The sequence below is a fragment of the Pelagimonas varians genome, assembly GCF_003208435.1.
In the GTDB taxonomy this organism is placed as follows: Bacteria; Pseudomonadota; Alphaproteobacteria; order Rhodobacterales; family Rhodobacteraceae; genus Pelagimonas; species Pelagimonas varians.
Window position 1 is genome coordinate 1 of sequence record NZ_QKMF01000018.1, and the last position, 108,429, is coordinate 108,429.

At 55.1% G+C, this 108,429-nt stretch carries 108 protein-coding genes; 67 read left to right on the top strand and 41 right to left on the bottom strand.

All coding sequences use genetic code 11. The features are described 5' to 3' along the window. Positions 1–813 precede the first annotated feature (813 nt). From sdhC to C8N36_RS19000, 8 genes are all read left to right on the top strand, one after another. Positions 814–1,197 carry a succinate dehydrogenase, cytochrome b556 subunit gene (sdhC, locus tag C8N36_RS18965; RefSeq protein ID WP_097803795.1) on the top strand — a complete coding sequence of 128 codons (384 nt, stop codon included), beginning with the start codon at positions 814–816 and terminating at the stop codon, positions 1,195–1,197. A 10-nt stretch (positions 1,198–1,207) separates the two neighbouring features. After that, positions 1,208–1,579 carry a succinate dehydrogenase, hydrophobic membrane anchor protein gene (gene sdhD / locus C8N36_RS18970; RefSeq protein WP_097803519.1) on the top strand — a complete coding sequence of 124 codons (372 nt, stop codon included), beginning with the start codon at positions 1,208–1,210 and terminating at the stop codon, positions 1,577–1,579. 12 nt (positions 1,580–1,591) lie between these two features. Beyond that, the gene (sdhA, locus tag C8N36_RS18975) at positions 1,592–3,394 is read left to right on the top strand and encodes a succinate dehydrogenase flavoprotein subunit (RefSeq protein ID WP_097803518.1); all 1,803 of its coding nucleotides are present in this window, start codon (positions 1,592–1,594) and stop codon (positions 3,392–3,394) included. Continuing rightward, on the top strand, positions 3,394–3,831 hold the full coding sequence (locus tag C8N36_RS18980) for a hypothetical protein (protein ID WP_097803517.1): 438 nt from the start codon (positions 3,394–3,396) through the stop codon (positions 3,829–3,831). Before sdhA ends, C8N36_RS18980 begins: the two co-directional genes overlap by 1 nt. Next, on the top strand, positions 3,822–4,136 hold the full coding sequence (locus C8N36_RS18985; protein ID WP_097803516.1) for a hypothetical protein: 315 nt from the start codon (positions 3,822–3,824) through the stop codon (positions 4,134–4,136). Before C8N36_RS18980 ends, C8N36_RS18985 begins: the two co-directional genes overlap by 10 nt. A 9-nt stretch (positions 4,137–4,145) precedes the next feature. Then, positions 4,146–4,928, top strand: coding sequence for a succinate dehydrogenase iron-sulfur subunit (locus C8N36_RS18990; protein WP_097803515.1), 783 nt, complete (start codon positions 4,146–4,148; stop codon positions 4,926–4,928). Between the two features lie 224 nt (positions 4,929–5,152). Continuing rightward, positions 5,153–5,284: a hypothetical protein gene (locus C8N36_RS24700; RefSeq protein ID WP_255253602.1), complete on the top strand. Its 132-nt coding sequence runs from the start codon at positions 5,153–5,155 to the stop codon at positions 5,282–5,284. A gap of 333 nt (positions 5,285–5,617) precedes the next feature. After that, positions 5,618–6,463 carry an urea carboxylase-associated family protein gene (locus tag C8N36_RS19000; protein WP_097803514.1) on the top strand — a complete coding sequence of 282 codons (846 nt, stop codon included), beginning with the start codon at positions 5,618–5,620 and terminating at the stop codon, positions 6,461–6,463. 37 nt (positions 6,464–6,500) lie between these two features. Here C8N36_RS19000 and deoD read toward each other — a convergent pair whose 3' ends face one another. The 3 genes from deoD to C8N36_RS19015 all read right to left on the bottom strand — a co-directional run bounded on the left by deoD (position 6,501) and on the right by C8N36_RS19015 (position 9,659). Next, positions 6,501–7,211, bottom strand: coding sequence for a purine-nucleoside phosphorylase (deoD, locus tag C8N36_RS19005; protein ID WP_097803513.1), 711 nt, complete (start codon positions 7,209–7,211; stop codon positions 6,501–6,503). Position 7,212: 1 nt separating this feature from the next. After that, a complete protein-coding gene (locus tag C8N36_RS19010; protein ID WP_097803512.1) occupies positions 7,213–7,521 on the bottom strand; it encodes an H-NS histone family protein in 309 nt (102 codons plus the stop codon). 167 nt (positions 7,522–7,688) lie between these two features. Further along, positions 7,689–9,659 (bottom strand): protein meaA, encoded by a 1,971-nt coding sequence (locus C8N36_RS19015; protein WP_097803511.1) that lies wholly within the window; start codon positions 9,657–9,659, stop codon positions 7,689–7,691. A gap of 248 nt (positions 9,660–9,907) precedes the next feature. On the opposite strand from C8N36_RS19015, the gene C8N36_RS19020 reads away from it, so the two are divergent. The 6 genes from C8N36_RS19020 (at position 9,908) to C8N36_RS19040 (ending at position 16,240) form a co-directional block, all read left to right on the top strand. Further along, positions 9,908–11,251, top strand: a complete 1,344-nt coding sequence (locus C8N36_RS19020; RefSeq protein WP_097803510.1) for a 1-acyl-sn-glycerol-3-phosphate acyltransferase — start codon at positions 9,908–9,910, stop codon at positions 11,249–11,251. 173 nt (positions 11,252–11,424) lie between these two features. Further along, positions 11,425–12,711, top strand: a complete 1,287-nt coding sequence (ccrA, locus tag C8N36_RS19025; RefSeq protein ID WP_097803509.1) for a crotonyl-CoA carboxylase/reductase — start codon at positions 11,425–11,427, stop codon at positions 12,709–12,711. 212 nt (positions 12,712–12,923) lie between these two features. Beyond that, positions 12,924–13,130: a hypothetical protein gene (locus tag C8N36_RS23995; protein WP_141467970.1), complete on the top strand. Its 207-nt coding sequence runs from the start codon at positions 12,924–12,926 to the stop codon at positions 13,128–13,130. Continuing rightward, on the top strand, positions 13,069–13,797 hold the full coding sequence (locus C8N36_RS19030) for a helix-turn-helix transcriptional regulator (protein ID WP_170125924.1): 729 nt from the start codon (positions 13,069–13,071) through the stop codon (positions 13,795–13,797). The genes C8N36_RS23995 and C8N36_RS19030 overlap by 62 nt, the downstream gene beginning before the upstream one ends. Positions 13,798–13,903: 106 nt before the next feature. Further along, positions 13,904–14,569 carry an acyl-homoserine-lactone synthase gene (locus tag C8N36_RS19035; protein WP_097803507.1) on the top strand — a complete coding sequence of 222 codons (666 nt, stop codon included), beginning with the start codon at positions 13,904–13,906 and terminating at the stop codon, positions 14,567–14,569. Positions 14,570–14,701: 132 nt separating this feature from the next. After that, positions 14,702–16,240 carry an ATP-dependent DNA helicase gene (locus C8N36_RS19040; RefSeq protein WP_097803506.1) on the top strand — a complete coding sequence of 513 codons (1,539 nt, stop codon included), beginning with the start codon at positions 14,702–14,704 and terminating at the stop codon, positions 16,238–16,240. Here the strand turns inward: C8N36_RS19040 and C8N36_RS19045 are convergent. Beyond that, positions 16,235–17,248: an NADP-dependent oxidoreductase gene (locus tag C8N36_RS19045; protein WP_097803505.1), complete on the bottom strand. Its 1,014-nt coding sequence runs from the start codon at positions 17,246–17,248 to the stop codon at positions 16,235–16,237. The two genes, C8N36_RS19040 and C8N36_RS19045, sit on opposite strands and share 6 nt — an antisense overlap. Before the next feature lie 129 nt (positions 17,249–17,377). Here C8N36_RS19045 and C8N36_RS19050 point away from each other — a divergent pair, with 129 nt between their 5' ends. From C8N36_RS19050 to C8N36_RS19070, 5 genes are read left to right on the top strand one after another with little or no spacing between them, the layout of a single operon-like run. After that, the gene (locus tag C8N36_RS19050; protein WP_370739137.1) at positions 17,378–18,994 is read left to right on the top strand and encodes a long-chain-fatty-acid--CoA ligase; all 1,617 of its coding nucleotides are present in this window, start codon (positions 17,378–17,380) and stop codon (positions 18,992–18,994) included. Then, entirely contained in the window at positions 18,991–19,434 is a 444-nt protein-coding gene (locus tag C8N36_RS19055) for a MaoC family dehydratase (protein WP_097803504.1), read from the top strand. Before C8N36_RS19050 ends, C8N36_RS19055 begins: the two co-directional genes overlap by 4 nt. A gap of 1 nt (position 19,435) precedes the next feature. Beyond that, positions 19,436–20,671 (top strand): acyl-CoA dehydrogenase family protein, encoded by a 1,236-nt coding sequence (locus C8N36_RS19060; RefSeq protein ID WP_097803503.1) that lies wholly within the window; start codon positions 19,436–19,438, stop codon positions 20,669–20,671. Between the two features lie 3 nt (positions 20,672–20,674). After that, positions 20,675–21,697, top strand: a complete 1,023-nt coding sequence (locus tag C8N36_RS19065; protein ID WP_097803502.1) for a phosphotransferase family protein — start codon at positions 20,675–20,677, stop codon at positions 21,695–21,697. Next, on the top strand, positions 21,690–22,091 hold the full coding sequence (locus tag C8N36_RS19070) for a PaaI family thioesterase (RefSeq protein WP_097803501.1): 402 nt from the start codon (positions 21,690–21,692) through the stop codon (positions 22,089–22,091). The genes C8N36_RS19065 and C8N36_RS19070 overlap by 8 nt, the downstream gene beginning before the upstream one ends. Before the next feature lie 72 nt (positions 22,092–22,163). Here the strand turns inward: C8N36_RS19070 and rpe are convergent, their stop codons facing one another. From rpe to C8N36_RS19105, 7 genes are all read right to left on the bottom strand, one after another. After that, entirely contained in the window at positions 22,164–22,844 is a 681-nt protein-coding gene (gene rpe, locus C8N36_RS19075) for a ribulose-phosphate 3-epimerase (RefSeq protein WP_097803500.1), read from the bottom strand. 36 nt (positions 22,845–22,880) lie between these two features. Further along, on the bottom strand, positions 22,881–23,816 hold the full coding sequence (locus C8N36_RS19080) for a 2-hydroxyacid dehydrogenase (RefSeq protein ID WP_097803499.1): 936 nt from the start codon (positions 23,814–23,816) through the stop codon (positions 22,881–22,883). After that, positions 23,816–24,955 (bottom strand): rod shape-determining protein RodA, encoded by a 1,140-nt coding sequence (rodA, locus tag C8N36_RS19085; protein ID WP_097803498.1) that lies wholly within the window; start codon positions 24,953–24,955, stop codon positions 23,816–23,818. Before rodA ends, C8N36_RS19080 begins: the two co-directional genes overlap by 1 nt. Beyond that, the gene (gene mrdA, locus C8N36_RS19090; RefSeq protein ID WP_097803497.1) at positions 24,952–26,871 is read right to left on the bottom strand and encodes a penicillin-binding protein 2; all 1,920 of its coding nucleotides are present in this window, start codon (positions 26,869–26,871) and stop codon (positions 24,952–24,954) included. Before mrdA ends, rodA begins: the two co-directional genes overlap by 4 nt. After that, positions 26,868–27,407, bottom strand: coding sequence for a rod shape-determining protein MreD (locus C8N36_RS19095; RefSeq protein WP_097803496.1), 540 nt, complete (start codon positions 27,405–27,407; stop codon positions 26,868–26,870). Before C8N36_RS19095 ends, mrdA begins: the two co-directional genes overlap by 4 nt. After that, positions 27,400–28,314 carry a rod shape-determining protein MreC gene (gene mreC, locus C8N36_RS19100; protein ID WP_097803495.1) on the bottom strand — a complete coding sequence of 305 codons (915 nt, stop codon included), beginning with the start codon at positions 28,312–28,314 and terminating at the stop codon, positions 27,400–27,402. Before mreC ends, C8N36_RS19095 begins: the two co-directional genes overlap by 8 nt. A 115-nt stretch (positions 28,315–28,429) precedes the next feature. Next, on the bottom strand, positions 28,430–29,476 hold the full coding sequence (locus C8N36_RS19105; protein ID WP_097803494.1) for a rod shape-determining protein: 1,047 nt from the start codon (positions 29,474–29,476) through the stop codon (positions 28,430–28,432). A gap of 339 nt (positions 29,477–29,815) precedes the next feature. On the opposite strand from C8N36_RS19105, the gene C8N36_RS19110 reads away from it, so the two are divergent. The 3 genes from C8N36_RS19110 (at position 29,816) to mscL (ending at position 33,474) form a co-directional block, all read left to right on the top strand. Beyond that, positions 29,816–32,323: a GcvT family protein gene (locus C8N36_RS19110; protein WP_097803493.1), complete on the top strand. Its 2,508-nt coding sequence runs from the start codon at positions 29,816–29,818 to the stop codon at positions 32,321–32,323. A 147-nt stretch (positions 32,324–32,470) separates the two neighbouring features. Then, the gene (locus C8N36_RS19115; RefSeq protein WP_097803792.1) at positions 32,471–32,923 is read left to right on the top strand and encodes a YtoQ family protein; all 453 of its coding nucleotides are present in this window, start codon (positions 32,471–32,473) and stop codon (positions 32,921–32,923) included. Positions 32,924–33,051: 128 nt separating this feature from the next. Beyond that, positions 33,052–33,474, top strand: a complete 423-nt coding sequence (gene mscL / locus C8N36_RS19120) for a large conductance mechanosensitive channel protein MscL (RefSeq protein ID WP_097803492.1) — start codon at positions 33,052–33,054, stop codon at positions 33,472–33,474. 51 nt (positions 33,475–33,525) lie between these two features. Here mscL and C8N36_RS19125 read toward each other — a convergent pair whose 3' ends face one another. After that, on the bottom strand, positions 33,526–34,062 hold the full coding sequence (locus tag C8N36_RS19125; RefSeq protein WP_097803491.1) for a peroxiredoxin-like family protein: 537 nt from the start codon (positions 34,060–34,062) through the stop codon (positions 33,526–33,528). 89 nt (positions 34,063–34,151) lie between these two features. On the opposite strand from C8N36_RS19125, the gene C8N36_RS19130 reads away from it, so the two are divergent. After that, positions 34,152–34,916 (top strand): helix-turn-helix transcriptional regulator, encoded by a 765-nt coding sequence (locus C8N36_RS19130; RefSeq protein ID WP_097803791.1) that lies wholly within the window; start codon positions 34,152–34,154, stop codon positions 34,914–34,916. A 7-nt stretch (positions 34,917–34,923) separates the two neighbouring features. Here the strand turns inward: C8N36_RS19130 and ald are convergent, their stop codons facing one another. After that, the gene (gene ald / locus C8N36_RS19135; RefSeq protein ID WP_097803490.1) at positions 34,924–36,045 is read right to left on the bottom strand and encodes an alanine dehydrogenase; all 1,122 of its coding nucleotides are present in this window, start codon (positions 36,043–36,045) and stop codon (positions 34,924–34,926) included. 135 nt (positions 36,046–36,180) lie between these two features. On the opposite strand from ald, the gene C8N36_RS19140 reads away from it, so the two are divergent. Then, positions 36,181–36,639 carry an Lrp/AsnC family transcriptional regulator gene (locus tag C8N36_RS19140; protein WP_097803489.1) on the top strand — a complete coding sequence of 153 codons (459 nt, stop codon included), beginning with the start codon at positions 36,181–36,183 and terminating at the stop codon, positions 36,637–36,639. A gap of 40 nt (positions 36,640–36,679) precedes the next feature. Here C8N36_RS19140 and ccoS read toward each other — a convergent pair whose 3' ends face one another. The 8 genes from ccoS to ccoN all read right to left on the bottom strand — a co-directional run bounded on the left by ccoS (position 36,680) and on the right by ccoN (position 44,857). Beyond that, positions 36,680–36,838 (bottom strand): cbb3-type cytochrome oxidase assembly protein CcoS, encoded by a 159-nt coding sequence (gene ccoS, locus C8N36_RS19145; protein ID WP_097803488.1) that lies wholly within the window; start codon positions 36,836–36,838, stop codon positions 36,680–36,682. Positions 36,839–36,843: 5 nt separating this feature from the next. Next, positions 36,844–39,030 (bottom strand): heavy metal translocating P-type ATPase, encoded by a 2,187-nt coding sequence (locus C8N36_RS19150; protein WP_097803487.1) that lies wholly within the window; start codon positions 39,028–39,030, stop codon positions 36,844–36,846. Positions 39,031–39,032: 2 nt separating this feature from the next. Next, positions 39,033–39,497 (bottom strand): FixH family protein, encoded by a 465-nt coding sequence (locus tag C8N36_RS19155; protein ID WP_176527067.1) that lies wholly within the window; start codon positions 39,495–39,497, stop codon positions 39,033–39,035. Then, positions 39,494–40,930, bottom strand: a complete 1,437-nt coding sequence (gene ccoG / locus C8N36_RS19160; protein WP_097803486.1) for a cytochrome c oxidase accessory protein CcoG — start codon at positions 40,928–40,930, stop codon at positions 39,494–39,496. The genes C8N36_RS19155 and ccoG overlap by 4 nt, the downstream gene beginning before the upstream one ends. 471 nt (positions 40,931–41,401) lie before the next feature. After that, positions 41,402–42,280, bottom strand: a complete 879-nt coding sequence (gene ccoP / locus C8N36_RS19165) for a cytochrome-c oxidase, cbb3-type subunit III (protein WP_097803485.1) — start codon at positions 42,278–42,280, stop codon at positions 41,402–41,404. Then, positions 42,277–42,489 (bottom strand): cbb3-type cytochrome oxidase subunit 3, encoded by a 213-nt coding sequence (locus C8N36_RS19170; RefSeq protein ID WP_097803484.1) that lies wholly within the window; start codon positions 42,487–42,489, stop codon positions 42,277–42,279. The genes ccoP and C8N36_RS19170 overlap by 4 nt, the downstream gene beginning before the upstream one ends. 11 nt (positions 42,490–42,500) lie before the next feature. Next, the gene (gene ccoO, locus C8N36_RS19175; RefSeq protein ID WP_097803483.1) at positions 42,501–43,229 is read right to left on the bottom strand and encodes a cytochrome-c oxidase, cbb3-type subunit II; all 729 of its coding nucleotides are present in this window, start codon (positions 43,227–43,229) and stop codon (positions 42,501–42,503) included. Positions 43,230–43,243: 14 nt separating this feature from the next. Next, positions 43,244–44,857: a cytochrome-c oxidase, cbb3-type subunit I gene (gene ccoN / locus C8N36_RS19180; RefSeq protein ID WP_097803482.1), complete on the bottom strand. Its 1,614-nt coding sequence runs from the start codon at positions 44,855–44,857 to the stop codon at positions 43,244–43,246. A 196-nt stretch (positions 44,858–45,053) separates the two neighbouring features. On the opposite strand from ccoN, the gene C8N36_RS19185 reads away from it, so the two are divergent. Beyond that, the gene (locus C8N36_RS19185) at positions 45,054–45,893 is read left to right on the top strand and encodes a universal stress protein (RefSeq protein WP_097803481.1); all 840 of its coding nucleotides are present in this window, start codon (positions 45,054–45,056) and stop codon (positions 45,891–45,893) included. 240 nt (positions 45,894–46,133) lie between these two features. Here the strand turns inward: C8N36_RS19185 and fnrL are convergent, their stop codons facing one another. Further along, the gene (fnrL, locus tag C8N36_RS19190; RefSeq protein ID WP_097803789.1) at positions 46,134–46,880 is read right to left on the bottom strand and encodes a transcriptional regulator FnrL; all 747 of its coding nucleotides are present in this window, start codon (positions 46,878–46,880) and stop codon (positions 46,134–46,136) included. Positions 46,881–46,944: 64 nt separating this feature from the next. Between fnrL and hemN the strand changes: the two genes are divergently transcribed. Beyond that, positions 46,945–48,300: an oxygen-independent coproporphyrinogen III oxidase gene (gene hemN, locus C8N36_RS19195; RefSeq protein WP_097803480.1), complete on the top strand. Its 1,356-nt coding sequence runs from the start codon at positions 46,945–46,947 to the stop codon at positions 48,298–48,300. Between the two features lie 88 nt (positions 48,301–48,388). Here the strand turns inward: hemN and C8N36_RS19200 are convergent, their stop codons facing one another. From C8N36_RS19200 to C8N36_RS19220, 5 genes are all read right to left on the bottom strand, one after another. Then, positions 48,389–49,978: an ABC transporter ATP-binding protein gene (locus C8N36_RS19200; RefSeq protein WP_097803479.1), complete on the bottom strand. Its 1,590-nt coding sequence runs from the start codon at positions 49,976–49,978 to the stop codon at positions 48,389–48,391. Further along, complete coding sequence (locus C8N36_RS19205) at positions 49,975–51,108, bottom strand: ABC transporter permease (protein WP_097803478.1); 1,134 nt, start codon at positions 51,106–51,108, stop codon at positions 49,975–49,977. The genes C8N36_RS19200 and C8N36_RS19205 overlap by 4 nt, the downstream gene beginning before the upstream one ends. A gap of 2 nt (positions 51,109–51,110) precedes the next feature. Beyond that, positions 51,111–52,187, bottom strand: coding sequence for a microcin C ABC transporter permease YejB (locus C8N36_RS19210; protein ID WP_097803477.1), 1,077 nt, complete (start codon positions 52,185–52,187; stop codon positions 51,111–51,113). Between the two features lie 6 nt (positions 52,188–52,193). Further along, complete coding sequence (locus C8N36_RS19215) at positions 52,194–54,116, bottom strand: extracellular solute-binding protein (protein ID WP_245910991.1); 1,923 nt, start codon at positions 54,114–54,116, stop codon at positions 52,194–52,196. Positions 54,117–54,334: 218 nt separating this feature from the next. Beyond that, complete coding sequence (locus tag C8N36_RS19220; RefSeq protein ID WP_097803475.1) at positions 54,335–54,865, bottom strand: c-type cytochrome; 531 nt, start codon at positions 54,863–54,865, stop codon at positions 54,335–54,337. Between the two features lie 153 nt (positions 54,866–55,018). Between C8N36_RS19220 and C8N36_RS19225 the strand changes: the two genes are divergently transcribed. Continuing rightward, the gene (locus tag C8N36_RS19225; RefSeq protein ID WP_097803474.1) at positions 55,019–55,852 is read left to right on the top strand and encodes a prephenate dehydratase; all 834 of its coding nucleotides are present in this window, start codon (positions 55,019–55,021) and stop codon (positions 55,850–55,852) included. On the opposite strand, the gene C8N36_RS19230 is transcribed toward C8N36_RS19225, so the two are convergent. Continuing rightward, positions 55,849–56,304, bottom strand: coding sequence for a methylated-DNA--[protein]-cysteine S-methyltransferase (locus tag C8N36_RS19230; protein WP_097803473.1), 456 nt, complete (start codon positions 56,302–56,304; stop codon positions 55,849–55,851). The two genes, C8N36_RS19225 and C8N36_RS19230, sit on opposite strands and share 4 nt — an antisense overlap. A gap of 105 nt (positions 56,305–56,409) precedes the next feature. Between C8N36_RS19230 and C8N36_RS19235 the strand changes: the two genes are divergently transcribed. The 3 genes from C8N36_RS19235 (at position 56,410) to C8N36_RS19245 (ending at position 59,197) form a co-directional block, all read left to right on the top strand. Beyond that, the gene (locus tag C8N36_RS19235) at positions 56,410–57,354 is read left to right on the top strand and encodes an NAD(P)-dependent oxidoreductase (RefSeq protein WP_097803472.1); all 945 of its coding nucleotides are present in this window, start codon (positions 56,410–56,412) and stop codon (positions 57,352–57,354) included. 69 nt (positions 57,355–57,423) lie between these two features. Next, entirely contained in the window at positions 57,424–58,656 is a 1,233-nt protein-coding gene (locus C8N36_RS19240; protein WP_097803471.1) for a cytochrome P450, read from the top strand. 61 nt (positions 58,657–58,717) lie between these two features. Beyond that, positions 58,718–59,197: a hypothetical protein gene (locus C8N36_RS19245; protein ID WP_097803470.1), complete on the top strand. Its 480-nt coding sequence runs from the start codon at positions 58,718–58,720 to the stop codon at positions 59,195–59,197. An 84-nt stretch (positions 59,198–59,281) separates the two neighbouring features. Here C8N36_RS19245 and C8N36_RS19250 read toward each other — a convergent pair whose 3' ends face one another. The 3 genes from C8N36_RS19250 to C8N36_RS19260 are packed head-to-tail and all read right to left on the bottom strand — an operon-like array spanning position 59,282 to position 62,030. After that, a complete protein-coding gene (locus tag C8N36_RS19250) occupies positions 59,282–59,836 on the bottom strand; it encodes a TadE/TadG family type IV pilus assembly protein (RefSeq protein ID WP_097803469.1) in 555 nt (184 codons plus the stop codon). Positions 59,837–59,850: 14 nt separating this feature from the next. Further along, positions 59,851–60,381 carry a TadE/TadG family type IV pilus assembly protein gene (locus tag C8N36_RS19255; protein WP_097803468.1) on the bottom strand — a complete coding sequence of 177 codons (531 nt, stop codon included), beginning with the start codon at positions 60,379–60,381 and terminating at the stop codon, positions 59,851–59,853. Continuing rightward, the gene (locus C8N36_RS19260; RefSeq protein WP_170125925.1) at positions 60,378–62,030 is read right to left on the bottom strand and encodes a VWA domain-containing protein; all 1,653 of its coding nucleotides are present in this window, start codon (positions 62,028–62,030) and stop codon (positions 60,378–60,380) included. Before C8N36_RS19260 ends, C8N36_RS19255 begins: the two co-directional genes overlap by 4 nt. A 341-nt stretch (positions 62,031–62,371) precedes the next feature. Here C8N36_RS19260 and C8N36_RS19265 point away from each other — a divergent pair, with 341 nt between their 5' ends. The 17 genes from C8N36_RS19265 (at position 62,372) to ribD (ending at position 80,403) form a co-directional block, all read left to right on the top strand. Beyond that, on the top strand, positions 62,372–63,808 hold the full coding sequence (locus C8N36_RS19265) for a Glu/Leu/Phe/Val family dehydrogenase (protein WP_097803466.1): 1,437 nt from the start codon (positions 62,372–62,374) through the stop codon (positions 63,806–63,808). A 744-nt stretch (positions 63,809–64,552) separates the two neighbouring features. Beyond that, entirely contained in the window at positions 64,553–66,136 is a 1,584-nt protein-coding gene (locus C8N36_RS19270) for a TadE/TadG family type IV pilus assembly protein (protein ID WP_170125926.1), read from the top strand. Next, on the top strand, positions 66,133–66,672 hold the full coding sequence (locus C8N36_RS19275) for a TadE/TadG family type IV pilus assembly protein (protein ID WP_097803464.1): 540 nt from the start codon (positions 66,133–66,135) through the stop codon (positions 66,670–66,672). Before C8N36_RS19270 ends, C8N36_RS19275 begins: the two co-directional genes overlap by 4 nt. Positions 66,673–66,677: 5 nt before the next feature. Further along, entirely contained in the window at positions 66,678–67,235 is a 558-nt protein-coding gene (locus tag C8N36_RS19280; RefSeq protein WP_097803463.1) for a TadE/TadG family type IV pilus assembly protein, read from the top strand. A 104-nt stretch (positions 67,236–67,339) separates the two neighbouring features. Next, a complete protein-coding gene (locus C8N36_RS19285) occupies positions 67,340–68,593 on the top strand; it encodes a sarcosine oxidase subunit beta family protein (protein WP_097803462.1) in 1,254 nt (417 codons plus the stop codon). A gap of 13 nt (positions 68,594–68,606) precedes the next feature. Beyond that, a complete protein-coding gene (locus C8N36_RS19290) occupies positions 68,607–69,113 on the top strand; it encodes a hypothetical protein (protein ID WP_097803461.1) in 507 nt (168 codons plus the stop codon). Between the two features lie 7 nt (positions 69,114–69,120). After that, on the top strand, positions 69,121–69,387 hold the full coding sequence (locus C8N36_RS19295; RefSeq protein WP_097803460.1) for a sarcosine oxidase subunit delta: 267 nt from the start codon (positions 69,121–69,123) through the stop codon (positions 69,385–69,387). Further along, the gene (locus C8N36_RS19300) at positions 69,377–72,301 is read left to right on the top strand and encodes a sarcosine oxidase subunit alpha family protein (protein WP_097803459.1); all 2,925 of its coding nucleotides are present in this window, start codon (positions 69,377–69,379) and stop codon (positions 72,299–72,301) included. The genes C8N36_RS19295 and C8N36_RS19300 overlap by 11 nt, the downstream gene beginning before the upstream one ends. Next, entirely contained in the window at positions 72,294–72,836 is a 543-nt protein-coding gene (locus C8N36_RS19305; RefSeq protein WP_097803458.1) for a sarcosine oxidase subunit gamma, read from the top strand. Before C8N36_RS19300 ends, C8N36_RS19305 begins: the two co-directional genes overlap by 8 nt. Positions 72,837–72,868: 32 nt before the next feature. After that, positions 72,869–73,150, top strand: coding sequence for a hypothetical protein (locus tag C8N36_RS19310; RefSeq protein WP_097803457.1), 282 nt, complete (start codon positions 72,869–72,871; stop codon positions 73,148–73,150). Between the two features lie 155 nt (positions 73,151–73,305). Beyond that, positions 73,306–75,285, top strand: coding sequence for a DNA primase (gene dnaG / locus C8N36_RS19315; RefSeq protein ID WP_097803456.1), 1,980 nt, complete (start codon positions 73,306–73,308; stop codon positions 75,283–75,285). Positions 75,286–75,402: 117 nt separating this feature from the next. Next, entirely contained in the window at positions 75,403–77,394 is a 1,992-nt protein-coding gene (gene rpoD / locus C8N36_RS19320; protein WP_097803455.1) for an RNA polymerase sigma factor RpoD, read from the top strand. Positions 77,395–77,403: 9 nt separating this feature from the next. Further along, the gene (locus C8N36_RS19325) at positions 77,404–77,682 is read left to right on the top strand and encodes an HlyU family transcriptional regulator (protein ID WP_097803454.1); all 279 of its coding nucleotides are present in this window, start codon (positions 77,404–77,406) and stop codon (positions 77,680–77,682) included. A gap of 190 nt (positions 77,683–77,872) precedes the next feature. Next, positions 77,873–78,070 (top strand): hypothetical protein, encoded by a 198-nt coding sequence (locus C8N36_RS19335; RefSeq protein WP_097803452.1) that lies wholly within the window; start codon positions 77,873–77,875, stop codon positions 78,068–78,070. Positions 78,071–78,129: 59 nt separating this feature from the next. Beyond that, positions 78,130–78,534 carry a secondary thiamine-phosphate synthase enzyme YjbQ gene (locus C8N36_RS19340; protein WP_097803451.1) on the top strand — a complete coding sequence of 135 codons (405 nt, stop codon included), beginning with the start codon at positions 78,130–78,132 and terminating at the stop codon, positions 78,532–78,534. 301 nt (positions 78,535–78,835) lie between these two features. Beyond that, the gene (nrdR, locus tag C8N36_RS19345; protein ID WP_097803450.1) at positions 78,836–79,303 is read left to right on the top strand and encodes a transcriptional regulator NrdR; all 468 of its coding nucleotides are present in this window, start codon (positions 78,836–78,838) and stop codon (positions 79,301–79,303) included. Further along, complete coding sequence (gene ribD, locus C8N36_RS19350; protein WP_255253601.1) at positions 79,300–80,403, top strand: bifunctional diaminohydroxyphosphoribosylaminopyrimidine deaminase/5-amino-6-(5-phosphoribosylamino)uracil reductase RibD; 1,104 nt, start codon at positions 79,300–79,302, stop codon at positions 80,401–80,403. The genes nrdR and ribD overlap by 4 nt, the downstream gene beginning before the upstream one ends. Positions 80,404–80,530: 127 nt before the next feature. On the opposite strand, the gene C8N36_RS19355 is transcribed toward ribD, so the two are convergent. The 3 genes from C8N36_RS19355 to C8N36_RS19365 all read right to left on the bottom strand — a co-directional run bounded on the left by C8N36_RS19355 (position 80,531) and on the right by C8N36_RS19365 (position 85,133). Further along, positions 80,531–82,546 (bottom strand): capsular polysaccharide biosynthesis protein, encoded by a 2,016-nt coding sequence (locus C8N36_RS19355; RefSeq protein ID WP_097803787.1) that lies wholly within the window; start codon positions 82,544–82,546, stop codon positions 80,531–80,533. A 19-nt stretch (positions 82,547–82,565) separates the two neighbouring features. After that, positions 82,566–83,744, bottom strand: a complete 1,179-nt coding sequence (locus tag C8N36_RS19360; protein WP_097803449.1) for a polysaccharide biosynthesis/export family protein — start codon at positions 83,742–83,744, stop codon at positions 82,566–82,568. Positions 83,745–83,840: 96 nt separating this feature from the next. Then, positions 83,841–85,133, bottom strand: coding sequence for a capsule biosynthesis protein (locus tag C8N36_RS19365; protein WP_097803448.1), 1,293 nt, complete (start codon positions 85,131–85,133; stop codon positions 83,841–83,843). A gap of 99 nt (positions 85,134–85,232) precedes the next feature. On the opposite strand from C8N36_RS19365, the gene C8N36_RS19370 reads away from it, so the two are divergent. Beyond that, a complete protein-coding gene (locus C8N36_RS19370; RefSeq protein WP_097803447.1) occupies positions 85,233–85,820 on the top strand; it encodes a riboflavin synthase in 588 nt (195 codons plus the stop codon). A 66-nt stretch (positions 85,821–85,886) separates the two neighbouring features. On the opposite strand, the gene C8N36_RS19375 is transcribed toward C8N36_RS19370, so the two are convergent. The 3 genes from C8N36_RS19375 to C8N36_RS19385 form a co-directional block, all read right to left on the bottom strand. After that, positions 85,887–86,948 (bottom strand): YeeE/YedE family protein, encoded by a 1,062-nt coding sequence (locus C8N36_RS19375; RefSeq protein WP_097803446.1) that lies wholly within the window; start codon positions 86,946–86,948, stop codon positions 85,887–85,889. Positions 86,949–87,021: 73 nt separating this feature from the next. Then, complete coding sequence (locus C8N36_RS19380) at positions 87,022–87,357, bottom strand: ArsR/SmtB family transcription factor (RefSeq protein ID WP_097803445.1); 336 nt, start codon at positions 87,355–87,357, stop codon at positions 87,022–87,024. Between the two features lie 14 nt (positions 87,358–87,371). Continuing rightward, positions 87,372–87,743 (bottom strand): thioredoxin family protein, encoded by a 372-nt coding sequence (locus C8N36_RS19385; protein ID WP_097803444.1) that lies wholly within the window; start codon positions 87,741–87,743, stop codon positions 87,372–87,374. 68 nt (positions 87,744–87,811) lie between these two features. Here C8N36_RS19385 and C8N36_RS19390 point away from each other — a divergent pair, with 68 nt between their 5' ends. From C8N36_RS19390 to C8N36_RS19480, 18 genes are all read left to right on the top strand, one after another. Next, positions 87,812–88,540: a cytochrome c biogenesis CcdA family protein gene (locus C8N36_RS19390; RefSeq protein WP_097803443.1), complete on the top strand. Its 729-nt coding sequence runs from the start codon at positions 87,812–87,814 to the stop codon at positions 88,538–88,540. A gap of 14 nt (positions 88,541–88,554) precedes the next feature. After that, positions 88,555–89,130 (top strand): thioredoxin family protein, encoded by a 576-nt coding sequence (locus tag C8N36_RS19395; protein WP_097803442.1) that lies wholly within the window; start codon positions 88,555–88,557, stop codon positions 89,128–89,130. Positions 89,131–89,302: 172 nt separating this feature from the next. Beyond that, positions 89,303–89,779, top strand: coding sequence for a sulfur oxidation c-type cytochrome SoxX (gene soxX, locus C8N36_RS19400; RefSeq protein WP_097803441.1), 477 nt, complete (start codon positions 89,303–89,305; stop codon positions 89,777–89,779). Positions 89,780–89,800: 21 nt separating this feature from the next. Continuing rightward, on the top strand, positions 89,801–90,220 hold the full coding sequence (gene soxY, locus C8N36_RS19405; protein WP_097803440.1) for a thiosulfate oxidation carrier protein SoxY: 420 nt from the start codon (positions 89,801–89,803) through the stop codon (positions 90,218–90,220). A gap of 19 nt (positions 90,221–90,239) precedes the next feature. Continuing rightward, positions 90,240–90,569: a thiosulfate oxidation carrier complex protein SoxZ gene (soxZ, locus tag C8N36_RS19410; protein ID WP_097803439.1), complete on the top strand. Its 330-nt coding sequence runs from the start codon at positions 90,240–90,242 to the stop codon at positions 90,567–90,569. A gap of 77 nt (positions 90,570–90,646) precedes the next feature. Further along, a complete protein-coding gene (gene soxA / locus C8N36_RS19415) occupies positions 90,647–91,504 on the top strand; it encodes a sulfur oxidation c-type cytochrome SoxA (protein WP_097803438.1) in 858 nt (285 codons plus the stop codon). 107 nt (positions 91,505–91,611) lie between these two features. Further along, positions 91,612–93,309 (top strand): thiosulfohydrolase SoxB, encoded by a 1,698-nt coding sequence (gene soxB / locus C8N36_RS19420; protein WP_097803437.1) that lies wholly within the window; start codon positions 91,612–91,614, stop codon positions 93,307–93,309. A gap of 86 nt (positions 93,310–93,395) precedes the next feature. Next, entirely contained in the window at positions 93,396–94,685 is a 1,290-nt protein-coding gene (soxC, locus tag C8N36_RS19425; RefSeq protein WP_097803786.1) for a sulfite dehydrogenase, read from the top strand. Further along, a complete protein-coding gene (locus tag C8N36_RS19430; protein WP_097803436.1) occupies positions 94,669–95,691 on the top strand; it encodes a c-type cytochrome in 1,023 nt (340 codons plus the stop codon). The genes soxC and C8N36_RS19430 overlap by 17 nt, the downstream gene beginning before the upstream one ends. Continuing rightward, the gene (locus tag C8N36_RS19435; RefSeq protein ID WP_097803435.1) at positions 95,691–96,401 is read left to right on the top strand and encodes a c-type cytochrome; all 711 of its coding nucleotides are present in this window, start codon (positions 95,691–95,693) and stop codon (positions 96,399–96,401) included. Before C8N36_RS19430 ends, C8N36_RS19435 begins: the two co-directional genes overlap by 1 nt. Positions 96,402–96,713: 312 nt before the next feature. After that, positions 96,714–97,976, top strand: coding sequence for an NAD(P)/FAD-dependent oxidoreductase (locus tag C8N36_RS19445; protein WP_097803433.1), 1,263 nt, complete (start codon positions 96,714–96,716; stop codon positions 97,974–97,976). A 136-nt stretch (positions 97,977–98,112) separates the two neighbouring features. Beyond that, positions 98,113–99,147 (top strand): Gfo/Idh/MocA family protein, encoded by a 1,035-nt coding sequence (locus C8N36_RS19450; protein ID WP_097803785.1) that lies wholly within the window; start codon positions 98,113–98,115, stop codon positions 99,145–99,147. Positions 99,148–99,349: 202 nt separating this feature from the next. Further along, the gene (locus tag C8N36_RS19455) at positions 99,350–99,979 is read left to right on the top strand and encodes an ATP-dependent Clp protease proteolytic subunit (protein WP_097803432.1); all 630 of its coding nucleotides are present in this window, start codon (positions 99,350–99,352) and stop codon (positions 99,977–99,979) included. Between the two features lie 182 nt (positions 99,980–100,161). Continuing rightward, positions 100,162–101,427 carry an ATP-dependent Clp protease ATP-binding subunit ClpX gene (clpX, locus tag C8N36_RS19460; RefSeq protein ID WP_097803431.1) on the top strand — a complete coding sequence of 422 codons (1,266 nt, stop codon included), beginning with the start codon at positions 100,162–100,164 and terminating at the stop codon, positions 101,425–101,427. Between the two features lie 64 nt (positions 101,428–101,491). Further along, on the top strand, positions 101,492–101,857 hold the full coding sequence (locus C8N36_RS19465) for a RidA family protein (protein ID WP_097803430.1): 366 nt from the start codon (positions 101,492–101,494) through the stop codon (positions 101,855–101,857). Between the two features lie 115 nt (positions 101,858–101,972). Next, on the top strand, positions 101,973–102,356 hold the full coding sequence (locus C8N36_RS19470; protein WP_097803429.1) for an NADH:ubiquinone oxidoreductase subunit NDUFA12: 384 nt from the start codon (positions 101,973–101,975) through the stop codon (positions 102,354–102,356). Next, complete coding sequence (gene mlaD, locus C8N36_RS19475) at positions 102,353–102,805, top strand: outer membrane lipid asymmetry maintenance protein MlaD (protein WP_097803428.1); 453 nt, start codon at positions 102,353–102,355, stop codon at positions 102,803–102,805. Before C8N36_RS19470 ends, mlaD begins: the two co-directional genes overlap by 4 nt. A gap of 20 nt (positions 102,806–102,825) precedes the next feature. Then, complete coding sequence (locus tag C8N36_RS19480; protein WP_097803784.1) at positions 102,826–103,158, top strand: DUF2155 domain-containing protein; 333 nt, start codon at positions 102,826–102,828, stop codon at positions 103,156–103,158. On the opposite strand, the gene aat is transcribed toward C8N36_RS19480, so the two are convergent. The 4 genes from aat to accB all read right to left on the bottom strand — a co-directional run bounded on the left by aat (position 103,122) and on the right by accB (position 106,066). Continuing rightward, the gene (gene aat, locus C8N36_RS19485) at positions 103,122–103,775 is read right to left on the bottom strand and encodes a leucyl/phenylalanyl-tRNA--protein transferase (RefSeq protein WP_097803427.1); all 654 of its coding nucleotides are present in this window, start codon (positions 103,773–103,775) and stop codon (positions 103,122–103,124) included. The genes C8N36_RS19480 and aat overlap by 37 nt on opposite strands. Before the next feature lie 119 nt (positions 103,776–103,894). Continuing rightward, on the bottom strand, positions 103,895–104,083 hold the full coding sequence (locus C8N36_RS19490) for a hypothetical protein (RefSeq protein WP_097803426.1): 189 nt from the start codon (positions 104,081–104,083) through the stop codon (positions 103,895–103,897). A 124-nt stretch (positions 104,084–104,207) separates the two neighbouring features. After that, a complete protein-coding gene (gene accC, locus C8N36_RS19495; protein WP_097803425.1) occupies positions 104,208–105,560 on the bottom strand; it encodes an acetyl-CoA carboxylase biotin carboxylase subunit in 1,353 nt (450 codons plus the stop codon). An 11-nt stretch (positions 105,561–105,571) separates the two neighbouring features. Further along, positions 105,572–106,066 (bottom strand): acetyl-CoA carboxylase biotin carboxyl carrier protein, encoded by a 495-nt coding sequence (accB, locus tag C8N36_RS19500; protein ID WP_097803783.1) that lies wholly within the window; start codon positions 106,064–106,066, stop codon positions 105,572–105,574. Positions 106,067–106,225: 159 nt separating this feature from the next. On the opposite strand from accB, the gene C8N36_RS19505 reads away from it, so the two are divergent. After that, positions 106,226–107,737: a class I adenylate-forming enzyme family protein gene (locus C8N36_RS19505; RefSeq protein ID WP_097803424.1), complete on the top strand. Its 1,512-nt coding sequence runs from the start codon at positions 106,226–106,228 to the stop codon at positions 107,735–107,737. The last annotated feature ends 692 nt before the right edge of the window (positions 107,738–108,429 follow it).

Sequence of the window (108,429 nt, forward strand, 5' to 3'; positions counted from 1 at the left end):
AAAACCGCACAAACAGGCCCCTCTCGGCAGATTTGTTTTGCAAATCGCCTGACGGACAATTGGAACACATGGCTGCTTCTGACAAATGCAGAAACCTGATCAAAATGTATTGCTATGCAAGAGCCATCCACACAAAATATTCGCCGCACACCAGAATGCGGGCGAAATCGGTTCATTGGGGGCGCCTGATCGGGCAGCTGAGTATTTGGCTTGGCCGACGTTAGTGTGGGACTGTGCTACCGTCCAGCATTCCGGAACAGCAGGCCTCAAGAACTGAAAAGGTGCAGCTTCTGGCTGGCATATTGAAAGTATATGCTGCCAGCATTTATCGCCGGTCCTGCTCTAACAATACCAACTCGATTTCTTGAGCCTTAACGTATGAATGCCTATCGTTGGCAGCGATTGAGCCTTCCAAGATGACTCTGTCTCGGTCAATTGGAACCCCATCATACATCGTTACTTGCACCGTCGCTGCGGGGCAAAAGATTGGCGTTTTCTCTGGTGAATTGATGGGTATTTGGCGAAGCGGCACCGAAAAGCCGGTTGCCTTTGTTCAAAGCCAAGCGGGGCCAAGTTGGCCAAGTCCGTCTGGCGAATCCCCTTCTATTACCCAACAGAAAAACTCGGATTTAATTCCGCCGCACTGCAGCGCCGTTAGCGCTTAAGATGTGATCACACGACCAGAGCCAGTGATCACAAATTAATAAAAACTCACCAATTGCGCCAAAAAACCGCGCCTCTGCGGCGGGCTGGCGCGTGACAGGCCCGTAAAAAACATTAAAACAGATGCAAGGGAACGAAAAGGACATCATCATGGCCGACGTGAACCGAGGCAACCGCCCGCTTTCGCCGCACTTGCAAATTTACCGTCCGCAGCTGACATCAATCACCTCGATCCTCACCCGTGTCACGGGCAACGCTTTGATCGTTGCCGTGATCCTTGGGGTTTGGTGGTTGCTCGCTGCCGCGACATCCCCAGAATACTATGCCATCGTGAACGGCATCGTCACCTCATGGTTCGGCGATCTGATCTTCACTTTGTCTGCATGGGCTATCTGGTACCACTATCTTGCCGGTCTGCGGCATCTGTATTTCGACGCTGGCAAAGGTCTTGATATCAAGACTGCTGAAAACCTTGGCTGGATCATCGTGATCGCTTCGGTTTTGCTGGCTTTGTTCACCGTTATCGTGGTCTGAGGAGGCTAACATGGGTTTTCTGACTGATCGTAAACGGGCAGTGGGGCGCGGCGCGTCGCATACAGGCACCGAACATCATTGGTTTATGCAAGTGACGTCTGTCGGCCTCGCTATACTTATCCCGACCTTTATCTTTTACTTTGGCAGCGCTCTGGGCAGCACGCACGACGAAGTGCTTGCTACTTTCTCGCGTCCGTTTCCTGCGATTTTGACCGCTTTGGTTCTGGTTGTTGGTCTGCAGCACTTTAACAAAGGTGCGCAGATGATGATCGAGGATTACTTGCAAGGGTCAGCCCGCAAGGCTGCCATCATCTTTACGATCTGCCTGAGCTATACGCTGATGGGCACTGGCTTGTTCGCGCTGGCCAAGATCGCGCTGTGAGGAACCAAAGACATGGCTGAATATGAATATGAAACCCATGACTATGATGTCGTGGTGGTTGGTGCTGGCGGCGCGGGTCTGCGCGCAACGCTCGGCATGGCCGAGCAGGGTCTGCGCACCGCCTGCGTGACCAAAGTGTTCCCGACCCGCTCGCACACTGTTGCAGCGCAGGGCGGCATTGCTGCTTCGCTGTCGAACATGGGGCCGGATAACTGGCAGTGGCATATGTATGACACTGTTAAGGGGTCTGATTGGCTTGGTGATACCGATGCGATGGAATATCTGGCCCGTGAAGCGCCCAAAGCGGTTTATGAGCTAGAGCACTATGGTGTGCCATTCTCGCGCACCGAAGAAGGCAAGATTTACCAGCGCCCGTTCGGCGGTCACACCACCGAATTCGGCGAAGGCCCCCCAGTGCAACGGACATGTGCGGCGGCTGACCGGACTGGTCACGCGATCTTGCACACGCTTTATGGCCAGTCTCTAAAGAACAACGCGGAATTCTACATTGAATACTTCGCACTTGATCTTCTGATGGAAGACGGTGTTTGCAAAGGCGTGCTGTGCTGGAAACTCGACGACGGAACATTCCACGTCTTTAACGCAAAGACAGTTGTTCTCGCGACCGGCGGTTATGGCCGCGCCTACTTCTCGGCGACGTCTGCCCATACCTGCACCGGCGACGGTGGCGGCATGGTGGCACGTGCAGGTCTACCGATGCAGGACATGGAATTTGTGCAATTCCATCCAACCGGCATCTATGGTTCCGGCTGCCTGATCACTGAAGGCGCACGCGGCGAAGGCGGTTATCTTACCAACTCCGAAGGCGAGCGTTTCATGGAGCGTTACGCACCGACCTACAAAGATCTCGCACCGCGTGATTATGTTTCACGTTCGATGACGATGGAAATCCGTGAAGGCCGCGGTGTTGGCGCAGAAGGTGATCACATTCACCTGAACCTGTCACACCTGCCTGCCGAAGCGCTGGCCGAGCGACTGCCTGGCATTTCGGAATCTGCGAAAATTTTTGCTGGCGTCGATGTCACCAAAGAGCCGATCCCGGTAATCCCAACTGTTCACTATAACATGGGCGGCATTCCAACCAACTATTGGGGCGAAGTGCTGAACCCGACTGCGGATGATGCCAACGCGATTGTTCCCGGCCTGATGGCTGTGGGCGAAGCAGGCTGTGCATCTGTCCATGGTGCGAACCGTCTTGGCTCGAACTCGCTGATCGACCTTGTGGTCTTTGGTCGTGCCTCTGCGATCCGCGCCGGTCAAGTGATTGACCGTGATAGTGCTATTCCGACCGCTCCAAAAGCAGAAATCGACAAAGCCTTTGACCGCTTTGATGGGCTGCGCAACGCGACGGGAGCGATCCCGACTGCTGACCTGCGTCTTGATATGCAAAAGACCATGCAGCGCGACGCTGCGGTTTTCCGCACTGCCAAGACAATGGCCGAAGGCGTTACTGCAATGACCGAGATTGCTGGCAAGCTGGATGATCTCAAAGTGACTGACCGCTCCTTGGTTTGGAACTCGGATCTGATGGAAACATTGGAATTGACCAACCTGATGCCCAACGCATTGGCGACAATCGTTGGTGCCGAGGCCCGCAAAGAAAGCCGCGGCGCGCATGCGCACGAGGACTTCTCAACGCGTGACGATGAAAACTGGCGTGTTCACACCATCAGCCGCATTGATGGCAATAAGGTCGAGCTGTCACATCGTCCGGTTGTCAAAGATCCGCTGACCACTGAGGAACAAGGTGGCATCTCGGTTGCGACGATTGCTCCGAAAGCTCGGACGTTCTGATGCGTTTATTGGCAAGCGCGGCGTGTATTTTTGGGCTGGTAGGTTGTGCCAGCACTCCGGGGGCGGACTATATTCTGTCCCTGAGTGCTGACACGCAGTTTGAAGCACTCCGGGCTTGTCATCAGGAACTTGGTATTCAAGCTCCTCTTAACGCTCAACGGCTTGATTTGAATGATGGGCGTGTGTCGATATTCGCGGCCGACGGTGGCGGACTGACACTCAGTGATGCACGTGCAATCAATCGCTGCGCACAGCAACGCTTGCTTGCCAATCAATCGTCCAACTCCGGCCATGCCAGCGTTGCACCGCAGCCCAATACGGCGATCGACTATCGCGCCGAATTGGAAACGCAAGCTGTGCCTCGTCAGCAATATCGCTCCGCGTATTGCCCTGCTGCAGCACCCGTATTGTACGGAGGGACACAGATATGTCGTTGATCCGTTTGCTCCCTATAGCGCTGATCTTGGCGGGCTGTTCCCAACAAGCACAAGACACCGTTGCGCGCGAAGCTGCGCGCAACGCCATCACCCCGGTTATTCAGGATAAATTTCCTGGCATCCCAGTGGAACCGGCTGTGAATTGCGTCGTCGACAATGCCAACTCAACGCAAATTGGCGCGTTGGCCCTTGACGCTGTGACCGGTCCAACCCAATCCACCGTGGAAATTGTAACCCAGATCGTCTCCAAGCCCGAGACCCTCACATGCCTGACAGACGAAGGTCTGCCGGCGCTGCTTCGATAGGAGAGAGACATGGTCCAACTGACCCTCCCCAAGAACTCGACCATTCGTACGGGTAAAACTTGGCCCAAGCCCGAAGGGGCGACCAATGTTCGTCAGTTCCAGATTTATCGCTGGAACCCGGATGATGGTAAAAACCCGCAGGTTGATACCTACTTTATTGACATGGACAGCTGCGGTCCGATGATTTTGGACGCGCTGATCAAAATCAAGAACGACGTTGACCCGACCCTGACCTTCCGCCGGTCCTGCCGTGAAGGGATTTGTGGGTCCTGTGCGATGAACGTCGACGGGATCAACACGCTGGCCTGTATCTACGGCCTCGACGAAGTTCAAAAAGACGTGGTCAAAATCTATCCGCTGCCGCATATGCCAGTGGTCAAGGATCTTATCCCTGACCTGACGCATTTTTATGCGCAGCACGCCAGCACCATGCCGTGGCTGGAGACCAAGACCAACCGCCCTGCCAAAGAGTGGAAGCAGTCAATTGACGATCGCAAAAAGCTGGATGGTTTGTACGAGTGCGTGATGTGTGCTTGCTGCTCGACCTCGTGCCCCAGCTATTGGTGGAACGGCGATCGTTACCTAGGCCCAGCCGCGTTGCTGCATGCCTATCGCTGGATCATTGACAGCCGCGATGAGGCAACCGGAGAGCGTTTGGACGATCTTGAAGATCCTTTCAAGCTGTACCGCTGCCACACAATCATGAACTGCGCCAAGACTTGCCCCAAAGGGTTGAACCCGGCAAAGGCAATCGCGGAAATCAAAAAGATGATGATTGAACGCCACGTCTAAGACGTTTCGACATTGAAAATGCAAAGACCCCGGAGTGCGAGAGCGTTTCGGGGTCTTTGTTTTGGCGGGGTGTGAAACTCCCAAAAGCGACCTGGAAGATGCATCAGTCAGGTTCATATGCGCAAATCGCAATGCCCCCTTGTGAAATTGTCTGCTGCAATCTGGCAGTGTGATCCCTACCTTGATTGACAGGGAAGAGATGCCAATTATTGAAAGGCAACCCAATGGCACAGCAGGAAAAAACCAAGGCGCAGCAGGCGCTTGAAGCGCTTGAACAAGCATGGGCTTATTATACGCCAGAGCCGCGTCTGGTCTCGACTAGTCCTATCTATGAGGACATTCCGCTAGCCGCTTGATCCCGATACCACTCACGCAACGACGGGCCGTGCCAATTTGGTGCGGCCTTTCGGTTGTGGGGGAGCCGCGAAGCGCGATAAAGGTGACGTCATGTATCTGCTTCCACTCTTTGTCGTCGGCATTGTGCTGTATGGGTTGCGTGCCAATCGCAGCACCCGCGATTGCCGTTGGAGAGAGCGGCGGGGGGACATTGAAAGCACTTGGACGTGTTTGCAATGTGGTGCTCAGACGACTGGACCCAAGGGAACACAGCCGAAAACTTGTTTGCGCGGCTAAAGGCTTGCCAAATGGCGATGGTCAGCGTTTCCTACCGGAGAAAACAGGAGAGTGTGATGACCACAGCCCCATCTGATGCAGATGCCCGCCGGGCCGTTGCTCCGGTAATTTGCTATCCAAACTCTAGCCTGCCAAAACCCGATATGGCGCTTTTTCAGCGTGTTTTGGGCGCGGCGACAGTGGTTGATACGCGTTTTGCCGCGCCAAGAGACGCCTGTACATTCGAAGTTCCTGCTGGTGGTTTTTTCAGAATTACCAGTGTTGAAGGCCCGCAAGTTGGGGATCTAAATCTTTGGAACGCTCACGATCTAACTGAGCGGTTCTATTCCGGTAAAACCCGGGCGCTGCACGGAACCCATGTGACCACCGGAGAGAGGCTTTGGTCATCCTTTCCCCATTTGCGACCCTTGGCAACGATCGTGCAAGACAGTCTTGAATGGTACGGGATCGATGAATTCGGGGGATCGGTTCATGATGTAATTGGCACACGCTGCGATCCCTATACGGGCAACCTATTGGCTGGGTCGCAGTATCACCATTGTTGCCACTCTAACCTAACGCGGGCATTGGCAGCGCATTTAGGTGTCTCTGCGCAAGAAGCCGAGTCGCATGTGCATGATGTGCTTAATGTCTTTATGTGCACCGGATTTACGCGTGACACAGGCCAGTATTTTATGAAGTCCAGTCCCGTCCGCCCTGATGATAGTCTGACATTTTTTGCCGAAGTACCAATACTGGGCGCTCTTAGCGCTTGCCCGGGCGGGGACTGCTCTTCGGAACACAGCTCTGATGAGGCGGCCTGCTATCCGCTCAAAGTCGAAGTGCTTGTTGCTGAAGCTGGGAACCTGCAAGGGTGGTCGAGCCCGCCGAAGAACGGATACGATCAAAGTCACGGGCTTTAGGTTGGGAAAGGGCGGAGTCCGCCCTAACCCTTGGGTTCTATGTGCTGGGAAAGGCTGCTTCCAAAGCGATTTCCACCATGTCCCCGAAAGAGGTTTCACGGTCAGCTGATGGCAGCGCTTCGCCGGTTTTCAAGTGGTCGGATACGGTCAAAACCGCCAATGCTCGAACGCCATAACGCGCCGCGAGAATGTAGAGCTCAGCGGCTTCCATCTCAACACCAAGGGTGCCGTGACGCTCCATTTCATTGGTCAGATCCGGACGTTCGTCATAGAAAACGTCGGATGAGTATATGCCGCCAACATGATAAGAAACACCGCGCGACTTTGCCGAAGCGACTGCAGTTTCAAGAAGGCTATAATCCGCGCAGGGAGCATAGTTTAGTTCTTTGAAAATACCGCGTGACGGCGTCGATACGGTCGAAGCTGTCATCGCAATGATCACATCGCGAAGTTTCACCGAATCCTGCATTCCGCCGCAAGACCCAATACGAATAAGCGTTTTGGCTCTATAGTCGCGGATCAGCTCATTGGCGTAAATAGACAGGGACGGCATTCCCATGCCCGACCCATGGATCGTCACCCGATTGCCGCGCCACGTGCCAGTAAAGCCAAGCATACCGCGGACTTTGTTCACGCATACAACGTCGCTGAGAAACTTGTTGGCTGCCCATTCGGCACGATAAGGGTCGCCGGGTAGCAACACTGTTTCTGCAATTTGGCCTTGTTCAGCCCCGATATGAACGGTCACTTTAGATTTCCAGATCTTCGACGGTTTTGCCGGAGTTCAGTGCTTCGATCACCCAATTCGGTTTGCGGCCACGACCTGTCCAAGTTTGGGACGCATTGTCTGGATTCGCATATTTAGGAGCACCTTTTGTGGTCTTGCCGCCAGTCGCCAGGATTTCGTCCAATGAATAGCCAAATTCTTTGACGGCTTTTTCAGCGGCCAGTTTTGCTTCCGCTTTACGGCGGATATCGACTGATTTCAGCGCCTTGGTGGCGTCCGAAATCAATTTGGTCAACTCGTCGCGCGACATGTTTTCCAGATTGATTTGCATTTTATTCTCCCATTTCTGTGGGCACCTAAGTCAATAATTATTAAAAAAATGACAAGATGGATATTTGTGTCAATGAAAAACAGGCGCAAAAAGGAAAAGGCCGATCAATCAGGTGATGAACGGCCTTTTCATTCTGTGACTCGAATGGGTGACAGATCTGGAGGATCTTATTCTGCTGCAGTCTTTTCTGGGTCAACCAATGAAACGATATCGCGCATAATGGTATTCAGTTCGAAATCCTTCGGGGTGTAAACACGGGCGACACCCATCGCACGCAAACGTTCGGCGTCTTCGTCGGGAATAATCCCGCCAACGGTCACTGGAATGTGCCCAAGGTCCGCGTCTTGCATGCGTTTCATAACGTCTTCGACCAGTGGAATGTGGCTTCCCGATAGGATTGAAAGGCCAACCACATGAACGCCCTCGCGGGCGGCTTCGACAATTTGCTCAGGTGTCAGGCGAATACCTTCGTAGTCGATTTCCATTCCGCAGTCGCGGGCGCGGAAGGCAATTTGTTCTGCTCCGTTTGAATGGCCGTCCAATCCGGGTTTGCCGACCAAAAAGCGCAGCCTCTTGCCCAATTTGTCAGAGACAAGATCGACGGCTGAACGGATGTCTTCTAAGCCTTCGGTTTTGTTGCTGACAGATTGGGAAACGCCTGTTGGGCCGCGGTATTCTCCATGCACAGCGCGCATTTGCGACGCCCATTCACCCGTGGTGACGCCGACTTTGGCGCATGCGATTGAAGCAGGCATAATGTTTTCGCCGGCCACCGAAGCTGCACGCAAAGTGGCCAAGGCGCTTTGGACAGCATCGTTGTCTCGGGCGGATCGCCACTCGGCAAGGCGGGAAATCTGTTCTTGCTCAACTGCTGGATCGACGACCATGATGCCGCCGTCTTCGCCAACCAATGGAGAGGGCTCGCCCTCAGTCCATTTGTTGACGCCAACCACAATTGTTTCATTGCGTTCAATACGGCTCAGGCGGTCCGCATTGGATTCAACCAAACGGCCTTTCATATAGTCGATTGACCCAATCGCTCCGCTCATTGAATCAATATTGGCAAGCTCGGCTCGCGCACCATCCTTGAGCGCTTCGACTTTCCGGTCCACAGCCGGATTTCCTTCGAAAAGGTCTTCGTATTCCAAAAGATCGGTTTCATAGGCCAGAATTTGTTGCATACGCATCGACCATTGCTGATCCCAAGGGCGCGGAAGGCCCAATGCTTCGTTCCAAGCAGGCAATTGCACTGCACGAGCGCGCGCGTTTTTCGAAAGGGTGACCGCAAGCATTTCGATCAAAATTCGATATACGTTGTTTTCGGGTTGTTGTTCGGTAAGCCCAAGCGAGTTTACCTGCACGCCATACCGGAACCGTCGGAATTTAGGGTTTTCGACGCCGTATCGCGTCAACAGGATTTCGTCCCAAAGATCGACGAAGGCCCGCATTTTGCACATTTCAGTGACAAACCGGATACCCGCATTGACGAAAAACGAAATACGTCCGCAAAGAGCAGGGAAATCTTCTTCGGCAACCCGGGGTTTCAATTCGTCCAGCACGGCAATTGCAGTGGCAAGGGCGAACGACAACTCTTGCTCCGGCGTCGCACCCGCTTCTTGCAAGTGATAGGAACACACGTTCATCGGGTTCCATTTAGGCACATGTTTATAGCAATACTCTGCTACATCGCCGATCATCTTGAGACTGGGCTTGGGCGGGCAGATATAGGTGCCGCGCGACAAGTATTCTTTAATAAGGTCGTTTTGAACGGTGCCCTGAAGCTTGGAGACATCTGCGCCTTGTTCTTCGGCGGCGGCGATGTAAAGCGACAAAAGCCATGGAGCCGTGGCGTTGATCGTCATTGAGGTGTTCATTTGCTCAAGCGGAATATCCGCGAACAAGGTTCGCATGTCACCCAGATGACAGACCGGAACGCCAACCTTGCCGACTTCGCCCCGTGCCAGAATATGGTCGCTATCATATCCGGTTTGGGTCGGTAGGTCGAAGGCTACCGAAAGTCCAGTTTGCCCTTTGGCCAAGTTGTTGCGGTACAGGGCGTTGGATGCCTCGGCCGTGGAGTGGCCAGCATAGGTGCGGATAAGCCATGGGCGGTCGCGCTGTGTTTCGGTCTCGGTCATCGGGGCCTCCGGTGGCTTGAATCAATCATGCAATCTTCTTGCGTTCAGCGATGGATACGCGAAATATTATGTCGCGTCAATTCGCTGCAACGCAGCTGTGCAGGTGCAGAATAATCGTGTTTTTGCAGGGCTGGCAGTGGGTATTCTGACGCAACAGGCCGCAATTCCCGCAAAAGCAGCGATTCTGCGATGCGGCGCTCCGGTTTGTGAACTTGATTGCGCGTCGGTGGCCTGTCACGCTCATGCCTATGACGACGCCCGTAACCCTGCCGCTTTGGTTGTTTTTGTTGATCCTGCTTTTTGCGGCGGTCACCTTTGCCTCGCATTTTTTGTTCCCGTCGGTGAGGTGGTTCTTTCGACGGCGGATGCAGCGGGCTGTCAATCGTCTGAACAAAAGGTTGCAAAGGCCGATCGAACCTTTTCGCCTTTTGCGCCGCTACGACTTGATTCAGAGGCTGGTCTACGATCCTGAAGTGACACGGGCGATTGTTGAAAACGCCCGCGAAACAGGGGATCGCGAAGATGTGGTTTTCCAGCGCGCCCGCACATATGCGGGTGAAATTGTGCCCTCCTTTTCAGCGTTCGCTTATTTTGGTTGGGGGGTGCGCGGCGCGCGGATCTTGTCCAACGCATTGTACCGGGTCCGGGTGGGGCGTCATGATCCGGCAACACTTGCCACTATAGATCCCGAAGCGACGGTGGTCTTTGTGATGAATCACCGGTCAAACATGGATTATGTTTTGGTAACCCACTTGGTCGCCAACAGATCGGCCTTATCATACGCGGTGGGGGAATGGGCGCAGGTTTGGCCTTTGTCGCAATTGATCCGGTCAATGGGGGCTTATTTCATCCGGCGAAAGTCGCGTGATGGCCTGTATCGCAAAGTATTAAGGCAATATGTAGGAATGGCGACACGCGGGGGCGTGACCCAGGCGATCTTTCCTGAAGGAGGGCTTAGTCTGGATGGGGCGTTGGCACCCGCGCGATTGGGCCTGCTGAGTTATATGACGGGGGCGGTGGATCTGAACGAGCGCGATGTCATCTTCATTCCTGTTGGCCTAAACTATGATCGTGTTCTGGAAGACCGCATTTTGATAGAGGCGGAGCAGGGCGAGGGACGCCGTTTTAACGCCAAGATATCGACGGTCATGGCCGCGCTGTCCAAGCAGGTTTGGCTGCGCCTGACGGGGCGATTCCATCGGTTTGGCTATGCTGCCGTTGGGTTCGGTGATCCGGTGTCCTTGCGGGAGAACGCAGAGCTTTTGGCAAATCCGCAGGATCTGGCTGATACGCTGATGGCGCGCGTCTCGGCAGTTGTTCCGGTGTTGCCAGTCCCGTTGGTGGCGTATGTGTTGCTGGAAGGTGCCCACAGTATACCAACCTTGCAAGCCTCGTTTGACGCCGCAGCCCGCAAATTGGACAAAGCCCATGTTTATGTTCCGCGCGATGATCCGTCCTATACCGTAGAAGTTGGACTGCGTGCGTTGGTCGAGCGCGGTCTGGTTCAAGAAAACGACGGGGTGGTTTCGGTTTCGCCCGGTTCGGAACCTGTTGTCAGATTTTATGCAAACTCCATCCGGCATTTGTTTTGATTGGGTTTTCTGCGTCTGCGAGGGGAATTCTGCATCTGCTCGGTTATAAAATTACAAAATATGCAGTTGCTGTGGTTGCATTGTTGCGCGGGCTTGGGTATTTCCAAGGTCAAGCCCCGCGATTCTGCACTGCAGAGGGGAAGTAGTTAACCTTTGGACGACAGGAGGCCATCATGGCTTTGGATCAAGAGACCGGCATCGCCCAGTACGACGCACCCGAAAAAGACCTGTATGAAATTGGGGAAATGCCCCCGATGGGTTATGTTCCCAAGAAAATGTATGCTTGGGCCATCCGCCGTGACCGCCATGGTGAACCCCTTCAGTCTTTCCAGCAAGAAGTGGTCGACACTTGGGTTGTAGACAGCCACGAAGTGTTGGTTCTCGTTATGGCGGCCGGTGTAAACTATAATGGTGTTTGGGCCGGTCTTGGTCAGCCAATCAGCCCGTTTGACGTGCATAAGCAGGACTTTCACATCGCTGGTTCCGACTGTTCCGGTATCGTTTGGGCTGTTGGCGACAAAGTAAAGAACTGGAAAGTTGGCGACGAAGTTGTGGTTCACTGTAACCAAGACGACGGCGACGACGAAGAGTGCAACGGCGGCGACCCCATGTTTTCGCCCACTCAGCGGATTTGGGGCTATGAAACCGGCGACGGATCGTTTTCTCAGTTCACACGGGTTCAAGCACAGCAGTTGATGCCGCGCCCCAAGCATCTGACGTGGGAAGAAAGCGCCTGCTATACGCTGACACTGGCCACAGCCTATCGCATGCTCTTCGGTCACCACCCACACGAACTTAAGCCAGGTCAGAACGTTCTGGTTTGGGGCGCGTCGGGCGGATTGGGATCCTATGCGATCCAGCTGGCGAACACAGCCGGCGCTAACGCAATTGGCGTCATTTCAGACGAGAGCAAGCGCGATTTTGTTCTGAGCCAAGGTGCCAAGGGTGTTATCAACCGCAAAGACTTTGATTGCTGGGGTCAGCTGCCCACGGTGAATAGCCCCGAGTATAACGCGTGGCTTAAAGAAGCCCGCAAGTTCGGCAAAGCGATCTGGGAAATCACTGGTAAAGGTGTGAGCGTCGACATGGTGTTCGAACACCCGGGCGAGGCAACCTTCCCTGTGTCCACTTTGATCGTGAAAAAGGGTGGCATGGTTGTGATCTGCGCCGGTACATCCGGTTTCAACACGACCTTTGACGTGCGTTACATGTGGATGCACCAGAAGCGTTTGCAGGGCTCGCACTTTGCGAACCTGAAGCAGGCCGCATCTGCCAACCGTCTGATGTGCGAGCGTCGCCTTGACCCCTGCATGTCCGAAGTCTTCCCTTGGGCTGAAATTCCAGAAGCCCATATGAAGATGCTGCGCAACGAGCACAAGCCCGGCAATATGTCCGTTCTTGTACAGGCACCCACAACCGGATTGCGTACTTTGGAAGACGCACTGGAAGCCCGCAGCTAAGCACACTTCCTTCGACAGTTCTGAAACGCCCGCGAATCACCCATTTGGGTCGCGGGCGTTTTGCTGTGCTGAGTGCGCAAATTTAAAACAATCACTTGGCGAAACGCCCCCTCGCAGTTTCTGGGGAGTAGGATTCCGTGAATATTAACCGTGATGAGGTCATGCTAGGGTTGATTTAATGGATCATTAACCTGCTATAAGGGAAAACGGATATGGGACAAGATTGGATACTCGACGTACTGACCGACCTGAAAACATTTGCGCGTGCCAATGGAATGCCATCCCTCGCCGCGCAACTGGATGATGCAACATTTGTTGCTCAGGCCGAGCTTGCGTCTCTCGCCGAGGAAAACGGGGTTGGGATTTTTGGACAAGGTGCCACGGCTGGAAGCTCTGATCGAACGATTGGAATCCGCTGAGGGATTAGAAGACCTTCAAAATGTGATCGAAGAGCTGCGCGACAGCTTTGGTGTCGATCATATGATTTACCATTGGGTAAATAGCAAAGGCGATCAATACGGGTGTGGTACGTACGACTTGGAATGGGTCAACCGATATGTCCAAAAGGGGTATCTAAGGGTTGATCCGGTAATTGTTGGGTGTTTTCAACGCTTCCACCCCGTTGATTGGAAACGCTTCGACTGGTCAAGCAAAGCCGCACGCGCCTTCATGCAAGACGCTATCGAGCACGGAGTTGGCAATCAGGGCTATTCTATCCCGATACGGGGCCCCAACGGTCAATTCGCCCACTTTACGTTAAGCCACAATTGCAACGACGAGGACTGGCAAACGTTTACAGACAAAAACCGCCGCGATCTGATCTTGATTTCGCATAGCTTTAACCAAAAAGCCTTGGAATTTCAGCCGGGCAGAACGCCAGAATCTTCTCAATCCTTGTCCCCACGTGAGATTGAGGCAATGACACTACTGGCAACCGGATTGAGCAGGGCGCAAGCTGCGGATCAACTGTCCATATCGGAGCATACGCTTCGGGTTTACGTTGAAAGCGCCCGTCATAAACTGGGCGCCTTGAATACAACACATGCAGTCGCGCGGGCCTTAAACCGCGGGCTGATTGTCATATGATCTGACGCGCTGGTAATTTTTCGTTTACCACGGCGCGCGGTTGGTTTGTGTCCCGTTAACCGGGAAATCCCAAAGTAGTCCCATCAAGTTCACGAGGGGCTACACCATGATCCGTTACATTTACGCTGAAGATCTTCACAATTTCCCGAAACTGGCGCGCACCATGTTTCAAGACCGCGCCATGCAGTTCAAGACCCGCCATGACTGGGATGTCACCGTGGATCAGGACGGTTTCGAGCGTGATGAATATGACCGAGAAAACCCCCTTTATATAATCTGGGAAAACGCTGATGGCAGCCATGGTGGCTCTTTGCGTCTGATGCCAACCGTAGGCAAGACCATGGTCAACGACCACTTTTTGAACCTGACTGACGGCGTTCGTATCGAAAGCCCTTTGATCTGGGAATGCACACGGTTTTGCCTTGCAAAAGGGGCTCGCCCCGGTGTTGCAGCGGCCTTGATGCTTGCGGGCGGCGAGGTGATGAAAGAATTCGGCGTTGACCATTTTGTCGGAGTTATCTTCGCCCATATGGTGCGTGTGTTCCGTCGGATCGGATCGACTCCAGAGGTGTTGGGCACCGAAGGTGAGGGCCGCGAGGCAATTAGCGTGGCGATTTGGGAGTTTACCGAAGAAACCCAAGCGGCCGTTGCCAAAGCGGCTGGTGTTACCCCAGAGCTATCCAAGCGTTGGTTTGAACTGTCTTTTGGCACTCCGGCCCGCATGGACAGCATGCCCAACCCGTTTTTGGCCTTTGCAGACCAAGCGGCCTAGTTGATCGACAGTAACGAGTGCCCCTCAAAAGGGCGTGCGGCCGGATCTCTGCACGTCGCTTTAACCACCGCTTGCGGCAATCAGGCTCGCTTTCAACTGGCACCGGGGCTTGCGTCCAGATAGGGTGCGTCCATGACCGCGCCAGCTATTGTTTTCTCCGAAGATCAAGCCCTTGCTCATGACCGCGTTGCGCAGATGTTGCGCGATGCCGGAGTGGATTTGGACGACGGAATTTGCCTTCCGGCCAGCGATGGCCCCAGTCAGGTGATGGCCCTTATGGGCAAGGCCGGCAGTGGCAAGACACTGCTTTTGGCTGAATTGGTGAAATCCTTGGAAGCAGCTGGCGTTGAAATCGTCTCTGGCGATTTTGAATCCAAGCGGCGCAAAGAAAAGCGTTCGCTTGCGGTGCTGGCTCCGACCAACAAAGCCGCCTTTGTTTTGCGAACGCGCGGCGTGCCCGCCACCACAATTCACCGTATTTTGTACACGCCGGTTTACGATCCCGAATATGAACGGGTCGCTGAATGGTTGATGGGCAACGACGAAAAACCCGAAATCGAAGGTTTGCATATCGAAGCTTTGGATCGGGCCAAAGCCACATATGATCTCCATAAATCGATTCCGGCTGCATTGGCTGCCGCGGGTCTAAAGGGATCGGACTTTATCACCGGATGGAAACGGCGCGAAGAACCGTTGGACATTGGGTTCGTTGACGAATCTTCGATGCTGGATGATCGGCAGTTCGAAGACCTCAAAGAGATCTTTCCGAATCTATTATTGTTTGGGGATCCCGCGCAGCTGCCACCGGTCAATCAGTCCGGCGAAATGGTGTTTGAGAAGCTGCCCGCTGATCAAAGGATGGAATTGCACCGCATCCATCGCCAGCAGGCGGACAACCCGATTCTTGATCTGGCGCATGCTTTGGCTGATCCTCAGCTTAGTTTTGACGATTTCGAACGCATGATCGAAGAGGCATCCCGCAAAGATGATCGCGTGGTCTATGCGCAAAGGGTCGAAGTCGATTTGATGGCCCGCTCGCCCGTCTTGGTATGGCGCAATGCGACGCGAATTCGCCTAATCAATGCGTTTAGGGCTGTGCATGGCGCACCCGACACTGAACTTTTGCCCGGTGAACCCTTGATCTGCGACGGCATTGAGCTGCCGTTAAAGCATCGTAAAAAGCGTCTCGATCTTGAGGCGCGCGGTCTGATCAAAGGCGCGCAGGTTGTTTACCTTGGGCCAGGGCGCAAACCCGGATTTTCACGTCTTCATGTGATGGGTGCGATTGAGCCGCAAGTGTCGGCGGCATCAATTGTGAAGATCGAAAAACCTGAGGAAGCAGAACCCTTTATCCCTTTTGCCGCGCGGATGGGGGCAACGTTTTTGCACGGGGCTGCGGTCACGATTCACAAGTCGCAGGGCAGTCAATGGAGCGATGTGCAGGTCTTTGCGCCTGATCTGTATGCGGCTGCGCGGATGGGGCGATCAGAGGCCGGACAGCCCCTCTGGAAACGCCTTGCCTATGTTGCAATCACCCGCGCGTCAGAGCGTCTGTATTGGGTTGTACGCAACCGTCTATCGAAACCGACCGGCGTTTTGCGAGTAGATGATTTGGGCGGAACTCCAGCACCCTTGGCACTGGAGCCCCAAAGCGAGCTCGACGGGTTATAGCGCGACGATTTGCTTGCCGGTGTTGCCGCCCTTAAGCATCGAAATGAAGGCTTCGGGGGCTGCTGCCAACCCCTGTGCAACATCTTCTAAATACTTTATTTCCCCTGACAAAACTTTCGGGGCGACCTCTGCAAGGAACGCCGGGTAGTCATCCCAGTGGTCAAAGATGATAAGGCCCGACACATGTAGGCGCTTGACGAGAATAGAGCGCCACATACTCGGCAAACGGTCTTGCGATTCCTCGGCTCCGCCGTACCAGGAAATCATGCCGCACACAGGAATGCGCCCACCGACATTCATCAAAGGCATGACGGCCTCAAGCACCTTACCGGCGACGTTTTCCCAATAAATATCAACGCCATCGGGTGCGACATCTGCCAGGGCATTGCGCAACGCACCTGCGTCTTCATAGGCGCGATGATCAAGCGCCTCGTCAAACCCGAACTGTTCTTTTGCGATAGCGCATTTTTCTGCCCCGCCGGCGATGGCGATGGTGCGCAGGCCAGCTGCCTTTGCCAACTGTCCGACCATTGCCCCAACGGGGCCAGTTGCTGCGGCAATGACCAGTGTTTCACCTGCTTGTGGCCGGCAATATTTGCGCAATCCGGTCCATGCGGTAAAGCCCGGCATACCCAAGACCCCCAAAGCCAAAGACGGCTTGAGGTTGGTATCAAGCTTACGGGCCTCGGTTGCCTTGAGGGCTGCATGGCTGGCCCAGCCGGTCATTCCGGTCGCCAGATCTCCGACCTCGAATCCGGCTGCGTTTGAGGCAATCACCCGGCCAACCCCTTGGCCTGTCATCGTTTCCCCCAGATTAACCGATGGCGCATAGCTTTTGACGTCGTCCATGCGGCCACGCATATAGGGATCGAGTGAGAGATGGCTGACCTCGACTACGATCTCACCTTGGCTGGGCTGCGGGATCGGTCCTGTGGTCAGCGCGAAATCCTGCGGAACCGGTGCGCCGCTTGGGCGCCGTGCCAATGTGATGCTTTGCATATCGGACATAAAGTCCCCCTACGTCATTTTTGTGGTTTGCGTGGAATACAGGTTGCGCGATGCACCCCAATTTTGCCACTCTGTCTAAAGAGATAGCAGATGGCAGGGGAGGGCTGGATGCAAGGCAAGATGATGCAAATGCCGCTACGTATTATTGATATCCTTCAATACGCGAGCGAAGTTCACCCGGATGGAGAAGTCGTTTCGGCGCGTGTCGAAGGCGATATTCATCGCGAAACCTATGTTCAGGCCTTTGAGCGCAGTGCGCAATTGGCTCATGGTCTAAAGGGGCTTGGGATCGGCGATGGTGACCGCGTTGCGACGCTGGCTTGGAACGGGTACCGTCATTTCGAACTGTATTACGCGATATCGGGCATGGGGGCGGTGTGCCATACCATCAACCCGCGCCTGTCGGCGGAACAGATGCTCTATATCATCGGCCATGCCGAGGATCAGATCCTGTTTACCGATCTGACATTTGTGCCAATTCTAGAAGCGCTGGCAGATCAACTGCCGTCGGGCCTCAAGTTCGTAGCGATGACTGATCGGGCTCATATGCCCGAGAGCAAGCTAGACCTGTTGTGCTATGAGGAACTGTTGGACGGGCAACCTCTTCGCTATGACTGGCCTCTGATCGATGAAAATGAGGCGTCGGGTTTGTGCTACACGTCGGGCACCACCGGCCATCCCAAAGGGGCACTATATTCGCACCGCTCGACTGTTTTACATGCCTTGATGTCGGCGGTTTCAGTACCGAAATCCTTGAACGAAGGGGCGCGGATTCTTCCTGTGGTGCCGATGTTCCACGTTAATTCTTGGGGGTTGCCATACTCGGCACCGCTCACTGGGGCGTCTCTGATCATGCCGGGGCCGCATCTGGATGGGGCTTCGCTGTTTGACCTGATGGAGAATGAGCTTGTGACCGCCAGCTGGGGTGTCCCAACTGTCTGGATGGGCCTGCGCGCGGAAATGGCAGCGCGGGATGCGGTTCCAGCTAGTTTGACACAGCTGGTCGTCGGGGGATCGGCCGCCGCGCGTGAAATGATTGAGTTTTTCGAAGGCAAAGGTATCGATGTCTGCCATGCATGGGGCATGACCGAGATGAGCCCGCTTGGCACACAAGCGCAGGTCTCCAAATCGATGCAAGATCTGCCCAAAGATGTTCAGATCGACTACAAGAGCAAGCAGGGGCGTCGTGTATTCGGCGTCGATCTGAAGATCGTCGATGAGGAGGGCAAACGTCTTCCGCATGATGGCGAAGCCGTAGGGGAGCTGTTTGTTCGCGGCAATGCGGTTGTATCGGGCTATTTCAACAACGAAGAAGCCTCGGCCGCCGCCATGGATGCCGAAGGATGGTTTGGCACTGGCGACGTTGCCCACATCGACAAACAAGGGTTCCTAAGCCTGCAGGATCGGTCCAAGGATCTGATCAAATCCGGCGGCGAATGGATCAGTTCTATCGATCTGGAAAATATCGCGTTGGGGCACCCCAAGGTCTCCAATTGCGCTGTGATCGCCATTGCGCATCCGAAATGGGAAGAACGCCCTTTGTTGGTGGTTGTTCCGGCTGATCCTGCAGATCCGCCTGTGCTGTCAGAATTGCATGACATGATGTTGGAGCATGTGGCGCGTTGGCAATTGCCAGATGACATGGTTTTTGCAGAGGCTTTGCCACTGACGGCAACAGGCAAAGTGTCCAAGCTGACCTTGCGCAAAACCTATGGCGACCATGTGTTGCCTGATGCCGCCGGATGATCGTTGACGATCTGCGGGCCTTGCCCGAACAACTGTCGGACTGGGTGTTGTTGGATGCGGCAAAGGTCAAAGCCTTTGCCGATTCAACCGAAGATTGGCAGTTCATTCACCTGGATGACGCGCGCGCTGCGGCTGAAACGCCGTTTGGCGGCGCAATTGCCCATGGGTTTTTGACGCTCTCCCTGCTGTCGATGATGTCCTATCAGATTATGCCAAAGTTCCCCGGCCTGCGGGCCAGTATTAACTACGGCTTTGATCGCATTCGCTTTGTGTCGCCGGTACGGGTTGGTGCGCGGGTACGTGGACGTTTTGCCGTGGCTTCCGTTGACGAAGGTGATGGCTGGCTTGGCGTTCACTGGGACGTCACCATTGAAATAGAAGACAGCGCTCGCCCGGCTTTGGCGGCGCAGTGGATTACCCGTCTGGAATTGGAGACATAAGATGGATCTTGGTGTAACAGATCGGGTGCGCCCATTGATCGAGGCCGTACGCCGCATGGTTGAAGATGACATTGCGCCGCTGGATGCGGAATTTCACGCCGAAGTGGGCAAACACCCATCGGGCGACCGGTTCCAGCACACAGCGCGCCAGCTCGAAATCTTGGATGGTCTCAAGGCTTTGGCCCGCGAACGCGGTCTGTGGAACTTTTGGCTGACCGGCAGTGATCGCGGTTATGGCTTGTCGACAGTTGAATACGCATATTTGGCCGAAGAAATGGGCAAGGTCGGTATCGCGGCAGAGGTGTTCAACTGTAATGCCCCCGACACCGGGAATATGGAAGTGCTGGAACGCTACGGCGAAGACTGGATGAAAGAGCGCTGGCTAACTGATTTGCTGAATGGTGAAATCCGTTCAGCCTATGTGATGACCGAACCGGATGTGGCGTCTTCTGATGCTGCGCAATTGGTGTTCGAAGCCAAACGCGACGGCGACGACTATGTTTTGAACGGCGAAAAGTGGTGGATCAGTGGGGCAGGCGATCCGCGTTGCAAAGTCTATATCCTAATGGCCTGTACGGACCCGGGGGCTGCCAAACACAGCCGTCACACGATGTTTGTCATGGATGCCGACACGCCGGGGATCGACATCTTGCGCCCGATGCAAGTCTTTGGACAGGACGATGCCCCGCACGGCCATATGCATCTGCGGTTCACCAATGTCCGGATACCCGCCCGAAATGTGGTGCTGGGTGAGGCACGCGGATTTGAAGTGGCGCAAGGCCGACTTGGCCCTGGCCGCATTCACCACTGCATGCGCGCCATCGGGCAGGCGGAAAAAGCGCTGGATATGATGTGCAAACGGGGCCTCGAACGCGAAGCCTTTGGCAAGCAGATCATCGATTTGGGGGCGAATTACGACATTATCGCCAATGCGCGGATGGATATCGAAATGGCTCGGCTCTTATGCCTCAAGGCGGCATGGATGATGGACACCGCCGGAGTGCGCGCAGCGCAGCCGTGGATTTCCAAGATTAAGGTGATCGCGCCTTTGATGGCCGGACGGGTCATTGACGAAGCCATGCAGCTCCACGGCGCGGCAGGCATTTCGCAAGACACCTCACTTGCCTCGATGTGGACGCATGTCCGCACCCTGCGCTTTGCCGATGGCCCTGATGCAGTGCATCGCCGCCAAGTCGCCCGCGCCGAGTTGCGCAAGCATTCAAACAAAGCAGGCTGAGCCATGACCCCAGTTGAGCTGGACCATGTTTGCGCTTGGATGAACGCGCATGTGGCCGGGTTTACGGGCCCGATAACCGCAACCAAATTCGACGTCGGCCAATCGAACCCGACGTACCGGTTGGATAGCCCGTCGGGCTGCTATGTTTTACGGCGCAAACCACCGGGCGTTTTGCTGAAATCGGCTCATGCTGTTGACCGGGAGTTTAAAGTTCAAAAAGCGCTGGCCGGGTGCGAAGTGCCGGTGCCAAAAATGCTGGGCCTATGCGAAGATGAAACGGTACTAGGCACCCAGTTTTATGTGATGGAGCACATCGAAGGCCGCAATCTGGTTGATCCTTCAATGCCAGATGCGACGCCGACCGAGCGCGCGGCCGTTATCAAGGAAATGAGCCGAGTATTGGCTGCCATCCATTCGGTGGATTTGGTCGCTGCTGGTTTGACAGAATACGGCCCGCCCGGTCACTATTTTGAACGCCAGTTGGCCCGTTGGTCAAAGCAGTATCGTGCCTCGGAGACTGAAAATATTCCGGCGATGGAACAGTTGATCACATGGCTTACTGACAATATGCCCGCGGATGATGGCCAACGTACTTTGGTTCATGGTGACTACCGGATCGACAACATGCTATTCGCAACCGATCGCCCAAAATGCCTTGCGGTTTTGGATTGGGAATTGTCGACCCTCGGCCACCCCTATGCAGATTTGGCGGGTGTCATCATGCAGTGGCAGCTTCCTCCGGGCGGTGAAGGTCGCGGGCTGGCCGGAGTAGACCGCGAACAAACGGGCCTTCCTAGCGATGGCGCATTCATAGCCGACTATTGTCAGCGCCGCGGCGTTCCCGAAATCGAGAATTTTGGCTTCTATCTTGCCTTCGCTTTTTTCCGCATGGCCGCCATCTTGCAAGGCGTCAAAAAGCGCGCTCTTGACGGCAATGCTGCCAACCCGGAAAAGGGTCTAAAACTGGGGGCATTTGTCCCCCATTTTGCTGAATTGGGAATAGGGGCTACGGATTGGCATGGATGAACGTCTTCGAGAAAAATCATATGCTTATGCCAGACATCTCGGGTTTGAGATGGTAGATTGGCGCGACGGATACTCGAAATTCCAATTGCCGCTTGAACCGCATATCATGAACCGTCACGGCAGCCCGCATGGCGGCTCTCATGCCTCATTGCTGGACACAGTCATGGGGTTTGCAGGGTGTTTCACGGGGGACCCTGACAACCGCCAAATGTGTTGGACGCTCAGCCTGAATGTCCAATACCTCTCACGCCCACGGGGCGAAATGTTTATCGCTGAAGGCTTCAAAACCGGCGGCGGCAAATCCACTTTCTTTGCCGAAGGTACGATCAAAGATGAAACCGGTAAAGTGATAGCCAAAGGCACAGGGACCTTTCGCTACCGTAAATCCGGCTAGCAGTCCCCAGCCTTCATCTTGCCAAATAAACTCCGGGGGGCCGCAGGCGGGGGCAGCGCCCCCTCTGGGTCATCACCCTGCGACAGAGGCCTTGATTGCGCGGATGTTTTCACCGTAAGGCGCGGGGTTTTCAACGGACCCACCACGGAACACTGCAGATCCGGCGACCAAGACATCCGCGCCAGCAGCAACAACCAACGGTGCCGTGGTCGGATCAACGCCGCCATCAATCTCGATATGTACCGGCCGGTCACCGATCATCTCACGTAGCTTCTTGACCTTTGCGGTCATATCTATGAATTTCTGACCGCCAAAGCCGGGGTTTACAGTCATCACGCAAACCAGATCGGTCAGATCAAGCAAATGCTCCACCGCTTCTGCCGGGGTGCCCGGGTTCAAGGCGATACCTGATTTCATGCCTGCACCGCGAATGGCTTGCATTGTACGATGCGAATGTGGCCCCGCCTCGACATGTGCGGTCAAGATGTCCGTGCCTGCATCCGCATAGGCATCGATATAGGCATCCACAGGCGAGATCATCAAATGGACATCCATCACCGTTTTCACGTGCTTGCGAAATGCTTTAACGGCGGGCGGACCAAATGTCAGGTTTGGCACAAAATGCCCGTCCATAACATCGACGTGAATCCAGTCGGCACCTTGCGCTTCGATGGCCTGAATTTCGCGACCAAAATCGGCGAAATCGGCAGACAGGATGGATGGGGCAATCTTGACGCTGCGGTCGAAAGTCATGGCTGAATCCTATTGTGGCAAGCAGATGAGCACGGCTTAATAGCCCACACTGCGGTCGACAAGGTGTAACATGGGCTCACTTTGCTCAGAGCGGGCGATGTTGGCGGCGATAACACGGGCAGCGGTAGACGGGCGGGTAAAGGACGCGATATGCGGCGTTACCGTGACGTTAGGATGGGGCCAATAGGGGTGATCTTGGGGCAGGGGTTCGACCCGAAACACATCCAGAGTTGCATGCGCGACCTGTCCGCTGTCCAAAGCATCCAACAAGTCATTATCATCAATCAATGTGCCGCGCCCTGGATTGATAATGAAGGCCCCCGGTGCCAACAACGCCAACCGCGCTGCATTCAAGGTGTTTTCGGTCGCTGGTGTGTTGGGCAGCAAAAGCACAACGATTTGTGCGCCGCTCAATGCGTCGTCCAATCCATCTGCTCCGGAAAAGCAGGTGATGCCCGACAGGTCTTTGGCAGAGCGGCTCCAACCAGAGACCGGAAATCCCAAGTGTGCCAATGATTGCGCGCAGGCCAAGCCCAAAGCTCCAAGTCCCAACACCGTAACGGGTCGGTCTTGTGCGATTGCGGGCGGTGTGCAATCCCAGCGCTGATCCGGATTCACGATATGGGCATCCATCCCCAAATGATGGCGCAATGTGTGGCCGGTAACCCATTCGACCATGCCTTGGGTCAACCCGTCTTCGTCAACCATTCGGGCCAGTGGTACGCGCAAGCTGGCATTTCCGACAACGTCTTCGACCCCGGCCCAAAGGCACAAAACAGCTTTCAATCGAGGGAACAGGCCGAAATCCGTCAGTCCGGAATTGGGCGCATAGATGATGTATTCGACCTGCTCGGCTTGCATGTCACAGTCCAGAACATAGTCCAAACCGGCCGCATCCAGCGTTTCTCGCAGTGGTGCTTCATAGTCTGACCAACTTTCAACTTTGGCGGCGAATAAGATGTGGACTGTCATTAGCGAGGCCTATGAATATGTGCGCTTTGAACCAGCCCGAAGGCGAGCATCAATACCAACATGGCTGAGCCGCCAAAGCTGACCATTGGCAAGGGAACACCCACAACCGGAGCCAACCCCATGACCATCGACATGTTGACGGCAAAGAACAAAAAGAATGTCAAACCGACCCCGAGGATCAGCAAGGAGGAAAAGCGATCTTTGTTTTGCAGCGCCGAAATGGTGCAGAACATCAAGATCAGAACATAGAGTACCAAAAGGGAAAACCCGCCGACAAAGCCGAACTCTTCGGCCAGCGTGTTAAAGATAAAGTCGGTTTGTTTTTCCGGTAAAAAGTTCAGGCGCGACTGCGTCCCTTGCATGAAACCGCGGCCGGTCCAGCCGCCGGACCCCATAGCGATTTTGGCCTGCGTGATGTGATACCCTGCCCCCAGTGGGTCAGAACTGGGATCAAGGAACGTATCGATCCGCTTGTACTGATAGTCTTTGAGCAGCTGCCAATCTGTGCCCCTGCTTTGAAAGACCGCCCAGATCGTACCAAAGCCCGCGCCGATCACGGTAGCAAAATAAAGCCAATGGACCCCGGCCAAAAACATCATCACACCGCCAGCAATCATCAGCAGCAAAGCGGTGCCGAGATCAGGTTGCGATACCACCAAAGCCGTAGGCAGAAGGATGAGAATGACCGGAGGCATCACCCAAAGCGGCCGCGAGGTTTTTTGAATTGGGAGCCAGTCGTAATAGGCCGCAATCAACATCACGAGGGCGATTTTCATCACCTCCGAGGGCTGCAACCGCATAAACCCCAGGTCAATCCACCGCTGCGCACCCATGCCGACTTCGCCAAAAAGTTCCACCATCACCAACAAGGTCAGCCCGATGCCATAGGCGACCACTGCCATGTTGCGCCAGAACCAGATCGGCACGAGTGCAACAACGAACATGGCGACAAGGCCAAGGATAAACCGTTTGATCTGCGGTTCGGCCCAAGGGGTCAGCGACCCTCCGGCGACCGAATACAGCATCAAAAAGCCCATAGACGCGACGGCGCAGAGCAACACAACCAGCGCCCAGTTGAGATGCAGTATTTTGCGCCAGCCAGATGGGACGCTTTTGATATTGTGTTCAAGATAGGTCACGCCTGAGAGCTCCGCGCCGCTTTGCGGTCTTCGCGTTCCCGGAAAAGGCGGGCTTGCAGCTCTTTGATGTGGGGCCTGTCTTTCTTGGGGTAGGCTTCAAGCGGGGGGTCACCGCCATAGAGCGCCTGCAATGTCACGTCCCGCGCGATGGGCGCCGCAGCGGTTGAGCCGCCGCCGCCATGCTCCACAATGACCGCAACGGCGATTTTTGGATCATCCCACGGGGCAAAATTCACAAACAGTGCATGGTCGCGTTTTTCCCAAGCAACCGCTTTGTTGTCGACCACCGTTGAGGACACCTGCGCGGTTCCGGTTTTGCCAGCCATGCGGTTACCCTCGGCGATGATGCGCGATTTGTAGGCTGTGCCGCGCCGGTTGTTGCTGACCGAATACATGGCACGGTGGATTTGCAGCAGATGATTTGGATTAAGCCCCAAATCCTGTCCCGCCTGCGAAGGTGTGTCCTCATTACCTACCCGCTTGACCAAGCGCGGCGAAATGCTGCGACCGGTGGCAATGCGCGCCGCCATTACGGCCAACTGCATCGGTGATGTCAAAACAAAGCCCTGTCCGATCGAAGCATTGACGGAGTCGCCAATCACCCAGTCCTGGCCTTGTTGGCGCTTTTTCCACGCTTTGTCGGGAACGAGACCGCTGGTGACAGCTGACATCGGAACGTCAAAGGCTTCACCAAGGCCCAGCCGCCGCGCCATGGCCGCAATCCGTTCGATCCCGACCTTGAGCGCAAGATCATAGTAATAGACATCGCAGCTGTGACGCAGGCTTTGCTCAAGGTTAATGTTGCCGTGGCCCGAGCGCTTCCAACAATGAAATCTACGCCCGCTGACTTCCAAATGACCGGGGCAATAGACGGTTTCATCTGGCGCAATCAAACCTGCATCCAAACCCGCGAGAGCAGTGACCATTTTGAACGTCGATCCGGGCGGGTAAGCGTCTTGCACTGTCTTTGAAGCCAATGGACGGTGGTCATTGTCGCGCAAGATTGAATAGTCGGCAGTGGAAATGCCCCGGACGAATTTGTTGGGGTCGTAGCTGGGGGCGGAGACAATGGCCTTAAGGTCACCATGTTCCAGATCCATCACCACGACAGATGCTGATTCTTCGCCCAAACGGGCAGTGATATAATCTTGAAGCTCGGTATCGACGGTCAGTTGCAGGTCATCACCGGCCTTGCCTTCGCGGCGATCCAATTCGCGCATCACCCGGTTGGCCGAGTTCACTTCGACGCGTTTGGCACCGGCTTCGCCGCGAAGAAGGTCTTCGTATTTGGCTTCGATGCCGACCTGTCCAAACTGAAACCCCGGTAGGCTCAGGACAGCTGGCGGATCTTCGTAGCGGCGCAGGTTGCGTTCTTGAACCTTGGCAACATACCCGGCCACATGCGCGTATAGGTTTGTTTGTGGATAGGTGCGCGACTGGCCAACTTCGGTGGAAACCCCTGGTAGGGCAGGCGCATTGGCCGCGACACGGCTGATGTCCTCCCAACTGACGCGATCCGCTATGGTGACCGGATCAAAGGGGCGGGAGTTTTGTATTGCGGTCAAGGCGCGGTTCAGGTCATTTTCGTCCAGCTCTACCAGCATTGACAGGCGGGAAATGACATCTTGGACGTCATGGGCATCTTCGGGGACCAGGATGATGCGATAGGTCGGTTCATTTTCGGCAATGACCGTGCCATTTCGATCAAAGATGCGGCCACGGGTCGGCGGAATAAAGCGGATGCTGATCCGGTTTTCTTCGGCAAGCAGGCGAAATTCATCTGCTTGGTCCACTTGCAAGTGACGCATACGCAGGGCCAGCAGCCCGGCAAAGCCCAGCTGACCCGCCCCCAACAAAAGACCGCGCCGCGAAATACGGCGGGCGCTTTCGGCGGTTTCGCGTGCTGTGCGTCTCATAACTTGCGCCCTGTTTTGTCGAATTCACCCTGCTTGCCGCGCCGCGATCCAAAGGCCAGAAAGCTGGCCCCGGCGATCAGCGGATAGACGAGCATTGTCATACCATATTGCATCATAGACAATGAAAGCGCCCCTGGCGACACAATCAAGAGCCCCAGAACGATGCGATAGGTCAGGGTGGCAAGAAACAGCGTAGTGGCCACCGTCAGCCATTCCGCAACAAAGGTGTTTTCCCGCAAAGTCCTGTCCCGCGATTTTAACCACTCGGTCGAAAACAACATCAGCAAGGCCCAAAGGCCCGGTGGGCGTTGCAGCAGTAAATCCGCCAGCAACATGGTCAAAGCCACCAGCAACATCGGCACATATTGCGGGCGCCGCAGCGCCCACGCAAAGGTCAGCGCAACCAAAAGGTCAGGCCCGGCAAAGCGGGTCGGCGTGGTCTCCAGCGGCAAAAGATGGGCGATCAGAATCACCAGCGCAATGCCAAGATAGACAAAGCGCATAAGCCAGACTTTGGCCGGACTTCGCTCAGCCATCATTCGGCTCGGCGGGGGCTGGCAGCAGTGCGTCCGATCCAGGGAGATCTTGCGGAAGGATCAACCCGCTTGGCTGCGTCACGCGGCGGGCCCCATGGTCGCGAAGCACACGCAAAAACTCGAGCCGTTCATAGTCCGCCGCCAAGCGGGCACGCAGCCGTCCACCGGGGTCTTGGGTGACTTTGCCGATCAACAGACCTGGGGGGAAGACTTCGCCGTCGCCGGTTGTGACGATGCTGTCACCGGGGCGTACTTGATCCGGGTTTTCCAGAAAATCGATGGGCGGGGCTGCGGTGTTGTCACCGGCAATCAAAACCCGCTGGCCAGAAGGCAGAATTTCAGCGGGTATGCGGGACGCAGTATCGGTCAACAAAATGACACGGCTGGTATTTGGGCCGACCCCGGCAATCCGGCCAACCAACCCGATCCCGTCCATTGTCGCCCATCCGTCTACGATACCATCGCGAGAGCCGACATTGATCAGGACCGATTGGCGAAAAGGGGATCCAGAATCGGCCATGACCACGCCAGTGACAAAGGTCAGACGCGGATCAAGCCGGACATTGTTTAAGTCGCGAAGCCGCGCATTTTCTTGCCGCAGCTGCAACGCGGCTTCCTTCCAAGCAGTCATTTTGCGCAATTCGCTGCGCAGCTCTTGGTTTTGTTCGTGAATGCTTTGGTAGCTTTGGAAATTGCGCAAAATGCGCACGGTTGCCGTGACCGGTGCCATGGCCCAATCCATGCGCGGCACAACACTGTCTACAATTTGCGCGCGAAACCGTTCCACCCGAGGGGAGTCGATGCGCCAAACCAAAAACAATGAAATAAAGCATAAGGCCAAGACAACCAAAAGGAGCCGCTTGAGCGGGCGGGTGAAATCCTCGCTTGATCCGCGGTCCTGAGCCAAGCGGCCTCCGTCCTTTGGTGTGTCGTTTAAACAGTTGTGGGACCTTGCGGCGCGCGCAGCAAGATTTTTTCAAAAATCTTAAAAATTCCGTTTACGGAATTTGGGTGCGTCTGGGTCAACTGTCGTAATCAATGGCATGGGCCAGTTGCTTCTCGTATTCTAGCGCCTTACCAGTGCCCAGCGCCACACAGTTCAGGGTTTCATCCGCGATGGAAACCGCCAAACCCGTTTGTTCGCGTAGGGCCAAATCAAGATCACCCAATAGCGCGCCGCCGCCAGTCAGCATCACACCGCGATCCACGATATCAGCTGCCAAATCCGGAGGTGTCGCTTCGAGCGCGGTCATCACCGCTTCGCAAATTGCCTGAACCGGCTCACTCAGCGCTTCGGCAATTTGAGCTTGGCTGATTTCAGTTTCCTTCGGCACACCATTCAGCAAATCGCGGCCGCGAATTTGCATAGAGCTGCCGCGTCCGTCGTCGGGCATGCGTGCGGTGCCGATCGAGGTTTTGATCCGCTCGGCCGTGCTTTCGCCCACCAGCAAGTTTTGCTGACGGCGTAGATAGTTGATGATCGCTTCGTCCATCCGGTCGCCGCCTACACGCACCGAGCGCGCATAAACGATGTCACCCAATGACAAAACCGCAACTTCGGTGGTGCCGCCGCCGATGTCGACAACCATGTTGCCGGTCGGATCTGTGATCGGCATGCCTGCGCCAATCGCCGCTGCGATAGGTTCTGCAATCAAGCCGGCTTTGCGTGCACCAGCAGACATAACTGAATTGCGGATCGCGCGTTTTTCTACCGGTGTCGCGCCATGGGGTACACAAACGATAACTTTGGGACGCCAAATGCTTGAGCGGCGGTGTACCTTGCGCATGAAGGCTTTGATCATCTCTTCGGCGGCAACAAAATCGGCAATCACGCCTTCGCGCATCGGGCGGATGGCCTCAATGCTGCCGGGCGTGCGGCCCAACATCAGTTTGGCATCTTCACCAACGGCCAGGACTTTCTTTTGTCCGTCCTTGACATGATAGGCAACCACAGAAGGTTCCGATAGGATAACCCCTTTGCCCTTCACGTAGATCAGCGTGTTCGCTGTCCCAAGGTCGATGGCCATGTCCGCAGAGAACATGCCCATGATACGGTCAATTCCAAACATTTGAGAAGCGCCCCATAAACTGCTAGGCCCGCGACTATGACAGTGCGGGCGGATGCTCTTATAGGGCGACGTGACCGGATGGGGAAGGGTTTCCGGTGGTCTAATCAGCATGAAATCGCCGGAAGAGGGCGCAATGTTGTTTTCTGCTTAATTCGTAAGGCCTGTCCGTGTGGATAACTTGGGGTAGTGCCGGTGCCACAGTCACAAGTTCGGTCGGAGCGGGTGGAATTTGCAGTTAGTTTCGCCAGTGGTCGCTTTCCTGACATGAGGCGTCGGGTGGGGGCAGAGCCGCGCTGCCTGCCGCGCTAATCAGGAAACACGCATTTCCGGAGTGTCCTCATGAAAACCCAAGTCAAAGCTCTTGTCGTCGGTGGCGGTGCCATCGGTACTTCGATCGCATATCATCTGGCCAAAGCGGGCTGGGATGATGTGATGCTGATCGAGAGGGACGAGTTGACCTCAGGCTCGACATGGCATGCCGCGGGTCTGCTGCCGTTGTTCAACATGTCGTATGCGACGACACACATCCACAAATACTCGGTCGATTTCTATAAGGGGCTTGAAGAGGAAACCGGATTGAACGCCGGATTCGCAGTGGTTGGCAACTTGCGTATGGCGCAAACGGATGCGCGTATGGATGAATACATGCTGTACGCCTCTACGGCAGAAACTTGTGATGTGCCTTACGAATGGCTCACCCCGGATGAGATCAAGGCCCGCTGGCCGCTGATCCGTACCGATGACCTCAAGGGCGCTTTGTACCACAACTCAGACGGATATATTAATCCGGCGGACGTGACCCAGGCGATGGCCAAAGGGGCACGCCAGCACGGAGCGGAGATTGTTCGCCGGTTGCAAGCTGACAGCTTTGAATGGACCGGAACCCATTGGAATGTGACTTGCACCAAAATGGTGGAAAAGGGCGGTAATTTGGTGCCCGGCGACGAACAGGTTGTGATCACCGCTGAACATGTCGTGACCGCATCTGGAAACCACGCACAGCGTACGGCGAAAATGCTCGGGATTAAAATTCCTGCCATTCCGGTTGAACACCAGTTTATCGTTATGGACCAAGATCCTGCCTTGGTTGAATACCGCAAAGAGGGCGGTGCCGAGCATCCGGTGATACGCGACGCAGATTCGCAAAGCTACGTCCGCGAGGAGCGGGGCGGCTGGATCTTGGGCGTCTATGAAAAGAACGCTCCGGCTTGCTTTGAACACGGTGTGCCGGACAGTTTCCGCGCTGACCTTTTCCCGCTGGCGCTCGACCGGATCGAAGAGCAGTACATGGCGATGATCCACCGCATTCCGACCTGCGAGGAAAGCGGCCTTAAGGATGATTTCAACGGCCCGATTTGCTACACACCTGACGGCAACCCGCTTGTCGGCCCTGCACCGGGGTTGCGCAACATGTGGCTGGCTGAAGGGTTCTCGTTCGGGATCACTGCGGCAGGCGGCACTGGCTATTACCTTGCACAGATGATGGTTGAGGGAGAGGCCGAGATTGACATGGCCTCGCTCGACCCGAAACGCTATGCGCAAAACTGGATGACCACCGAATTCGCGGCGCGCAAAAACGAAGAATGCTACGACCACGTCTATATTCTACACCACCCTGACGAAGAACGCCCCGCGTGCCGTCCTTTGCGCACTGGGCCAGTTTATGATCGCCAAAAAGCGCTGGGCGCTCAGTTCGGTTGGGTCAACGGATGGGAACGTCCCAACTACTACGGCCCGCTTGATGCTGCTACAACGTTTGACGAAGAAAGCCGCAGCTTCCGGCGCGGAAAGTGGTGGGAGTACGCCGTCGAAGAGGCCAAGGCGATCCGCAATGGTGTTGGCCTTGTCGATGCCTCTGCCTTTACCAAGCACGTGATCAAAGGGCCGGGCGCTACTGAATTCCTCGATTGGTTCACCTGCAACAAGCTGCCCAAAGTCGGCCGGATCAATCTGACCTATGCGCTGACCGCTGCTGGCACAACCCGCACGGAATACACCATCGTCCGGATGAAAGAGCACGAATACTACATCGTCTCGGCCGGTGCGTGGACAGCCTATGACGCTGATTTCCTCCGCAAAGCCGCCGAGGACAAGATGGAAAGTTTTGGCTACATCGAAATTCAGGATGTCACCACTCAGTGGGGGGTTTTTGCCATAGCGGGGCCAAAATCGCGTGAGGTATTAAACGAGTTGGTCGTAGATGCGGATCCGGACACCGTACTGAGCAACAAGCGTTTCCCATGGCTAACCGCGCGCCAGATCGAACTGGGCATGTGTCCGGTGAACGCCATTCGTGTCGCCTATACTGGCGAGTTGGGTTGGGAGCTGCATCACCCGATCGAGATGCAAACCTACCTGTGGGACCAGTTGATGACGGCTGGCGAAAAGCACGGCATGAAACTGGTGGGCGCACGCGCGCAAAACTGGCTGCGTCAGGAAAAATCCTACCGCGCCTTTGGCAATGAATTGGGCCGCGACGCAACACCTGCCGAGGCCGACTTGCCACGCTTTATTGACTTGTCCAAGGACTTCCACGGCAAAGAGGCGATGCAGGCCACCGGAGTGCGCGCCAAATGCTGCACGCTGCTGATCGACGGGCCGGAAGATGCCGATCCATGGGGACGCGAAGTGCTCTATACCCATGATGGCATCCGCGTTGGTCGCCTGACGTCTGGTGGTTTTTCGGTCGCCTTTGGCCAAAGCATTGGCATGGGCTATGTGACGCCCGATCTGGCGGTCGAAGGCACCAAGCTAAAGGTCAAAATGCAAAACAAACTGTGGGATGCCACCGTCACCTGTGACAGCCCCTATGATCCAAGTAACGCGGCGATCCGGAAGGACGGCTAACGGCTTCTTCTGTCTGAAAATATCCCGGGGGAAGCCACCAAAGGTGGCGGGGGCAGCGCCCCAATTCCCCCATTGGTCTCAAAGCGCCGATTGGCTATGGTCTCCTCGATCCGCGCCAATCGGCGCTTTAACATTAAAGAGGCCACAATGACTTTCCACGTATACCTGTCCGGAGAAATCCACACTGATTGGCGCGAGCAGATCATCGCCGGTGCCGAAGGTTTGGATGTCGTGTTTTCCGCCCCGAATACTGATCACGCCTCAAGTGACGATTGCGGGGTCGCGATTTTGGGGGCCGAGGACAACAAGTTCTGGCACGATCACAAGGGCGCGCAGATGAATGCCATCCGGACGCGCAAGTTGATCGAAGAGGCGGATGTTGTTGTAGTGCGATTTGGCGAAAAATACCGCCAATGGAATGCCGCATTTGACGCCGGATATGCCAGCGCACTGGGCAAATCTCTGATCATTTTGCAGCAGCCCGAGCACGACCACCCGCTCAAGGAAGTTGACGCAGCCGCACTTGCCGTTGCCCGCACGCCAGAGCAGGTCGTGCAAATCCTGCGTTATGTTCAAACCGGGGATCTGCCAGTGGGCTGAGTTTCCCATCGGGGAAACCTATATCTAGTTTCCCACTTTTATTGCCAGTGCCCCCATGCGCAAACTTAACGCGAGTTAACAATGTGGGCGATGGGCCCATACAGCGAAAAAAAACGGGGAAGTGGGACATGCTTCAAGAATTCAAAGATTTTATTGCCAAGGGCAACGTCATGGATATGGCGGTGGGTATCATCATTGGTGCAGCCTTTACGGCCATTGTCAGCTCGCTTGTTGGCGATCTGATCAATCCGATCATCGGGCTGTTCATGGGCGGTGTTGATTTTACTGAATGGTACTACGCGCTTGATGGAAATGAATATGCCGCCCTTGCAGCGGCAGAAGAAGCCGGCGCGCCTGTCTTTGCTGTTGGCCGCTTTGTTATGGCCATCATCAATTTCCTGATCATCGCCTTTGTGGTCTTTATGCTGGTGAAAATGGTCAACAAGGCCAAAGCCGCGACAGAAGAACCAGAAGCCCCGAAGGAAGAGGCACCAAAAGGCCCCACCGAACTGGATATTTTGATGGAAATCCGCGACTCTTTGCAGAAATAAGCACCTGCAAAGCGTAGTGAAAAGGGGCCCTGTCGGGGCCCCTTTTTTGGTTTAGACCTCGCCGGTGTATTCGCCGCGTGCGGGATAGTTGTTGGCGATAGCAAAATCCAGTGCACCAACCAGTTCCGAAAAATGTGGACGCATAAACGGCATGGTCTGGACCGAACCAAAGTACAAAGTCTGGTCGGGGCTGACCAAAAACAGACCCGGTTCGGAAAACAGGGCTGGTTCTTCGATCCCGATGGATGTTTTCCCGCGTGAGGTGGAAATATAAAGTCCCCAATCGCGCGCAACTTGCAGCGGCAAATCATAGGCTATTGGCAGGCTCTTGGCTTCGATCTTGTCTGCCATCAGGCGACTGCGCTCTTCGTTGTCAGAGCTGACAGCAACAACATTCACGCCGCGCTCTGCGAACTTGTCCTGAAGCTTTTGCAGCTCAATCAGGTAGTTGGCGCAGACGGGGCAGTGAAGGCCGCGGAAAAAGCAGACAATTGTGCCACGCTCAGGTGTCTGAGAGGCGAGATCAAATTCGCCGTGGTCCAGTGTTGGAAGTGTCAGACCGGGAGTCTTTTGGCGGGGCATCAACATGTGTGTTTTCCTATTTGAGCTTGACGATTTGGCCATATTGCGCAATTTCAAGCAAGATAAATCCGATTAACCTAACAGTATGGCCGATAATGTCTGAAAAACCCAATGCTGACAGACCCAGACCAGATAGGCTTGCCGATTTGATTGAGCGGTTTGACCTGACAATTACGCCTGTCACAAACCGGCCCGCCAACCTGATAGTGTTGGGCGATCCCGACGGAGCCCCAAAAACCGTTTTGTTTCTCAAGCAAGGAGAGATCGTTGCAGATGCGCAGTTTGCGGCCCAAGTGGGCTGGGGCGGCGCTGACAATCCGCTCGATTCCGGGATGCCGTCGCGGATTGAAATGCCTATCGGCAGCCCGGATTTGCAGGGGCTTGCGGTTGCTCTGAAATGGGAGGCAGATGCCCATCGGTGCGGGGTTGCGTCTGTTTTGCGGCGGCTGTCCGAAGTGATGATTGTTCGGTTATTGCGGTTCCAGTTTGATTCAGGCTGCACCGAAATCGGTGTATTGGCCGGATTGACCGATCTACGCCTGTCGCGAGCCATCGTTGCGATCCACAACCGGCCAGGGCATGGATGGACCAGTGGTGATTTGGCGGTCGAAGCAGGCCTGTCATCGTCCCGGTTCTCGGAACTTTTCTCGCAAAAGGTCGGCCTATCACCGATGGCCTATTTGCGGCAATGGCGGCTAACGGTGGCGCGCCAAGACCTGACACATGGCCAAAGGGTTGAGGCCGTGTCGCGCCGCTACGGGTATGGATCACCCGAAGCGTTCACGCGGGCATTCCGGCAGAAATACGGGGTGCCGCCCCTTGCCATTCGGGCGCGGGCGGGGGCGACACTGGGGGCTTAGGAGCGGCTTATGCCACCTTCAGGGCCAATTGAGGCGACGTCACGTCGATCCCCAAGGCTTTGCCAACCGCGAAATACGTCAGTTTTCCGGCATGAACATTCAGCCCGTTCAACAGATGTGGATCGTCAGCGCAGGCTTGACGCCAACCTTTGTCAGCAAGCGCCAACATGAACGGCATGGTCGCGTTGCCAAGTGCAATGGTAGAGGTCCGGGCAACTGCGCCGGGCATGTTGGCGACGCAATAGTGCATGATGCCATCAACATCATAGATCGGGTCCGCATGGGTGGTGGCCTTTGATGTCTCAAAGCAGCCGCCTTGATCAATCGCGACATCAACCAGTGCTGCCCCGGGCTTCATCGTTGCCAGTTGGGCGCGTGAAATCAGCATGGGGGCCGCCGCACCGGGAATCAGCACCGCACCAATCACCATATCTGCCTGTTGGATCAGCTCTGCCGTGGCCCCGACCGAGGAGTACTGGTTCTTAAACGTGCCGCCAAAGACATCATCCAAATAGCGCAAACGGGGCAGAGACCGGTCCAGAACAGTGACATCAGCGCCCATGCCCGCGGCAATTTTGGCCGCATGGGTTCCAACGACACCGCCGCCGATAACCACCACCTTGGCCGGACCTACGCCAGGAACGCCGCCCATCAAAACACCGCGCCCGCCATTGGCTTTTTGCAAGGTCCATGATCCGACTTGGGGTGCCAATCGGCCCGCAACCTCTGACATCGGGGCCAATAGCGGCAGGCCGCCGCGATCGTCGGTGACCGTCTCATAGGCAATCGCCGTACAGCCGGATTCAAGCAGATCGTGGGTTTGAGCCGGGTCCGGAGCAAGATGCAGATAGGTGAACAACAGCTGACCTTGGCGCAGCATTTTGCGTTCAACGGCCTGTGGTTCTTTGACCTTCACGATCATGTCGGCCGAGGCAAAAATTTCCTCGGCAGTATCAATGAGCGCGGCGCCTGCTGCGGCATAGTCTTCGTCCGTGAACCCAGCACCAATTCCAGCCCCTTTTTGGACGAGGACTTGATGGCCATGGCTGACCGCTTCTTGGGCCGCATTGGGCGTCAGTCCGACGCGAAACTCTTGGGGTTTGATTTCCGTCGGGCAACCGATTTTCATGGCGTTTTCCTCCTGCCTATTTAATGAGCATGGCGGAAAGTGCTTGCAATTTTTGTTCGGATTTGATGCGTGGTTAGCGTCAACATTCGAAGAATCTTCGAAGGTGATGGCAAGATATGAAGAAAGTAAGCGCATATGGCTTTGGACGAGACAGATCGACGTATTCTGCGAGTGATTCAACGCAAGGGGCGGATATCCAACGCGGAGCTGTCAGATGCGGTGAATTTGTCCGCCTCGGCCTGTCACCGCAGGGTGCAACGGTTGGAGCTGGATGGCTATGTGCGTGACTATGTTGCGCTGCTTGATGCCCGAAAAATGGGGTTTCCGACCACAGTGTTTGTTGAGATCAAGTTGAGCGCGCAGGCAGATGAAGTGCTTGAGGCCTTTGAAAAAGCCGTGGCTCGGGTGCCGGATGTGCTGGAATGCCATTTGATGGCGGGCACAGCGGATTACATCCTCAAGATTGTTGCCGAAGACACAGAAGACTTTGCACGCATTCACCGTCAGTATTTGACCAGACTGCCGGGGGTGGCGCAGATGCAGTCCAGTTTTGCCCTGCGCACCGTATTCAAAACAACGGCCCTGCCAGTTTAATCCAGCAAGGCGCTGTCAGTCGTTTTGAAATCCAGACAGGTCAGCTCTTTGGTTTGTCGTCGTAATCGCCGGACAATATGCGCTGTGCATCGCCTTCGGGGTCGTCGTATTGGTTGGACCGCAGGGTGTAGATAAAGAACGCAAGCCCCGCGCAACCGAGGATCAATGAGATCGGGATCAGATAGGTCAGGATGTTCACAGGGGCTACCTCAGACGCAGGGCGTTAAGTGATACAGTAATCGAACTGGCTGACATCGCCAATGCCGCGATCAACGGAGAGCACAGGCCAGCGATGGCCAAGGGCACGGCAATCAGGTTGTACCATGTCGCAATGGTAAAGTTTTCGCGGATACGGCGGGTGGCTTTGCGGGCAGTTGTGATTGCGTCCGGGATCGGGGCAAGCGTGCCGCCCAACAAGACGATATCAGAGGCCACGCGGGCAGCATCCAACGCCGATGCCGGAGAGATCGAGGCATGTGCCGCGCTCAGCGCTGCGGTGTCATTCAGACCGTCGCCAACCATCAGCACCTTGGCCCCTTTGGCGGTCAGGTCTTGGATACGCGCAGATTTGTCTTCGGGGAGGGCTTCGGCCAGCCATTGGTCAATGCCCAGTTTGTCTGCCATGCTTTCAACAGCTTGGGTGGTGTCGCCTGACATCAAGATCACCTTGTGTCCTGCCGCCTGAAGATCGCGCACTGCCTCTGCGGCCCCATCGCGAAGACGATCGGTAAAGGTGAAGGCATGGGCGGAGCCGGACCCAACCCGCAACCAGGCAGAGGTCATGGTCTGACCGTTTCCGCCAACCCAAGCGGCGCGGCCCAAACGTACCAATTGTCCGTTCCACGTGCCTTGGGTCCCGTGACCGGGAACCTCTTGGATATCGGTGACATTGGCGGCCACAATTCCGGCAGCGCGGGCAGAAGCCGTCAGCGAGATCGATAAGGGATGCGCAGATCCTTCAGCCAGAGCCAAAGCAATCTCCAGATCGGCACGGGTGAAATCATCTTTGTTGGTCAGCTCCGGCGTGCCTGCGGTCAATGTTCCGGTTTTGTCGAAAACCACAGTGTCGACCTGCGCCAGCCGTTCAAGTGCGGTGGCATCTTTGATAAGCAGCCCTTGCTTGAACAATCGACCCGAGGCCGCAGTGGTCACGGCCGGCACCGCAAGCCCAAGGGCGCAAGGGCAGGTGATAATCAACACGGCGGCCGCGATGTTAAGGGCAATCCGCAGATCACCAGAATACAAAAGCCAGCCCAAAAATGCCAAGGCTGACAGGATGTGAACACCGGGTGCATACAGCTTGGCAGCTTTGTCGGCCAAAGAAGTATAGCGCGATCGACCGGATTCAGCGATGGCCACCAGATCTGCCATGCGGTGCAGGGATGTGTCGCGGCCAACAGCAGAGGCGCGCACCGTCAGCGGGCCGGTCAAATTAACCTCGCCTGCACTGACACCTGTGCCCGGCTGGGCAAATACGGGCAGCGTTTCGCCAGTCAGCAAGGATCGGTCGAGTTCCGACGACCCTTCGGTGATTTCACCGTCAACTGGCATGCGGCCGCCAGGGCGGACATGCAAAAGGTCTCCGACCCGCAGCTCGGAGACGTTGACCTGCTCTTCGCCTGCATCGGTGACACGCCAAGCGCGCGGAACTTCCAGCGCGGCCAATTCCTCGGCGGCGGATCTGGCGACAGATCTTGTGCGGTGATCCAGATACCGACCGGTCAGTAAAAAGAAGGTCAGCGTCATCGCGGCATCAAAATAAGCATGTTCGCCGGACAGGGTGGTTTCCCAAAGCGACGTCGCCAATGCCAACAAGATGGCCAAAGAAATGGGCACATCCATATTCAAATGGCGGGCCTTGAGCGCGGTCCATGCATTTCGGAAAAACGGTTGCGCGGAAAAGGCAATGGCAGGGATGACAATCCCTGCAGAGATCCAATGAAACATATCACGGGTCGGGCCTTCGGCACCGGACCAAACCGCTACAGACAGCAGCATCACATTCATCGCCGCGAATCCGGCCACGGCCAGCCGCATCAATAAATCGCGTCCGGCCCGATCCGTCTGGGTCGATGAAATGGCCGTGGTATCAAGTTCATGCGCCTCGTAACCGGCAGCTTCGACCATGGGGATAACGTCTTGGGCGGTCAGCTCCGGCTCAGCCTCGATGCTGACGCGCTTCATTGTCAGGTTCACCCGCGCCGAGCGGATGGAGGCCGATGCGTTCAGAGCCTGCTCAACGGTAGACATGCAAGCTGAGCAGTGAATGGTTGGCAAAGACAGAACGATATGGGCTTCTGTTGGCTCCGCGGCGGCGGCCAACGCCTCTGCCGCGGGGGCGGCAGAGCAAGCAGGGCAGGCCGAGGCCTGAGGGCGTAAAACAGCGGTCATGTTCAATCCTTGACGGTGAAAACAACGCGCTGTTCAAAAGGCGTGCCATCAAGGGCAGTGGCCTTCATGCGGATGTTCCAATTGCCAGCGGCCAGTGTTTCGCGGGCAACATAAGACCGCCCGTCAAATTGAAAATCGGGTGTCAGATCGTCTTTGACATGGGTTGGGCGACCGACAGTTGCCTCAAGCTTTCCGACCTGTACCGGAGAACCATCCGGCTTTGTGATCGAAAGCCTTAGTTCATCCCCGACTTGCTGTGCCGAAACGGTCCAGCCAAGGGCTTCTTGGGCTTCGCGCCTGTCATCGAAGGTTTGGCTGGCGACATAGGAATTCGAGGTCTCTAACCCCGGAAATGTCCGCACGGCGCTGAAGGCCAAAAAGAGGTTCACCGCGATGATGACACCAAAGGCCCCACCGAATATGGCAAAGACATGCCATCCCGTTAGTTTTTTCTCGGCTTTGATCATTTGTTTGTCCGCCCGTTGAAGATTGTATCGTTATGGGCTCTTTCATGTGTGGTCAAATCCTCAACCCAAATCCGAACGTCAACACGTTCTGCGTCGGCAGGGGCTGAATGGCGCGGCGCAATGATATGCAGCTTTTGTAGCTTGGTTTCATTGGCTTTGACGGTCACGGTTTCGTATGGCGTGCCTTCGAGCTGCATATACAGCGACGGATCGCCTTTGATCGTCAACCGGAACGGGCGATCTTCGCCGTGTTTGTTCAGCAACCGGACGTCATAGGTGTTGCGGATAGACCCGTCGGACATGGTCACAAAGGTCGGATTCCGCAGGGGGGCAACCGTCATTTCGATCTCGGGTCGGATGAACAAGGCAAAGACCAAACCTACGCCGACCAGCGACCAAAGGCCGGTATACATCATCGTGCGGAACCGGAAGATATGGGCCCAGACGGGGCGGGGGGGGTTGCCCTCACGTTCGCGTGGTTCATCAGAAAAGGCCAGATAGTCGATCAGGCCACGCGGCTTGCCGATCTTGTCCATGATGTCGTCACACGCATCGATACACAGTGCACAGGTGATACATTCCATCTGCTGGCCGTCGCGAATGTCGATCCCCATGGGGCAGACGTTGACGCAGGCCATACAGTCAATGCAATCACCCAGCTCTTTTGCGTCATCGCCTTTGCGGTGCTTGCCGCGCGGTTCTCCGCGCCATTCGCGGTAGCCAACGGTTAGTGTATCTTCATCCATCATAGCGGCCTGAATGCGTGGCCAAGGACAGGCGTAGATACAAATTTGTTCTCGGGCGAAACCGCCAAAAAAGAACGTGGTGAAAGTCAAAACCAACATGGTGGTATAGGCGACAGGGTGTGCCTGACCGGTGACCAAATCAACCAGCAGTGTTGGCGCGTCGGAGAAATAGAAAACCCAAGCGCCGCCTGTGGCCAAACCAATCCCGAACCATGCGATCCATTTCGTGGCAACCAGACGGGCTTTGCGGAAATCCATCTTTTTCTGGCGGTGCAAGCGCAAGCGGGCGTTTCTGTCGCCTTCGATCCAGCGTTCGACCAGAATAAACAGGTCGGTCCAAACGGTTTGTGGACATGTGTACCCGCACCAGACCCGGCCCAAAGCGGATGTGAACAAGAACAGGCCAAGGCCTGCCATAATCAACAATCCGGCGACAAAGTAGAATTCGTGCGACCAGATTTCGATCCAGAAGAAATAGAAGCGGCGGTTGGCCAGATCGATCAACACTGCCTGATCCGGCAACAACGATCCACGGTCCCAGCGAATCCACGGCGTCAGGTAATAAATCCCCAACGTGAAGGCCATTATGATCCACTTCAGGTTTCTAAAAGCACCGGTCACACGCTTCGGAAAAATCGGTTCGCGTGAGGCGTATAAGGATGGGGCGGGGGTATTGTTGTCGGACACGGCGGAATCGCTCCGTTAAAGGTCAGTTTCAGATGTGGTTTTCCCAACTGGGAGCAGCAATAGCATTGACCTGCATCAAATACTGAATCTTTGATTTAGCTTTTTGAGAGAGTAGAGCGAGACAACGTTGGAACATAGTCCCCAACTGCGATCATCCGCCACATAAGAAAGAAAAATGCGCCGGCACCCCAGGAAACGCGCGAACAGGACGGGGCACCAGCGCAATATGCCTCGACCCGAAAGCTGAGGTATATTTGTGAATCGGGGGGAGGGCCCCAATGTCTATGCAGGTACTTTCCCAGAAACCGGGCGGGGTTACCTTGATATGTGTCAAGCGCGGCAGACTAAGTGCAGTCTTGACCGGATATCTGGTCTGATGGCCTTGTCAGAAACGCCACGGTCTAAACAAACAAAAGCCCCGCCTTATTTAAAAGGCGGGGCCAGTGCTGGAATTTACGCGTCTAAACTGCGTTACTCAGAGGCTTCGCCGCCGCCCAGACCGTGCACATAGACTGCAACGGCGCGGATCTCGGCTTCGCTCAAACGATCAGTCCATGGCGGCATAACACCAAAGCGGGCGTTGTTAACCGTTTCAAGGATTGTGTCGTAATCGCCGCCGTAGAGCCACAAGGCATCCGTCAGGTTAGGAGCACCTTGGCTGCGATCGCCGCTGCCGTCTTCGGCATGGCAGGACGAACAGTTGTCGGCAAACAACTCCTCACCCGCAGCTGCGGCAGCCGCATCATTGGGTGTTTCGCCGGACAAGGTTTGGACATAGTTGACGACCTGAACGATCTCTTCTTTTTCCAACAGCTCGTCACGCCCAAAGGCTGGCATTTCAGAGTACCGCGCATCGTCGTCGGTCTCGTTGCGGATACCATGGCTGATTGTGAGGTGGATGTCCTCGATGGAACCACCCCAAAGCCAAGCATCATCGCGCAGGTTGGGATAGCCAACTGCGCCGCCAGCACCAGAACCGTGACACTGTGCGCACCAGGTTTTGAACACAGCACTGCCAGCGTTATTGGCGTAACCGGCCAATTCCGCATCCGCAGCAATTTCAGTCAACTCGGTCGCGGCCAGTTTGGCGTTGATCGCTGAATTTGCCTCTTCAACACGGGCGATGTCTTCGGCAACCTCACCGCGGGTCGAGAACCCGAGCAAGCCCGGAGTCGCACCGTTGATCAGCGGCCAAGCCGGATAGGCGATGGCATAGCCAACACCCCAAACGATACAGGCGTAAAAGGTCCACACCCACCACTTTGGAAGTGGTTTGTTGTATTCCTTGATACCATCCCACGAATGGCCGGTTGTCTCATAGTCGAGATCGTCTTTTTTCTTATCACTCATGTCTTCCTCGCCTCCTTACTTGTGGCGGGGTCGCCCGAAACGGACGCCAGCGGTTTGTCGTCGTGCCGGAAGGGAATGTTGGCGGTGTCATTGTGCATTGCACGGCTTCCTGGCCGGAACGCCCAAAGGACGATTCCGACAAAGACGCTAAACATGGCCAGCAAAGCCCAGCTATCGGCAAGTTCACGTAGAAGGGAATAGGATTCCATATTCGTCCTCCTTAGCGGCTTGCGTCAGGCGTGAAGGTCGAAAAATCGACCAGAGTGCCCAGCATTTGCAGATAAGCTACCAGCGCGTCGGCTTCGGAGATGCCTGCTGCGCCATCGAAGTTACGCACATTTACGTTTTCACCGTAACGCTCAAGCAGCCCGTCGTAATCGCTGTCGGGGTCGGCTTGTGCGGCAAAATCGGCCTGTGCGGCTTCGATCATTTCGCTTGTGTAGGGAACGCCAACAAGCTTGTGGGTGCTCATCAGGTCCGCAACATATTTTCCGTCGATCATTGTGTCCTCGAGGAAGCCATATTTTGGCATCACCGATTCAGGCACAACAGATTGCGGGCTGCGAAGGTGGTCGATCTGCCAATCATCCGAATAACGGCCGCCCACACGGGCCAGGTCAGGACCTGTCCGCTTGGAGCCCCATTGGAACGGATGATCGTATTTTGATTCTGCAGCCAGTGAATAATGACCGTAGCGCTCTACTTCGTCGCGCATCGGGCGGATCATCTGACTGTGGCAGACGTAGCAGCCTTCGCGGACGTAAACATCACGTCCGGTCAGTTCGAGAGGCGTGTAGGGGCGCATGCCCTCTACATCCTCGATCGTGTTTTCGAGATAGAAGAGTGGCACAATCTGCACCAATCCCCCGATCGTTACGATGAGAAAGGCAAAGATTGCCAACAGCGTAACATTTTTCTCTAGGACACCATGCTTGTCGAGAATTGACATATATCCGGTCCTCCTTATTCGGCCGGTGTGGCGTGCGCGACGGCGGCTTCGGCATCAACTGCCGGTGCTGCTTTTGCGGTCATCCACAAGTTGTAGACCATGATCAAGGAACCAGCGACGAACATCACGCCACCAAGACCACGTACCACGAGCATTGGGAATTTAGCTGCCACGGTGTCGGCAAAGCTCCAGACAAGGAAACCGTCTGCATCAACTTCGCGCCACATTAGGCCTTCCATGATACCGGTCACCCACATGGATGCCGCGTAAAGCACGATACCGATTGTCGCGAGCCAGAAGTGCCAGGACACCAACTGAAGCGAATACAGGCGTTCGCGGTTCCACAGTTTTGGCACCAGATAGTAAAGCGCACCAAATGTGATCATGCCGTTCCAACCAAGCGCACCGGAATGCACGTGACCAATGGTCCAGTCAGTATAATGCGACAGCGAGTTCACAGCGCGGATCGACATCATCGGACCTTCGAAGGTCGACATGCCGTAAAAACCGATCGAGATAACCATCATACGGATAACCGGGTCGGTGCGCAGTTTGTCCCATGCACCAGACAGGGTCATCAGACCGTTGATCATACCGCCCCAGCTCGGCATCCAAAGGATGATCGAGAACACCATACCAAGGGTCGAAGCCCAGTCAGGCAGCGCGGTGTAATGCAGGTGGTGTGGACCAGCCCAGATATAAAGGAAGATCAGTGCCCAAAAGTGGATGATCGACAGCTTGTACGAAAAGACAGGGCGTTCGGCTTGCTTTGGCACAAAATAGTACATCATGCCCAAGAAACCCGCAGTCAGGAAGAAGCCAACGGCGTTATGGCCGTACCACCACTGAACCATGGCGTCTTGTACGCCCGAGAAAACCTGAACCGACTTAGAGCCCCAGATCGAAACCGGAATGCTGAGGTTGTTAACCACATGCAGCATCGCAACGGTGATGATGAAGGACAAGAAGAACCAGTTTGCCACGTAGATATGCGGCTCTTTGCGCTTGACGATCGTACCGACGAAAACCGCCAGATAGGCCAGCCAAACAACTGTTAGCCACAGGTCAACATACCATTCAGGTTCTGCATATTCTTTCGACTGTGTGCCGCCCAGCAAATAGCCGGTTGCCGCCAGTACGATAAACAGCTGGTAGCCCCAGAACACGAACCAAGCCGTGTTGCCGCCCCAAAGCCGTGCGGCCGAGGTGCGCTGGACCACGTAAAATGAGGTTGCGATCAAAGCATTGCCGCCAAACGCGAAAATCACCGCACTTGTGTGCAGTGGGCGCAAGCGACCAAAGTTTGCGTAGCCCTCGGCCCATTCAAAGTTGAGCGCCGGAAAGGCAAGTTGGAAGGCGATGAACGTCCCTGCAGCAAAGCCGACAACCCCCCAAAAAGAGGTGGCGATCACGCCGGCGCGGATCACGCCGTCCATGTATTCATTTTGCGGTGCAACGGCAGCCGCGGGTTCGTCGGTGTGGCGCAAGGTCCAGATAAACAATCCGGCAGAAACTGCCAAAATGAGAATCGCATGAACCTGATATGCCACGTCCCGTGCGTAGCTGGCTGCAATCATCGCAAAGATCGCTACCAGACCAAGCACGATCAGCTTGATATAGTTTAACATTTTTCGTCCCTTCGTCTGACCCACGCGATTCGCAATGCCGCGTGAGCGGTTTTTTAGACTGGCCCGTTTCTGCAAGTTTGGGTGCAGGCGGACATTGATCTGTATCAAGAGAACTGCCCAATCGCCTTGACGCTCGTCAAGGTGCGACGATCCGCTCCGGTTTAGGCTAGAGTAGAGTTTGGATCAGGGGGAGCCAATGGCCTTCAAATCAATTTATACAGTTATCACGGATGAAAATCTTGCGCAAAGCACGTTAGAGCGTGCTTCGACGCTGGCAGCTGGGTTTGACGCACATCTTGATGCGGTATGTTTCGGAGTAGACCGGTCACAAACCGGATACTATTACGCCGGTGCCAACGCTATGGTGCTTCAGGAAACTTTGAGCCGCGCCAATAGTGAAGCCGATCATCTGGCGGAAAAAGCCCGGGAGCAGTTGGGAAAAACCGATTGTCGCTGGGCAGTAGAAAGCGGCGTGGCGCAATTGGCCGATATTGGTCGCCATGTGGCCACGCGTGCAAGGTTTTCCGACCTTGTCGTTCTGCCGAAGCCTTACGGCGCGGATCGGGGGGTGGAGTTGGAGCCCATTTTGGAAGGGGCTTTGTTTGAAGGGCAAGTGCCTGTGTTGGTCGTGCCCGAGAATGTAGAGCCCCCCGCCAAGCCCAAGCGTATTGTGATTGGCTGGAATGAAAGCGCGGAAGCCCTGCGTGCGGTGCGAGCGGCGATGCCGTTGTTGATCGGAGCAGATGCGGTGCATGTGCTGGTGATTGATCCGCCGCAGCACGGCCCCAATCGGTCAGATCCGGGCGGAATGCTATCGCAGTTTTTGGCGCGCCACGGTGTGAAAGCTGAAATCGACGTTTTGGCAAAAGCTTTGCCAAAGGTCGCTGATATCGTGCAGCGTCATGTTAACGATGTGAATGCAGATATGGTTGTGATGGGGGCCTATGGCCATTCGCGGTTCCGCGAAGCGATTTTGGGCGGCGCGACCCGCAATATGCTGGAACGTGCTGAAGTGACCACGTTTATGGCGCACTAAGCTGGCCAAATAGCTGGTCTGGTGGGACGTCGCTTGTGCTCCGGGCTTTGCCCGGGCACGTCGCCCCGCCCACCATCCCATTGCTCCGAACGGTTTGGGGCGGCTCAGAAATGTGTCGCTAGCCTTGTTTGGTCGTTGTGTTGTACCCATGCGGCTTAACAAAAACCCGGGGAATCTACGAAACGTCTTGGGGCTTCCTGCGAAGGTAACCTGAAATTCAAAGCGGCTCAGGCTACGGTTTTAGGCAAACACACCGCCGTCTGCATCATCGCCTGCTTCTTCCAGCAGACGATACATGTCAGGAATCGTGACGTGGCGTTTGCCTTCAAGTTCAATCACACCATCACGTTTAAGCGCCGATATTTGGCGGCTGACCGTTTCCAATGTCAAACCAAGATAGTCTGCCATCGCCTCTCGGGTGAGGGGCAAATCAAATACAACAGTGTTTTTGAATCCTGTTCCGCCCGAAGTCGCATTGCGTCTGGCAATAATCGACAAAAGGGACGCAATTTTTTCACGCGCAGTTTTGCGGCCAAGGACGAGCATCCATTCGCGGGCGGCATCCAGTTCGTCCAGTGTCATTTCCAGCAAGCGCTGTGCAATATGTGGCGTCTTGCTCATCAAGTCTTCGAAAGGGGTTTTGCGGAAGCAGCACATCACCAAATCTGTTGTTGCAACAACGTCGTAGGCCGCAGTGCCGCGCCCGGGCCGACCTACAAAATCTGACGGCAGCAACAGGCCAACCATCTGAGTGCGCCCGTCTTCCATGGTTTGTGTCAGCGATGCGATGCCCGAAACGACAGAGCCGACAAAATCCATCCTGTCCCCAGACCAAATAACAGTCTGACCGGCTTCAAATTTGCGATAGTACTTAATCTCTTCGAGGCGCTCCAACTCATTGCCGTCACATCTTGCACAGACGGCACGGTGCTTGATCGGGCAATTTGCACATTCTTGCGATACTGCAAGGCTACGGTCGTTCAACATTTGCATCACCGCGTATTGATCTGGGTCAAAGTACTGCTTTCTTAACGTCTCTAACTCTACCTAAATGGTGGATAGAACACAACTCGCACGGCTGGGCCTTTTCGACGCGAAAGTCCCAAGATATACCTCATATCCGACGGCACCACATTTTGCTGGTGGCGTAGGGCCGGACCGCTTCGTGGAATGGATCGAATCTATTCCAGAGTATGGCAACATATCTCTTTACTTGCATGTACCCTTTTGCCGCAGGCTGTGTTGGTTTTGTGCCTGCCGTACGCAGGGCACGGCAACGCTGTCCCCGGTCGAGGCCTATGTGGGAACTTTGCTGCAAGAATTAGCAATGCTGCGCAAGCATTTACCCAAAGGGGTAAAGCTGTCTCGCTTGCACTGGGGGGGGGGCACACCGACGCTTTTGACTCCTGACATGATGACGCGTTTGATTGCCGGAATTCGCGAAACAGCGGACTTTGCCGATAATGCCGAGTTCTCTGTTGAAATTGACCCGAATGAAATTGACGCAGATCGACTCAAGGCGCTGGCCGCAGGCGGAATGAATCGTGCTTCCATCGGAGTTCAGGATTTCGACGAGCAAATCCAAGAAACCATCGGACGTCCTCAAAGCTATGATTTGACCAAGCAAGCGGTCGAAATGATCCGCGAAACCGGCGTGACCAGCCTGAATGCGGATATTTTGTTCGGCCTGCCACATCAAACCAATGCAAAAATCACTGAAACAGTTCAAAAATTGCTCAGCTTTACGCCAGACCGCGTTGCGCTTTACGGCTATGCCCACGTGCCCTGGATGGCGAAACGCCAACAGCTGATCCCATCAGAAGCGCTGCCAGCACCGGATGAGCGGCTTGCTCTGTTTGAAACTGCGCGAAAACTGTTCATGTGGGACGGGTATGATGAAATCGGCATCGACCATTTTGCGATCAAATCCGACGGGCTTTCGGTGGCACAAAAAACCGGCCATCTGCGCCGAAACTTCCAAGGCTATACCGACGATACTGCAGATGTGCTTATCGGCCTTGGCGCATCGTCGATTTCCAAATTCCCACAAGGGTTTGCTCAAAATGCGTCAGCGACGTCAGAGCATACAGGCAAGATTCGCGATGGCGTGTTCTCAACGGCCCGCGGTCATGCCTTTAGCCAAGATGACATGTTGCGCAGTCGCTTGATCGAGGCGATCATGTGCGACTTCCGTATTGAAGCGGCTGAAATCATCAACACGTTCGACATATCGCGCGCGGCACTATTCGACATGTTGAATGCGGCTAACTCCCAGTTCGAAGGGATTTTGGAAGTTACAGAAGACGGGTTGTTTGTACCGCAAAATGCGCGGGTTCTGACCCGCCTCATTGCGCGGTCCTTTGATGCTTACGACTTGTCAAAGGCTGGACACAGCTCAGCAATTTGAGCAGTCAAACCGTGTGAATATTTCTGAAAGAGCGCAGCCCGTTGGTCGCGCTCTTTCACGTTAGAAGGGAATCAAACCCTTCGTTAGCCTATACTGCCAGATCAAATGCCGCGCTTAACAAGGCGCGGGTGTATTCGGTTTCAGGGTTTTCAAAGATATCCTTGGCGGTGCCGATTTCGACCACATCCCCCTGTTTCATAACCATAACTTTATGGCTCATGGCTCGGACAACTTTCAGATCATGACTAATGAACAAATAAGCCAAATCATGTTTGCGTTGCAGGTCGCGCAGTAGGTCGACGATTTGAACCTGAACAGTCATGTCCAAAGCAGAGGTTGGTTCGTCCAACACCACGAGTTTTGGCCGCAATACCATTGCCCGTGCGATTGCAATACGTTGGCGTTGCCCGCCCGAAAACTCATGCGGATAGCGGTGCATACTTGCGGGATCTAGGCCAACTTCTTCCATCACTTCGATCACCAAATCGCGGTTGGACCGCCCATCCGGACTCCCGTGAACAGTCAAGCCCTCAGCGATGATCTGCTCGCAAGTCATTCGGGGAGACAGTGATCCAAAGGGGTCTTGAAAAACGATTTGTATTTCAGACCGCAACCGGCGCAATTCGTTAACGGACCACTTTCGGACATCTTCACCGCGATAGGTAATCCCACCTTCGGAGGCGATGAGGCGCATAATCGCCAAGGCCAGTGTGGTTTTCCCAGAACCGGATTCGCCTACAATTCCAACGGTTTCACCTGCGCGAACCGAGATGCTGGCATCGTTGACCGCTTTGACATAGCCATGCGTGCGCTTGAACAGGCCTTTGTAAATCGGGAACCAGATTTTGAGGTTCTCGGTCCGGGCGATTTCAACCGCATCTTCGGCAACGGGCTCCGGACTTCCGGTGCTTTCAGCCGACAAAAGCATTTGGGTGTAGGGGTGCCTGGGGTTCTCAAAAATCTCAGCTGTAGGTCCGTGTTCGACGATTTCGCCATCTTTCATCACGCAGACCCGATCTGCGATTTTTCGCACGATTCCAAGATCATGGGTGATGAACAACAGGCTCATGTCTTCGGATTTCTTCAGATCGGCCAGCAAATCCAGAATTTGGGCCTGAATGGTGACATCCAATGCGGTTGTAGGCTCATCTGCGATCAATAGATCGGGTTTGTTCGCCAGTGCCATGGCAATCATCACCCGTTGCCTTTGACCGCCGGACAATTCATGGGGGTAAGAGTTAAGCCGCGTTTCCGCATCGCGAATACCGACCTTTTTGAGCAATTCCAAAATCCGGACGCGGACATCTGTTCCCACCAGTCCTTGATGCAATTCAATGCTTTCGGCCAGCTGCTTTTGCAAAGTGTGCAACGGGTTAAGCGAGGTCATAGGCTCTTGGAAGATAAAGCTGATGTCGTTGCCGCGTACCTTGTGCAGCAGCTGTTTGTTGGCTCCGATCATCTCTTGACCCTCATACCGAACAGAGCCTTCAGTCGTCGCGGAATCGCCCAAAAGCGAGACTGTCGACAAGGCCGTGACCGATTTTCCAGAGCCGGACTCCCCCACCAGTGCGACGGTTTCCCCGCGTGCAATGTCAAAGCTTACACCTTTGACGGCCGCGTTCACTTTACCGTCCTGACGAAAGTTGACGTGCAGATCTTTGACTTCGAGAATGTTCATGAGAAAGTTTTCCTCGGGTCAAATGCGTCGCGCACACCTTCAAAAATGAAAACGAGTAGCGATAGCATCACCGCAAAAACGGTAAATGCGGTGAAGGCAAGCCAAGGTGCTTGCAAGTTCTGTTTGGCTTGCAAAGTCATTTCGCCCAAGGACGGGGCGGACGAAGGCAGCCCAAATCCCAAAAAGTCGAGACCAGCCAAAGTGCTGATCGTTCCGGTCACGATAAAGGGCATGAAGGTCAATGTCGCGACCATGGCATTGGGCAGCATGTGCCGGAACATAATGGTCCAGTTTGAAACCCCAAGGGCACGGGCGGCACGAACATACTCCAGATTGCGGGCACGCAAGAATTCCGCCCGAACCAGACCGACAAGGCCCATCCATCCAAAGAGCACCATCAAAACGACCAAAAGCCAGAAACTTCGCCCTAATATGGCAAATAGGATAATAATAACATAGAGTTGCGGTGTCGATGCCCAGATTTCGATGATCCTTTGAAAGATCAAGTCAACCCAGCCGCCAAAATATCCCTGCAAAGCTCCGGCAATCACTCCGATAATGGATGAGCTGAGCGTGACAATCAGGGTAAACAGAATGGACAAGCGGAAGCCATAGATCACCCGCGCTACGACGTCCCGTTTGGTGTCATCCGTCCCAAGCAGGTTCTGCTCGTTCGGGGGGAGGGGGGCCGCACCGGGGCGATCCACAGGCGTGTTGAAGCTGTAGGGGATCGGTGGCCAAATCATCCAGCCTTGGCTGAATTCGGGGCCAAGTTCGGAGCCTTGACCGGCCTCAATCTGTTCGATCAGACCTTCTGGGTCATCCAGGCAGTCTTCGATGCCGCCGGTTCGGATCAGGCATTTCACCTCGATGTCTCGGTAGGCGGCTTCGCTTTTGAATTCACCGCCATAGGCCGTTTCAGGATAAAAACTGAAGATCGGCATCCGGTATTCACCGCGATAGTTGATCAAGATCGGTTTGTCGTTGGCCAAAAATTCAGCAAACATCGACAGGCCGAAGAGCAAGGAGAACAGCCAAAGCGACCAAAACGCCCGCCGGTTGCGTTTAAAGTTGCTCCAGCGGCGCTGATTGAGCGGAGACAGTGAAAAGCGCTTGCGTGATTGTTCCATGCTCACCCCTCGCGCTTTTCAAAATCGATACGCGGATCGACAAAGACGTACATAAGGTCAGACAAAATCCCAATCGCAAGCCCGATGAGCGAGCTGATAAACAAGGTGCCGAAAATCACCGGATAGTCACGTTCAACCGCCGCTTTGAAGCCAAGCCGACCAAGCCCGTCGAGCGAAAAGATCGTCTCGATAATGATCGAACTTCCGAAGAAGACGCTGATAAAGACGCCGGGCAAGCCCGCAATCACAATCAACATCGCGTTGCGGAAAATATGCCCGTAAAGCACCCGGTTTTCGCTGAGCCCCTTGGCGCGTGCGGTGATCACATATTGCTTTTTGATCTCATCCAGAAAGCTGTTTTTGGTCAACAAAGTCAGTGTGGCAAAGGCCGCGATCGTGGAGGCCAAAACCGGCAATGTGATGTGCCACAGATAGTCTTTTACTTTTCCGAATGCGGATAGATCGTCGTAGTATTCCGATGTCAGACCTCGGAGCGGGAAGATTTGCCAATAGCTGCCGCCGGCAAACAAAACCAACAGCAAAATCGCAAACAAAAAGCCCGGAATGGCATAGGCGACGATAATCACACCTGAGGTCCAGGTGTCAAAAGAGGTCCCATCCGCCACGGCTTTGCGAATGCCCAGCGGAATCGAAATCAGATAGGCGATGATCGTTGACCACAACCCCAGTGAAATTGACACTGGCATCTTCTCTAGCACCAGATCAATCACCGAAATCGATCTGAAATAGCTCTCACCGAAGTCGAGACGCATGTAGTTCCAGAGCATATTCAAAAACCGCTCCAAGGGCGGTTTGTCGAAACCGAACTGGCGTTCTAGTTCCTTGATGTATTCTTCGGGCAAACCGCGCCGCCCGACACCATCTTCACCGCCACCAGAGGCGATTTCACCCCCACCGCCAGCAAAGCCGGAAAAGGCGTCGCCCTCGCCCTCGATCTGGGCGAGGATTTGCTCGACAGGGCCACCGGGTACAAATTGCACCAAGGTGAAGTTGATGATCATAATCCCAAGCAGGGTTGGAATGATCAGCAATAAACGTCTGAGAAGATAGGCACCCATAGCGGATCAGAGCGCCCCGGCGTCGCGCAATTTTTGCGCTTTGTCTTCATCCCACCACCAGATTGAGCTTTCGCCCAATGACAAAGGTGGCGGTGTGTCGCCGTAGGGGCGGCCAAAGACATCACGATATGCCACTTGGTGGGTTCCTTTGTACCATTGCGGCACCCAGATGTGCATGGCGCGCAATACCCGGTCAAGGGCCTGAACGGCGGTGTCCAACTCCTCGCGGCTTTTAGCGTCCGCGATAATGCGGATCAGCCTATCGACACCCTCGTTGCTAAGGCCGGCGATATTCACTGACCCCGGTGTGCTCACGGTTTGCGACCCGAAGATGTGTTTCAGTTCATCTCCGGGGGTTTGAGACATCGAGAACCGCTGGGTAACCATGTCATAGTCAAAGTTCTTTTCGCGTTCTTGCGATTCTGCGGCATCAACCCGATTTGAAACAGCCGCAATCCCTAGGCGCTTCAGGTTTTCAACGAATGGATTGATCACGCGATCAAAGCTGGGGGAATCGTTGAGAATCTCCAGCTGTAGCTGCTGGCCCTCTTTGTAACGCAGACCGTCATCTGCAATCTCCCAACCTGCTGCATCCAGCAGCTTGCCAGCGCGGCGTAAAACCCGGCGATCAGCTAGGTCCGAGGATTTGGAAACCGGAGGTGTGTAGGCTTCGTCCGTAAAGACAGTTTCGGGAAAATACGCGCGTAGCGGTTCCAAAATCGCCAATTCAGCGTCACTTGGCATGCCCGAAGCTTGCAAAGTGTCCGAGTTTTCCCAAAAACTATCGGTTCGGCCATAGAGACCATAAAACAGGGATTCGTTGGACCATTCGAAGTTGAAGGCCAATGCAACCGCTTCACGCACCTTTGGATCTGCAAATTTGTCACGGCGCAAATTGAACCAGAACCCTTGGGTGCCAGCGGGGCGGCCATCGGCAAGCGTTTCCTTGATGACATATCCTGCGTCCAGGGCTGGGAAATCGTATCCGGTCGCCCAAGTCTTGGAGGAAAACTCCTCTCGGAACGCATAGGCCCCGCCCTTGAAGGCTTCAAAGGCGGCCAGATAGTCCCCAAAGTATTCGTGTTTTATGACGTCAAAGTTGTTCTGCCCAAGGTTGACCGGCAAGTCTTTGGCCCAGTAATCATCGCGGCGCTTGTACGCGATTGACCGTCCCGGATCAACGGAATGCAAATCGAACGGGCCAGAGCCCATCGGCGGCTCCAGGCTGCTTTCTTCGAAGTCCACGGTCTCATAGTAGGCTTTGGACAAGACTGGGATGCCGCCAGCTGTCATCAACAGCTCGCGCAGCGGTCCTTCGGGTTTGAAGGTGAATTTGACCGTTAGGTCATCAATCGCTTCAACCGAGGCAAAGTGTTCAAATGTGGCTTTGAAACTGGGGCGCCCTTTGTCTTGCAAGATCTCATAAGAAAACACGACATCCTGCGCCGTGACCGGAGTGCCATCGCGAAATTTCGCTTCGGGGCGCATGTAAAAGATCACCCATTCGCGGTTCTCGGGGTATTCTAGGGTGTGGGCCAATAGGCCGTAACTTGCATCCGGTTCTTCCAAGTTTCCCGTCAACAAAGTGTCGTAAAATACCCCGGCCCCGATGGCTGCGTTGCCCTTGAGAATGTAAGGCGTCAGGCTGTCAAAAGTGCCAAACGCCCAAGACGAAAATTCACCGCCTTTGGGGGCGTCGGGGTTAACATAGTCGAAATGCGAAAAATCAGCCGAATATTTCAATTCGCCAAAGGTAGAAACACCATGCGATTTGATAACCCCCTCATCGGCCCAAGAGACCGTAGCGGCAAATGCGACCCCCAAGGCCAGCAAGGCTCCGGTTACGATCGGTTTGAGTGGCAGGGTTTGTGCCTGCATTGCCGCAGTGTTGCGAGTGTGGGTGATGGATTTGGCGGTGGGTCGGTGCATGTGATCTCCCCTTCTATGGCCAGCTTTGACGGTGCAGCCATTTCACGTTCATTTTGGTTAATTAATAGCTAAGAGCAGCGGGGGCTGACATTCAAGTTGAGATTCCGTGATGTTACGAGAATTCGCTAGTTGGGTATCAGAGCATCTAGGGCATTTGCGCGCAAAAAAAAAGCCGCGCCCCAAAGGGACGCGGCCTAATTTTGTCGCTGGTTGGGCGATTAGCCGCCCAAGCTTGCCAAGTAGGCAATCACATCGGCGCGATCAGCCGGTTTTGGGTAGCCTTTGAAGCTCATCTTGTTGCCCGGCGCATATGCTTTTGGGTTTTCCAGGAAAGCAAAAAGGTTTTCCGGGGTCCAAACATCCGCCGCGGCGCTGAGGCTGCCGGAATAACCGCCAAAACCTTCGGCTGTGCCGACAGCGCGGCCTACAACACCATAAAGATATGGGCCAGTACCGTTGGCACCGTCGTCAACCTTGTGACAGCTGCCACATTTTTTCTTAAAGTCTTTACCACCTTCAACCGCATCGCCTGCGGCCAAAACTGCTGCAACGTCGATTTCTACAACTTCTTTGTCGCCGTGATCGTCGCCGTCGCCTGTGTCAATCACATAGGCCGCTTGCGCGTGGTCGCCATGACCGCCGCCACCGGTGTGGTACAGCGTTTCCGCGGCCCATTTGCCCAATAGAAGGACAAGCAGCGATCCGCAGACGCCGCCTACAACTTTGGTCATGGTCATTGTGTCAAACATGGGGTGCCCTGTCGCTATTCGCATTCGCTATCGTCGGGCGCGTGTCTATTGCTTCCCTTTGCGTATGGCAAGATATAGAAGGCGCGACCAAACGCCCGCCCCCAACTTTTCACCTCGGGTTGGATGGGGCCAAATTGATAGGAAACCGTTCATATGACCCAGCGCATTGCCTTCCAAGGAGAGCTCGGAGCCTATTCACATGAAGCGTGTCGTGACGCCCGTCCCGATATGGAAGCCCTGCCGTGCAACAGTTTTGAGGACGTTTTGGCTGCTGTACGCTCAAAAAAGGCGGATTTGGCAATGTTGCCGGTGGAAAATACCACCTACGGCCGTGTGGCGGATATTCACCGGATGCTGCCCGAAAGCGGATTGCGCATCATCGACGAAGCTTTTGTGCGGGTGCACATCAGTCTGATGGCCATGCCGGGCGTGCAGATCGAAGACCTGAAACTGGTGCGTGCGCATCCGGTTTTGATTCCCCAAGCCGAAGAATTTTTGTCGCGATATGGAATCAAGGGCGAATCTGCGGCGGACAGCGCGGGGGCAGCCGCAGACATTGCCGCTAAAAAAGAAATGACCGTTGGCGCGCTGGCGTCAGATCTGGCCGCTGAAATCAACGGGTTGCACATTCTTGCGCGCCACATCGAAGATCACGCCCACAACACAACACGCTTCCTTATCATGTCGCGGGATGCGGAGCATGACCGCCGCGGTGATCATGGCATGATGACCACCTTTGTGTTTCAGGTCCGCAACATCCCGTCGGCTTTGTACAAGGCCATGGGCGGTTTCGCGACCAATGGCGTCAACATGACGAAACTCGAAAGTTATATGGTCGGCGGGTCGTTTTCGGCCACGCAGTTCTATGCTGATATCGAGGGCCATCCAGATGATCCTGCGGTGCAGCGCGCGCTAGAAGAACTGGATTACTTCACTGATATGCTTGAAATTCTGGGCACTTATCCGCGTGATCCACGGCGTGACTAGATCAAAAGACTTGCCGCGCCTTCATGGCGCAGCAAGGCCACCTTGGTTTCTACGCCGTGGCTGCCTGAAAATCCGCCAAGTCCGGTTGCGGCCAAAACCCGATGGCATGGGATAATCAGGGGAATCGGATTGCCACCGCAGCCGCCACCGACGGCTTGGGCAGACACCCCGATATCTTTGGCCAAATCGCCGTATCGACGGGTTTCGCCAAATGGAATCGCATAGATCGCGTCACAGACCTTTTTCTGAAAATCGCTTCCCCGCACTGACAGCGGCAGGTCAAAAACACGCAAAGTGCCAGCGAAATATGCATCAATTTGCGCTTGCGCCTCTTTCAACAATGGCGTGGTTTCGCTGTTTCCATATTCTGCCCACTCAACGCGGACAATTGCGTCATCCTTTTGCACAATCTGCATGGGGCCGGTCGGTGTATTTATAAACAAGGTGGGCATTGACGCAGGCTAGGGCGCGCGGAGGATTTTGACAACGTGGATGTCGCAAACGGACTCGACAGTCCGCGCGGGTGCAGACACCCTGCGGTCAAACAGGAGTTTATAATGAAGACAGGTTTCATTGGCCTTGGGGCTGTGGGCGGCAAACTGGCCGGTAACTTAATAAATAACGGCGTGGCTCTGACGGTGTTTGATTTGGATGCAGATAGGGTCCAAATGTTTGTTGAGAAGGGCGCTACCAGCGCGCAATCTGCGGCAAACATCATGCGCGATTGCGATGTAGTGATCACCTCTTTGCCCAGCCCTGCCGCGTCCGAGGCGGTGTTGGCGCAAATGTTGCCGGAAATGGACGCGGGCAAAATCTGGGTCGAGATGTCGACCACAGACCCCGTTATGATCGCTGAACAATCCGAACGCGTTGCGGCAACAGGGGCAGTCACTGTTGAATCTCCGGTTTCCGGTGGATGCCATCGGGCCGCAACCGGCAACATTTCTATTTTTGCGGGCGGTGATCGTGACGCGTTTGAAAAGGTGCTGCCCTTACTGACGATTCTAGGCCGCAACGTGCTGCATACCGGAGAGATCGGCAGCGCATCCAAATTGAAGGTTATGACCAACTATTTGGCAACTGCGAACTTGCTGACGGTTTGTGAAGCGCTGACCACGATGAAGGCCGCTGGCTTGGATCTGGCGACGACCTATGAGGCGATCCGCATCAGTTCCGGCAATTCGTTTGTGCATGAAACCGAAAGCCAGTTGATCCTGTCCGGGTCGCGTGATGTCGATTTTGCCATGGATCTTGTGCAAAAGGATATCGGACTGTTTCAGCAATTGGCCGAGGCCCATGATGTGCCGCTGGAAATATCCCCCCAGATCATTGCGATGATCAAAGACGGGCAGGCGCGCTATGGGCAATCGGCCCAATCGGACCGGATGATTGAACGGCTGGAAGAGGCCACGGGCCTAAGTGTGCGCGCCGATGGCTTCCCGATGGAGCTGGTGGACGAAAAGCCGCCCGCACGCGGTGCCGAAGTTATACTGAATCGCTAAAACGCCATTGAGAGACCGGTCTTTTCGTTTTAGATCGGTCCCTTGAACCAAAATGGGACGGACTGGGCAATGACATCCGAGCAGATCATCTTTGACCCGCGATCCGCCGAATTCGCCGCTGACCCTTATCCGGTCTACGCCGCGCTGCGCCAGCTTGAGACCCCGTATTACTATGAGGATGTTGATAGCTGGATGTTGACCAAAATGGCCGATGTAGAGGCGGTCGCCTCTGACCGGTCCATGGTGCGCAGTCTGGACGATCAGCTGTCCGAGGCAGAGCGTAAAGCCGCCCAGCGCAAGATTAACTGGCATGAAATGCCGTTTCATGAACGGTTTGTGCAAACAAATTTGCTCGAAAGCGAAGGGGCAGTGCACCACCGGCTGCGCACCGTTGTGTTTCGGGAATTCACCAAGAGCATGATCGCCCGTCAACGCGAAGCGATCCAAAGTTTTGTGGACGGGAAGTTGGAAGCGCTAACCGATCTGGGTGAATTTGATTTCATTGAGGATTTTGCGGCCCATGTACCGGGGCACATTATTGGCCGGCTGCTGGGTGTGCCGGATGAGCATTGCCCCCAGTTGCGCATTTGGTCGGAAAATGTGGTGCGCTTTTTTGATATCGGCCGCGATGACACGGACAAAGCGATTGCCGAACAAGCCACCAAGGAATTCTACCTGTTTTTGATGGATCTGGTGGCCGAACGCCGAAAGAATCCCCAAGAAGACCTGTTGTCCCAGATGATGCTGCACCGAGAAGCGGGCCGCCTGTCCGAAGATGAATTGATCGCTACGGCGATGTTGATTTTGATGGCCGGGCATGGGTCGACCATCGATGTGTTGGGATCGGGGATGCATGCCTTACTGCGCTTTCCCGGTCAGCATCAAAAACTACGCGCGGATCCGGCGTTGGTCGGAACAGCGGTCCAGGAAATGTTCCGCTATGAGGCCCCTTTGCCGTATTTCCACCGCTTCGCCACCAAGGATTGCGAGATCGGCGGGCGATCATTCAAGGCTGGCACACGTTTCGGGCTGCTGTATGGGGCGGCCAACCGTGATCCGGCGCGCTTCGAACTTCCTGACATGTTTGATATTACCCGTAGCCCGAACCGTCACATTGCATTTGGCAAAGGGGCGCATCTGTGTCTGGGAAACCATCTTGCGGCGCTGGATATGGATGTGATTTTTTCAACCCTGAACCAGCGTTTCGCCAAGATTGAACTGGCCGGCGGGCCGCCAGAATATAAACGCGGGTTGTCTGTGCGCGGTCCCAAGTCGCTCCGGATCGCTGTTACCCCTGTCTAAGCCGCTTTCCCCGCGCGGGTTTTGCGCGTATTGGGCAATGCAGGGACATTGAGGGACCGACATGAGCGATACTGAACTGGCATATATCAAAGCATCCGCACCGCGCCGGGTGATTGGCGCAGGGGCGATGGTCGGCCTTGGTGCAATGATGCTGTATCTGGCCTTTGCCGCGCCGCCGGAAAACCCGTTTTGGCTGGTGTTTTTGATCGGATGCGGGCTGTTTGCCCTTTGGGTGTCACAGGTGCTTTGGCAATCTACAGCGCGTAAACTGATCCTGACCGAAGATGCGCTTATGGATGATCAGGGGGTCTTGGTCGCCAAGCTGGACCAGATCGAAAAGGTGGATCGGGGTGCCTTTGCGATGAAGCCTTCGAACGGTTTTGTCATTTTTCTCAAGGAACCTTTGCCGCGCGCATGGTATCCGGGCCTGTGGTGGCGGATCGGCAAACGGGTTGCTGTCGGCGGTGTGACATCGGGCGGTGAAACAAAACCGGTGGCGGATATTATCACCCTAAAAATTTCCAAAGTTCTGGAAGACTAAAGCGACATGGCCGCGCCCGTCACGGGGCGCGGCCATTGCCAAAGTCCTGCAAAGGGGTTCGCAAGGCTTTAACAATTTCGCGATTTAGAGGTTTGAAAACACGACCTGAGGTGTATAGCGCGGCCGGGTAAAGCTGTATGTCATGATCTCAAAGTCGCTGAGACCGACATCAAAGATTGGTTCATGCAGGTCCCAAGTTTCGACCAAAATCAACTGATCGCCACTGTTTGCGGCGGGAAGCCGTGTCGTGAAATCGTCCATATCGCTGTTGCGCAGCACCGACTGATTGCCGCGCCGTTTGGACCAAACCACAGACCACGCACCGTCATCTGAATCATATTGCACGACGGTCACCCGCAAGTCGCTGTCAGTGCCGGATGTTTTGGTCAACTCACGCAGCAATCTGCGGGCGTTAGAGATGTAAACGCCGCTAATCGGATCAGTCTCGCGTGAAATCATATCGCCAATCACGTAGTTGGCTTTCTGGCTCACGCTTTGTTGGCGAAAGGCGTCAAAATACACCCATCCCGCGCCGAACAGCCACAGCAAAACGGGTAGGACAATCAACGCTTCGAGGGTGATGTAACCCCGTGTGTCGGCGGAAAAACGGCGCAGACGCGAAGTCAGAATACCTGTCATGATCTGTCCTTTCCTTAAGATGGTTCGTGAACAAAGGCCGTGCTGACGACGAGAGCGGTATAGCCCTCGGAGTCTTTGGCCAAACTTGAACTGATCGTTCCCGCTGGCGTTATCGGCTGGTACTTGTAGCAGACGCGCAGCAGCATCATTTCGTTGGTCCCGCCGTTCTGGAATGACCGGTGCGGCGTGACATTCAGCGTGGTGTCTGCGCAATCTGCGGCATCGATGATGCCATCCCAGTCTCGCATATCCAGCGATACCATTTCCAGATGCAGTGTGCTCATACAGCCCGGCAGAACCGCGGCCCCATCGCAAATCGCCTGCTTGATTTCATCAGGATCGGACACTGATCCCAGACGGATGTCGCGGACTGTGTCGTCCAGGGCGCGTTCTAGCGCTGTTTGGCGAATGGTCACAGTGCCCAACTCAATGGAGGACAAGATCAAAATCAAAAAGACCGGTGTCCAAAGGGCAAAGGGAATTACCATTGAACCGCGTTCTTCGCGGGTGAAGGTTTTGATGCGGGATCGCAAGGAACGGATCATTGGGTCAACCTCAGCATTTGGAGGGAGCGGGCAATTGAAGAAAAAGTGTCGTTTAGATCCTCTCCATCAACGTCAAAATAATGGGCGGTAGAGGAGGCGCAGTCTTGCATAGCCTCTAGCCCTGCTGTGGGGGCTTCGACGCCAATCGCATAGACAACAACGCCATTGTCGCGTGCTGCCTGGCAGACCGTCGACAGGTTTGTATCTGCGCTGGATCCGTTCACAGTTGATCCATATGCGTAATAGGCATCGTAATAGTCGCTATATGGAAGATAGCCGTTTGAATAGGGCGGATAAAAGAACTGGGATGCCACTGCGGCCGTGCTAAAGCGTGAATACAGCTCAGCATTGGTCATTTGATACAGCTGCGAAGCGCTGGCACCGCTAGGACCGTCAGGTTCGCTTTGGTATTTTGACGAAGTGTATCCACCGGCCATGCGCAACCAATAATAGGTGTCATTGTTGGTGCCGGAATTGTCGGTCACCCTAAGCGAGTAGCGGTCATCGCTGCGGCTTGTTGTACCGCGTGTATCAACCCAAGCTTCGGACATGCCGTATTTGAAATCTGACTTAAGGTCGTATTGCGTGGTGTTCTGGCCGTCCGTCATGACCACAACAAACTTGAGCGTTTCATAGTCCGCATATTCAGCAGGGCGGTTGGCGTGATCTTCCGCGACATACCCTGCGGCAGACAAGGCTTGAACCGCAGGGCGTGCTGCCGGATCGAGCAGGGCCGCCCCCCACTTCATCCCAAGATCGATTGCGGTGTTGCCACCTGCATCCAGCGTGTCGATATGTGCTTTGATTGTAGTCGCGTTTGAACTGTGGGCGATGACCGCGCTGGTTTCACCTGTTGCACACCAAGGTCTGGAAATCGTGCCGCTGCTGGTGCTTGAGTTGTAGGGATCAAAATGGGCAAGTCGCGACAGTTCGGTTGATGTGCTAACCGCTGTTGCGAGAAAGTCATCGGTCCCAAATGTTGCGCAGCTGGAATAGGCGTGAACGTCTTCGAGATTGAAATACTGGCCCACGTTGTCGCCAAGGTTAACGGTCGCATTATAAGGTATCACCGAAATAGACACCATATCCGACCCGTTGTCGGGCAGCATCAAGTCAACAAAGCCCTTGGCGGCGGTTTGCAGTTGGTCAATTTTGTCACCGCCCATCGATCCGGATATGTCCAGAACCAGAGAGATTTCGATCTTGGTCAACCCGTGTTCTGCTGCCGCATGGCCAGCTGCTTGCAAGTTGTTCACTCCGATCAAACTCATAAAGTTTGATGGCATTGTTACATGACCGTCTGCGGTTACACGCTTGAAGTTCAGGCTTTGGTCCACTGTCACACTGCTAAGTGCGTCGGGCATATTCATCGCGCGAAAGTATTCTTCAACGACAAATTCCGGATCCAGGAAGTTTTCCATACTGGCCGCTGCCAACACAGCGCGGTCGAGCGTGTTTTGCACTTTGTTGCGTTTCAATTCAGCGTGGATCATATCGATACCAATGCCGCCAAACACCATCATGACCAATGCACCGGTGACGGCTATGTAGGACATGGCACCATCTTGGGTCCGCCAAAAGCGGCCCAGAAACGCACTGGTTTTTGACTGAGGCATGGCTTGTGCGCTCTTCTCTAATGTGATCCGCATCCTGTACCTTCCTTCCGGTCCGTCCGGGAAATAACACATGCAACTAAACGATTTATTGCCTGACTTATGACAGGCTAAGATGGCCAAATTTTGGCGTTTTGAACGGCAATTTTAGAGATTTTTATCTATAATTCAGGACATTACACATAGGTTTGAGTGCTTTGTTTCCCGTGCGTGGACAACGATTGGCGATTGGGCAGGGGGGCGCGGGCCAATTGCGGCGAAAAAAAGGTGAGAAAAAAACCTTTGTGGCGTTAACGTGATTCTCATGGCGGCCTTTTTAGGGTGAGCCAACTGACCGGCATTTCGGTTGGTGCCAAATTTTTGCTAGGAGGGCCTTCATGTCCGCTGCGCCAGTGAATGAACCGACGTTTCGCGAATCCGTCGACCTAATGTATAATCGCGCAGTTGCGTTGATGGACTTGCCGCCCGGCCTTGAGGAAAAAATCAGGGTTTGCAACGCAACCTATATGGTGCGCTTCGGCGTGCGCCTGCGTGGCCAAATTCAGACTTTTGTGGGTTACCGATCAGTTCATTCCGAACATATGGAACCTGTGAAAGGTGGCATTCGCTATGCTTCGGCAGTGGATCAGGACGAGGTTGAGGCGCTTGCTGCGCTAATGACGTTCAAGTGTGCCTTGGTTGAGGCACCTTTTGGTGGCTCCAAGGGCGGCTTGTGCCTCGATCCACGCCAATATGACCAGCATGAGCTGGAACAAATCACACGGCGCTTTGCATATGAGTTGATTAAGCGCGACTTGATCCACCCGTCGCAAAACGTTCCGGCCCCCGACATGGGAACCGGTGAACGCGAGATGGCTTGGATCGCGGATCAATATGCGCGGATGAACACCACGGATATCAATGCACGTGCCTGTGTAACGGGCAAACCGCTGAACGCGGGCGGCATTGCGGGCCGGGTCGAAGCGACGGGCAGGGGGGTTCAATACGCGCTGCGCGAGTTTTTCCGCCACCCCGAAGACATTGCGGCGGCCGGGTTAGAAGGGTCGCTGGATGGCAAGCGGGTCATCGTTCAAGGATTGGGCAATGTGGGCTATCACGCTGCGAAATTCCTGCAAAGTGAAGATGGCTGCAAGATTACGGGTATTATCGAACATGATGGCGCACTCTTTAGTTCCGGCGGACTGGATGTGGAGAAAGTGCGGAACTGGATAATCTCGCATGGTGGAATCACCGGGTATCCGGATGCCAATCACACTGCCGAAGGAACCGCGGTTCTCGAAGAAGAATGTGACATCTTGATCCCTGCGGCGCTTGAGGGGGTCATAAACCTTTCCAATGCCGACCAGATAAAAGCCAAGCTGATCATCGAGGCGGCGAACGGTCCGGTAACTGCTGGGGCTGATGACATCTTGCGTGACAAGGGCGTTGTGATCATTCCTGACATGTATGCAAATGCAGGCGGGGTAACGGTTTCCTATTTCGAATGGGTCAAAAACCTTAGCCACATCCGGTTTGGCCGCATGCAACGCCGCCAAGAAGAAGCGCGCCATCAATTGGTTGTCGATGAGTTGGAGCGGATCGATGAGGCTATGGGGGAAAATTGGAACCTGAGCCCGTCGTTTAAGGACAAATACTTAAAAGGGGCGGATGAGCTGGAATTGGTGCGTTCGGGTCTCGATGATACAATGCGGACAGCCTATCAATCTATGCGAGAGGTGTGGCACAGCCGCGCCGACGTGAAGGATTTGCGCACTGCGGCCTTCATTGTGGCCATTGAAAAGGTTGCCAAAAGCTATCAGGCCAAGGGGCTTTAAGGGAATTACCACGCTTTTGAGGGTGCCCGGCGTTCGGGCACCCACTGACCTTGCAGCAAAAGACATGCCAGTGCGTTTTATCGAATTCGATATAGACGCCGCTATTTCGCCACATTTTGATCTGCTTCGTAACCAGAACAGTAACTATTCCTAATTCCTGAAATCGCATGCCCAATAGCGGGCTTGCGGAGCAAAGGAATAGGAACATGCTACCTGAAGCTCAAAAACCACTGCGCCTCCCGACAGGGAACGGTGCCAGTGCGAGGGCTTTTTCAGTGTCTGCAGCGGCAACCGGTGTATCGGGTGCCTGCAAGTTAGTTAGTAAACCTCAGCACCGTCACTCTGCTTGTGTCCGTAAGTCTCACTGTGAGAATGCGGCTGCGCTTAAGGCATCCGAACTGGTCGACGCAAAACGCACGGCCCAAGGATCCAACGTGCTTTGTCCATTAGTTGGGCAGTGCACCCTTACCAGATGTGAGGGGGCGGCGAATGAATTTCCCATCTATAAACGGCAAAGTTGACCCAGCGTTAACACTTGTGACCGACCTGTCCGAAAATACCCTTTGGTCGATAAATAATCAGCAAGATACCGTAAAAAAAGGCAATTTACGGCGGTTTTCGACGGGTTTGATCCCACAATGGCACCGCTTTAGCCCGTATTGCGCCCCATTTATGTCCGAAAGGATAATTAATCCTTTGTTCATACCTCGGAAGAAATCCGCGGTGAATAAAGGAGAGAAGTTCATGCCTCGGCCCCTTGCGATCACAACCCGCTTCTCAGAGTGCGAAGATGGCAACGTGACCATTTTTTCTGTGTTCATGCTGGTGTTGATCTTAATGATCACCGGTGCCTCCGTAGACATTATGCGCTTCGAAGCCACACGTGCCAAGATGCAAGGTACGCTGGACCGCGCGGTTTTGGCGGCGGCGGATCTGGACCAAGAACAAGACCCTACATCCGTGGTCAACGACTACATGGCAAAGGCGGGTCTGTCGGAAGTTCTTGCAGATGTAGAAGTTGATCAAGGTATGAACTACCGCACCGTAACCGCAAGCGGATCTGTTGTCATGGACATGATCTTTTTGCACATGTCGGGGATCGAGACCCTGACCGTGCCCGGATTGAGCGTCGCCGAGGAGAAAATCTCGGATGTGGAAATCTCGCTTGTTCTGGATATTTCGGGATCTATGGGCGGAACTCGCATTGCCAACATGCAAACGGCCGCCAAAGAATTTGTGGAAACAGTTATCCAAGAAGAGAGCGATTCCGGACTGACGACAGTCTCGCTCATCCCGTACAATGCGACGGTCAATTTGGGCAGCACACTGGCCAACTATTGGACTTTGTCTGACCAACACAGCTATTCGAATTGTGGAACGTTCCCGGCAACCGCCTTTAATACAGCGCAAATTGATCCGTCGGCCGAAATCGAACGTCTTGGTCATTTTGATCTGTATTCCACTGACCAAAGCAGCTCTTCCATCTCAAGCCCGTGGTGTAAAACGGGTGATCAAGGTGCGATGATGGTTCACAGCTCGGATGCCACGGCCCTCAAGTCCCATATCGAAAGCCTGAGTGCTGGCGGTAACACTGCGATTGACCTCGGGATGAAGTGGGGCGTTGCTCTGCTCGACCCATCAAGCAACCCTGCGGTGGTTGCAATGGCCTTGGATGATGTCGTTGAGGACAATGCCTCTGACCGTCCAACCTCCTATGACGACCCAGAAGCGATCAAATTCGTTGTCGTTATGACGGATGGCGAAAACACCACTCAATACGATCTGAAATCCCAGTACAAATACGGGATGTCCGATATCTGGATCGATGAACGCGGCACCAGCAGCACCAGTGATGATCGCTTCTCGCTAAAAGTTCAAAGTAATGTCTATTTTTGGGAGCGGTATGAAAACAGCGGCTGGAGCTATCGTTACCGCAGCTCTGCGGACGGCGGCAATAGCGCCCGCCAGATGAGCTATGCCGAATTGTTCGCCCGCTTTGGCACCAAGGCCGTCGCCAAGAAAATGTACTATCAGCCCTACTACGATGGGTATGTGTCCAACTCCGAGTACAACGATATTTATTACGGCTATGAGGCCATCGTGAACGGGTCTGCCGCAGATGAACGGTTGGAAGACATTTGCGACGCCGCAAAAGATGCTGGGGTTGTTGTCTTTGCAATCGGTTTCGAAGCGCCAACCGGGGGGCAAGAGGCAATGGAAAACTGCGCGTCTTCGTCCAGCCATTACTTTGACGTTGACGGTGTCGAAATCACAGAAACCTTCCATGCCATTGCACGCCAAATCAATAGCCTGAGGTTGATCCAATGATGTTCTATATCAAAGAGTTCGCCCAACGCTTCCAGAAGGAAGAAGATGGCAACGCAACCGTCGAATTTACGATCTACTTTACGATCTTTTTCTTCATTCTGGCGGCGGCGGTCGAGATTGCTTACATCAATATGCGCCATGCGATGCTGGAACGCGGTCTGGATCTTGCGACACGCGATATTCGGATCAGCACGGGGCACATCCCCAGCTATGAAGAGGTTCGGACAAAGATCTGCACCAAAGCAGCGATCCTGGAAGACTGCGAAAACAATTTGCGACTAGAGATGGTACAAGTTGACCCAAGGGCCTTTTCATCAACAGCCCCCTACGACACAGACTGCCAGAATGCGGCGGAAGATCTGCGTCCGGTTCGCAACTTTGTGCATGGCCAAGACAACGAGATGATGCTGATCCGTGCCTGTCTCAAATACAAACCAATGATGCCAACGACCGCGATTGGAAAAGAACTCAATTTGGATGACTACGGCTACGCACAGCTTATTGTGACATCAGCCTTTGTTCAGGAGCCGAGGTAACCGCCATGCTGAAAACGCTCATATCCCGCCTAAAAGGATTTGCCGGTGCCGAGAACGGCAGTGTGGCCATCGAAACTCTGATTTTCATCCCGTTGATGACAACAATTATTGCCGCGACGTTTTCATTCCACGATGCGTTTAGGTACAAGAGTTTGAACGTCAAAGCGGCCTATACAATTTCTGACGCGATCTCTCGTGAAACCGATCCGATAGACAACGACTATCTGGACGGGATGGTTGAGTTGCTGGAGTATTTGACCCGCTCCGAAGGGCCGTATTCACTGCGGGTCACGCTGGTGCGCTACAATGCTAAACAGGTTAAATATGTCTCCGAATGGTCGAAGACACGCGGCGACTTTGACCGGTTGAGCACTTGGCAACTACGTTCTCTCGAAGAACGCCTTCCGGATATGTTGCACAACGAGCGCGTGATTTTGGTTGAAACCGCAACTGACTATGTGCCCCCGTTTGAAGTGCCCGGGTTGAATGAGGCAAGCCTGTTTTACAACTATGGTTTTACCCGCCCGCGCTTTGCACCAAAAATTGTTTGGAGCAATAACTGATTGCGACAAAAAGAGTCGCTATCGGATAGGGCGTTGACGTTATACCGCATTGATACTGGAAGGCAGGGCTGCTCTACTGGCCCTGCTTTTTCATGGGGTGAAGGATGCGATTTTCAGCGCTAAAAGTTCTGAAAGAAGGGCTGACCGGCAACAAGGGCTGGCAACCCCACTGGCGTAACCCCGAGCCAAAAGCGGAATACGACGCCGTGATTATCGGCGGGGGCGGGCACGGGCTTTCGACTGCGTATTACCTTGCCAAGGAGCATGGTCTTTCAAACATTGCCGTGTTGGAAAAAGGCTATCTTGGTGGTGGTAATGTCGGGCGCAATACCACCATCGTGCGGGCCAACTACTATCTGCCGGGCAATTCTGAATTCTACAGCCATTCCCTGAAATTGTGGGAAGGGCTGGAACAGGATTTGAATTATAACGTGATGCATTCCCAGCGCGGGATCATCAATCTGTTCCATTCCGACGGGCAACGTGATGCTGCTGTCAGGCGCGGAAATGCGATGATCAACCAAGGGGACGATGCGCATTTGCTGAGCCGCGAAGAGGTGCGGGCCAAGCTGCCTTACCTCGATTTCGACAATGCGCGCTTTCCGATCTATGGCGGGTTGTACCACCCACGCGGCGGCACGGCGCGCCACGATGCGGTGGCCTGGGGCTATGCGCGCGGTGCAGATCAACGCGGCGTTGATTTGATTCAAAACTGCGAAGTTACTGGAATTGATGTTGAAAACGGCAAGGTCGTGGGGGTGCAAACCACACGCGGACCCATTCGGGCCAAAAAAGTAGGGATGGTCACTGCGGGCCGGTCCAGCCAAGTGGCGCAGATGGCAGGCATGCGCCTGCCCATCGAAAGCCATATCTTGCAGGCCTATGTCACCGAAGGGCTAAAGCCCGTGATTGATCATGTTGTGACCTTTGGGATGAGCCATTTCTACATTAGCCAGTCTGACAAGGGCGGCTTGGTTTTCGGCGGAGATTTGGATTTTTATGCGTCTTATGCGGCGCGGGGCAACCTGCCAGGCAAGGAACAAGTCATGGAAGCCGCGATGGCCTTGATGCCGATGATCGGCAAGGCGCGTGTGCTGCGCAGCTGGGGCGGGATCATGGACATGTCGCCGGATGGCTCTCCGATCATCGACAAGACCCATATTGACGGGCTCTTTTTGAACACTGGCTGGTGTTATGGCGGCTTTAAGGCCGTGCCGGGATCAGGTTTTGCGATGGCGCATTTGATGGCCACTGGCCGGCCGCATGCCAGCGGCGAGAAATTAAGGTTGGACCGGTTTGAAACCGGCCGAGGATTGATGGACGAAGAAGGAACGGGCGCGCAACACAATCTCCACTAGGAAAGGAGCTAAAATGCGTATTTTCAAAACAACGGTTCAGGCGGCTTTGGCCGGAGCTTTGGTGATGGCTGCCAGTGTCGCATCTGCCAATGAAATTCGTCCGGGGTGCTATGAACGGATTTATTCGTCGGGCCATTTGGCAACGCACCCCGATCAACATGTGGCTGCTATCCGTATGAAGGTTGGCGAGTGGGCCACAAATGTGTCTCGCGCGACCCAGCTTGAGGCGGTCATGGCCAATCAAGGGCGTGCACGCGGCACCCGCTATGCCGGTCGAACACTGTCTCAGTTCCTGTTTTGCGGAACCGAGGGCCGGTGGGACACCTGCGTGGTCGGCTGTGATGTCGGGTCGTTGCAAGTCACCAAGCAAACCAACACGTCGATGACGTTTCGGACACGCTACCTTTTGGTGGGCGAGGTCGCAGATTGCGGCGGAGAAATAGATCTGGCGGAAATTCCCGGCCAATGGGTCAGCTATAAACTAAACCGAGCACCGGACTCGGCTTGTAACGGAATGTGAGAGAAAAATGAGACTGACCTGCCCCCTGTGTGGAGAGCGCGACAGCCGCGAGTTTTATTATCAGGGGGCAGCATCGATGCTGAACCGTCCGCCTGCCGATGCGGCAGGTCAGGAATGGCACAGCTATATGCATCTGCGCGACAATCCAGCCGGCGAAGTGCGGGATCTTTGGTATCACCAAGATGGATGCGGGTCTTGGCTCGTTGTGTCGCGGAACACTGTGACACATCATATTTCCAGTGTTGACCTGATCGGAGCGCAAAATGCGGGTTGACGGCAAAGGCCGGATTGACCGGGAAGCACCGCTGACATTCCGCTTTGATGGCCATGACCACACGGGGTTTGAGGGGGATACATTGGCCTCTGCCCTGATGGGGGATGGGGTGCGGTTGATGGGCCGCAGTTTCAAATATCACAGGCCGCGCGGTGTCATGACCGCCGGATCAGAAGAGCCAAACGCATTGGTGACAACGCGCAGCGGCACCCGATCCGACCCGAACGTACGGGCCACGGTGCAAGAACTGTACGAAGGGCTGGAGGCCCGCAGCCAGAACCGTTGGCCGTCACTCGGCTTTGATCTTTTGGGCATGAATGACTTGGCGGCACCGTTTCTGGGGGCTGGTTTCTACTATAAAACCTTTATGTGGCCGCGGGCTTTTTGGGAGAAGCTATACGAACCTGCAATCCGCCGTGCGGCGGGGCTGGGTGCGTTGTCCGGCAAGGCTACAGATGAAATCTATGAAAAGGCCTTTGCGTTTTGCGACGTGTTGGTGATTGGGGGTGGCCCTGCTGGTTTGATGGCGGCGCTGTCCGCAGGGCTGGCTGGTGCGGATGTGATTTTGTGCGACGAGGATGCCGAATTTGGCGGCCGCTTGTTGGCTGAGGCCGAACAGGTCGGCGACGCTCCGGCGTTTGATTGGGTACAAGACACCGTGGCGCGGTTGAACAGCATGGACAACGTGCGTTTGATGACACGTACCACGGTGACCGGAGCATATGACCAAGGCAGCTTTGGCGCGCTAGAACGGGTGGCGCATCATGTCGCGGATGCGGCTGGAGCGCCGCTGGAATGCTTTTGGCGGATCGCGGCCAAACGGTCGGTTTTATGCGCGGGAGCCTTGGAGCGGCCCGTCGCATTTCGCGACAATGATCGGCCCGGTGTGATGATGGCTGGGGCTATGCGCAGCTACCTCAACCGATGGGGCGTCGCGCCCGCGAAATCCCTGGCCGTTTTTGGCAACAACGATGATGCGCACCGCACCGCGCGGGATTTGGCCCAAGCCGGAGTGCATGTTGCCGCGCTGATTGACAGCAGGGCCGATGCCCCGAATTTGGCAGGGGATGTGCCCTATTTTCCGGGGCATTTGGTGACGCGGGCCTATGGGCGACGCGGGCTTGAGGCGATTCAATTACGCCGTCCCGATGGATCACAGTTTAAAATGCATGTGCAGGGGCTGGGTGTGTCTGGAGGGTGGAACCCGTCGCTGCACCTGAGTTGTCATATGAATGTCCGTCCGGAATGGCGTGATGATATAGCAGCCTTTGTGCCTCGGCCGGATGCGGTGCCGGGTATGCGGGTTGCGGGCAGTGCGTGCGGGCAGTTTTCGACGGCAGAATGCTTGAAAAGCGGGGCCGGCGCTGGGCAAGAGGCCGCGCAGGATTTGGGGTTTGCTGCGTCTGGGCCACAGCTTCCTGACGCAGAAGATGCCCCTTATCGGTTGCGGCGGCTTTGGGCCGTTGAGGGAAAGGGGCGGGCCTGGCTCGATTTCCAAAACGATGTGACGGTCAAAGATGTCGTGCAAGCGGCGGCAGAGAATTTTGCGTCGGTCGAGCACATGAAGCGATACACCACGCAAGGGATGGCACCGGACCAAGGTAAATCATCAAATATGCTGGCGCTGGCTGTTCTGGCGGATGCAACGGGGCGTGGTATTCCCGAGACTGGCACAACAACCTTTCGCCCGCCCTACACACCGGTTGCGATAGCGGCGATGGGCGCAGGCGCGCAGGGCAAAACCTATGCACCTGAACGGTTTACCACCTCGCATGACGACAGTTTGCCAAACATTGAGGCTGGTCTTTGGTATCGGCCCAGCTATGTGCCTAAAGCGGGTGAAAAGACATGGCGCGAAAGCTGCGACCGAGAAGTGCAGATGGTGCGCAGCGCGGTTGGCATTTGCGATGTGTCGACCCTTGGCAAGATTGATCTGCAAGGGCCGGACGTCGGAAAACTCCTTGATTTTGTCTACACGAACACGTTTGGCAGTTTGAAACCGGGTCGTGCGCGCTATGGGCTGATGTTGCGGGAGGACGGGTTTGTCATGGATGATGGAACCTGCGCGCGGCTTGATGATAATCGCTGGTTGATGACCTCCACAACCGCTGCGGCGGGTCAGGTGATGCGGCATCTGGATTGGGTGCAGCAGGCGTTTTGCCCTGATCTGGCTTTGCGTTTCACGTCTGTCACCGAACAGTGGGCGCAATTTGCGGTGGCTGGTCCAAAATCGCGCGAGCTGTTGAATGATCTACTGGATCAGCCGATTTCCGATGAGACATTTCCGTTCATGCAATGCGGTGTTGTTTCGGTTGGCGGGATCACCGCACGGCTGTTCCGGATCTCGTTCTCGGGCGAGCATGCTTATGAAATTGCAGTTCCTGCCCGGTATGGGGCGTCGCTGTTCGAAACATTGGTCAGCCGGGCCGAGGTGCTGGGCGGTGGGGCCTACGGGATGGAGGCCTTGAACGTGATGCGGATTGAAAAAGGGCATATTACCCATGCCGAAATCCACGGGGCCACGACGGCTTTTGACATCGGATTTGGCCGGATGATTGCAGCGAAAAAGGACTGCGTCGGTAAGGCGATGGCGGCAAGGCCGGGCTTGATAGACACCGCACGGGAACAATTGGTGGGGTTGCGGCCTGTTGATGCGGGCGGCGAGGCCCCGTCTGGAGCGCATTTGTTTGATGCTGGGGCCGAGCCGGTGCGCGAAAACGATCAAGGCTATGTGACTTCGACCTGTTTCTCGCCCAGTTTGGGCGAAGTGCGCGCGCTCGGGTTTTTGAAGAACGGTCCCGACCGTCATGGTGAGGTGGTGAAACTGGTGGATCACATGCGCGGGATCGAAACCCGATGCGAGGTGACTGATCCGGTTGTCTTTGATCCTGAAGGGGGGCGGCTGCGTGGTTAATCTAAAAACTGCTTCGGCGTTTCAAGATGTCGATGCGAAGCAAATTGGAACAGTTACAGTTTGCCCAGCGGATGAGCGCGTTCTGACATTGATCGCGCCTTTGCCGGGGCAAACCCCGGCGCTAACTGAGGCAATGGAGGGCGCTTTGGGGCTGGGTTTTCCAGAGCCGGGCGGCGTAACGAGGGCGGGGGATATTCGCTGCGTTTGGATGGGACGGGATCAAGCCGTCTTGATTGGCTCGGCCCCGCTGGCGGAATGGCAGTGGCCCGCTTTGATCAGCGACCAAAGCGATGGCTGGGCCGTTTTGAAGGTGTCTGGACCCGAAGCCGCAGAGGTGTTGGCGCGTTCTATGCCAATAAATGTTCGCGCGATGGAGGGAGCCGCCCGCACCCAATGCGGCCATATCCCGATCTCCGTTTCGCGTATCGGACCTGAAAATTATGAGATCATGTGTTTCAGATCGATGGCACATAGTCTGTTTCGGGAAATTGCGCATTCAGCGGCTTTGCTTGCTGCGCGCCGCGAGCTGTCGTAAACACGGGGCCACTTGCGAAAAGGGATAAAGCGATGACACCACGGATTTTTCTGGCTGTACTGGTTTTGGCCGCGCCGATGGCAATGGCGCAAGAAGCCTTGAAGCCAGACTGTGATGCGCAGGCTGCCTTGGTTATGGACGTGGTAAATGACCGTGTTGACGGGGTGCGCAAAGGCAAAGCACGCCGGGTTTTGCGGGCCGCGTTGGACCGCACAGCGGCGGATATGCTGGCTGACTGGGTCTATGCCCTGCCCGAAGAGCAGCTGACTGATGAAATTGGCAAGACCTGGAAAACCCAATGCGCAGCCATGTAAGCGGCCTGTTGTTATATTGAGCGCCTTTCGGCGCGCTGGGCACCTCGCCCCCCTGCTTTGCAGGGGGCCTCAGGCTGGTGCGCGGTGTGAGTGCGGTTTGCCCTCTGCTCGGTAGGCCCTTGTTGCGGGTGTGGGAATCGCGATACTAAAACACCATGAGCCTGCCCCCCGGATTTCTTGATGAACTGCGCAATCGTATCAGCCTGTCCCAAGTGGCGGGCCGCAAGCTTATGTGGGACGCACGCAAGTCCAATCAGGGAAAAGGGGATTTGTGGGCTCCGTGCCCCTTTCATCACGAAAAAACAGCGTCTTTTCATGTGGATGACCGCAAGGGTTACTACTATTGCTTTGGGTGCCACGCCAAAGGCGACGCGATTTCCTTTGTGCGCGAGACCGAGAATGTCAGTTTCATAGAAGCGATTGAAATTCTTGCCACCGAAGCCGGGATGGAGATGCCCAAGGCTGATCCGCGTGCCAAAGAAAAATCTGATCGCCGCACTGTTTTGAGCGAGGTGATGGAGCAAGCGGTCCAGTTCTTCCGCTTGCAGTTGAAGGCGGAGGCAGGGAGCGCCGCGCGGGCTTATCTGGACAAACGGGGACTGTCGCAATCCGCGCGCGACACCTTTGAGATCGGGTTTGCGCCTGCGGGATGGGAAAACCTGCGGGAACATTTGAAGGCCAAGGGGATCGCCCCTGAGCTGATGCTGGCTTGCGGCTTGGTTAAGTCATCGGACAAGGGGCGCGAACCTTATGATGTGTTTCGCAACCGGATCATGTTCCCGATCCGCGATGCCCGCGGCAAGGCGATTGCCTTTGGCGGGCGGGCGATGGACCCCAATGATAACGCCAAATATTTGAACTCTCCGGAAACCGAGCTGTTTGATAAATCACGCAACCTATACAATATGCGCCCCGCCCGCGAGGCGGCGGGGCGCGGTCAGCCGTTGATCGTTGCCGAAGGCTATATGGACGTGATTGCCCTGTCCGAGGCCGGGTTTGGCGCAGCCGTAGCCCCGCTAGGGACCGCTGTGACAGAGCCACAGATGCAACTGATGTGGCGCATGTCCCAAGAGCCGCTCATTGCACTGGATGGTGACAAGGCCGGGCTGCGTGCGGCCTATCGGGTGATCGACATTGCTTTGCCTTTGCTGGAGGCGGGCAAGGGGTTGCGGTTCGCGATCATGCCTGAGGGCAAAGATCCGGATGATTTGGTGCGGTCCGGCGGGCCGGAAGCGGTCCAGAAGGTTTTGGATGACGCCATGCCCATGGTGCGCCTGCTTTGGCAAAATGAGACAGAAGGCAAGGTTTTCGACAGCCCTGAACGCAAAGCGGCGTTGGATAAACTGTTGCGGGCTCGGATCGCTAAAATCACGGACCCCCATCTGCGCCGTCATTACGGCGACGAAATCAAAGAGCTGCGCTATGCTCTGTTTCGCCCCAATCGGCAAAATGCGGGTGGTAGCGGATTTGGCCAGCGGGCCGGAAAGTCCGAATGGTCTCCGCGTCGGGACTGGAAAAATGCGCCTTTGCCCGCCACAGCAGGGGCAAAATCGTCTTTGATGGTGACCGCAGGCGACAATGCTGAAACCGCGCTGCGCGAGGCGGTTATTTTGCTGTCGGTTCTAGCGACGCCGGATGTGGCAGCAGAATTTGAGGGCCAGTTGGAAAGGATGCCCTGCCATGATCCCGATCATGCGTTGCTGCGAGATGTGATTTTGCGCAACATCGGGGCCGAAAATGATATGCGTTTTCGCGCAGAGGATGCAATCGGACCCGAAACCCTTGAAACCATGCTGTCGGCGCGCCATGTGGCGGTTGTGCCCTGCATCCGCACGCCCGGAAATCCCGAAATGGCCCGCATGACCGTGGCCGAAGAATTGGCAAAGCTGGATGCGTTGCATGGGTGGCACGTCGAATTGGCCGAAGCACAAGAAGATCTTGAGGATCAGGCTGACGAGGCGTTGACGTGGCGTCTGGCTGAAGCTGCAAAAGTACGTGCGCAGGCCGGACGTTTGAAAGATGAGAACAGTGCCGAATATGACGTCGGCCCCAACGGAGCCTCGATCGATCGAGAAGAACGCAGCGCACTTGATTCGTTGCTTTCGACAATTCGATTCGACAAGGGGCGGGGTTAATGTCTTTTTGGTGAGGAAACCGTAAAGAATTAGGGGTAGATGGGTGTGCGAATCGCTTAATCGCGCTATTGATTCGCATTCAACGAATCGCCCGCCCTTTCCGATCAGGAGACATTCATGGCCGCCAAGGACAACGAAGACGCCAAATCTGAGCGCAACGAAGAGGATGCCAGCCTCGACGTGAGCCAGACTGCGGTCAAAAAGATGATCGCAGAAGCGCGTGAGCGTGGTTACATCACCTATGACCAGCTCAATAAGGTTTTGCCGCCGGATCAGGTTAGCTCGGACCAGATCGAAGACGTGATGTCGATGCTGTCTGAAATGGGCATCCAAATCACTGAAGACGACGAAGAACCGGATGAAGAAGACAAGGGCGCGACCGATCTGGTCGAGACCAAAAAACCTGGCGAAGTCTCTCTTGCTGCCGGTTCTGCTGAAAAGCTTGATCGCACAGATGACCCCGTGCGCATGTATCTGCGCGAAATGGGATCGGTTGAGTTGCTGTCCCGCGAAGGCGAGATAGCAATTGCCAAACGGATCGAGGCAGGTCGCAATACGATGATCGCCGGGCTCTGCGAAAGCCCGCTGACCTTCCAAGCGATCACAATCTGGCGCGACGAACTTTTGTCCGAAGACATCCTTCTGCGCGATGTAATCGACCTTGAAACCACCTTCTCGGGACAAATGAACGAGGAAGGTGAAGTCGAAGAACCGGTTGTGGCACCTGTCGTGAACGGAGAAGCGGCCAAACCCAAAGTTGAAGGCGCTCAGGAACTTGATGCCGATGGCAATCCGATTGCCAAAGAAGACGACGATGACGACGATGACGAACAGGCCAACATGTCATTGGCCGCAATGGAAACAGCGCTAAAGCCGTCCGTGCTTGAAACGTTGGACCGGATCGCACAAGACTACGAAGAGCTGGCGGAAATGCAGGACAGCCGGATTTCGGCAACACTGAACGAAGACGGCAGTTTCGGTAAGTCTGATGAAGCGCGCTACCAAAAATTGCGTGCCGAAATCGTTTTGCTGGTGAATGAGCTTCACCTGCATAACAACCGGATCGAAGCGTTGATTGACCAGCTTTACGGCATCAACAAACGCATCATGTCCATCGATAGCTCTATGGTGAAACTGGCTGACCAAGCCCGCATCAACCGCCGAGAGTTCGTCGATGCCTATCGCAACCACGAACTTGACCCGAACTGGCTTGAGCGGATGGGCGAAAAGTCCGGCCGCGGCTGGCAGATGTTCATCGAACGCTCGACCGATAAAGTAGAAGAGCTGCGTTCGGATATGGCGCAGGTTGGTCAATACGTTGGTCTCGACATCTCTGAATTCCGCCGCATTGTGCAGCAGGTTCAAAAAGGTGAAAAAGAAGCGCGGCAGGCCAAGAAAGAAATGGTTGAGGCAAACCTGCGCTTGGTTATCTCGATTGCGAAGAAATATACCAACCGTGGCCTGCAATTCCTGGATCTGATCCAGGAAGGGAACATCGGCCTGATGAAAGCGGTTGATAAGTTCGAATATCGCCGTGGTTACAAGTTCTCGACCTATGCAACTTGGTGGATCCGTCAGGCGATCACCCGTTCGATTGCGGATCAGGCCCGGACAATTCGTATTCCGGTGCATATGATCGAAACGATCAACAAGCTGGTTCGAACCGGCCGTCAGATGCTTCACGAAATTGGCCGCGAACCCACCCCCGAGGAATTGGCAGAAAAGCTGCAAATGCCTTTGGAAAAGGTTCGCAAGGTGATGAAAATCGCCAAGGAGCCTATTTCGCTCGAAACGCCAATTGGCGACGAGGAAGACAGCCAGTTGGGCGACTTCATTGAGGACAAGAATGCCGTGCTGCCTTTGGACAGCGCCATTCAGGAAAACCTCAAGGAAACCACAACACGGGTTTTGTCGTCTCTGACGCCGCGCGAAGAGCGTGTTTTGCGGATGCGTTTTGGCATCGGTATGAACACCGATCACACCTTGGAAGAGGTGGGGCAACAGTTCAGCGTTACCCGCGAACGTATTCGTCAGATCGAAGCAAAGGCGCTTCGTAAACTCAAGCATCCGAGCCGCTCGCGCAAACTGCGCAGCTTCCTCGATCAGTAAGGCGCAGCGATGTCTTTGCTTAAACGTCTCTTCGGTGGCGGGTCCAAACCAGATCCCGCCCCCGCACATATTGATTACAAGGGGTTCCGGATCACGCCGACCCCGGTCAATGAGGGGGGGCAATTCCGCATTGGCGCGCTTATCGAAGGCGAAGTCGATGGAGAGCCCCAAAGCCATACGCTGATCCGGGCAGACATGATCCGCGATCTGGGTGAGGCGAACGAGGCCTCGGTCAACAAAGCCAAACAGATGATCGACCAGATGGGGGATCGGGTGTTTCGCAGCTAACCCTGCGTTTCATCGAAAGTTTGGATTTGGATCGTAGTACACTGTGATTTTGGTGCGCTGCAGTTTTTCAAAAATGCAAAAGTTGGTCACGCGGTCATCACCTGCGCGTGGCTGAACATCACCTCTGCGCGCGTGCGCATTGCCGTAGGCGATTGGGCTCCCATCTCTAGGAGAGAAACGGGGACCCGCCATGAAAAATCTTATTTTGATTACACTACTCACCACAGCGCCCTTTGCGGCTGCCGCGCATCACGGCCCCTATACCACCTCGGCGCAGTTGCAAGGCGGCACACCAGTCGCGGTTGCCTTGTCGAAACCCAGCTTTGCGCCAGCACTCAGCGCGATTGTGTCGCCTGAAACCACGCAGATGGCTGCTGCTGGAAACTGAACAAGACGGCTTGCGCCCCAATACGGGGAAGGCCAAACTGGCGCAAAAGGACTGCGCTGATGCAAACCCGCTTTGTCATCTCCACTCATGGCCCCGGTCTCTATGAATTCACCGCTCAGGTTGCGGATTGGGTTCAAGGGACGGGGCTTTTGACGTTATTTGTGCGCCATACGTCGGCCAGCCTTTTGATACAGGAAAACGCAGATCCCGAGGTGCAAACAGATCTGCAAAACTTCTTTCACCGTTTGGTGCCGCCCACGACGGACACCGCGATGTCCTATCTGACCCACACGTATGAAGGGCCTGATGATATGCCCGCACATATCAAGTCAGCGATGATGCCGGTGTCATTGGGAATTCCGGTGACCAATGGCGAACTTGCACTGGGAACATGGCAAGGGATTTACCTGTTCGAACATCGTAATGCGCCGCATGAGAGGACTGTTGTCGCACATCTTGGATGACGGCGTCTGACAATGCTTGGATCGTTTTGGCAGATTTCCTAGCCAGATCTTCGCTTGGCTGGGCCGGATTATGGCGCAGGCATCCTCTGCTAAAGTCACAAAATTCCTTCATCTAGCGGCTGCATTTCTACTCTACCCAAATTGTTGCGGCTGTCCTATAGTGGCTGTGGATAAGTGGGGAATAACCCTACACCACGCGTGTGGCGCATCGATTTTTTGACATTTGCGACCAGCGCGAGACAAAAATATAAAGGGGGTGCCAAGCACCCTGAGGCAGAGAAGATAAACGAGGGGGACGGCCATGCGCTGCCCATTTTGTGGAAATATAGATACTCAGGTAAAAGATTCCCGGCCAGCTGAGGATCACGTTTCGATCCGCCGCCGCCGGTTTTGCCCGGCCTGCGGAGGCCGGTTTACCACTTATGAACGTGTGCAACTGCGTGATTTGGTGGTGATAAAATCGAATGGAAGACGCGAAGATTTTGACCGTGACAAGCTGGAACGGTCCATCCGTATCGCCTTGCAAAAACGCCCTTTGGATCCAGAACGCATCGATCAGATGATTTCTGGCATTGTTAGGCGGTTGGAAAGCATGGGTGAGACCGACATCGCATCCACCCAGATTGGTGAGATCGTGATGGAAACATTGGCGCGCATCGATACTGTGGCTTATGTGCGTTTTGCCAGTGTTTACAAAAACTTCCAGGCTGCGGATGATTTCGACAAATTCGTCAGCGAATTGCGACCAGAAGTTCCCGAAACCAAGTGAGCGACCAAGACCAGCGTCATATGGCCCATGCTTTGGCATTGGGGCGTCGTGGGATGGGCCGGTGTTGGCCCAACCCTGCGGTCGGCTGTGTGATCGTGAAAGAAGGCCGCGTGGTTGGGCGTGGCTGGACACAGGATGGGGGCCGTCCGCATGCCGAGCCACAAGCGCTGGAAATGGCCGGCGCTCAGGCGCGCGGCGCGACGGTCTATGTCACATTGGAACCTTGTTCGCATCACGGCCAGACGCCACCATGCTGTGATGCCCTGATTGAGGCCGGTGTAGCGAGAGTCGTGGCCGCTGTGTCTGACAGTGATCCAAGGGTCGCGGGCCAAGGTCTTGAGAAGCTGCGTAAACATGGTGTGCAGGTGACCACCGGCGTTTTGGCGCACGAGGCGCTGCACGATCATGCGGGGTTCTTTTTGCGTGTTGAGCAGGGGCGCCCGTGGGTGACGCTGAAACTGGCGATGAGTTTGGATGGCCGTATCGCGACTGCAACCGGCGAAAGCCAATGGATCACTGGTCCGGCTGCGCGCCGGGCAGTGCACGCCCTGCGCGCCTGCCATGACGCAGTCATGGTTGGGGCGGGAACCGCGCGTGCCGATGATCCTGAGTTGACAGTTCGCGGAATGGGCGAGGTGCCTCAGCCTGTGCGTGTAATTGTGTCACGTCATCTCGATATTCCCTTGTTGGGTAATCTTGCGCGCACTGCAGCAAATGTCCCGCTTTGGATGTGCCATGGCCCCGAAGCGCGGCCTGAGCTGCTGAGCGCTTGGATGGGATTGGGGGCGCAAATGGTGGCCTGTCGGACATCTGCTGGACGCATTGACCCGCAGTCCTTGTTACAAGCACTTGGCGCTGCCGGTTTGACACGGGTTTTTTGTGAAGGCGGCGGGCAGTTGGCGGCCTCTCTTCTTGCAAATGACTTGGTGGACGAGCTTCAGGTTTTTTCAGCCGGAGTGGCTTTGGGGGCCGAAGGGCGGCCCGGTTTAGGCGTTTTGGGTATAGAAAGACTGGCCGATGCACCCCGTTTCCAGCTTGTGGATGTTGCGGTGGATGGCGTTGACGTCCGCCATATCTGGCGCCGCAGCGCAGCAAGCTAAAAATGCAGGCCTTTCCCTTAGGTTAAGCTGTATAATTGATACAGGAAACAAGGTGGTCGTTGGCCTGTGGAAAACTTGGAAAACAGTTTTGTTTTGCGGGTCTAGGTAACAACCCTTTAACAAAACCTTAACGGCGCCACAGGTGCGCTTGGCTTGCCAAGGCACCTTGCAGCTTGGAAAGCAGCCGGTTGCCGATACCGGGATGTGGAATTGATCCACTCTGCAAGCGTTCGATTATTGTTTCAACCGGGCAGGCCAGTCCGGTGACGGGATCAAAATAGCGTGGATAGTCGATTAAAACGGCATGGATTAGCGCATTCAAATCCGGCCGCGCGCCCTGCAAGCGCCGCTCTGGTATCGTGCCGAGATCTCGGGTTAAGCCCCAACCTGCGTAAAATGGTGCCCCAAGGGTGGTCACGCGGCAGCTGCGCAGCAGCCCTTCGAAGCCTGTGAGGGATGTCATGGTCCACACCTCGTCAACAGATTGCAGCAAGTCGGAAATATCACAGTTTTCCAATGCGATATCGGCCCATTTTAACGGGTTATCCACCAATCCGGCGCGTAATCCTGCTTGCACGTCCGGGTGTGGTTTCCAGACGATTACTGCGTCTGGATTGGCCTCACGTGTAACGCGCAAAAGCTCTGAATTGGTTGTGACCTGTGAACTTCCCGTCAGGATGGACGCATCGTCTTCTACTTGACCAGGCACCAAGATGCGATGCCCTAACGGCAATGTGGGTAAATCTCCGGAGAGATTGTATTTCGATAAGCCAGCCCGCAAAAGCCGGTCCCGTAGCCGTTCTGAACGTTCTATTTGGTCAACTCTTAGACCGGCCGCCGCGCCTTGGATCAGCTGTTCAAGGCGGGACGGTTGGCTGGGATCATAGTAGATTCCGAGGTCATCAAGCACCAATGACATCGCGGGAACCAGCGCAGCACCAAGCCCGCGCGACCGCAAAAACCCGTCTTCAACGCGCACAGTGCCGGGCCCGGCTTTGCCGGCCCATTCCATGACCTTGCGGTCTGTTTTTTCGGCTGTTTCACAGGCCTTTACCCGATCATTTTGATAGATAACGGGGCGCTGTGATCCAAATGCGCGTTGTAAAGGTTGCCGTTTCCACAGCCGCATTCCTGTGGCGACCCATCCCTGTTTGTCTTCTCGCCAAGAGCGGGTTTGAGCTTCGACCGCGCCAAGCGCATCTTCGAAACTGCCGGGGGCGTTGGCGTAGGGATCAAACCACTGCGGATAGAGCAGCATTGCTGCGGCAAACAATTGCGAGCGGGACAGATCGCGGCGTCTGCGGGCGAAGACATCCTCGTCTGTGGTCAGGCCCCAACCGGCATAGAATGGCCCGCCAAAAACGCGGGGTTTGTGGCCGGCTATGATGGCCTCGAAGCCCATTTGCGAAGACAGGGTGTAGACGGCTACGGCCCCTTCGAGCAATTGGTAGGGCGATAAAGGCGCATCACACAATACGATTTTGTCCGTCGTGTCATCGGACCGATAGTGCCCCCCTCGAAACCCTGCTGTGGTTTCGGGATGGGTTTTGATGACAATACGCGCGCCGGGGTTTTCCTCTTGAGCGACGAAGAGCATTTCCAAGAAGCGGGATCTATTGCCGCGGCTGGCCCGGACCGACGCATCGCCCACCGTTTGGTCCACGACCAGTACATATCCGGGGGCGGGGGGGGCAAGCGAAGGATCTGTGGCACTATACTTGGACAGATGTGCTTCGCGCATTCGCGCCATGCCTGCCCGCGCCCGCGACATCAGTGCCCCGTCATCAAGGGGGTGCGTTTTAAGCAAGGTTTCCAGATCAGATGGGGATGAAGGATCAAAATGCAGCCCGGTTTGATCTATCAACAGCCCGACCGGTGGCTCCCCGCTTCGACCGGGGTGCAAAGAGCGGAGGAACGCGTCTTCGACGCGGACAATGGGCGCGCTATATTTTGCAGCGATCGCTTCGCCGCGATGGGATGTCGGGGATTGGCCCCAGACGCCTACGGCGTCGCCCGTGCGCGGAATGCCCAAGGCGGTGCGAAAACCGGCACCTTTCAGCAACTGTCGAACCCGTTTCTGCGTCAGGAAACCGCCGTTGTAGACGCAAAGACGCCGGAGGGTTGCCCCGCCGGCGTCTTGCAATTCTGTTGTAGGTAACCTGTTACCCACCAGACGCGAGGCCCAAAAGCCCGTCTGTTGTGCTGGTCAACGTGCCCACGGCCCCTAGTGAACCGGTGAAGGCTGCGATCAGCTTGTTCCACTGCGTGAAGGGGGCTTCGGTTACATAGAGCGTGTCTTGGTCACGAATGACAAAGTCACGGGCCATAAACAATCCGTTCGGCTCCGTCAGGTTCAACACGTAGACCATACGCTGGGCACCTTGCAGATCTGTGCGGCCCAGAACCTGATTTGCGATTTCTGCGGGTTCGTTTCGGAAGACAAAGACACCGGTTGGATCGGCACCAATAGAGAGGAGGCCGCCCACTTGGGCAATGGCCTCAACAGCGCTTAGACTTTGCGATTCAAAGGTGATGCGTGCTTGGCTGCCGGTTGCGCCCAAAGCGGTAAAGGCGCGGGTATCTTCTTCGACCAGAATGCGATCTCCACCGCGCAGAGCGATGTCAACCTCGGGGTGCTTGTACAGGTCTTGAAACCAGATTTTGCCGGTTTGATCGCCGCGCAACACCGTGACTTGTGCAATTTCCGGGACAATTGTGATGCCGCCCGCGCGGGCCAGCATTGCAGTCAGAGTGCGGGTTGGACGTTCAATTGCATAGACACCCTGTCCGCCCACTGATCCGATCAGGCTAACGGTAGATCCGTCACCAGCAATTCGCCGGACCTGAACTTGTGGGTCGGGTGTTTGATCTTCGAGCTTTGCGGTAATGATCTGGCGAATTCCTTCGGGCGTATTGCCTGCTGCTTTGATGCGGCCAGCATAAGGAATGAAGATAAAACCGGATCCGTCAACCTGAACTTCTTCCAAGGTAGCAGGGCCGCCGCTGCCGCCTGCAGTACCTGCACCGGCACCCAGAAGCGGATCATCAACGTTTTCCCACACCGTGAGACCCAAGGTATCCCCGGCTCTGATCGTGTCAGACCCGAGCGAACCTGCGTTCTTGAACTCTTCGGAAAAGCCCAATGCGGGTACGACGGCGGTCGTGCGGGTGACGCGGTCGTTGATAGAAACGATAAAGGCGTCGCCTTCGCGTTGTACCGAACCAGCGTATATTTCACGTTTGTTTGGGCCCAAACGGGGAAGAAGGCCGCAAGATGCCACAATCGACACCGCGGCCAGAAGGGCGACAATACGCGCCCACCTGGTAGTGGAGTGTTTCACTGCTCGGTCTCCTCGACCTTATTATTCTGCCTCAGTCTTTTTTGTTACAACGTACCGGCTTTGAATAAGAAAAGCCAGTACTTGGGGTTGTGCCGGTCAGTGCACCAGACGCAACTGTTGCCGAGGAGCCGCGGTGCCGCGTTTGAGGGCGTCATAAGGATCATCCGCAGAAAGCATCATATCAACCACTTGGCGCAGCAGTTGGCGGCGCCCGCCCGCCGAATAAAAGCCACCGGGTAGTTGCGAAGTTTCAAGCAGATAGCGCCGGTAATCTTTGTAGGCCTTGTTGTCCGGCCGCGACGGCATTGCAAAGAATTCATCTAGCGGTTGTTCGGATACAAATTCCGGCTTTGCATACACAGCATCGCCAAACACCTTGAGCGGGATGCCGCGCCAAAGCACCTGTTGCCCAGCGGTGGAATTGACTGTGACGGCAGAGCGCGCGTCATTGAGAAGCTGCGCAAGCTTGCCACCCCGAACGTAATGCACGCGGTCGCTAACGCCATGTTTTCGGGCCAGATCTCGTACAGTTCGGCGCATGTTTACGCGGCCATCCTCAAGCGGATGTGCCTTGAATACCAAGTGGTGGTGACCGGGCGCGCCTTTGGCGAACCCCTGCACAACAACCGACAGGAACTCTGGCATAGTGGCAAAGGGGGAGTGTTTTTGGAAACTGCTGTCATGCTCAAGTTGCAACAGGGCCAAGTGATACGGAAATCCACCCCAGCGAATGCGCAGCGTGGACATCATTCTGTCAATCCAAGTGACTGGCATCAACAGCAAGCGTTTGACGTAAAGGGCAAATTCTTGGACAACGGTGAGGGAGCGGTGGGGCTTAAAATTGCGATAGTCGCCGTTTCGGAACATTACAAACCAATGGTAAAGGGCTCCGTAGAACATGTGTTGGCGCATGTCCCCCCAGTGTCCGGGGGGGAGGGGGGCCTCCATGTCCGAAAGCGCCAGCGCAGCCTGCATTTCAGCGACACTGGTTTGCATCAGGCACGAATGTCCGTTAGAGCCGCCGCGTTCATAGGTCACCCAATACGGGCGCATATAACCTTCTTCAAAGACATGAATACGCAATCCGCGGGCTTCGGCTTCGGCGACTGCATGGGCGTGGATGGCCCGCACGTCGCCATAGAGTACGATGTCAGTGGCTTGTTTATCTTCGACAAGCGCCTCGAAGGTCGCGGGCCAATCTTCCGGGGTGCCGCGAAAGGGGATGTAACTGGCAGAATGGAACCAAAAGGCCCGATCACCGGCATTGAAACCAACGCGCCAAACCTCGGCGCCGGTCTTGCGCAGCATTTTGCCCAAGCGGTGAAAGAAAGGTCCGTGCGGCCCCTGTAGGAACAAAAAGACCCGTTTTTGGTTGGTTGCGTTGCTCATGTCGGCGTTTTATGTCCTTGTCTCAACCATACTGTTAACCGCTGAACTCGGCAAAAATAAGGCCTTATTGCGCCACCAGCCGAGGGGAAAGGACGCGACATGTTCACCGGCATTATCACAGATCAAGGCCGTATTGCCCAGCTCGAGCAGCGCGGGGATCTGCGCGCTCGGATCGAAACCTCATACGATACCGCTGGGATCGACATCGGGGCCTCTATCGCCTGCGACGGTGTGTGCCTGACCGTTGTCGCGCTGGGGGAGAACTGGTTTGATATGGAAATCAGCGCGGAAACCGTGTCCAAAACAAATCTCGGAAGTTGGGCTGAGGGGCGCACGATCAACCTTGAGCGCGCTTTGAAAGTCGGGGACGAGCTGGGCGGGCATATTGTGTCGGGCCATGTTGACGGTGTGGCGTTGATCACTGCCGTTACAGACGAAGGTGACAGCACGCGTATAACCTTTGAGGTGCCAGAGGCGTTGGCGCGCTTTATTGCGCCAAAAGGATCGGTGGCGCTGAACGGCACATCGCTGACGGTGAATGAAGTGGACGGAGCTTCGTTTGGTATCAACCTGATTTCACATACCAAGGATGTGACAACTTGGGGACGGGCGGCAGTGGGTGACAAGGTGAACCTTGAGATTGATACGCTGGCCCGCTACGTCGCGCGACTGAATGAATTGTCCTGATTTCTGGCGATTGTTTCTAGAAATGCGCTGATCGATTTTTCGGCGAAAAATCGTCTCCGGCCCGCTTCATTCGGCGGGCTGGAAGCCAACAATGAGTTGCCGCAAGCCAATAGCGGCTCCGGCAAAGATCGCCGCAAAGGTGACTGGGGCCGACAATGCCAGAACGGAAAAAGCGGACAGGCCTTGACCAACAGAGCATCCCAAGGCCAATACGGCCCCAAGACCCATCAGCGCTGCGCCAAAGATTTGGCGACGTAATTCACGTGGATCTTCGCAGGCTTCCCACCTGAAATGACCCTTGATCATTGAGCCGACAAAGGCCCCGATCCAAATCCCTGCAACCGATCCAACGGCAAAAGACAAAGGGCGCACAGATCCGGTCATAAACCACAAGATGCTTTCGCCCATCGGCGCGGCAAAGCTGTGAGAGACGACTGGAAGCGGCTCAAACCCGCTGCCTGCCACCCACGCGGTCCCGGCCCAGCCAGAGACAATGGCCATCCCGACCACGATGCCCCAGATCACCTGATGCGGCTTGGCCAATAGATCACGTGACATCAAAGAGCCTGCCAAGATCAACGTGCCAATCGCCATGCCAATCAAATGGACCGACAAACCCGTGATGGCACTAAGGTGATGTGCAATTCCGGGCGGGATCTCAGTACTTGTGACGTCAATCTGGGTGAAAAAGGTGTTGCGAAGCGGGGCTAGTGGACCGGATAAGACCACGTAGGTAGAAACCCCCATCACCAAGACAATCACAAAACTGCGCAGATCACCGCCTCCAAGACGGGCGATTGCGCCGTAACCGCAATTGCCGGACAGCGCCATACCGTACCCAAAGATCAGGCCGCCGACCACGGACGCCACAGGCATCCAGCGGATCGAAAGATAGTTGCTTGTGGCTGCATCCATAAAACCAAGGGACATCAAGCCAAAGCTGCCCAAAATTGCAAACCCGATGGCAACGCCCCACATGCGCATTCGAACTGTCGAGCCGCCATATAGAGCGTCTTCAATAGCCCCAAGCGTGCAAAAACGGCCCAGCCGCGCCGCCAGTCCCAGCAACACGCCACCTGCCAGCCCGATCAAAGCCACCAATTGGTAATCTGTCATGACATCGCGCATGCTTAGGTCCTCCTCCGACCATCGCCAAGCTGTGTCCAAACTCAATATTCAAGGTCGCGCAGCTGACCTTGAATTAATCGTCGGCGCAAAACAATTCGTACACGCACTCCAGCATCTTGCGCGGTTTGTCATCTGCAAGCCGGTAAAAGATTGCTTTGCCTTCGCGGCGTGGGATAACCAATCCCTCCAGACGCAAGCGGGACAGCTGCTGGGATACGGCGGCTTGCCGCGCTGACAAAAGTTCTTCCAGTTCTGTGACCGACTTTTCACCTGACACCAGATGACACAGGATCATCAAGCGACCCTCATGGCTGATCGCCTTCAAAAAGGCAGACGCAGTGGTCGCTTTGTCAACGATGCTATCCAGTTCGTCGTCGCTTAGGTCGTCGGACAGTACAGGAAGGGCCATGGGTCAAATCAACCTCAGTTGCTCGCCGGTTCAAAGGCGCTTTTGTCTGTTAGCAGCTTCGCAAAGATCGGCCAAAAGAAATCCTCTCCGGGATAGCCTTCAATGCGCGCTATTTCTGTGTTGTTCTCTACCAGAATAAACGTTGGGGTAAAGTTTACTCGTCTCGCATACTCGATGCCCTCAGGCGGGCCGGCACGCAGGTCGGCCCGCATCAATGGGGCAAACTTCCCCTCGGCCGTGTTTGGGTAGGCCGGTGCAATTTCGTCATTCCAAGCTGCGCAATAGGCACACCCGGGTTGCTCGACCATGATCAACCGGGGGTCAGCAAGTGCCGAACCGGTTAAGCCTGCGACCAACAGCGCCGCCATAGAAATTCGTTTTAACATGGAACACCGATTGACCATTTGCTTTCGGACAACATAATCTGAATATGTGAATAGTTCAAGGAGCACCCATGTTTGACATCACATATGCCGGGGCTTTGCTGGCCGGGCTGGGTGCATTCTTTACGCCATGCATTCTGCCGATGGTCCCATTTTACCTGTCCTACATGGCGGGGCTGTCGATGACAGAGCTGCGCGACGAAGGCGGGATCGCACCGGGTGCCCAGCGGCGATTGATCTTGTCGGCGGCGATGTTTGCCCTTGGGGTCACGACGATCTTCATGTTGCTTGGTCTGGGCGCGACGGCGCTTGGGCAGGCGTTTGCGGATTGGAAAGACACGCTTTCCTACGTTGCTGCGGCGATTATCTTTTTGTTTGGCTTGCATTTTCTGGGAATCATTAGAATTGGATTTTTGTACCGAGAGGCGCGGATGGAGAGCAAAGCTGATCCATCCACCGTCTTTGGTGCTTATGTCATGGGACTTGCGTTCGGTTTTGGCTGGACGGCCTGCGTTGGCCCGATCTTGGCCACCATTCTCGCCATTGCGTCCGGCATGGGGGAGTTGTGGCACGGGGCGCTTTTGCTGGCCTTCTTTGGAATTGGGATGACTGCGCCCTTTGTTGTGGCCGCGATTTTTGCCCAGCCGTTTCTGCGCTGGCTGCAAAAACACCGATCCAAAATGGTCCATGTTGAAAAGGCTATGGGGGTTATGCTGATTCTGTTTGCGATCTTGATTGCGACCGATACGGTAAGCGTAATCGCCGGATTTATGTTAAAGATATTCCCAAGTTGGGTCTAAGAGGGGGAGTTGAAATGAGACACTGGATATTGGGCGCGGTTGCCGCGCTGATGGCCATTCCTGCGCTTGCAGAAGTCGGTGATGACGGGTTGCACAAGCAGCCATGGATGCGTGACACTTTCATGGATCTGCGCGAAGATCTGGATGAGGCCAACGCTGAAGGCAAGCGTTTGGTGCTGTTTTTTGAGCAGCGCGGCTGCATCTATTGTCGAAAAATGCACGAGGAAGTTTTCTCGGACGCCGGGGTTGCCGGCTACATCGAAGAGAACTTTTTTGTAGTGCAAATGAACTTGTATGGCGACGTCGAAGTGACCGACTTTGACGGGGAATCGCTGAGCGAAAAAGACATGGCCCGCAAGTGGCGAGTCATGTTCACACCCAATATCGTTTTCCTTCCAGAAGATGTTTCTGAGGGCAAAGATGCCATTTCGGCTGCTGTCGCGGTGATGCCTGGCGCATTTGGTAAGGGGACCACTTTGGACATGTTTACTTGGGTCGCTGAAAAGCGCTATGCGCTTGAAAACGGGGAAGACTTTCAACGTTATCATGCCCGCATGATCCAAGAACGCGATAATGGCAGTGCGGACTGATAGCGCAAGCAAAAAAATAAGAAATTCACATTTACGAATTTGTTGTTGCGTTGCGAAGGGTCAGTGCCCTACGGTATGCAACAGCCAAGACGCGGATAGCAACGCGAACGAGGGCCCCAGCGCGATGGGGCAGCGAGCAAGGCCGTAAGGTCTGCAAGCCCAGGGAGGGAACATGAGGCTTACAATAATCACAGCAGCACTGGTGCTGGCCGCGGGAATGTCCGCAGCCGAAACCGTGCTTCCGGCCGATGTGGCTTATGGAGAAGACGGCGCAGTCGAAATGTCACTTACCGGCAAAGCCGGGGATGCAGCCGAAGGCGCGATCATCATGTCTTCGAAAGGCCGCGGCAACTGCATTTCGTGCCACGCCGTGACAGCGCTGAACGATGCGCCATTCCATGGTGAAGTTGGCCCAATGCTTGATGGCATCGGAGACGTTCGGAGCGAAGCGGAAATTCGCGGTATCGTGGCAGACGCCAAGATGACCTTTGAAGAATCGCTGATGCCGTCATTCTACAAAACGACCGGCTATATCCGTCCGGGCAACGCCTACACAGGTAAGGCCCCGACCGAAGAGTTGGCGCCGCTTTTGTCGGCACAAGATATCGAAGATGTGGTCGCTTTCTTGCTCACGCTCAAGGACAGCTGACCTAAACTAAGGAGACAGACGATGGAATTTACACGTCGCGAAACACTGGCCATGGGTGCCGGTGCTGCGCTGATGACCGTCCTGCCGCTGCGCGCAAGCGCATCCGCGTCGGACGATCTGATTGCCGCGTTCACAGGCGGAGCCGAGATCGCAGATACCGGGATCGAATTGACCGCACCCGAGATCGCTGAAAACGGCAACACTGTGCCTATCGCGGTGTCCGCACCTGGCGCGGCTTCGATTATGGTTCTGGCCACCGGCAACCCGACGCCGCCAGTTGGAACATTCAACTTTGGCCCCTTGGCAGCAAGCCAGTCGGCCTCGACCCGTATCCGCCTTGCAGGCACTCAGGATGTTGTCGCTGTTGCCAAAATGGCCGACGGAACATTTGCCCGTGCGTCAAAGACCGTAAAGGTCACCATTGGCGGCTGCGGCGGCTAAGCAATAGGAGATCTGAACAATGGCATCCGGTGTTAAACCCCGCGTCAAAGTCCCGAAAAAAGCTGCTGCTGGTGATGCAATCACCATCAAGACCTTGATTTCACACAAAATGGAATCTGGTCAGCGCAAAGACGGCGACGGCAATATTATTCCACGCTCGATCATCAATCGCTTTACTTGCGATTTCAATGGTCAGAACGTGATCGATGTGACGCTCGAAGCGGCCATCTCGACCAACCCATATATTGAATTTGAATCCTTGGTCCCCGAGGCCGGTGAATTCAAATTCACTTGGTACGATGATGACGGTGACGTCTATGATACGACCAAGAAAATCGCCATCGGCTAAACGCTGGCCCCTCATCCCCCGGATAGCGAACGCATGAGAATGTATCTGGGGGATGGGATCAACGGGAGGGAAAGTATATGAATTTCAAGGCACTGACGGCTATAGCCCTTGTGGCAGGCCTATCGGCACCTCTGGCCATGGCAGGCGGCGCAGACGATGACAACATGGTCATCAACGGCGACACTGACATGACAACCAAAGCCGCTGCGGCGGCGCATTTGGACGGCGCGCTAGACGAGGTAATCTCGGGCTGGCATTTCCGTTCTGATGAAACGCAGCAACTTCAGCTCGACGATTTTGACAATCCGGGCATGATCTTTGTCGACAAGGCCATGGACACATGGAATGCCGCCGAAGGGACTGAAGGCAAAGCCTGCGCAGACTGCCACGACGATCCGGCAGACAGCATGGCAGGCGTGCGCGCAACTTACCCCAAATGGAACGAAGCCGCTGGCGAAGTCCGGACACTGCAAATGCAGGTGAACGACTGCCGGGTGAACCAGATGGGCGCGGAAGCATGGAAATATGACGCCGGCACAGCCGTCGACATGGAAGCCATGATTTCGGTTCAGTCGCGCGGTATGCCAATGAACGTGGCCATTGATGGCGGCGCGGCAGATACTTGGGCGAAGGGCAAAGAGCTCTACTATACGCGCACAGGTCAGCTGGAACTCAGCTGCGCCAATTGCCACGAAGACAACTACGGCAACTACATTCGCGCAGACCACCTGAGCCAAGGCCAGACCAACGGCTTTCCGGCTTATCGTCTGAAGAACGCAAAGCTGAACGGCGTGCATTCACGCTTTAAGGGCTGCGTACGTGATACCCGTGCAGAAACCTACAGCCCCGGTTCTGCCGAGTTCATCGCGCTTGAGCTTTATGTCGCCTCGCGCGGCAATGGTCTTGCGGTCGAAGGTCCGTCAGTCCGTAACTAAAATCTAAGACCCCGCATCGGTTTACCGGTGCGGGTTTTTCTTTCCCTGAACTTATTCACATTTATGAATAAGTTTGCGGTAACATCCTGAGATAGAGAGTACCCCCCATGATCTCACGTCGCGATTTCTTGCAGGTTTCCATGGCTGCCACTGCCATGATGGGCGCATCTGGCTACGGCACTTGGGCCCGCGCCGCCGCCCAGCAAACCCTGACGCAAGACCAGCTGTTGCAGTTCGACACCTTTGGCAATGTATCGTTGATTCATATCACTGATATTCATGCGCAGCTGAAGCCGATTTATTTCCGTGAACCTTCAGTCAACATCGGGGTCGGCGGCAACAAAGGGGTCGTGCCGCATCTGACGGGTGCGGATTTCCGCAAAGCATACGGTATCGAAGACGGTTCGCCATCGCACTACGCCCTCAGTGCCGGTGATTTCGAGGCGCTTGCCAAAGGGTACGGCAAAGTCGGCGGGCTTGACCGCGTTTCGACCGTTGTGAATGCAATCCGCGCCGATCGACCCGACGCGATTTTGCTGGATGGCGGCGATACATGGCATGGTTCTTACACCTGCTTGAAAACCGAAGGGCAGGACATGGTCAATTCCATGAATGTGCTCAAACCGGACGCGATGACATTCCACTGGGAGTTCACATTGGGCAGCGAGCGGGTGAACGAGATCGTCGAAGGGCTGCCCTTTGCCGCGCTTGGTCAAAACATTTTTGATTCCGAATGGGATGAACCCGCAGAGTTGTTCAAGCCATATAAGTTCTTTGAGCGTGGCGGTGTCAAAGTTGCCGTTATCGGTCAGGCCTTTCCCTATATGCCCATCGCCAACCCGCGTTGGATGTTCCCCGAATATTCGTTCGGTATCCGGGACGAGAACATGCAAGCCATGGTGGACGAAGTGCGTAGCATGGGGGCGGAATGCGTTGTTTGCCTTAGCCACAACGGTTTTGACGTCGACAAGCAAATGGCGACAAAGGTCACCGGCATCGACGTGATTTTGTCGGGGCATACACATGATGCGCTGCCCGAACCGGTTCTGGTTGGTGAGACGATTATCGTGGCCTCCGGCTCTAACGGTAAATTCGTATCCCGCGTGGACCTGGACATTCGCGATGGCCGCATGATGGGTTTCCGTCACAAGCTAATCCCGATTTTCTCGGATGTGATTACGCCTGATCCCGTCATGACCAAAGTCATCGACGAACAGCGCGCGCCCTACCAAGACCAGCTGAGCGAAGTGATCGGGCAAACCGAGTCGACTTTGTACCGACGTGGTAACTTTAACGGCTCATGGGATGATCTGATTTGCAACGCGTTGATTGACGAACGCGATGCCGACATTGCGATGTCGCCCGGTGTCCGTTGGGGCCCAAGCCTGTTGCCCGGTGATGACATCACCCGCGAGGACATCTTCAATGTGACTTCCATGAGCTATGGCGAAGCCTACCGTTCTGAAATGACCGGTGAGTTTATCAAGGTTATCCTTGAGGACGTGGCCGACAACATCTTTAACCCCGATCCCTACTATCAGCAGGGGGGGGATATGGTGCGCATTGGTGGCATGGCCTATCGCTGCGATGTGACCAAGCCGCAGGGCGAACGCATTTCCGAAATGACTTTGCTGAAAACCGGCGAAGCCATTGATGCGTCCAAGAACTATGTCGTTGCGGGCTGGGCCTCGGTTAACGAAGGCACGGAAGGGCCGCAGATTTGGGACGTGGTCGAAGATCACATTCGCAAGCTGGGCACCGTCACCCTTGAGCCAAACAATTCAGTCACGGTGGTGGGCGCATAAGCGCCCGCCCTCGCGGCTATCGGTTTCGATTTTTTTTAGAGAAACCATTCACATAGATGAATTCGATGATCCGAAAGGAGACCACCATGGCAGATCAACCCAATCAGGGTCCCTCACGTCGCCAGTTCCTGACAAGCGCCGCGGCGCTTGGGGCCGGAGCCGGGATAAGCGCCGTTGCAGGCAGCGCCAGTGCAGCCACCCCCGACCCGCTGATTACCGAAGTGCAAGACTGGGCCTCGGGCCTTGGGGATGGCGTTGACGCGTCCCCCTATGGCGTGCCAATCCAGTTCGAAGGTGACGTGATCCGCCGCAATGTCGAATGGCTGACCGCTGATACTATCAGCTCGATCAACTTTACGCCCATCCACGCACTGGACGGGACAATCACCCCGCAGGGCTGCGCCTTTGAACGGCATCATTCGGGCGCGATTGAGCTGAAGAAAGAAGATTATCGTCTGATGATCAACGGTTTGGTCGATACGCCTTTGGTCTTCAGTTACGAAGATCTTGAGCGTTTCCCGCGCCAGAACCACACTTATTTTCTGGAATGCGCCGCGAACACCGGTATGGAATGGGCGGGCGCACAGCTGAACGGCGCGCAGTTCACCCATGGCATGATCCACAACATGGAATATTCCGGCGTGACCCTTCGCACCTTGCTGGAAGAAGCCGGTTTGGACGCTGCGGGCGATCTGAAAGACAAATGGGTCTACGTCGAGGGCGCGGATGCGTCTTCAAATGGCCGCTCGATTCCGATGGAAAAAGCGCTTGATGATTGCCTCATTGCGTTCAAAGCCAATGGCGAAGCACTGCGGATGGAGCATGGCTATCCCGTGCGTCTGGTTGTTCCGGGTTGGGAAGGCAACATGTGGGTCAAATGGATCCGCCGTATCGAGGTCATGGACGGCCCGGTCGAAAGCCGCGAAGAAACCTCGAAATACACCGACGTTCTTGAGGACGGCACGGCGCGCAAATGGACATGGGTCATGGATGCGAAATCCATCGTCACATCACCCAGTCCGCAAGCGCCAATCAAACACGGTCATGGCCCGCTAGTCATCACTGGCCTTGCATGGTCCGGCCATGGCAAGATCACCCGCGTGGATGTCTCTAAGGACGGCGGCAAAACATGGGAAACCGCCCGACTCGGCAAAGAGGGCGAGGACAAAGCCCTGACGCGTTTCTATCTCGATACAGAATGGAATGGTGAGGAAATGTTCCTCCAAAGCCGTGCCATCGACGAGACCGGTTATGTGCAACCAACCAAAACCCAGCTGCGCGAAGTGCGCGGGCTGAACTCGATCTATCACAACAATTGTATCCAGACCTGGTGGGTGAAAGCCGATGGGGAGGCCGAAAATGTCGAAGTTTCTTAAACTAACAGCAGCAGCGCTGGTTCTAGCCACCCCCGCATTGGCAGAAAAACACGGTCTAGGCCGCACAGCTATGCCCGAAGAAATTGCGGCATGGGACAAAGACGTCAGCCCTGACGGCACCGGCCTTCCTGTTGGGTCAGGCAATGCGCTGGACGGTGAAGAAATCTTTGCCGACAACTGTGCTATCTGCCACGGTGATTTCGCCGAAGGCGTTGATAACTGGCCCAAACTTGCAGGCGGCGACGGAACCTTGGCGGATGAGGATCCGTTGAAAACGGTGGGCAGCTATTGGCCATATTTGTCGACGTCATTCGACTATATCAACCGGTCTATGCCGTTCGGCAGTGCCCAGACACTTGAGCCGGATGATGTCTATGCCATCGTCGCCTATATCCTCTATTCCAACGATTTGGTGGATGAGGAATTCGAGCTGTCCAACGAGACATTCTTGGATGTGGAAATGCCCAATGCGGGTGGTTTCATTACCGATGATCGGGCAGAAACCGAATACAGCCAGTGGCGGGCGGAACCTTGCATGGAAAACTGCAAGGAGAGCGTGGAAATCACCATGCGGGCGTCTGTACTGGATGTCACGCCGGAAGAAGAGGGCGCAGAAGCGGTTGTCGACGATGTTGTTGAAGAAGCAGCAGCCGAACCCGCCCCAGAGCCGGAACCAGTCGTGGCCGCCCTTGATGCCGAACTGGTTGCCCAAGGTGAAAAGGTCTTCAAAAAGTGCAAATCGTGCCATCAGGTTGGTGACAATGCCAAGCGCAAGACCGGTCCGGTTCTGAATGGTGTCTTTGGTGCCGATATCGCAGCGTCCGAAGGGTTCAAGTATTCCAAAGTAATGGCTGGCTACGGCGGTGTTTGGGATGAAGCGACCCTGACCACTTTCTTGACAAGCCCGCGCAAGATGATGAAGGGCACGAAAATGTCCTTTGCGGGTCTAAAGAAGGACGAAGACATCCTTGCGATGATTGAATATCTCAAATCGGTTTCGCAGTAATGCGCCGGTTGGCTTATATTCTCTCTCTCGCGCTGGCCCCTTTGGGGGCCGCGCAGGCCGAAGAGGCGGCTGAAGCCTTGGGGGATATTGAACGCGGAGAGCGTTTGTACCGCGCGTGTGTTGCCTGCCACCAAGTTGGTGAAGGTGCCAAACATGACACTGGCCCAAGCCTGAATGATCTGTTTGGGCGGCGGGCAGGCAGTATGGAAGACTTCACCTATTCCAAAGGGTTGGCTCGGGCCAACTCGGATGGGATGGATTGGACGTTTGAGCGTCTGGATGTTTACATTCAGAACCCAAAATCTTTGGTGTCTGACACCAACATGGATTTTCGAGGTGTCAAAAAGGCGCAGGATCGTCATGATATTCTAGCCTATTTGCGGACGTTTTCCGCCAGCCCGCAGGACATTCCGGAATCCCAGCCAACCGCTTTGGCCTATGATGTTGAACTGACGGCCGAAACACTGGCCCTTGTGGGCGATCCTGAATACGGGGCGTATCTGGCGTCGGAATGCCTGACGTGCCACCAACCTGACGGGGCGGATGACGGCATCCCTGGTATTGCGCATTGGTACGAAGAAGATTTCGTCATTGCGATGCACGCCTACAAACAAAAGCTGCGTCCACATCCAGTGATGCAGATGATGGCAGGCCATCTAAGTGACGAAGAAATAGCGGCCCTTGCCAGCTATTTTGCCGAGATCGAGTAGGGAGGGTCCGGTATTCCGCAATTGTGTCCGAATATCAAAAGCATCACACTGGTGTTACAGGCTGAGATTACAGCCTTTTTATCCAGTATGTTTGCCGTGAGTGTTACCGCGGCGTTTTTGATCGGAGATTTTGTAAATGTCGTTTCCCGCTCGCATTATTGCCTTGGGAACGGTTCTATCTTTGGCGGCTGCCTTCGGGCTATTGCCTCTCTGAATCGTCCCTATTTTCGCAGTGTATTCACCCCGTAGCCTTTTGGCTGCGGGTTTTTTCATGCCGTTTGCATGAGTTCTACAAACAAGGAGGAGACAGCAATGACTTTGAATAGACGGGCCTTTATTGGCAGTTCCGTGGCCGCATCAGCCGCATTGGCCGCCCCAATGGTACGCGCTCAAGCCAGACCACGTGTTGTGGTGGTCGGTGGCGGGGCAGGCGGCGCAACCGCTGCACGCTATATCGCCAAAGACAGCAAAGGCGAGATTGACGTAACGCTTATCGAACCGACGCGGACTTATTATACCTGCTTCTTTTCCAATCTATATATCGGCGGCTTTCGCGAGCTGAGCTCGATCGGTCATACCTATGGCACACTGGCGGCAGAATACGGGATCAACGTGGTTCATGATTGGGCTACCGGAGTGGATCGTGATGCCAAAACAGTTTCGTTGGCTGGTGGTGGCAAGGTGCCCTATGACCGTTTGATCATCAGCCCGGGCATTGATTTTGTGGAGGGTGCCGTTCCCGGCTGGTCAACGGCGGCCCAAGGCAAAATGCCTCATGCCTATAAGGCGGGTACGCAAAGCGAATTGCTGAAACGTCAGATCATGGCGATGTCCGAAGGCGGCACTTATGTCATGGTCGCGCCTCCCAATCCGTTCCGTTGCCCTCCCGGACCATATGAGCGGATTTCGATGGTGGCGCATTACCTAAAGGCCAACAATCCGACCGCTAAAATTATCATAGCTGATCCTAAGCCGAACTTCTCGAAGCAAGCTTTGTTTGAAGAAGGGTGGGCCAAACACTATGCAGGCATGGTCGAACGCATTGGCCCTGACTTCGGCGGTGAAAACGTTTCGGTCAATCCTGATACGATGGAAGTCGACATTGATGGCGAAGTTGTCAAAGCCGACGTTTGCAATGTTATTCCGGCCCAAAAAGCCGGTTTGATTTGTGAATCCGCGGGAATCACAGATGGCAACTGGGCACCGGTCATCGGTCACACCATGCAAAGCCGATTGGATGAAAACATCCACGTTTTGGGCGATGCATCTGCTCAGGGCGATATGCCTAAATCAGGCTTTTCCGCGAACAGCCAAGCCAAGGTTGCAGCAATGGCCGTGCGCGGCGCGCTGACCGGATCCAAGGTGTTTCCGGCTAAGTTTTCCAACACCTGCTGGTCTTTGATCGACACGGATGACGGCGTCAAAGTAGGCGCGTCCTATCGGGCAACCGATGAAAAAATCGCAAAGGTCGACGGGTTCATTTCCGCAACCGGCGAAGATGCGGAGCAACGCAAACGCACCTATGAGGAAAGTGTTGGCTGGTATGCAGGCATCACAGCGGACATGTTCGGCTGATCCGAACCAGCATTTGGTAAAATTTGAAAAAAGGGGCGCAATCGGGTGCCCCTTTTTGTTTGCGCTAAGGGTGCGGGCTTGCGTAATTTGTAAGGATTTGTTCTACAACTCGTCGATGGCCAAAGAGAGATCACGCATGTCCGCACACTCAAACCATGAACCGGTCGGGGTTGCCTTGATCGGTGCCGGAATGATCGCCGAATCGCATATACGAGCTTTGTCAGCGATCGGTCATGCCCGTTTGGAGGTTGTCGTTTCGCGTAGACCTTCCAAGGCAGGGCATCTGGCGGAGTTCTATTCCGGCCCTGCGCCTGAATTCACTTCGGATTTGTCCAAGGTGACTGAAAACCCGAAGATTCAGGTTGTGATTGTCGCGACACCGCCAAGTGTGCGGATCGATCTGATTTCGGCGCTGGCCAAAGCTGGCAAGCATGTTTTGCTCGAAAAACCCATTGCACGGACGGTGGCAGAAGCCGAAACTGTTGTGGAGATTTGCGAACAAGCTGGCGTGACACTTGGGATACTGTTCCAACACCGGATGCGCGCACCCTCCATTGCGGCAGCGGGCTATGTTGCAGGCGGGAGGCTTGGGGCGCTTGGGCATGTCGATATTGCTGTGCCGCTGTGGCGCGACCAATCCTATTATGATGAGCTAGGGCGCGGGACTTATGCGCGTGACGGGGGCGGTGTCTTGATCACCCAGGCGATTCATACGCTCGATTTGGCGCTGAGTTTAACGGGGCCTGTGACCTCGGTGCAGGCGATGACTGCGACCAGCCCACTGCACCAGATGGAGGCCGAAGACTTTGCCGTAGCCGGCCTGCGTTTTGCCTGTGGGGCGGTTGGGTCCTTGGTTGCCAATACCGCCACTTACCCGCATGGGCTTGAGGTGATCACGTTACATTTTGAGCATGGATCGCTGCGGTTGGACAAAGAACGTCTTGATCTGGACTGGCGGGACGGGGGCCGGGAAAGCGACGATTTTGAAGCCGTGCAACCGATCCACAAATTTGTCTGGCACCAAGGCGTTATCGAAGATTTTCTGAATTCAATTCAAAACGGCACCGCGCCCATGGTTACCGGCCGGGAAGCTTTGTCAGTGCATCAGTTGATTGAAGCGATCGAAGTTTCATCCAGAGAAGCGCGCCAGGTCAAGATTCCTGCGCAATAAAAAGTGTCATCAGGTCTGGAATTTAGCGATCCGTTAACAGTCCATAAACGATTGGGCGTCGGATTGGTCCAAATCTTGGTGCAAGCATCAGTTGAGCCGCTTTTATCCCCCCATGCCCTTGCAGCCCCCCAAGGCCAGCACTAAGACTCTCTCAATACCTAGGCTTTAGGCAGTATCCAGAGATTTAGCAGGCGGGACCGTGATGAAAGATCCATTAGACGTATATATGAACACCCTCGTTCCAATGGTTGTCGAACAGACCAGTCGGGGCGAACGGGCGTATGATATTTTCTCGCGCCTTTTGAAAGAACGGATTATCTTCCTGAATGGTCCTGTCCATGATGGCATGTCATCGCTGATTGTGGCGCAGTTGCTGCACCTCGAAGCGGAAAATCCGTCCAAAGAAATCAGCATGTACATCAACTCTCCCGGCGGTGTTGTGACATCCGGGTTGTCGATCTACGACACCATGCAATACATCCGTCCCAAAGTATCGACTTTGGTGATTGGTCAAGCTGCGTCCATGGGTTCGCTCTTGTTGACGGCAGGCGAAAAAGACATGCGTTTCTCGCTGCCAAACAGCCGCGTCATGGTTCACCAGCCGTCCGGTGGGTATCAAGGTCAAGCGACTGACATCATGATCCATGCCGAAGAAACGCTGAAACTGAAAAAGCGTTTGAATGAAATCTATGTTCAGCACACCGGTCGTACATACGCCGAAGTTGAAAGCGGTCTTGAGCGGGATAACTTTATGTCTCCAGAAGAGGCAAAAGAATGGGGTTTGATCGATGAAATCGTATCTTCCCGCGCCAAAGAAGGCGACGAAGAGTAAAGACTGACGAAGATTTCGGCGCCCGCTTCAATGGCGGCGCGCCGGGGTGATTTTCCGATTGTCGCGGCCGGGTGCCTGTCCTAAGCTGGCGGGAACTTGGCGACCGGTGCGATGTCGGGGTGCTGGCATAGGGCTGCCACGCAAAGTGAATAAACCGGGACGATGACCGGGAAAGGTGCAAAATGGCGACGAATTCAGGTGGTGATAGCAAGAACACCCTCTACTGCAGTTTTTGCGGCAAGAGCCAGCATGAGGTGCGCAAACTGATTGCGGGACCCACAGTGTTCATCTGCGATGAATGCGTCGAACTGTGCATGGACATCATCCGTGAAGAAACCAAAGGTGCCGGCTTGAAATCCTCTGAAGGGGTGCCGACGCCATTGGAAATCTGCAATGTTCTGGACGATTATGTGATTGGTCAGGCCAAGGCGAAACGCGTTTTGTCCGTGGCTGTGCACAACCACTACAAACGCTTGAACCACGCGCAGAAAAGCTCTGATATAGAATTGGCGAAATCCAATATCTTGCTGATTGGCCCCACGGGCTGTGGTAAGACGTTGCTTGCGCAAACTCTTGCACGCATTCTGGATGTCCCGTTCACCATGGCAGATGCCACGACGCTGACCGAAGCCGGTTATGTGGGCGAGGATGTTGAAAACATCATTCTCAAACTGTTGCAGGCGTCTGAGTATAATGTCGAACGGGCGCAGCGCGGCATCGTCTATATCGACGAAGTTGATAAGATCACTCGTAAATCGGAAAACCCGTCTATCACGCGTGACGTGTCGGGCGAAGGGGTACAGCAGGCCTTGCTGAAGCTGATGGAAGGGACCGTCGCGTCTGTTCCTCCGCAGGGTGGGCGCAAGCATCCTCAGCAAGAGTTCTTGCAAGTGGACACAACGAACATTTTGTTCATTTGCGGCGGTGCTTTTGCTGGTCTTGACCGGATTATTGCACAGCGCGGCAAAGGGTCTGCCATGGGCTTCGGTGCAGATGTGCGCGGCAATGACGATCGCGGCGTTGGAGAGATTTTCCAAGACCTCGAGCCAGAAGATCTTCTGAAGTTTGGACTGATCCCGGAATTTGTGGGTCGTTTGCCGGTTGTTGCAACGCTTGAAGATTTGGATGAAGATGCGCTTGTCACTATCTTGACCCAGCCAAAGAACGCTTTGGTCAAACAGTATCAACGCTTGTTCGAAATGGAAGATACCGAGCTCAGCTTTACCGACGAAGCACTGTCTTCGATCGCGAAAAAGGCGATTGAGCGTAAGACCGGTGCGCGTGGATTGCGGTCGATCCTTGAGGGGATCTTGCTCGATACAATGTTTGAACTTCCGGGCAAAGACGATGTAACCGAGATTGTTGTGAATGACGAATCTGTGAATTCGGACGCGCAACCTTTGATGGTTCATGCCGATAAAGAAAAAGAAGAGGCATCTGCGAGCTAAACGCAGCCAAGGCCAATTCGAAAGCAGGGCGGGGTTTTCCCCGCCTTTTTCATAAGAGAGAGCCGTGATAAAACGTATTTCCAGTGGTGGTGAGTTTGAAGCCAAAGTCGGGTATTGCCGTGCCGTCGTCGCAGGGGGCTTTGTGCATGTCGCGGGGACCGTTGGGCAGGGCGAAACCGTAGTTGAGCAATGTCGAAACGCACTGGGGGTGATTGAAAAAGCGCTGAATGAAGCCGGATCGAGTTTCAAGGACGTTGTTCGGGTTTCCTATTTTCTACCGGACAGGCATGAATTTGCGGCGTGTTTTGATTTGTTGTCGAACACCTTTGGCGCAAACCCACCAGCGGCAACCATGATTGAATGCGGCCTCATCGATCCCAAATATCGGATTGAGATTGAGGTTACGGCATTGGCTCCGCAATCGCGGTGAATTTTCGGCGAAAATTCGTGTCCAGAGGCACCCAAAACAGCCCTGCGGCAGGCCGACCACTGGACCTTGCCGAAGGTTCCGGCCATAACAACGCTAAGAGAGACAGGAGTCGCCCATGAGCATTCTCAGCAAAATTCTTCGCGTTGTCACCTGGTGGAACGGTGGAACGCTGACAACCGTACTTTATACGCGCCGCAACGGCGTTAAAGTCGGCGAAGATGAGCAAGGTAATGTCTACTATCAATCCCATGATGCCAAAAAGCGTTGGGTGATGTTCAACGGTGAAGTCGAAGCATCCCGTGTGAGTCCCGATTGGCATGGCTGGTTGCACCATACGTTTGATGACCGTCCCGGCGACAAGGAATTGTCTCACAAAGCATGGGAAAAGCCGCACCAAGAGAACGTCACAGGCTCGGCTTTGGCCTATGCACCTTCTGGCTCGCTTCGGGCGGCTGCGCCGGCTGATCGTAGTGACTATGAGGCATGGAGCCCGGAATGAGCCATTCGGCAACCGAAGTGGTAATGGGCGGCGGCGTATTGGCCGCCGCTTTGGCATTTGGCCTTTATGCTGTGCAAAGCACTGGCCTGACCTTAAACGAGTCGGGATACGACTTGCGCGCCTCGTTTCGCTCACTCGAAGGGGTGAATGTTGGGACTGATGTTCGTTTGGCCGGAGTCAAAGTTGGCACTGTTTCGGGCATTGAATTGAACACCGAAACCTACCGCGCGGATACTGTGGTTGCCATCAACAACGGTATTGAAATTCCGGATGACAGCGCAATCATTATTGCCTCAGAAGGGTTACTGGGCGGAAATTATGTTGAAATTTCTCCCGGTGGATCTCCTTTCTATTTCTCGGCTGGGGATGAAATCCTCGACACGCAAGGCTCCGTTAGTCTGCTGACATTGCTTTTGAAATACGTCGGCGGGGATGGGGGCAGCGAGTGAAAACGCTAGCATGTTTGTTGATGCTTTTGGCTGCACCGCTTGCCGCGCAAGAGGCCGTGAACTCTGGCGGCGGAGCTGTTCTACGCGCGTTGGACAAGCTGAATGCCAAGGTTTCGGACTTTACCATTGCAAACGGTGCCACGCAGGCAATGGGGCTGATCGAAATCACGCTCAACGAATGTCGTTATCCGAAGGGCAACCCGTCGGGAGATGCCTATGCCTTTTTGACGATCCGCGAGGCGGGAGTACCCGAACCGGTGTTCCGCGGCTGGATGGTGGCATCTTCTCCGGCGCTAAACCCATTGGATCACGCACGTTACGATGTTTGGGTGATGCGCTGCACGACGTCCTGACCACTGCTTGCAAGTGGTACGGACAATATATCCGACCTCCCCTGTAAAGCCTGCGCCAGTCTTTGATGGTAAGAGTTTCTGGTAATTTCCACTCCACCTAAACTGGCCAAATGCGGGGTGAGAAATTGAGTGTCGAATAGGACGAAGCCACAGCGATTCAATAAATTCACCAACCAAGCCAAGGCAATTTTTGAGGCGTCCGTGCGGGTCGAAAACATCGACTCTCCACAAAACGCGCGCCCGACAGTCACGCCGTAGACACCGCCAACCAAGGTGTCATCCATCCAGACTTCGATCGAATGTGCAGCGCCCATGGCGTGCAACTCGCAATACAGAGTGTGGATTTTCTGACTGATCCAGGTCTCTGTTCTATCGGCACAACCAGCCAGAACGTCCTCAAAAGCTGAATTCAAGGTGATGCGATAGTTCTGTTGTCGTAGCCGTTTCGCCAAGGAGCGCGAGATGTGGAACCCGTCCAGCGGAAGTATGCCACGCTTGCGCGGATCGACCCAGAATAGTTCCGGGTCGTCCTTATGTTCCGCCATTGGAAAGATGCCAGAACAATAGGCCTGCAAGAGCAGGTCGGCAGTTACGTCATGAGAAGAGATGGCAGACATAAAAACGCCATTTGTGGCAAGGTGTTAGACAAGCTAATCAGAATGAAAGGATATGTTCAAGTCGGCGGATTATACCACATCGGCATGCAACCGACCGAGCACTGATATGTACCCTCCGCTTAGTTGGAGTTTGCTCCAGCGATGATGGCACCAACCCCGATGACCACCAGGATCAACAAGGTTTTCCCACCAATTACCGCAGATGATCCAGCCGCTGATGATGAAGCTGCGGCTTCCTGAGCTTGCAAAGGGGTAGCCAGTGACAGGCAAACTGCGGTGGCGGAAGACAGAGCGATTAATCGTTTCATTTCGAATTCCTGAATGTAGGCGCAATGCGGCCCTGCGTGGTCTGAAACGCCGCAGGCCTCTATACCAACACGCGCGGAACAAAAAAACAGCCGGGCGAAACCCCGGCTGCTTGTCTTGCTTTAGTCAGCGGTCAAGACCACCAGCCTCTAACCATTTCTCCAACCAGTGGATGTTGTACTCCCCGGTGTGGATGTCTTTTTCTTGCAGCAAAGCGTGAAATAGCGGCACCGTGGTTTCAACACCGTCTACGATCAATTCACCCAGCGCGCGGTTCAGTCGGGCCAAGGCTTCGGTCCGGTCACGTCCGTGGACGATCAGTTTTCCGATCAAACTGTCGTAATAGGGTGGGATTTTATACCCGTCATACAGCGCTGAATCGACCCGAACACCAAGGCCGCCGGGGGCGTGGTATTGGGTGATTTTGCCGGGGCAGGGAACAAAATTCGGCAGACGTTCGGCGTTGATCCGCACCTCAATGGCATGACCATTGATCTCTAGGTCCTCTTGCGAAAACGAAAGCGGCAGGCCAGCAGCAACGCGAATTTGTTCGCGCACCAGATCCACACCAAAGATGCCTTCGGTCACCGGATGCTCTACCTGCAAACGCGTGTTCATCTCGATGAAATAGAACTCGCCATTCTCATAGAGGAATTCGATGGTGCCCGCACCAGCGTACCCGATCCGCGCAACGGCATCAGCACAGGTTTTGCCGATCTTGGCACGTTCTTCAGGGGTGATGCTGGGGCCTGGGGCCTCTTCAAAAACCTTTTGGTGCCGGCGCTGCAACGAACAGTCGCGTTCACCCAGATGCACAGCCTTGCCTTTGCCGTCGCCAAAAACCTGAATCTCGATGTGGCGTGGTGTGGTGAGGTACTTTTCGATGTAGACTTCGTCATTCCCGAAGTTTGACTTGCCTTCGGCGCGGGCTGTCGGAAACGCTGATTTCATTTCTTCAGCGCTATTGGCGACTTTCATGCCGCGGCCACCGCCGCCAGCGGTCGCCTTGACGATCACCGGATAGCCGAACTCTTCGCCGATCTTCAGAGCGGCCTCCAAATCAGGAACGCCGCCGTCTGAACCGGGCACGCAGGGCACACCAAGCTCTTTCATCGTGTCTTTGGCAGTAATCTTGTCGCCCATCATGCTGATGTGTTTTGCGGTTGGGCCGATGAATTTCAGATCGTGGTCTTCGACGATCTGAACAAAGCGCGCATTTTCCGACAAAAAGCCGTAGCCGGGATGAATCGCCTGTGCTCCGGTGACTTCGCAGGCGGCAATAATCGACGGAATAGACAGATAGCTGTCGGTGCTGGATGCAGGGCCAACGCAGATGCTTTCGTCCGCCATTCGGACATGCATCGCATCGGCGTCTGCGGTGGAATGCACCGCAACCGACCGGATGCCCATTTCGCGGCAGGCACGTACAACGCGCAACGCGATTTCGCCGCGATTGGCGATCAGGATTTTATCAAACATTCGGTCCGTCCTTATTCAAGGATGATCAAAGGAGCACCAAATTCCACTGCGGCACCATCGTCGACCATAATGCGCTTAACAGTACCTGCACGCGGGGCAGGGATGTGGTTCATGGTTTTCATGGCTTCGACGATCAACAATGTATCGCCTTCGCTGACTTGGGTGCCGACCGAGATGAAGGCAGGCGTTCCGGGTTCAGCCTGCATATAGACTGTTCCAACCATTGGCGACGTCACCGCGCCGGGATGGCTGGCGGGATCTTCGGGCATTTCGACAGCAACCGGTGCGGCTGCAACCGGTGCAGCGGCAGGTGCTGCTGCCGGGGCGGCCAAAGCAGGCGCAGCTGCGGCCATTGTGATATGCTTTTGGCGGCTGACACGTACATTCAGGCTGTCATCTTCGCCGTATTCACGCATGACCTCTAGTTCGGTCAGGTCGTTTTCCTGCAAAAGCTCTGCCAAAGCCTTGATAAAAGCTACATCCGAGTCGTGGTTCTTTTTACTCATGCGTTCCTCGCCCATTCCCGAATGACGAAGCGAAGTATTCCGCAACGTCGGTTGCCCGCTTATAGGCCAAGCCTTCGGCGGTGAAAAGCAAAGCTGACATGGGATTGCATTCCTTTTGCTGCAAGGTCTTAATCGGAAAGAATTAGCGAGGGGAATGGAATGAATATTGCGCACTGGTTGGCTCGTCGGGCCCAAATCACCCCTGATTCCCCTGCTTTGTATCTGGGGGAGCAGCTCTTGAGTAGTTATGCCGACTTGCATACGGCCGCTGCGCAGGTTGCGAACGGTTTGCTCGGGCACGGTGTGTTGCCCGGTGACCGCGTTGCGCTGTTTATGAAAAACGTGCCGGACTATCTGATTGCTGAATATGCCACTTGGTATACCGGTGCCGCGATTGTTCCGATAAACGTGAAACTGCACCCCAAAGAAGCTGCTTGGATCATCGAAAATGCTGGGGCCAAGCTGTGTTTTGCGACACCTGATTTGGCAGAAACTCTGTCCGGCACCTGCTCTGTAGTTGTGATTGAAACAGGCGGGGCGGCTTGGCAAACTTTGATGGATACTCCTGCTTTGGACGCGGTCACACATCGCGAACCGGATGATCTTGCATGGTTATTCTACACCTCAGGCACGACGGGCCGCCCTAAGGGGGTGCAGATGACCCACCGTATGTTGATGACCATGAGCGATTGCTATCAAAGCGATTGTGATCTTGTCGGGGCCAATGATGCCACCTTGTATTCCGCTCCGATCAGCCACGGGGCTGGCATCTATAACATGATGCACATGCGGGCCGGAGCGCGGCATGTTTTCCCGCCGTCAGGCGGTTTTGATGAGGCAGAGGTTCTTGATCTGGCCGAGCATTTCGGAAATGCGCAGATGTTTATGGCCCCGACGATGGTTCAGCGTTTGACCCGCTATGCAAAAGCCGCTGGGCGAAACGGAGAAGGGCTGCGGACAATTATCTACGCCGGCGGGCCGATGTATAGTGCGGACATCATTGAGGCTGTCGATCATTTCGGCCCTGTATTTGCGCAAATCTACGGGCAGGGCGAATGTCCGATGGGAATCACCGTCTTGCCACGTGATGATGTTTCGGATCGCAGCCATCCTCGATGGCGTGAACGTTTGGGATCTGTGGGCCGGGCTCAATCCGTCGTTGAGGTGCGGATCGCGGACACTGACGGCCGCACGCTCGCACCGGACGAGGTGGGCGAGATTTTGGTCCGCGGCGACATTGTTATGAACGGTTATTGGAACAATCCAGAGGCAACGGCAAAAACTTTGGTGGATGGCTGGCTGTGGACTGGCGACATGGGCGCAATGGATGCGGAGGGATACGTCACCCTTAAAGACCGGTCGCGCGACATGATTATTTCAGGCGGCACAAACATATATCCGCGCGAGGTAGAGGAAGCTCTGCAAGAGCATGACAGCGTTTCTGAAGTGGCTGTCTTGGGCCGTCCTCATCCCGAATGGGGCGAAGAAGTCGTGGCATTTGTTGTTGCGCCGCACGGATTTAACGAAGCGGCGCTGGATGCTCACTGTCTTTCACGGATCGCACGGTTCAAACGGCCCAAGGCGTATTTTCAGATTCCCGAATTACCCAAAAACAACTATGGTAAAGTGCTCAAGACCTCATTGCGGGAGATGCTGGCGACCTCGTCATAAGCGGGCAGCGGTTTGGTTGTTGCGGGTGAGGGGGGGGTTTGGACAACTCGGCTGATTGGCCTTTGCTGCCATCATCAACTTGCGGCATTTCAGTCGCTTTCGCCGGTTGTTGCGGGTCTTCTTCGCTGTTCTCTATTGGCAGTGTCGCTTCCATTTCTTGCGCTTGTTCGTCCAACATCTGACTGATTTTCAGTTGCATGATGGTGGGCGGCGCGATGTGTTCCTCAGGAACAGGATCACCATTAGCTGCTTTCCAAAAGTTTTCGGGGGCTTGGTGTCGGGCCAAGGCAGCGTCGGGGTTGCGAGATTGATCCAAAGGTTGAACCTTGGTCGATTGTTTCTCTGGGCGCTTTACGCCGGGCAAACCATGGGGGTGACCCGTGGCCAACGGCGCAATCCACAGGGAAGGGCCTGCTATTTGCATTTTCGTGCTCCATCCAGTGCGCCCCCACCTCAAATAGGTTAGCATATGATGACCAAAAATGCAGCTAGGTCGTTATAATTGAGTGTATTCCCTTGGCTGTTGATTAATCTTTTGCTGCGACCCAGACATAAAAAAGGCGGGGTTACCCCCGCCTTTGCAAATAAATGTTTGGAGTTCAGCTCTCCCGGTTCATGCGATTTTCGACGAGGTCGTCGACGACGGACGGATCGGCGAGGGTTGATGTGTCGCCGAGCGCGCCAAAGTCGTT

Bases quoted from the DNA above. Each gene is read 5' to 3' on its own strand.
- C8N36_RS19095 (WP_097803496.1), bottom strand. From the start codon at position 27,407: ATGGCTGAGCGAAGTCCGGCCAAAGTCTGGCTTATGCGCTTTGTCTAT.
- C8N36_RS19380 (WP_097803445.1), bottom strand. From the start codon at position 87,357: ATGGCCCTTCCTGTACTGTCCGACGACCTAAGCGACGACGAACTGGAT.
- ccrA (WP_097803509.1), top strand. From the start codon at position 11,425: ATGGCTTTGGATCAAGAGACCGGCATCGCCCAGTACGACGCACCCGAA.
- C8N36_RS19325 (WP_097803454.1), top strand. From the start codon at position 77,404: ATGTCTTTGCTTAAACGTCTCTTCGGTGGCGGGTCCAAACCAGATCCC.
- C8N36_RS19290 (WP_097803461.1), top strand. From the start codon at position 68,607: ATGCGTATTTTCAAAACAACGGTTCAGGCGGCTTTGGCCGGAGCTTTG.
- sdhD (WP_097803519.1), top strand. From the start codon at position 1,208: ATGGGTTTTCTGACTGATCGTAAACGGGCAGTGGGGCGCGGCGCGTCG.
- C8N36_RS19205 (WP_097803478.1), bottom strand. From the start codon at position 51,108: ATGGAACAATCACGCAAGCGCTTTTCACTGTCTCCGCTCAATCAGCGC.
- C8N36_RS19385 (WP_097803444.1), bottom strand. From the start codon at position 87,743: ATGTTAAAACGAATTTCTATGGCGGCGCTGTTGGTCGCAGGCTTAACC.
- mscL (WP_097803492.1), top strand. From the start codon at position 33,052: ATGCTTCAAGAATTCAAAGATTTTATTGCCAAGGGCAACGTCATGGAT.
- C8N36_RS19060 (WP_097803503.1), top strand. From the start codon at position 19,436: ATGGATCTTGGTGTAACAGATCGGGTGCGCCCATTGATCGAGGCCGTA.
- C8N36_RS19335 (WP_097803452.1), top strand. From the start codon at position 77,873: ATGAAAAATCTTATTTTGATTACACTACTCACCACAGCGCCCTTTGCG.
- C8N36_RS19430 (WP_097803436.1), top strand. From the start codon at position 94,669: ATGTCGAAGTTTCTTAAACTAACAGCAGCAGCGCTGGTTCTAGCCACC.
- accC (WP_097803425.1), bottom strand. From the start codon at position 105,560: ATGTTTGATAAAATCCTGATCGCCAATCGCGGCGAAATCGCGTTGCGC.
- rpe (WP_097803500.1), bottom strand. From the start codon at position 22,844: ATGACTTTCGACCGCAGCGTCAAGATTGCCCCATCCATCCTGTCTGCC.
- aat (WP_097803427.1), bottom strand. From the start codon at position 103,775: ATGTCTGCCATCTCTTCTCATGACGTAACTGCCGACCTGCTCTTGCAG.
- C8N36_RS19050 (WP_370739137.1), top strand. From the start codon at position 17,378: ATGCCGCTACGTATTATTGATATCCTTCAATACGCGAGCGAAGTTCAC.
- C8N36_RS19235 (WP_097803472.1), top strand. From the start codon at position 56,410: ATGAAGACAGGTTTCATTGGCCTTGGGGCTGTGGGCGGCAAACTGGCC.
- mrdA (WP_097803497.1), bottom strand. From the start codon at position 26,871: ATGAGACGCACAGCACGCGAAACCGCCGAAAGCGCCCGCCGTATTTCG.
- C8N36_RS19265 (WP_097803466.1), top strand. From the start codon at position 62,372: ATGTCCGCTGCGCCAGTGAATGAACCGACGTTTCGCGAATCCGTCGAC.
- C8N36_RS19065 (WP_097803502.1), top strand. From the start codon at position 20,675: ATGACCCCAGTTGAGCTGGACCATGTTTGCGCTTGGATGAACGCGCAT.
- C8N36_RS19125 (WP_097803491.1), bottom strand. From the start codon at position 34,062: ATGTTGATGCCCCGCCAAAAGACTCCCGGTCTGACACTTCCAACACTG.
- C8N36_RS19105 (WP_097803494.1), bottom strand. From the start codon at position 29,476: ATGTTTGGAATTGACCGTATCATGGGCATGTTCTCTGCGGACATGGCC.
- sdhA (WP_097803518.1), top strand. From the start codon at position 1,592: ATGGCTGAATATGAATATGAAACCCATGACTATGATGTCGTGGTGGTT.
- C8N36_RS19020 (WP_097803510.1), top strand. From the start codon at position 9,908: ATGACGACGCCCGTAACCCTGCCGCTTTGGTTGTTTTTGTTGATCCTG.
- soxB (WP_097803437.1), top strand. From the start codon at position 91,612: ATGATCTCACGTCGCGATTTCTTGCAGGTTTCCATGGCTGCCACTGCC.
- C8N36_RS19280 (WP_097803463.1), top strand. From the start codon at position 66,678: ATGCTGAAAACGCTCATATCCCGCCTAAAAGGATTTGCCGGTGCCGAG.
- C8N36_RS19240 (WP_097803471.1), top strand. From the start codon at position 57,424: ATGACATCCGAGCAGATCATCTTTGACCCGCGATCCGCCGAATTCGCC.
- mlaD (WP_097803428.1), top strand. From the start codon at position 102,353: ATGAGCCATTCGGCAACCGAAGTGGTAATGGGCGGCGGCGTATTGGCC.
- C8N36_RS19490 (WP_097803426.1), bottom strand. From the start codon at position 104,083: ATGAAACGATTAATCGCTCTGTCTTCCGCCACCGCAGTTTGCCTGTCA.
- C8N36_RS19010 (WP_097803512.1), bottom strand. From the start codon at position 7,521: ATGCAAATCAATCTGGAAAACATGTCGCGCGACGAGTTGACCAAATTG.
- C8N36_RS19505 (WP_097803424.1), top strand. From the start codon at position 106,226: ATGAATATTGCGCACTGGTTGGCTCGTCGGGCCCAAATCACCCCTGAT.
- C8N36_RS19215 (WP_245910991.1), bottom strand. From the start codon at position 54,116: ATGCACCGACCCACCGCCAAATCCATCACCCACACTCGCAACACTGCG.
- C8N36_RS19300 (WP_097803459.1), top strand. From the start codon at position 69,377: ATGCGGGTTGACGGCAAAGGCCGGATTGACCGGGAAGCACCGCTGACA.
- rpoD (WP_097803455.1), top strand. From the start codon at position 75,403: ATGGCCGCCAAGGACAACGAAGACGCCAAATCTGAGCGCAACGAAGAG.
- C8N36_RS19260 (WP_170125925.1), bottom strand. From the start codon at position 62,030: ATGCGGATCACATTAGAGAAGAGCGCACAAGCCATGCCTCAGTCAAAA.
- C8N36_RS19210 (WP_097803477.1), bottom strand. From the start codon at position 52,187: ATGGGTGCCTATCTTCTCAGACGTTTATTGCTGATCATTCCAACCCTG.
- C8N36_RS19110 (WP_097803493.1), top strand. From the start codon at position 29,816: ATGAAAACCCAAGTCAAAGCTCTTGTCGTCGGTGGCGGTGCCATCGGT.
- accB (WP_097803783.1), bottom strand. From the start codon at position 106,066: ATGAGTAAAAAGAACCACGACTCGGATGTAGCTTTTATCAAGGCTTTG.
- C8N36_RS18980 (WP_097803517.1), top strand. From the start codon at position 3,394: ATGCGTTTATTGGCAAGCGCGGCGTGTATTTTTGGGCTGGTAGGTTGT.
- C8N36_RS19080 (WP_097803499.1), bottom strand. From the start codon at position 23,816: ATGACAGTCCACATCTTATTCGCCGCCAAAGTTGAAAGTTGGTCAGAC.
- C8N36_RS19365 (WP_097803448.1), bottom strand. From the start codon at position 85,133: ATGAGCAACGCAACCAACCAAAAACGGGTCTTTTTGTTCCTACAGGGG.
- hemN (WP_097803480.1), top strand. From the start codon at position 46,945: ATGGTGGATAGAACACAACTCGCACGGCTGGGCCTTTTCGACGCGAAA.
- ald (WP_097803490.1), bottom strand. From the start codon at position 36,045: ATGAAAATCGGTTGCCCGACGGAAATCAAACCCCAAGAGTTTCGCGTC.
- C8N36_RS19000 (WP_097803514.1), top strand. From the start codon at position 5,618: ATGACCACAGCCCCATCTGATGCAGATGCCCGCCGGGCCGTTGCTCCG.
- C8N36_RS24700 (WP_255253602.1), top strand. From the start codon at position 5,153: ATGGCACAGCAGGAAAAAACCAAGGCGCAGCAGGCGCTTGAAGCGCTT.
- C8N36_RS19045 (WP_097803505.1), bottom strand. From the start codon at position 17,248: ATGTCCGATATGCAAAGCATCACATTGGCACGGCGCCCAAGCGGCGCA.
- C8N36_RS19275 (WP_097803464.1), top strand. From the start codon at position 66,133: ATGATGTTCTATATCAAAGAGTTCGCCCAACGCTTCCAGAAGGAAGAA.
- C8N36_RS19115 (WP_097803792.1), top strand. From the start codon at position 32,471: ATGACTTTCCACGTATACCTGTCCGGAGAAATCCACACTGATTGGCGC.
- fnrL (WP_097803789.1), bottom strand. From the start codon at position 46,880: ATGTTGAACGACCGTAGCCTTGCAGTATCGCAAGAATGTGCAAATTGC.
- dnaG (WP_097803456.1), top strand. From the start codon at position 73,306: ATGAGCCTGCCCCCCGGATTTCTTGATGAACTGCGCAATCGTATCAGC.
- C8N36_RS19450 (WP_097803785.1), top strand. From the start codon at position 98,113: ATGTCCGCACACTCAAACCATGAACCGGTCGGGGTTGCCTTGATCGGT.
- ccoP (WP_097803485.1), bottom strand. From the start codon at position 42,280: ATGAGTGATAAGAAAAAAGACGATCTCGACTATGAGACAACCGGCCAT.
- C8N36_RS19070 (WP_097803501.1), top strand. From the start codon at position 21,690: ATGGATGAACGTCTTCGAGAAAAATCATATGCTTATGCCAGACATCTC.
- C8N36_RS19230 (WP_097803473.1), bottom strand. From the start codon at position 56,304: ATGCCCACCTTGTTTATAAATACACCGACCGGCCCCATGCAGATTGTG.
- C8N36_RS19395 (WP_097803442.1), top strand. From the start codon at position 88,555: ATGAGACACTGGATATTGGGCGCGGTTGCCGCGCTGATGGCCATTCCT.
- C8N36_RS19295 (WP_097803460.1), top strand. From the start codon at position 69,121: ATGAGACTGACCTGCCCCCTGTGTGGAGAGCGCGACAGCCGCGAGTTT.
- C8N36_RS19435 (WP_097803435.1), top strand. From the start codon at position 95,691: ATGCGCCGGTTGGCTTATATTCTCTCTCTCGCGCTGGCCCCTTTGGGG.
- C8N36_RS19445 (WP_097803433.1), top strand. From the start codon at position 96,714: ATGACTTTGAATAGACGGGCCTTTATTGGCAGTTCCGTGGCCGCATCA.
- C8N36_RS19285 (WP_097803462.1), top strand. From the start codon at position 67,340: ATGCGATTTTCAGCGCTAAAAGTTCTGAAAGAAGGGCTGACCGGCAAC.
- C8N36_RS19255 (WP_097803468.1), bottom strand. From the start codon at position 60,381: ATGATCCGTTCCTTGCGATCCCGCATCAAAACCTTCACCCGCGAAGAA.
- C8N36_RS19140 (WP_097803489.1), top strand. From the start codon at position 36,181: ATGGCTTTGGACGAGACAGATCGACGTATTCTGCGAGTGATTCAACGC.
- soxY (WP_097803440.1), top strand. From the start codon at position 89,801: ATGGAATTTACACGTCGCGAAACACTGGCCATGGGTGCCGGTGCTGCG.
- C8N36_RS19185 (WP_097803481.1), top strand. From the start codon at position 45,054: ATGGCCTTCAAATCAATTTATACAGTTATCACGGATGAAAATCTTGCG.
- C8N36_RS18985 (WP_097803516.1), top strand. From the start codon at position 3,822: ATGTCGTTGATCCGTTTGCTCCCTATAGCGCTGATCTTGGCGGGCTGT.
- C8N36_RS19470 (WP_097803429.1), top strand. From the start codon at position 101,973: ATGAGCATTCTCAGCAAAATTCTTCGCGTTGTCACCTGGTGGAACGGT.
- C8N36_RS19150 (WP_097803487.1), bottom strand. From the start codon at position 39,030: ATGACCGCTGTTTTACGCCCTCAGGCCTCGGCCTGCCCTGCTTGCTCT.
- ccoN (WP_097803482.1), bottom strand. From the start codon at position 44,857: ATGTTAAACTATATCAAGCTGATCGTGCTTGGTCTGGTAGCGATCTTT.
- C8N36_RS19200 (WP_097803479.1), bottom strand. From the start codon at position 49,978: ATGAACATTCTCGAAGTCAAAGATCTGCACGTCAACTTTCGTCAGGAC.
- C8N36_RS18990 (WP_097803515.1), top strand. From the start codon at position 4,146: ATGGTCCAACTGACCCTCCCCAAGAACTCGACCATTCGTACGGGTAAA.
- sdhC (WP_097803795.1), top strand. From the start codon at position 814: ATGGCCGACGTGAACCGAGGCAACCGCCCGCTTTCGCCGCACTTGCAA.
- C8N36_RS19155 (WP_176527067.1), bottom strand. From the start codon at position 39,497: ATGATCAAAGCCGAGAAAAAACTAACGGGATGGCATGTCTTTGCCATA.
- soxZ (WP_097803439.1), top strand. From the start codon at position 90,240: ATGGCATCCGGTGTTAAACCCCGCGTCAAAGTCCCGAAAAAAGCTGCT.
- C8N36_RS19040 (WP_097803506.1), top strand. From the start codon at position 14,702: ATGACCGCGCCAGCTATTGTTTTCTCCGAAGATCAAGCCCTTGCTCAT.
- C8N36_RS19340 (WP_097803451.1), top strand. From the start codon at position 78,130: ATGCAAACCCGCTTTGTCATCTCCACTCATGGCCCCGGTCTCTATGAA.
- C8N36_RS19480 (WP_097803784.1), top strand. From the start codon at position 102,826: ATGCTTTTGGCTGCACCGCTTGCCGCGCAAGAGGCCGTGAACTCTGGC.
- C8N36_RS19270 (WP_170125926.1), top strand. From the start codon at position 64,553: ATGCCTCGGCCCCTTGCGATCACAACCCGCTTCTCAGAGTGCGAAGAT.
- C8N36_RS23995 (WP_141467970.1), top strand. From the start codon at position 12,924: ATGGGACAAGATTGGATACTCGACGTACTGACCGACCTGAAAACATTT.
- C8N36_RS19245 (WP_097803470.1), top strand. From the start codon at position 58,718: ATGAGCGATACTGAACTGGCATATATCAAAGCATCCGCACCGCGCCGG.
- C8N36_RS19250 (WP_097803469.1), bottom strand. From the start codon at position 59,836: ATGACAGGTATTCTGACTTCGCGTCTGCGCCGTTTTTCCGCCGACACA.
- C8N36_RS19035 (WP_097803507.1), top strand. From the start codon at position 13,904: ATGATCCGTTACATTTACGCTGAAGATCTTCACAATTTCCCGAAACTG.
- C8N36_RS19170 (WP_097803484.1), bottom strand. From the start codon at position 42,489: ATGGAATCCTATTCCCTTCTACGTGAACTTGCCGATAGCTGGGCTTTG.
- C8N36_RS19220 (WP_097803475.1), bottom strand. From the start codon at position 54,865: ATGTTTGACACAATGACCATGACCAAAGTTGTAGGCGGCGTCTGCGGA.
- C8N36_RS19055 (WP_097803504.1), top strand. From the start codon at position 18,991: ATGATCGTTGACGATCTGCGGGCCTTGCCCGAACAACTGTCGGACTGG.
- C8N36_RS19455 (WP_097803432.1), top strand. From the start codon at position 99,350: ATGAAAGATCCATTAGACGTATATATGAACACCCTCGTTCCAATGGTT.
- nrdR (WP_097803450.1), top strand. From the start codon at position 78,836: ATGCGCTGCCCATTTTGTGGAAATATAGATACTCAGGTAAAAGATTCC.
- C8N36_RS19015 (WP_097803511.1), bottom strand. From the start codon at position 9,659: ATGACCGAGACCGAAACACAGCGCGACCGCCCATGGCTTATCCGCACC.
- soxA (WP_097803438.1), top strand. From the start codon at position 90,647: ATGAATTTCAAGGCACTGACGGCTATAGCCCTTGTGGCAGGCCTATCG.
- C8N36_RS19225 (WP_097803474.1), top strand. From the start codon at position 55,019: ATGACCCAGCGCATTGCCTTCCAAGGAGAGCTCGGAGCCTATTCACAT.
- soxC (WP_097803786.1), top strand. From the start codon at position 93,396: ATGGCAGATCAACCCAATCAGGGTCCCTCACGTCGCCAGTTCCTGACA.
- C8N36_RS19390 (WP_097803443.1), top strand. From the start codon at position 87,812: ATGTTTGACATCACATATGCCGGGGCTTTGCTGGCCGGGCTGGGTGCA.
- C8N36_RS19130 (WP_097803791.1), top strand. From the start codon at position 34,152: ATGTCTGAAAAACCCAATGCTGACAGACCCAGACCAGATAGGCTTGCC.
- soxX (WP_097803441.1), top strand. From the start codon at position 89,303: ATGAGGCTTACAATAATCACAGCAGCACTGGTGCTGGCCGCGGGAATG.
- C8N36_RS19375 (WP_097803446.1), bottom strand. From the start codon at position 86,948: ATGCGCGATGTCATGACAGATTACCAATTGGTGGCTTTGATCGGGCTG.
- ccoO (WP_097803483.1), bottom strand. From the start codon at position 43,229: ATGTCAATTCTCGACAAGCATGGTGTCCTAGAGAAAAATGTTACGCTG.
- C8N36_RS19310 (WP_097803457.1), top strand. From the start codon at position 72,869: ATGACACCACGGATTTTTCTGGCTGTACTGGTTTTGGCCGCGCCGATG.
- C8N36_RS19370 (WP_097803447.1), top strand. From the start codon at position 85,233: ATGTTCACCGGCATTATCACAGATCAAGGCCGTATTGCCCAGCTCGAG.
- clpX (WP_097803431.1), top strand. From the start codon at position 100,162: ATGGCGACGAATTCAGGTGGTGATAGCAAGAACACCCTCTACTGCAGT.